Annotated in this window: 110 protein-coding genes, 6 pseudogenes, 1 riboswitch and 2 other annotated features (1 of these 119 running past the window's edge); of the genes and pseudogenes, 25 read left to right on the top strand and 91 right to left on the bottom strand. The window is 34.2% G+C overall.

The genetic code is table 11. From position 1 onward, the window contains the following. The 6 genes from BAQ48_RS00850 to BAQ48_RS00825 form a co-directional block, all read right to left on the bottom strand. On the bottom strand, window positions 1–71 hold the beginning of the coding sequence (locus tag BAQ48_RS00850) for a helix-turn-helix transcriptional regulator (protein ID WP_071709664.1). It extends 190 nt beyond the left edge of the window; only the first 71 of its 261 coding nucleotides appear in the window; it begins with the start codon at window positions 69–71; its stop codon lies beyond the left edge, outside the window. Window positions 72–517: 446 nt separating this feature from the next. Then, window positions 518–1411, bottom strand: coding sequence for an alpha/beta fold hydrolase (locus BAQ48_RS00845; protein ID WP_071709634.1), 894 nt, complete (start codon window positions 1409–1411; stop codon window positions 518–520). A gap of 84 nt (window positions 1412–1495) precedes the next feature. Further along, entirely contained in the window at window positions 1496–1966 is a 471-nt protein-coding gene (locus BAQ48_RS00840; RefSeq protein ID WP_000579000.1) for a DMT family transporter, read from the bottom strand. 19 nt (window positions 1967–1985) lie between these two features. Beyond that, window positions 1986–2678, bottom strand: coding sequence for a Crp/Fnr family transcriptional regulator (locus BAQ48_RS00835; protein WP_000428864.1), 693 nt, complete (start codon window positions 2676–2678; stop codon window positions 1986–1988). Between the two features lie 19 nt (window positions 2679–2697). Beyond that, window positions 2698–3123, bottom strand: coding sequence for a DMT family transporter (locus tag BAQ48_RS00830; protein ID WP_071709633.1), 426 nt, complete (start codon window positions 3121–3123; stop codon window positions 2698–2700). A gap of 179 nt (window positions 3124–3302) precedes the next feature. Continuing rightward, the gene (locus BAQ48_RS00825) at window positions 3303–3788 is read right to left on the bottom strand and encodes a DUF2798 domain-containing protein (protein ID WP_071709632.1); all 486 of its coding nucleotides are present in this window, start codon (window positions 3786–3788) and stop codon (window positions 3303–3305) included. A 211-nt stretch (window positions 3789–3999) separates the two neighbouring features. Here BAQ48_RS00825 and BAQ48_RS00820 point away from each other — a divergent pair, with 211 nt between their 5' ends. Further along, a complete protein-coding gene (locus BAQ48_RS00820; protein ID WP_071709631.1) occupies window positions 4000–4602 on the top strand; it encodes a DUF2441 domain-containing protein in 603 nt (200 codons plus the stop codon). Window positions 4603–4676: 74 nt separating this feature from the next. Here the strand turns inward: BAQ48_RS00820 and BAQ48_RS00815 are convergent, their stop codons facing one another. From BAQ48_RS00815 to BAQ48_RS00805, 3 genes and pseudogenes are all read right to left on the bottom strand, one after another. Further along, the gene (locus BAQ48_RS00815; RefSeq protein WP_071709630.1) at window positions 4677–5543 is read right to left on the bottom strand and encodes an MBL fold metallo-hydrolase; all 867 of its coding nucleotides are present in this window, start codon (window positions 5541–5543) and stop codon (window positions 4677–4679) included. A 102-nt stretch (window positions 5544–5645) separates the two neighbouring features. Then, the gene (locus BAQ48_RS00810) at window positions 5646–6275 is read right to left on the bottom strand and encodes an immunity protein Imm33 domain-containing protein (RefSeq protein ID WP_071709629.1); all 630 of its coding nucleotides are present in this window, start codon (window positions 6273–6275) and stop codon (window positions 5646–5648) included. Between the two features lie 87 nt (window positions 6276–6362). Then, window positions 6363–7079, bottom strand: a pseudogene (locus BAQ48_RS00805) (class I SAM-dependent methyltransferase). Between the two features lie 192 nt (window positions 7080–7271). On the opposite strand from BAQ48_RS00805, the gene BAQ48_RS00800 reads away from it, so the two are divergent. Further along, window positions 7272–8009 (top strand): ZIP family metal transporter, encoded by a 738-nt coding sequence (locus BAQ48_RS00800; RefSeq protein ID WP_071709628.1) that lies wholly within the window; start codon window positions 7272–7274, stop codon window positions 8007–8009. An 83-nt stretch (window positions 8010–8092) separates the two neighbouring features. Further along, the gene (locus BAQ48_RS00795) at window positions 8093–9793 is read left to right on the top strand and encodes a pyruvate oxidase (protein ID WP_071709627.1); all 1701 of its coding nucleotides are present in this window, start codon (window positions 8093–8095) and stop codon (window positions 9791–9793) included. Window positions 9794–9838: 45 nt separating this feature from the next. Here BAQ48_RS00795 and BAQ48_RS26605 read toward each other — a convergent pair. From BAQ48_RS26605 to BAQ48_RS00765, 7 genes and pseudogenes are all read right to left on the bottom strand, one after another. Then, window positions 9839–9976 (bottom strand): annotated as a pseudogene (locus BAQ48_RS26605) (peptide ABC transporter permease); the annotation flags it as partial. A gap of 220 nt (window positions 9977–10196) precedes the next feature. After that, complete coding sequence (locus BAQ48_RS00790) at window positions 10197–10508, bottom strand: heterocycloanthracin/sonorensin family bacteriocin (RefSeq protein ID WP_071709626.1); 312 nt, start codon at window positions 10506–10508, stop codon at window positions 10197–10199. Between the two features lie 326 nt (window positions 10509–10834). After that, window positions 10835–11836 carry an ABC transporter permease gene (locus BAQ48_RS00785; RefSeq protein WP_071709625.1) on the bottom strand — a complete coding sequence of 334 codons (1002 nt, stop codon included), beginning with the start codon at window positions 11834–11836 and terminating at the stop codon, window positions 10835–10837. A 1-nt stretch (window position 11837) separates the two neighbouring features. Next, window positions 11838–12704 carry an ABC transporter permease subunit gene (locus tag BAQ48_RS00780; RefSeq protein WP_071709624.1) on the bottom strand — a complete coding sequence of 289 codons (867 nt, stop codon included), beginning with the start codon at window positions 12702–12704 and terminating at the stop codon, window positions 11838–11840. Between the two features lie 222 nt (window positions 12705–12926). Continuing rightward, on the bottom strand, window positions 12927–14810 hold the full coding sequence (locus BAQ48_RS00775) for an FtsX-like permease family protein (protein WP_071709623.1): 1884 nt from the start codon (window positions 14808–14810) through the stop codon (window positions 12927–12929). 11 nt (window positions 14811–14821) lie between these two features. Continuing rightward, on the bottom strand, window positions 14822–15589 hold the full coding sequence (locus BAQ48_RS00770; protein WP_071709621.1) for an ABC transporter ATP-binding protein: 768 nt from the start codon (window positions 15587–15589) through the stop codon (window positions 14822–14824). Window positions 15590–15855: 266 nt separating this feature from the next. Then, a pseudogene (locus tag BAQ48_RS00765) lies at window positions 15856–15980 on the bottom strand (IS3-like element ISBt2 family transposase); the annotation flags it as partial. 304 nt (window positions 15981–16284) lie between these two features. On the opposite strand from BAQ48_RS00765, the gene BAQ48_RS00760 reads away from it, so the two are divergent. Continuing rightward, window positions 16285–16782 carry a DAPG hydrolase family protein gene (locus tag BAQ48_RS00760; RefSeq protein ID WP_071709619.1) on the top strand — a complete coding sequence of 166 codons (498 nt, stop codon included), beginning with the start codon at window positions 16285–16287 and terminating at the stop codon, window positions 16780–16782. Window positions 16783–17202: 420 nt separating this feature from the next. Here BAQ48_RS00760 and thrS read toward each other — a convergent pair whose 3' ends face one another. The 6 genes from thrS to BAQ48_RS00725 all read right to left on the bottom strand — a co-directional run bounded on the left by thrS (window position 17203) and on the right by BAQ48_RS00725 (window position 22903). Further along, window positions 17203–19122, bottom strand: a complete 1920-nt coding sequence (gene thrS / locus BAQ48_RS00750; protein WP_071709617.1) for a threonine--tRNA ligase — start codon at window positions 19120–19122, stop codon at window positions 17203–17205. Between the two features lie 44 nt (window positions 19123–19166). Further along, window positions 19167–19389, bottom strand: a binding site (T-box leader). A gap of 35 nt (window positions 19390–19424) precedes the next feature. Continuing rightward, window positions 19425–19646 (bottom strand) — a binding site (T-box leader). A gap of 122 nt (window positions 19647–19768) precedes the next feature. Then, the gene (locus BAQ48_RS00745; RefSeq protein ID WP_071709615.1) at window positions 19769–20476 is read right to left on the bottom strand and encodes a pseudouridine synthase; all 708 of its coding nucleotides are present in this window, start codon (window positions 20474–20476) and stop codon (window positions 19769–19771) included. 186 nt (window positions 20477–20662) lie between these two features. Further along, a complete protein-coding gene (locus tag BAQ48_RS00740; RefSeq protein WP_071709613.1) occupies window positions 20663–21283 on the bottom strand; it encodes a YdbC family protein in 621 nt (206 codons plus the stop codon). Window positions 21284–21423: 140 nt separating this feature from the next. Beyond that, the gene (locus tag BAQ48_RS28065) at window positions 21424–21582 is read right to left on the bottom strand and encodes a PhzF family phenazine biosynthesis protein (protein ID WP_071709612.1); all 159 of its coding nucleotides are present in this window, start codon (window positions 21580–21582) and stop codon (window positions 21424–21426) included. 12 nt (window positions 21583–21594) lie between these two features. Beyond that, entirely contained in the window at window positions 21595–22413 is an 819-nt protein-coding gene (locus BAQ48_RS00730; RefSeq protein WP_071709610.1) for a nucleotidyltransferase, read from the bottom strand. 145 nt (window positions 22414–22558) lie between these two features. Next, window positions 22559–22903 (bottom strand): hypothetical protein, encoded by a 345-nt coding sequence (locus BAQ48_RS00725; RefSeq protein WP_071709608.1) that lies wholly within the window; start codon window positions 22901–22903, stop codon window positions 22559–22561. Between the two features lie 119 nt (window positions 22904–23022). On the opposite strand from BAQ48_RS00725, the gene BAQ48_RS00720 reads away from it, so the two are divergent. Both BAQ48_RS00720 and BAQ48_RS00715 read left to right on the top strand, forming a co-directional pair. Next, the gene (locus tag BAQ48_RS00720; RefSeq protein ID WP_071709607.1) at window positions 23023–23598 is read left to right on the top strand and encodes a hypothetical protein; all 576 of its coding nucleotides are present in this window, start codon (window positions 23023–23025) and stop codon (window positions 23596–23598) included. 208 nt (window positions 23599–23806) lie between these two features. Beyond that, window positions 23807–23927: riboswitch (glycine riboswitch) on the top strand. 108 nt (window positions 23928–24035) lie between these two features. Next, window positions 24036–25403 (top strand): alanine/glycine:cation symporter family protein, encoded by a 1368-nt coding sequence (locus tag BAQ48_RS00715; protein WP_071709605.1) that lies wholly within the window; start codon window positions 24036–24038, stop codon window positions 25401–25403. Between the two features lie 47 nt (window positions 25404–25450). On the opposite strand, the gene BAQ48_RS00710 is transcribed toward BAQ48_RS00715, so the two are convergent. Together BAQ48_RS00710 and BAQ48_RS00705 are read right to left on the bottom strand one after the other, a co-directional pair. Next, on the bottom strand, window positions 25451–25981 hold the full coding sequence (locus BAQ48_RS00710; RefSeq protein ID WP_071709600.1) for a DinB family protein: 531 nt from the start codon (window positions 25979–25981) through the stop codon (window positions 25451–25453). A 14-nt stretch (window positions 25982–25995) separates the two neighbouring features. Beyond that, window positions 25996–26763, bottom strand: coding sequence for a DUF3891 family protein (locus BAQ48_RS00705; RefSeq protein WP_071709598.1), 768 nt, complete (start codon window positions 26761–26763; stop codon window positions 25996–25998). 203 nt (window positions 26764–26966) lie between these two features. On the opposite strand from BAQ48_RS00705, the gene BAQ48_RS00700 reads away from it, so the two are divergent. Continuing rightward, window positions 26967–27239, top strand: coding sequence for an HU family DNA-binding protein (locus tag BAQ48_RS00700; RefSeq protein WP_001043908.1), 273 nt, complete (start codon window positions 26967–26969; stop codon window positions 27237–27239). 36 nt (window positions 27240–27275) lie between these two features. On the opposite strand, the gene BAQ48_RS00695 is transcribed toward BAQ48_RS00700, so the two are convergent. The 11 genes from BAQ48_RS00695 to BAQ48_RS27400 all read right to left on the bottom strand — a co-directional run bounded on the left by BAQ48_RS00695 (window position 27276) and on the right by BAQ48_RS27400 (window position 44572). Further along, entirely contained in the window at window positions 27276–27818 is a 543-nt protein-coding gene (locus BAQ48_RS00695) for a cold-shock protein (protein WP_071709596.1), read from the bottom strand. Between the two features lie 35 nt (window positions 27819–27853). Next, complete coding sequence (sfp, locus tag BAQ48_RS00690) at window positions 27854–28603, bottom strand: 4'-phosphopantetheinyl transferase Sfp (RefSeq protein WP_071709594.1); 750 nt, start codon at window positions 28601–28603, stop codon at window positions 27854–27856. A 57-nt stretch (window positions 28604–28660) separates the two neighbouring features. Next, entirely contained in the window at window positions 28661–30103 is a 1443-nt protein-coding gene (locus tag BAQ48_RS00685) for an MDR family MFS transporter (RefSeq protein WP_071709592.1), read from the bottom strand. Beyond that, window positions 30103–30327, bottom strand: a complete 225-nt coding sequence (locus BAQ48_RS00680) for an MbtH family protein (protein WP_071709590.1) — start codon at window positions 30325–30327, stop codon at window positions 30103–30105. Before BAQ48_RS00680 ends, BAQ48_RS00685 begins: the two co-directional genes overlap by 1 nt. After that, entirely contained in the window at window positions 30324–37481 is a 7158-nt protein-coding gene (locus tag BAQ48_RS00675; RefSeq protein WP_071709588.1) for an amino acid adenylation domain-containing protein, read from the bottom strand. The genes BAQ48_RS00680 and BAQ48_RS00675 overlap by 4 nt, the downstream gene beginning before the upstream one ends. A 33-nt stretch (window positions 37482–37514) precedes the next feature. Beyond that, window positions 37515–38399 (bottom strand): isochorismatase family protein, encoded by an 885-nt coding sequence (locus BAQ48_RS00670; RefSeq protein WP_071709586.1) that lies wholly within the window; start codon window positions 38397–38399, stop codon window positions 37515–37517. A gap of 30 nt (window positions 38400–38429) precedes the next feature. Beyond that, window positions 38430–40046, bottom strand: coding sequence for a (2,3-dihydroxybenzoyl)adenylate synthase (locus tag BAQ48_RS00665; RefSeq protein ID WP_071709584.1), 1617 nt, complete (start codon window positions 40044–40046; stop codon window positions 38430–38432). A gap of 12 nt (window positions 40047–40058) precedes the next feature. After that, window positions 40059–41258: an isochorismate synthase DhbC gene (gene dhbC, locus BAQ48_RS00660; protein WP_071709582.1), complete on the bottom strand. Its 1200-nt coding sequence runs from the start codon at window positions 41256–41258 to the stop codon at window positions 40059–40061. Window positions 41259–41284: 26 nt separating this feature from the next. Further along, window positions 41285–42070 (bottom strand): 2,3-dihydro-2,3-dihydroxybenzoate dehydrogenase, encoded by a 786-nt coding sequence (locus BAQ48_RS00655; RefSeq protein ID WP_071709580.1) that lies wholly within the window; start codon window positions 42068–42070, stop codon window positions 41285–41287. Between the two features lie 633 nt (window positions 42071–42703). Then, window positions 42704–43906 (bottom strand): L-lactate MFS transporter, encoded by a 1203-nt coding sequence (locus BAQ48_RS00650; protein ID WP_071709578.1) that lies wholly within the window; start codon window positions 43904–43906, stop codon window positions 42704–42706. 348 nt (window positions 43907–44254) lie between these two features. Further along, window positions 44255–44572, bottom strand: coding sequence for a hypothetical protein (locus tag BAQ48_RS27400; RefSeq protein ID WP_071709576.1), 318 nt, complete (start codon window positions 44570–44572; stop codon window positions 44255–44257). Window positions 44573–45139: 567 nt separating this feature from the next. Here BAQ48_RS27400 and BAQ48_RS00640 point away from each other — a divergent pair. Then, complete coding sequence (locus BAQ48_RS00640; RefSeq protein WP_000646790.1) at window positions 45140–45325, top strand: YkvS family protein; 186 nt, start codon at window positions 45140–45142, stop codon at window positions 45323–45325. A 58-nt stretch (window positions 45326–45383) separates the two neighbouring features. On the opposite strand, the gene BAQ48_RS00635 is transcribed toward BAQ48_RS00640, so the two are convergent. Then, window positions 45384–45683, bottom strand: a complete 300-nt coding sequence (locus BAQ48_RS00635; protein ID WP_000214795.1) for an ArsR/SmtB family transcription factor — start codon at window positions 45681–45683, stop codon at window positions 45384–45386. Window positions 45684–46012: 329 nt separating this feature from the next. Here BAQ48_RS00635 and BAQ48_RS27780 point away from each other — a divergent pair, with 329 nt between their 5' ends. Further along, window positions 46013–46186, top strand: a complete 174-nt coding sequence (locus BAQ48_RS27780; RefSeq protein WP_001141670.1) for a hypothetical protein — start codon at window positions 46013–46015, stop codon at window positions 46184–46186. 105 nt (window positions 46187–46291) lie between these two features. Here BAQ48_RS27780 and BAQ48_RS00625 read toward each other — a convergent pair whose 3' ends face one another. From BAQ48_RS00625 to BAQ48_RS00610, 4 genes are all read right to left on the bottom strand, one after another. Further along, window positions 46292–49381 carry an AAA family ATPase gene (locus BAQ48_RS00625; protein ID WP_071709574.1) on the bottom strand — a complete coding sequence of 1030 codons (3090 nt, stop codon included), beginning with the start codon at window positions 49379–49381 and terminating at the stop codon, window positions 46292–46294. Continuing rightward, window positions 49378–50535: an exonuclease SbcCD subunit D gene (locus tag BAQ48_RS00620; protein WP_071709572.1), complete on the bottom strand. Its 1158-nt coding sequence runs from the start codon at window positions 50533–50535 to the stop codon at window positions 49378–49380. The genes BAQ48_RS00625 and BAQ48_RS00620 overlap by 4 nt, the downstream gene beginning before the upstream one ends. A 14-nt stretch (window positions 50536–50549) precedes the next feature. After that, window positions 50550–50789: a DUF2584 family protein gene (locus BAQ48_RS00615; RefSeq protein ID WP_000667354.1), complete on the bottom strand. Its 240-nt coding sequence runs from the start codon at window positions 50787–50789 to the stop codon at window positions 50550–50552. Between the two features lie 182 nt (window positions 50790–50971). Further along, entirely contained in the window at window positions 50972–51229 is a 258-nt protein-coding gene (locus BAQ48_RS00610; RefSeq protein WP_071709570.1) for a hypothetical protein, read from the bottom strand. Between the two features lie 312 nt (window positions 51230–51541). Between BAQ48_RS00610 and BAQ48_RS00605 the strand changes: the two genes are divergently transcribed. Together BAQ48_RS00605 and BAQ48_RS00600 are read left to right on the top strand one after the other, a co-directional pair. After that, window positions 51542–52594 (top strand): enoyl-CoA hydratase/isomerase family protein, encoded by a 1053-nt coding sequence (locus tag BAQ48_RS00605; RefSeq protein ID WP_071709568.1) that lies wholly within the window; start codon window positions 51542–51544, stop codon window positions 52592–52594. A 225-nt stretch (window positions 52595–52819) separates the two neighbouring features. Further along, a complete protein-coding gene (locus BAQ48_RS00600) occupies window positions 52820–53452 on the top strand; it encodes a LysE family translocator (RefSeq protein ID WP_071709566.1) in 633 nt (210 codons plus the stop codon). 61 nt (window positions 53453–53513) lie between these two features. On the opposite strand, the gene BAQ48_RS00595 is transcribed toward BAQ48_RS00600, so the two are convergent. The 7 genes from BAQ48_RS00595 to BAQ48_RS00560 form a co-directional block, all read right to left on the bottom strand. Further along, window positions 53514–54974: a CoA-acylating methylmalonate-semialdehyde dehydrogenase gene (locus tag BAQ48_RS00595; protein ID WP_000633349.1), complete on the bottom strand. Its 1461-nt coding sequence runs from the start codon at window positions 54972–54974 to the stop codon at window positions 53514–53516. 36 nt (window positions 54975–55010) lie between these two features. After that, window positions 55011–55901: an NAD(P)-dependent oxidoreductase gene (locus BAQ48_RS00590; protein WP_071709565.1), complete on the bottom strand. Its 891-nt coding sequence runs from the start codon at window positions 55899–55901 to the stop codon at window positions 55011–55013. 16 nt (window positions 55902–55917) lie between these two features. Next, window positions 55918–57627, bottom strand: a complete 1710-nt coding sequence (locus BAQ48_RS00585; RefSeq protein WP_071709564.1) for an acyl-CoA dehydrogenase family protein — start codon at window positions 57625–57627, stop codon at window positions 55918–55920. A gap of 154 nt (window positions 57628–57781) precedes the next feature. Then, on the bottom strand, window positions 57782–58690 hold the full coding sequence (prpB, locus tag BAQ48_RS00580; RefSeq protein ID WP_000312630.1) for a methylisocitrate lyase: 909 nt from the start codon (window positions 58688–58690) through the stop codon (window positions 57782–57784). 15 nt (window positions 58691–58705) lie between these two features. Beyond that, window positions 58706–60145, bottom strand: coding sequence for a 2-methylcitrate dehydratase (prpD, locus tag BAQ48_RS00575; RefSeq protein ID WP_071709562.1), 1440 nt, complete (start codon window positions 60143–60145; stop codon window positions 58706–58708). Between the two features lie 98 nt (window positions 60146–60243). Beyond that, complete coding sequence (gene mmgD / locus BAQ48_RS00570; protein WP_071709561.1) at window positions 60244–61365, bottom strand: citrate synthase; 1122 nt, start codon at window positions 61363–61365, stop codon at window positions 60244–60246. Between the two features lie 653 nt (window positions 61366–62018). Beyond that, window positions 62019–63164, bottom strand: a complete 1146-nt coding sequence (locus tag BAQ48_RS00560) for an MFS transporter (protein ID WP_071709558.1) — start codon at window positions 63162–63164, stop codon at window positions 62019–62021. 234 nt (window positions 63165–63398) lie between these two features. Here BAQ48_RS00560 and BAQ48_RS00550 point away from each other — a divergent pair, with 234 nt between their 5' ends. Beyond that, on the top strand, window positions 63399–63680 hold the full coding sequence (locus BAQ48_RS00550; protein WP_071709556.1) for a hypothetical protein: 282 nt from the start codon (window positions 63399–63401) through the stop codon (window positions 63678–63680). Window positions 63681–63762: 82 nt separating this feature from the next. On the opposite strand, the gene BAQ48_RS00545 is transcribed toward BAQ48_RS00550, so the two are convergent. Continuing rightward, the gene (locus BAQ48_RS00545; protein ID WP_071709555.1) at window positions 63763–66255 is read right to left on the bottom strand and encodes a transglycosylase domain-containing protein; all 2493 of its coding nucleotides are present in this window, start codon (window positions 66253–66255) and stop codon (window positions 63763–63765) included. Window positions 66256–66719: 464 nt separating this feature from the next. Here BAQ48_RS00545 and BAQ48_RS00540 point away from each other — a divergent pair, with 464 nt between their 5' ends. After that, window positions 66720–66929, top strand: a complete 210-nt coding sequence (locus BAQ48_RS00540; protein ID WP_000977078.1) for a KTSC domain-containing protein — start codon at window positions 66720–66722, stop codon at window positions 66927–66929. 71 nt (window positions 66930–67000) lie between these two features. Here BAQ48_RS00540 and BAQ48_RS00535 read toward each other — a convergent pair whose 3' ends face one another. From BAQ48_RS00535 to BAQ48_RS00520, 4 genes are all read right to left on the bottom strand, one after another. Further along, window positions 67001–67213: a YqaE/Pmp3 family membrane protein gene (locus tag BAQ48_RS00535; RefSeq protein ID WP_071709553.1), complete on the bottom strand. Its 213-nt coding sequence runs from the start codon at window positions 67211–67213 to the stop codon at window positions 67001–67003. A 195-nt stretch (window positions 67214–67408) separates the two neighbouring features. Continuing rightward, entirely contained in the window at window positions 67409–68083 is a 675-nt protein-coding gene (locus BAQ48_RS00530; RefSeq protein ID WP_071709552.1) for a DUF6944 family repetitive protein, read from the bottom strand. Between the two features lie 218 nt (window positions 68084–68301). Beyond that, the gene (locus BAQ48_RS00525; RefSeq protein ID WP_116758436.1) at window positions 68302–69024 is read right to left on the bottom strand and encodes an SDR family oxidoreductase; all 723 of its coding nucleotides are present in this window, start codon (window positions 69022–69024) and stop codon (window positions 68302–68304) included. A gap of 316 nt (window positions 69025–69340) precedes the next feature. Continuing rightward, window positions 69341–69676, bottom strand: a complete 336-nt coding sequence (locus tag BAQ48_RS00520; protein WP_071709551.1) for a hypothetical protein — start codon at window positions 69674–69676, stop codon at window positions 69341–69343. 211 nt (window positions 69677–69887) lie between these two features. On the opposite strand from BAQ48_RS00520, the gene gerPF reads away from it, so the two are divergent. Beyond that, entirely contained in the window at window positions 69888–70103 is a 216-nt protein-coding gene (gerPF, locus tag BAQ48_RS00515; RefSeq protein ID WP_001141569.1) for a spore germination protein GerPF, read from the top strand. Between the two features lie 197 nt (window positions 70104–70300). On the opposite strand, the gene BAQ48_RS00510 is transcribed toward gerPF, so the two are convergent. The 5 genes and pseudogenes from BAQ48_RS00510 to BAQ48_RS00490 form a co-directional block, all read right to left on the bottom strand. Beyond that, window positions 70301–70648, bottom strand: coding sequence for a YolD-like family protein (locus BAQ48_RS00510; protein WP_071709549.1), 348 nt, complete (start codon window positions 70646–70648; stop codon window positions 70301–70303). A 343-nt stretch (window positions 70649–70991) separates the two neighbouring features. Beyond that, window positions 70992–71399 carry a hypothetical protein gene (locus tag BAQ48_RS00505; RefSeq protein WP_071709547.1) on the bottom strand — a complete coding sequence of 136 codons (408 nt, stop codon included), beginning with the start codon at window positions 71397–71399 and terminating at the stop codon, window positions 70992–70994. Window positions 71400–71638: 239 nt separating this feature from the next. Continuing rightward, a complete protein-coding gene (locus BAQ48_RS00500) occupies window positions 71639–71857 on the bottom strand; it encodes a hypothetical protein (RefSeq protein WP_071709546.1) in 219 nt (72 codons plus the stop codon). Window positions 71858–72200: 343 nt separating this feature from the next. Continuing rightward, complete coding sequence (locus BAQ48_RS00495; RefSeq protein ID WP_071709545.1) at window positions 72201–73052, bottom strand: peptidylprolyl isomerase PrsA; 852 nt, start codon at window positions 73050–73052, stop codon at window positions 72201–72203. Window positions 73053–73442: 390 nt separating this feature from the next. After that, window positions 73443–74009: pseudogene (locus tag BAQ48_RS00490) on the bottom strand (glycoside hydrolase family 25 protein); the annotation flags it as partial. Window positions 74010–74293: 284 nt separating this feature from the next. On the opposite strand from BAQ48_RS00490, the gene BAQ48_RS00485 reads away from it, so the two are divergent. Continuing rightward, complete coding sequence (locus BAQ48_RS00485; RefSeq protein WP_000412565.1) at window positions 74294–74488, top strand: hypothetical protein; 195 nt, start codon at window positions 74294–74296, stop codon at window positions 74486–74488. 543 nt (window positions 74489–75031) lie between these two features. On the opposite strand, the gene BAQ48_RS00480 is transcribed toward BAQ48_RS00485, so the two are convergent. The 3 genes from BAQ48_RS00480 to BAQ48_RS00470 form a co-directional block, all read right to left on the bottom strand. Next, complete coding sequence (locus tag BAQ48_RS00480; RefSeq protein ID WP_071709544.1) at window positions 75032–75643, bottom strand: complement C1q domain-containing protein; 612 nt, start codon at window positions 75641–75643, stop codon at window positions 75032–75034. A 96-nt stretch (window positions 75644–75739) separates the two neighbouring features. Continuing rightward, window positions 75740–76276, bottom strand: coding sequence for a C1q-like domain-containing protein (locus tag BAQ48_RS00475; RefSeq protein ID WP_071709543.1), 537 nt, complete (start codon window positions 76274–76276; stop codon window positions 75740–75742). Window positions 76277–76415: 139 nt separating this feature from the next. After that, window positions 76416–76664 (bottom strand): DUF3947 family protein, encoded by a 249-nt coding sequence (locus BAQ48_RS00470; protein ID WP_071709542.1) that lies wholly within the window; start codon window positions 76662–76664, stop codon window positions 76416–76418. 211 nt (window positions 76665–76875) lie between these two features. Between BAQ48_RS00470 and BAQ48_RS28365 the strand changes: the two genes are divergently transcribed. After that, window positions 76876–77484 (top strand): BclA C-terminal domain-containing protein, encoded by a 609-nt coding sequence (locus tag BAQ48_RS28365; protein ID WP_071709541.1) that lies wholly within the window; start codon window positions 76876–76878, stop codon window positions 77482–77484. A gap of 140 nt (window positions 77485–77624) precedes the next feature. Here BAQ48_RS28365 and BAQ48_RS00460 read toward each other — a convergent pair whose 3' ends face one another. Then, window positions 77625–77978, bottom strand: coding sequence for a hypothetical protein (locus BAQ48_RS00460; RefSeq protein WP_376751167.1), 354 nt, complete (start codon window positions 77976–77978; stop codon window positions 77625–77627). 181 nt (window positions 77979–78159) lie between these two features. Here BAQ48_RS00460 and BAQ48_RS27775 point away from each other — a divergent pair, with 181 nt between their 5' ends. From BAQ48_RS27775 to BAQ48_RS00440, 5 genes and pseudogenes are all read left to right on the top strand, one after another. Further along, a complete protein-coding gene (locus tag BAQ48_RS27775; protein WP_084064323.1) occupies window positions 78160–78333 on the top strand; it encodes a hypothetical protein in 174 nt (57 codons plus the stop codon). 86 nt (window positions 78334–78419) lie between these two features. Then, the gene (locus BAQ48_RS00455) at window positions 78420–79031 is read left to right on the top strand and encodes a hypothetical protein (protein WP_071709540.1); all 612 of its coding nucleotides are present in this window, start codon (window positions 78420–78422) and stop codon (window positions 79029–79031) included. Window positions 79032–79743: 712 nt separating this feature from the next. Next, a pseudogene (locus tag BAQ48_RS28445) lies at window positions 79744–80064 on the top strand (site-specific integrase). 84 nt (window positions 80065–80148) lie between these two features. After that, a complete protein-coding gene (locus tag BAQ48_RS00445) occupies window positions 80149–80463 on the top strand; it encodes a thioredoxin family protein (RefSeq protein WP_071709539.1) in 315 nt (104 codons plus the stop codon). 392 nt (window positions 80464–80855) lie between these two features. Next, on the top strand, window positions 80856–81737 hold the full coding sequence (locus BAQ48_RS00440; RefSeq protein WP_071709538.1) for a cation diffusion facilitator family transporter: 882 nt from the start codon (window positions 80856–80858) through the stop codon (window positions 81735–81737). Here BAQ48_RS00440 and BAQ48_RS00435 read toward each other — a convergent pair. From BAQ48_RS00435 to BAQ48_RS00415, 5 genes are all read right to left on the bottom strand, one after another. Continuing rightward, complete coding sequence (locus BAQ48_RS00435; protein ID WP_071709537.1) at window positions 81724–82362, bottom strand: phosphatase PAP2 family protein; 639 nt, start codon at window positions 82360–82362, stop codon at window positions 81724–81726. The genes BAQ48_RS00440 and BAQ48_RS00435 overlap by 14 nt on opposite strands. 77 nt (window positions 82363–82439) lie before the next feature. Continuing rightward, the gene (locus BAQ48_RS00430) at window positions 82440–83195 is read right to left on the bottom strand and encodes a sporulation protein (RefSeq protein WP_071709536.1); all 756 of its coding nucleotides are present in this window, start codon (window positions 83193–83195) and stop codon (window positions 82440–82442) included. Continuing rightward, window positions 83177–83998, bottom strand: a complete 822-nt coding sequence (locus BAQ48_RS00425) for a serine/threonine protein kinase (RefSeq protein WP_071709535.1) — start codon at window positions 83996–83998, stop codon at window positions 83177–83179. Before BAQ48_RS00425 ends, BAQ48_RS00430 begins: the two co-directional genes overlap by 19 nt. Beyond that, entirely contained in the window at window positions 83998–84180 is a 183-nt protein-coding gene (locus tag BAQ48_RS00420) for a hypothetical protein (protein ID WP_000473370.1), read from the bottom strand. The genes BAQ48_RS00425 and BAQ48_RS00420 overlap by 1 nt, the downstream gene beginning before the upstream one ends. A 110-nt stretch (window positions 84181–84290) precedes the next feature. After that, window positions 84291–84470 carry a YozD family protein gene (locus BAQ48_RS00415; RefSeq protein ID WP_000658451.1) on the bottom strand — a complete coding sequence of 60 codons (180 nt, stop codon included), beginning with the start codon at window positions 84468–84470 and terminating at the stop codon, window positions 84291–84293. Between the two features lie 149 nt (window positions 84471–84619). Here BAQ48_RS00415 and BAQ48_RS00410 point away from each other — a divergent pair, with 149 nt between their 5' ends. After that, window positions 84620–84775 (top strand): DUF3930 family protein, encoded by a 156-nt coding sequence (locus BAQ48_RS00410; RefSeq protein ID WP_002018281.1) that lies wholly within the window; start codon window positions 84620–84622, stop codon window positions 84773–84775. A 4-nt stretch (window positions 84776–84779) separates the two neighbouring features. Here BAQ48_RS00410 and BAQ48_RS00405 read toward each other — a convergent pair whose 3' ends face one another. From BAQ48_RS00405 to BAQ48_RS00360, 10 genes are all read right to left on the bottom strand, one after another. Beyond that, window positions 84780–85442 carry a hypothetical protein gene (locus BAQ48_RS00405; RefSeq protein ID WP_000101497.1) on the bottom strand — a complete coding sequence of 221 codons (663 nt, stop codon included), beginning with the start codon at window positions 85440–85442 and terminating at the stop codon, window positions 84780–84782. 339 nt (window positions 85443–85781) lie between these two features. Further along, window positions 85782–85997 carry a YozE family protein gene (locus tag BAQ48_RS00400; protein ID WP_002171816.1) on the bottom strand — a complete coding sequence of 72 codons (216 nt, stop codon included), beginning with the start codon at window positions 85995–85997 and terminating at the stop codon, window positions 85782–85784. Between the two features lie 72 nt (window positions 85998–86069). Continuing rightward, entirely contained in the window at window positions 86070–86342 is a 273-nt protein-coding gene (locus BAQ48_RS00395; protein WP_000995763.1) for a YokU family protein, read from the bottom strand. Further along, window positions 86339–87760, bottom strand: a complete 1422-nt coding sequence (kamA, locus tag BAQ48_RS00390; protein ID WP_071709534.1) for a lysine 2,3-aminomutase — start codon at window positions 87758–87760, stop codon at window positions 86339–86341. Before kamA ends, BAQ48_RS00395 begins: the two co-directional genes overlap by 4 nt. A 210-nt stretch (window positions 87761–87970) precedes the next feature. Beyond that, window positions 87971–89356 (bottom strand): arginine utilization transcriptional regulator RocR, encoded by a 1386-nt coding sequence (gene rocR / locus BAQ48_RS00385; RefSeq protein ID WP_084064320.1) that lies wholly within the window; start codon window positions 89354–89356, stop codon window positions 87971–87973. A gap of 118 nt (window positions 89357–89474) precedes the next feature. Beyond that, window positions 89475–90326: a putative beta-lysine N-acetyltransferase gene (gene ablB, locus BAQ48_RS00380; RefSeq protein WP_071709532.1), complete on the bottom strand. Its 852-nt coding sequence runs from the start codon at window positions 90324–90326 to the stop codon at window positions 89475–89477. Then, complete coding sequence (locus BAQ48_RS00375; protein WP_000436686.1) at window positions 90323–91591, bottom strand: peptidase; 1269 nt, start codon at window positions 91589–91591, stop codon at window positions 90323–90325. The genes ablB and BAQ48_RS00375 overlap by 4 nt, the downstream gene beginning before the upstream one ends. Before the next feature lie 15 nt (window positions 91592–91606). After that, window positions 91607–92269 carry a CoA transferase subunit B gene (locus BAQ48_RS00370; RefSeq protein ID WP_071709531.1) on the bottom strand — a complete coding sequence of 221 codons (663 nt, stop codon included), beginning with the start codon at window positions 92267–92269 and terminating at the stop codon, window positions 91607–91609. Next, window positions 92254–92952 carry an acetate CoA-transferase subunit alpha gene (gene atoD / locus BAQ48_RS00365; protein WP_071709530.1) on the bottom strand — a complete coding sequence of 233 codons (699 nt, stop codon included), beginning with the start codon at window positions 92950–92952 and terminating at the stop codon, window positions 92254–92256. Before atoD ends, BAQ48_RS00370 begins: the two co-directional genes overlap by 16 nt. Continuing rightward, window positions 92949–94259 carry an aspartate aminotransferase family protein gene (locus tag BAQ48_RS00360; protein WP_001205901.1) on the bottom strand — a complete coding sequence of 437 codons (1311 nt, stop codon included), beginning with the start codon at window positions 94257–94259 and terminating at the stop codon, window positions 92949–92951. Before BAQ48_RS00360 ends, atoD begins: the two co-directional genes overlap by 4 nt. An 815-nt stretch (window positions 94260–95074) precedes the next feature. On the opposite strand from BAQ48_RS00360, the gene BAQ48_RS00355 reads away from it, so the two are divergent. Further along, the gene (locus BAQ48_RS00355; protein ID WP_071709529.1) at window positions 95075–95824 is read left to right on the top strand and encodes a DUF4397 domain-containing protein; all 750 of its coding nucleotides are present in this window, start codon (window positions 95075–95077) and stop codon (window positions 95822–95824) included. Window positions 95825–95857: 33 nt separating this feature from the next. Here BAQ48_RS00355 and BAQ48_RS00350 read toward each other — a convergent pair whose 3' ends face one another. Beyond that, a complete protein-coding gene (locus BAQ48_RS00350) occupies window positions 95858–96991 on the bottom strand; it encodes a BA2291 family sporulation histidine kinase (RefSeq protein ID WP_084064317.1) in 1134 nt (377 codons plus the stop codon). 232 nt (window positions 96992–97223) lie between these two features. Here BAQ48_RS00350 and BAQ48_RS00345 point away from each other — a divergent pair, with 232 nt between their 5' ends. Then, complete coding sequence (locus tag BAQ48_RS00345) at window positions 97224–97616, top strand: YueI family protein (RefSeq protein WP_071709528.1); 393 nt, start codon at window positions 97224–97226, stop codon at window positions 97614–97616. A gap of 121 nt (window positions 97617–97737) precedes the next feature. Here the strand turns inward: BAQ48_RS00345 and BAQ48_RS00340 are convergent, their stop codons facing one another. Together BAQ48_RS00340 and BAQ48_RS00335 are read right to left on the bottom strand one after the other, a co-directional pair. After that, window positions 97738–99162, bottom strand: coding sequence for an aldehyde dehydrogenase family protein (locus BAQ48_RS00340; protein ID WP_000716465.1), 1425 nt, complete (start codon window positions 99160–99162; stop codon window positions 97738–97740). 132 nt (window positions 99163–99294) lie between these two features. Further along, a complete protein-coding gene (locus tag BAQ48_RS00335) occupies window positions 99295–100650 on the bottom strand; it encodes a hemolysin family protein (protein WP_071709527.1) in 1356 nt (451 codons plus the stop codon). A 359-nt stretch (window positions 100651–101009) separates the two neighbouring features. Here BAQ48_RS00335 and racA point away from each other — a divergent pair, with 359 nt between their 5' ends. Next, window positions 101010–101552, top strand: coding sequence for a chromosome-anchoring protein RacA (gene racA / locus BAQ48_RS00330; RefSeq protein WP_071709526.1), 543 nt, complete (start codon window positions 101010–101012; stop codon window positions 101550–101552). A 95-nt stretch (window positions 101553–101647) separates the two neighbouring features. On the opposite strand, the gene BAQ48_RS00325 is transcribed toward racA, so the two are convergent. From BAQ48_RS00325 to BAQ48_RS00270, 12 genes and pseudogenes are all read right to left on the bottom strand, one after another. Then, window positions 101648–102244, bottom strand: coding sequence for a hypothetical protein (locus tag BAQ48_RS00325; protein ID WP_071709525.1), 597 nt, complete (start codon window positions 102242–102244; stop codon window positions 101648–101650). Window positions 102245–102522: 278 nt separating this feature from the next. Then, entirely contained in the window at window positions 102523–104370 is a 1848-nt protein-coding gene (locus BAQ48_RS00320) for a hypothetical protein (RefSeq protein ID WP_071709524.1), read from the bottom strand. After that, on the bottom strand, window positions 104360–106177 hold the full coding sequence (locus BAQ48_RS00315) for an AAA family ATPase (RefSeq protein ID WP_071709523.1): 1818 nt from the start codon (window positions 106175–106177) through the stop codon (window positions 104360–104362). Before BAQ48_RS00315 ends, BAQ48_RS00320 begins: the two co-directional genes overlap by 11 nt. Window positions 106178–106282: 105 nt before the next feature. Further along, on the bottom strand, window positions 106283–106543 hold the full coding sequence (locus BAQ48_RS00310) for a hypothetical protein (protein WP_000391450.1): 261 nt from the start codon (window positions 106541–106543) through the stop codon (window positions 106283–106285). A gap of 76 nt (window positions 106544–106619) precedes the next feature. Further along, window positions 106620–108047, bottom strand: a complete 1428-nt coding sequence (gene arcD, locus BAQ48_RS00305; RefSeq protein WP_071709522.1) for an arginine-ornithine antiporter — start codon at window positions 108045–108047, stop codon at window positions 106620–106622. A gap of 213 nt (window positions 108048–108260) precedes the next feature. Beyond that, on the bottom strand, window positions 108261–109772 hold the full coding sequence (locus tag BAQ48_RS00300) for an ABC transporter permease/substrate-binding protein (RefSeq protein WP_071709521.1): 1512 nt from the start codon (window positions 109770–109772) through the stop codon (window positions 108261–108263). Window positions 109773–109775: 3 nt separating this feature from the next. Further along, the gene (locus BAQ48_RS00295; RefSeq protein ID WP_071709520.1) at window positions 109776–110723 is read right to left on the bottom strand and encodes an ABC transporter ATP-binding protein; all 948 of its coding nucleotides are present in this window, start codon (window positions 110721–110723) and stop codon (window positions 109776–109778) included. 100 nt (window positions 110724–110823) lie between these two features. After that, a complete protein-coding gene (locus BAQ48_RS00290; RefSeq protein WP_071709519.1) occupies window positions 110824–111381 on the bottom strand; it encodes a YdcF family protein in 558 nt (185 codons plus the stop codon). Window positions 111382–111444: 63 nt separating this feature from the next. Further along, window positions 111445–112673, bottom strand: a pseudogene (locus BAQ48_RS00285) (MFS transporter). 1 nt (window position 112674) lies between these two features. Further along, window positions 112675–113211, bottom strand: a complete 537-nt coding sequence (locus BAQ48_RS00280) for an NADPH-dependent FMN reductase (RefSeq protein WP_071709518.1) — start codon at window positions 113209–113211, stop codon at window positions 112675–112677. 384 nt (window positions 113212–113595) lie between these two features. Continuing rightward, a complete protein-coding gene (gene gnd / locus BAQ48_RS00275; protein WP_071709517.1) occupies window positions 113596–114492 on the bottom strand; it encodes a phosphogluconate dehydrogenase (NAD(+)-dependent, decarboxylating) in 897 nt (298 codons plus the stop codon). An 18-nt stretch (window positions 114493–114510) separates the two neighbouring features. Beyond that, the coding region (locus BAQ48_RS00270; RefSeq protein WP_242660424.1) for a GntT/GntP/DsdX family permease at window positions 114511–115343 on the bottom strand (833 nt) is incomplete at its 5' end.

The raw sequence follows: 115343 nt of genomic DNA, 5'->3' as shown, positions 1-115343 counted from the left end.
TGTTTTACTTTATTTATAACCAAATCTACCAGTTCTCCTTTATGTAAATTTGTTACATTTATTTTATCCAATTTTAGGAAGTATGTAAACATATATTTACAAAAAGTATATGTACATTTACAAAAAGTATAGGAAACATTACTTTGAGAAAGTGATTCTTAAATATTCCCCAGCTTCACGAAGTTCAGCCGGAGGCAGAGTTTTGGACGTAGACGAATAGCATTTGTCCTGTCTAAAATGGGCGTTCTAGCGTGGACATTATGAATCTCGTACAAAAATGGACGAATAGGATATTCATGTAAGGTTAACATAACGTCCTATTATCAGTAGCAAGAGAAAGGAGACACCCTACACTCACCAGCGAAGCACCTTTTTGTTCTATGGATCTATGCGTTTTTTATACATTCCTATACTGATGCGGTTTTAATGTTATTTTTTGCTATTGGATTCGTCAAAAAACTGTATAAAATTTCGTATGCTCTTAGCGTGAGGATTTTCCAAAATGCTAGCGATTCCCCTATCGTTCCAAAAACTCAATAATCGTTTCACATACTTTATCCGTCTCCTCTATATCTGGGAAATGCGCACTATTTTCAAATATAACAAGTTTACTATTTTTCAATTGTCTCGATATTCTATTACTCATTCCTACACCCGTGTTATAGTCATGCGCCCCGACTATGACACACGTATCAATTTCTAAATCTTTAATGCGCCCAATAAGCGGTAAAGGTGATTTTGTTTCAAAAATAACTTTACTCATCTTCCCTGTATTACTTAACTTACTTTCCTTCCAAAGACTGCGATTTAACTTTGCAAATTCTTCATTTTTAAACAATAATCGATCTATAGTTACTGTATCAACTATACTCCAAACTTGATTGTATTTTTCTTTTAACGCAATTTCCGACTTACTTATTTTCGATATTTGTTCTTTCATTTCTCCTTTCGTTATTTGTAGAAAACCTTCTATCTGCACCGTATACATATCATTAAAATCATCTAATAATGGTGCTTGTAATACCATTTTTTCAATGTTTTTCGGATATTTCAAAGCATACTCTAAACAAAGTTGTCCACCAAAAGAGTAGCCTAACAAATTTATCTTCTCTACATTTAATTGCTTTCTTAATTCCTCTAAATCTTCCACTAGAGTATTGATTGAGTACTCACCATCATCTTGTGGTGCCTCACTTCGTCCACATCCTCTTTGTTCGTAATAAACAACAGTCCTATTTCCTTCTAACCTCAACCCAAGTGTTCTTTCGAATACATAATGATTACCACCTGGACCACCATGTACAATAATAAGAGGAACTGTATTATGAGCTCTCCCTGCAACTTTACACCAATGCAAAATCCCATTGATTTTCAAATAGTGTGCACCATCTTGCAACATAAACTGGATCATTTATTTCTCGCTCTCCTTATCGCTCACTTATTACTATCTAAATGTATAAGTTCTGACCATTAACACTTTTTCCCTTTATATTCTTTAGACACTATCCTCATTTATATGGATATCTTTTTTATTCGAAAATAGATTTTTAAAAATTCCTACCCCGACAATTAATAGGCCTATGCCAACTAATTTATTTATTTGTAATGGAATGCTCTCCATTCCAAATAATCCGAATGAATCAATGCATAAGGCAACGACCAATTGAGTAATAAGGCTAATTAGCACCGTATACGCTGGACCTAAACTCTTTATTGCACCCATTATACAAATAATTAATCCAATGCCAAACAATCCACTTACATAAAATAAATAATTTGTAGTATAAAATTTTATGCTAATACTGTTCTCTGTTATGATATAAAATAAAACCGAACTTATAAGACCTACTCCAAGAACACATGCAGTTGTTAACCACTGCCCTACATTTTCATTCACTTTTGCATTAAAAACAGATTGTAAGCTAATTAATACTCCAGCAAATATAGCTAAACTAAATCCAATCATAATCTTTCTCTCCCTTTTATTACTCATATATATTATCTTTCGCGACTTCCTTCATTCTAGAAATTTCTTTAATTACAATAACTCCATTGCTCTTTTCAATTAATTTTTCATTATAAAATTTTTGTAACACACGAATTACGTGTCTATAGCTTACTCCTATAAAATCTGCGATACTTGATACCGAAGTTGCATCCAAATCCTCTTTATACATATTCCCATTACTATCAGTAGAAATGGAAAGTAAATAACTAGCTACACGTACTTCTACTGGATAAAGTAAATTAAGAGCTGTAAAACGAGTCGATATCTTTAATGTGTTCGCAATGTTTTCAAGTAGGAAGTTCATAAATATAGGATCCTGTATTAACTTGTTTCTAATTACCGTATTAGAAATGGAGATAGCTATAACATCTGAACAAGCTTCAACGACATTATGTGTCTTACTTTTTTGTATTAATTCAATATCGCCAACAACCGCCAATGGATTAATAAAACGAAGGATTAGTTTCTTTCCTTCTGGTGTAATCGTGTAAACTTTTACTTTACCTTTAACAACAAAATATAAACGATGAATTCCCTCATCTTTATCACAAATAAGTGTACCTTTTTTAAAATGATTTACTTGAAAATAATCTGTGTCTATTTCCGAAAAAACCTCAAGTATTTTATAAGTTTTCAAATAATGCATAATTAATTCTGATTTATTCTCCACTTTCATTTCCTCCTTTCCTTTACATATTAAATATAGCAATACCTATAATCATTACTATTGTTCCCACAATGTGACATCTCTCCATTTGTATCTTTTTTATATGAAACAGTCCTTTCATTTCAATAACAGCTGCTGTTAATAATTGTGCAACCATAAGTGTTCCAGCTGTTAATGTAACTCCCATTGAATATATCGCCATAGTTTCTGCACAAATAATCAAACCACCAAATGCACCGGCTGCTAAATATACTTTTTTCACACCCTTTAAATCTGTTACTTTCTCTTCTTTCTTTACCAAAAATACAGTAGTTGCAATAAGAAACCCAATTAAATGAGTTATAATACTCGTTGACCATATGCCGATATGTGAACTAAGTTTCGCATTAAAGGTTCCTTGAAGTGTTATAAATAAACCAGCAAAAATAGCAAATATAATACCTTTCAAAAAATCATCTCCTCATCTTTTATTCCTGACTTAATTAAAAGCTATAACCCTATAAAGGCAAAAGGACAAATGTCACATCAGTTTGAAAATAGCTAGGAATGAACAAAAAAAGCACACCCCAGAATATTTGAGGTGCGCTTTAATTAGAATATTGATATATAATATTTTATAAATTAAATTTACGCTATAGTAACAGATTTCTTCTTCATAACAAACCTTGTAAATAAGAAACGTACTAACGGTCCCATAATGATTAATTGTAGTGGATACGCCATCATAAAGTTTTTAATAAAAATTGAAAAGTAAATAGAAATAAATGAGTCGCCATGTAGCCCATTATGTAAATACATCATAGCTATACCGAAAAATGACATAAAGAACACCATTCCGATTACCATTGCTGTCGCCATCGCAACAATAATATTTATTTTCTTCGATTTATCAAACGGTAACGCGAATACAATTTTTTTCGCACAAGGTCCAACGATACATATTTCAATTAATAGTGCAATTATAAATCCAATGAGTAGTTCTAATACGATCTCCTTAATATGAATTGGTCCTCCTGCTCCATTCATCAATACATTGTAAAACGTCATTACGATAACCATCCCTAGGCACATCATCATGCCAAATTGGAGATTTTCCTTTCTTGTTGTTGGCAATTTTCATCATCCCTTCTCTTTGAGTCTTTGTCATTATATCGATATCGGAAACCTCTTCGTAAGTGAACATTTTGTGAACAAATTTAAAACGTTTTCATATGTTTTTTTCCTCTCAACTCGAACTCTCACTTTTATTTATAGAGGTTTTATATATTTCAATGTTGAATTATTAAATTTAACATTGAAATATATAACTACTAGGAGGATTACCATGCATGAAGCAGAATTTTACGCTTATCACATCGTTACAAGGAAAAAAATGAGTATTGGGCAAATCATTCATTTTGACAAAAATCAAACGAATACCCTATATCGCTTCTTTTTTGAAAGAGAGCAATTAAATTCTAACGGTGAAGATTCGATACAAATTTTAAAAAATCATTATACAAATGGCGGATTATATTTAAAAAATGAAAATGTGAAAGTAGTTATGAGTTATATGGATCAAACAATTAGAGCAGTCAGAGAAACGATTGTAGAAATGGTTAGGCTACAAGAATATCCTGAATACCCTTCCAGATTATCTTGCTTATATGCTGCCAAAAACTATGAAGATGCTTTGAAATGGAAAGCATTATTTGATTCCTACAATCGAGAAGTTTTGCAGATTGTTAAACTACAAGTAACTGGAAATTCTTTTGAAGGTGACGGTAATCTTTTACCGAAAGAAGATGGTATTCCATTCTCTCAAAAAATTGAACAAGCTAAAGAGTATTGGAAGGGAAACGTTAAAAATGAACTTCCTGAGCTATTGATTAATGGGAAAATTGAAGTAGTGGAAATTATTGATGACTTTTCATCACTTCAAATTTAATTTCAAAAAGAGTATTGCACTTACTCTCAATACTCTTTTTGTGTAATTTAATGTTATTTGATTAGATTTGTATTTTACAGATTGTTCATTTCATAGCCATTTACAAAAAACGTTATTGTTTCTAGTTCATCTTCATTTAATTCTCTATCTATATCTCGTTTAAAAGCTTCCTTTATCTTCTCTTCATCGCCTTTATGTATTTCCGTATAAGTTCCTACTGTTTTCAGCAAATGCATCTCTTGTAAAAACTCATCCCGATTTATAGCTGTCCCATGAGAAAGAATATATGTCCCAGCATCAAATTTCTCTAATTCATCTATTAATTTAAACGTTCGTTTTGTCGTATAATTCCACTTCGAAGAAAAAATATCAGCATATATACAGTCTCCTAAAAACAATATCTTTTCTTCTTTCATATACATAACAACAGAGTCATGTGCATGATCTCCGCCAACATGTTTTAACACGCATGTCACTTCACCAAGGTCTAATTCAAGTTGATTCTGAAACGTTAAGTTCGGTGGGATAATTTTAATATTTCTTGGTTGTCCACTAAACTCTTTTTTGATACAATCCGCACAAAATTCAATTTCTGTACCTTCTTCTACTCGTGCGTCCAACGCATCATCTGTCCATTCATAAGATACTAATGTCTGCATCTCCTTTTTCGTTTCAGTATGTGCAATAGTTAATGCATTTTGTAGTACAGACAATCCAAAAATATGATCCCAGTGCCAATGCGTTAGTGCCACAAAATCAGGACTTGATACATTCTGTTCTTTTAACATTTCTAAAAATAATTGTGCATGTGCTTCTGAATTCCCTGCATCAATCATTAAAGTTTTTTCTTTTCCAACGACCATTCCTAATATAGGTCTATCTGTTTCGGAAACAGGTGTCATATACCAAAATGAGTTTCCTATTTTTTTAATTTGCTGCATAACTAATCCCTCCATTTACTACTACTCTCTTCAATTATTATCTGTACCAGCGCATAGCTTGAAATAATATATATTGCTTTCTTTAAAACGTAGTAACTTCTTCTATCCATTTAAATAAGTATCCCAATCATAGTCTTTAATCTTATAAAATCTACCTCTATCATTTCTTTCATATGCACATAAAGGCGGTTCCCCAATAAATTCTAAAATAGAATCATCCATATTCAATATGACGCCAATTGAAATAATTTGAAAGTTTTTAGGATTATTTACATAGTCATCACTTTCATAGCCACTTAATATTGACCAACCAGAGTCACCCTCTTCTCTTGGATCCTCTTTAAGCATGAAGTTAAATTCTCTTTTGTCAAGTACATCATTACTAACAATTACCTTCGTGTCAAAATAAAAATCCCAATCTTTTGAAGCTGGATCATTATATTCCGTATCACCTATATTTTCAATTCCAAATGAAATTTCATCACCTACTTTTAAATCTAAACGATACGGATTATTGCTCAGTTTCCCTACAAACTTCTTATCATTTCTTTCATTGATTTCAACCCACATTCTTTCACCATGAAACCCATCTTCTTCTTCGTTTTTAGTTACAAAAATTAACTTTACCAAATCTCCAACCTTTAATTTCTCCAAAACTTCTGCACCGGGAACATAAAATGTATATGGAGATTCTTTATTTAACTCATAAACGTTATCTAAATACCAGGACATTTTTTCACCCTCCTAAAAATAATATCATTTATTTAAAATACTAATTATGTAAGACACCAATTTAATCCTTAGAGGTTTTTTATACTATTATTTCTTCCGACAAACAACCACCATTGAATAACAATCCTCTCCTAACTCATTCCCTTCCCAATCATTATATATATGTAGCAACTCGAACCCGTTCAATTCTAACAATCTTTCTAATTCTTGCGGGTACGTATAACGAAGATCAATCGTTGTTTTTAGTTCTTCTACTAGCGTATCACCCTCATAAAACTTTCTTGTTGTTATGTAGTGCTGTATTTGCTGAATTGAATCGTATGTCATTTCAGTATATAAATCACATTTCCTACCCTTTTCATCATTAACAGTTGTCGAATATTCTTCTGTAGATGGTTGTATTAATTCTTCTTTTGAAGGGAAACGTGTATCAAATATGAATATACCATTCTCAGCTACCACATGATGAATAGATGTTAATAATTGATTTTGATGAATATTCGTAAGGAAATGCTGGAATCCATGCCCTACCATAAATGCTAGCGAAATGGTATCTTCAATGTTCAATTGTAAGCAGTCTTGTTGTAACCATTTTACCTTCTTACAATCCGTAGTTTTTCTCTTCGCTTCAGCAAGCATTCCTTCATGTATATCTACACCGATCATTTGATATCCGTTTTCTATAAATGGAATTGTAATTCTTCCTGTTCCACAAGCAATATCTAGAATCCATTCATTTTGTATATTTAGTTTTTGTGCCTATGATAGTAAGAACGGAAAATCTGACAAACTTTTATTTTCAATATCATATCGTTTTGGATTTTCTTATTCAGATAAACTCCATTTTGTTTGCATTTATATTCTCCATTTCAATTCAATATATAAATTATAATGAATTTACAGTTTTTTCTCTATAATTAATCATAATAATTTGGACTAATCTAACTTTCCTTCTCGTAAGCTAAAAACAAGGGTATAGAATCGGAGTGTGATACGATGGAACGATTATGGATTCCAATGATTGTTACGTTTTTTTCGTTCGGTGGATTACTATTAGGGGGGGCAGTTGGAGTGGCAACACGCCAGCTAATTGAAGAAAAAATGCATCGTTTATACGCATTATGTGGCGGTATTTTACTTGGGTTATTATCACTTGAAATTATTCCTGAAACATTTTCAAGCTATGAAAAAATTGGGCCTATACTTGGTATAGCTATCGGTATTTTAGTTATGAGCTTATTAGATAACTATTGTCATCATCCAATGGTACATAAAAAAGATCAACAAGCATGGCAAACTTTCCTTTTTCTTTCTTTCGCTATATTCATTCACAATATACCAAGTGGATTTGCGTTAGGTACAGCTTTTATTAATCATGCTGACTCTGCCATTCCCTTTTTAATGGCAATCGTCATTCACCATATTCCAGAAGGATTAGCTTTAATTATCCCCTTTCTCTTTACAAAGCATAAATATATTTCATTCTTATTAACAACTTTATTACTTTCTCTTATTCTCGGTACAGGTACTGTTTTTGGAATTTTGATGGAAGGAAAAGCTCTTCACCTGCAAGGACTCATTATGGGAAGTGCTATCGGTTCACTTGGCTATGTCACAATTCATGAAATGCTTTGGAAGGCAAAGAAACAGCTCTCTTTCCTTTCATTTCTAACGTGGGCAACTAGTGGATTTTTACTAATAACAGTGTTTACTCTATTCTCTGGTCATCATTAAAGCTAATACATTTTCTTATTTGTATATTTTCCCTTTTTCTCCAAATCATATTGTTATCTACCTATTTATAAGGAGGAACAATTATGTTTGGAAAAACAGCCGGTGAAGCATTAGTTGATCTATTAATTGACTGGGGAGTAGAACACATATACGGAATGCCTGGAGATTCCATCAATTCTATTATTGAAGCTTTAAGAAAAAAACAAGATAAAATTAAATTCATTCAAGTTCGCCATGAAGAAGCTGGCGCATTAGCTGCGGCTGCCTATGCGAAATTAACAGGAAAACTAGGCGTATGTATGGCTATTGCAGGACCAGGTGCAATCCATTTACTCAATGGTTTATATGATGCGAAACTCGATAAAGCCCCTGTGTTAGCAATTTCAGGACAAGTAGAATCTGATTTACTCGGAACCGATTTTTTCCAAGAAGTAAACTTAGAAAGAATGTTTGATGATGTTGCGGTTTATAACCAGCGCATTATGTCTGCAGAACAGTTACCTGCTGTCGTGAATCAAGCAATTCGAATGGCATATACGAAAAAAGGTGTATCGGTTCTTACTATTCCAGATGATGTTCCGAAATTCGAAGTGAAAAATGGTGCTCGTGTTACAAACACTTCTTTTACACTCCCTGAGCTATTTCCGCAAAAAGAAGATTTAGCTGCCGCGAAACTCGCGATAAATGAAGCGATAAAGCCTGTTATTTTAGCTGGAAAAGGTGCAAAACATGCGAGAGAATCTTTACTTGCATTTGCAGAACATATTGGTGCTCCAATCGTACTTACCTTACCAGCTAAAGGAATTATTCCTGATGAACACCCTCTTTGCATCGGTGGGTTAGGGTTAATTGGGACGAAACCTTCATATGAAGCAATGAAGCATGCGGATACTTTAATTATGGTTGGTACTTCTTATCCATTTACTGGTTTCTTACCCGAAAAGGCAAAAACAATTCATATCGATACAGATCCTGCCCAAATCGGAAAGCGTTATGTGACAGATATCGGCTTAGCTGGTGATGCTGATAAAACATTAAAATGGTTAGTTGCAAATGTTGAAAAACATGAAGACCATACTTTCTTAGAACACCATCAAGAAATGATGAAAAAGTGGGAAGAAAAATTACACAATCAAGAAGAAGACTCTTCCACTCCAATTAAACCACAGCGAGTTATGCATGCCTTACAGCAAGTAGCAGAAGATGATGCAATTCTATCAGTCGATGTCGGAAATGTAACAGTATGGACTGCAAGACACTTCCGTATGACAAACCAGCAATTTATCATTTCTAGTTGGCTTGCAACACTTGGCTGCGGTTTACCTGGTGCCCTCGCTGGGAAAATTGCGTTCCCAGATAAACAAGTATTTGCAGTTTGTGGTGACGGCGGATTTGGAATGACAATGAACGACTTTGTAACAGCTGTTAAATATAAGCTACCAATCGTTGTTGTCGTATTGAACAATAATAAAATTGCTATGATTAAATTCGAACAAGAGGTTATGGGGAATATCGAATTTGGTACAGACTTAACAAACCCTGATTTTGCAAAATACGCAGAAGCTTGTGGTGGTATTGGATACCGTGTTGAGAATTTAGATGAACTACTTCCTGCTTTCGAAAGTGCAGTCAAACAAAACAGACCGTGTATTATTGATGTAGTTGTAGATGTAAACGAAGCACCAATGCCAGCAAAAATCACATTTGGTCAAGCGGCTGGTTATACGAAACATATGATAAAAGAATTATTTGAAGAAGGTAAGATTGATTTACCTCCCCTTTAAACGAAAAAAGATAGTTGAAAACAATTTGTCTTCAGCTATCTTTCTTTATTTTTGTACCTCTCTATAAAAAGAAAAATTATTCACATTAGACTGTATTTTCTTCTCTACTTTCACTTCTTTATTTTCCCTCTTCGGCCTTTTCACATTTCCTAGCTTAACTGCATCTTGCATACTATTACTAATATCACGAATGATTTTTCGAGTATTCACATTAATATTATCTACTTAATTAAGTCTGTTTTTTCAAGTGACATATCAGCGATATTTTATATCTATTTCGTATACGTGTTAGCCAGTTCGTTTGCAAACTTGTTAGCGCTTTTTATAAAAATTGTATAATGCTTTAAAAAGCATGAATCCGTTTTAATCAATCTTTTTCAAAATGGATTCATTTTGTCTCTTATCAATATTCATATGTTACAATAGTACCAGTAGTATCAGTAAAACCATTAAAACAATTAGAGCAACCACCACAACCGCCACAGCCGCCACAACTAAAGCAACCGAAGCAACCAAAACAACGGAATCCACCACAACGAAATCCACCACCACCGCAACGACCACAACCGCCACAACGACCACAACCGCCACAGCGACGAGCAGCATCTTCTATATAGTAATATGGATATTGATTTTGCTGGTCCCAATACACAATATTTCCAGAATGGTAATCATTCAGGCTTAACGCTTGTAGTTCTTGTTGAAAATTATTCATTTTCATAACCTCCGTTTGTTAACTACAACCCCATCGATGCTTTCCTATATTTCTGTTTGTTAAATCTAAGTAGAAATAGCGCTATAAACTAAGTTCAATACGTACACCAACAAAATATGACCTATCAATAGATGATGCACCTTGTTCATATACCTATTTTTAGTTTTTTTACTATGGATTCATTTTTATAAATGGAAATTATAATTTTCCTGGTGCACTTGCTGGGAAAATTGCTTTTCCGGATAAACAAGTATTTGCAGTTTTACCTCCCCTTTAAAATATAAAAGAAAGGTAGCTGAAAACTTATTATTTTCAGCTACCTTTCTCTATTTTGATACCTCTCTATGAAATGAAAAATCGTTCACGGTAGGCTGCGATGATTTCTCTACTTTAACTTCTTTATCCTTCTTCTTTGGCATTCTTGCGTTTCCTAGTTTTATCGCATCTTGCATACTATTACTAATCAGATTTCCTGACAATATTGTCATACTATAGAAAGCGATTGGTATTAGTACAATCCATGTGTGTGTAGTTAAGTGACGGAAATTTTGGCCAATTAAGCCTGTCCATTCTTTTGTTACACTATCTGGATCTAATCCAAACATTATCGTTCCTCCGAAAAACAACTTAAGTAAACCAAGATGCATAAGAAGTAATAGCACACTTACAAATTGTTGAGCTACTAATAAAAGAAAAGATGGTAACATATGTGGCCATACATGGCGCTTCAGTCTCTGCCACTTACTTCCTCCAAGCACTGTTGCCGCCAACATAAATTCTTCTTTCTTAATACGCTTCACTTCTTGCGCTACATACAACATAACTGTCGGTACTGCCAGACATGTAAGAACTAAAATTTGAAATGCAACTCGCAAATGAAACGGAGCAGCTGCCTCCCCACTGTCGAACATTAAAACTTCCTTTAATATAAAATAGGAAATCATAATCATCGGTACGATACTAAACGGATCAAAAAAAGATGAGATAACTGGAAATGAACGTTTACTGTACATACCAAGTAATAAGCCAATAGCTCCGCCAATTACTACACGTAAAACTGCGATTACGATACTCGCTCCTACGGTCCATTTTGCCCCTTCTATTATTAATTGAAAAAGATCGCGTCCTTTCACATCAGTTCCGAACCAAAATTTACTAGATGGTGAAAACGGAGCAGCCTCTAATTCTCCCTTTTCGTTATACATCATCGTTATTTCACGAATATTCCCGTCAAAAAACACCGTATTTCCAATACTAACAATCATTAATACACTCAAAAAAGTAACACCTATCCAAAATCTAACATCTCTTTTTACAACTTGCCACATGTTACACACGCTCCTTTATAACATTTTGCAGCAGCGTATGTAATATACGAAATAGTATAAAAAGCGGTACGTATAATATAACTAAACTCACTGTAAATATTTCTAATTTAGAATTTTCTTTTACAAAAACAAACATGCCGTACGTATTAAATAGCCATTCAATAATATATAAATTTGATAACATAAATAAAATATTTGTTTTTGCATAATAGACTGTTGTTAACAAGACATTTCTTGAAATATGATGCGTCAAAATATGTCTTAAACTTAATCCTTTACTCTTGGCAAATATACTATAATCTTTCTCTAATTCTTCCCTAAAACGTAATAATAGTAGCTTAATAAATAATAATGTTGTAGGTATAGCAAGGCATATTATTGGTAACATGCGTACTTTTTCTTCACCCAACCCCGCATGTTTCACCGGCATAAGTCCTGTTTTTTGAAAGATAATTACTACTAGAAGCTGAGATAGTAAAATTAATAAAATATCTGGAATACTTTCAAGCGCTACAAAAACTCCATTCCATATTCGTTGCTTTGATTGCGAGCGTTGTAATACCCACACGACGATAAAATATGCAATAAGTAAAGATAGTATAAATGCGGAAAGGAACACAAACATTGTCTCTACATAATGAATCCATATTTGTGGAAATAACTTTCTTGAATTCCGAAATCCATAAGTAATTTCACCCGGTTGAAGTAACTTCTCTCCAAGAAACACAACTGTGTTCCAAAAACCGATTAAATCAATTTGCAGTCCTTTAAATAAACGTGGTAGCGCCCCTAAAAAAAGAATACAAATAAATGCGGCAAACAATTGTAAACATGTAACCCCACACCACTTACCAATTCGAATAAACATAACTATTACCCCTTTTATTTAAATGAATATTCAGAAATAAACACCGTGTATTGTGCCTATACCTTGTAATGAAATCACTCCTCCCTCGACAAAACGTAGCGATTTCCGTCATTTCTCGGAAGCTTTATTATATTTTCCGACCATTATCCAACATTTTCCTTCTTGATTCATTACATACTATAAAAGAGCCCTTGTTTTCAAAACAAGGACTCTTTTCTTAAACTATTTCGCTACCTCTTCTTTCGGCATTACCATACCTTTATACAATTGAACCGTTATCCAGTAATAAATAAAGTAAATGACTAAGAAAATCCCTATCGGCACCCAGACTTTCACAAATGGGTCAACTAATATAAAGCTGAATAAGTTAAGCCCTACTAACACATGGGAAATGCCAATAATCGCTGGGAAGATAAATAAATATGAAATTTCTTTATATATACTTTTTGTTAACATACTGCGTCTCACACCGATTTTTCGTAACATTTCATAACGACGTACGTCACGAGAAGCACCTGTTAATATTTTGAACATAAGGGAACTTGCCATCATTGCTAAGAAGGCAATTCCGAGGAAGAATCCCATAAACATTGTTCCGCTCATGAAACTGTTCATGAACTGATAAATTGTCATTTTCGTATATAAATCTACTTTTGCACCTGTTGTTTTTTCAATTAATTCTTTTTGTCTCTTATCTATGTCGAGCAACAATGGTTTATATTTTTTCATGTCGTCTACTTTTACTAACGTTACACTATGTTCTGTTCCTTGAACTGCCTTATAATGCTCCTCATCAGCAATTCTTACAGGTTTTCCGTTAAATTGATTATGTGTAATTTGTATTTCTCTTACAACTGCATCTTCCCAATCTTTTGGCATAGGAGGAAACTTTTTCGCTGCTTCGGGAGCTTCCAAAGCAGAATAGACCGGTTCAGTTAAAGTTTCAGCCACACGTTTACGTGCAGGCTCTTTTAAAGTTTTTGTATCAAAATGATCGGAAACAAGTGGCGGTTTTGCAGTTAAGTCGTTACGTAAGTAATAAACCGCTTCTCCATCTACTTTATACTTATACTTGCTTTCCTCAACAATTTCCATTTCTTTTAATGCTGCTTGATCTTGTTCATTTGGATCATGAATTACAACATCATAAACACGTGAGAAGTCTGTCATAATACCTACATTTTTTTGAAATGCCATACCCGCTGTCATTGCACCTGCACCTAATGCAATTAGCATCGCTACAGTGCCTAATACTCTCGATAAACTATTTACTCGAAAGCGTAGCTGTGCATATGTAAAACTATTTAAACCCGTTTCATTTCGTTTTTTATTCCCTTTAATTTTCATCACAAAAAATGGGAGCAATGAACTGAAAATAAAATACGTTCCAAGTGTTGTAACGATTGTCGCTATTATAAAACCGACTTCCGCAAATAATTTTATATTCACCATAAAATAGTACCCTATACTTACTAGTAATATACCAAGTACAGTCATTATAATAATGCGAGTTTTACTTTTCTTCACTTCATCTAATGTTTCATCTTCACGAATTAACTCTAGTTCTGTTTTACGTAATAAACGGATGCTATTCATTAAACCAGTAATAAAAAATAGTATTAAAAAGAATATAGCTGTAACTATAATTGCTGGTGTATATACAGATGAATAACTACCTTTTGCTGAAATTTCCATGCCATTCATTAAAAAGTTTCCTGCTACACTTGCTAGTAACATTCCTACTAAAATACCGATAATAATACTAACAATACCCATACCAAATGTTTCAATAAATAATAACTGTGCTACTTTTTTCTTTTTCGCTCCAAGCATCATGTACATACCGAGTTCTTTTCTTCTTAATGTGAGCAAGAAAGAGTTGGCATATATAATATAAAATACAGTAATGAAAGATAATAGTATTGCACCTACCCAGAATACGAGTCTAATACTACTAATCAGACTATTATCTTTCGTAAATTCACTATTCATCGCCATCGTTTGGAACATGTAAAAAATACTAATACTAATAACGAGACCGATAAGTAAAACCATATAATCTTTCAACATTTTTTTCATACTATGACGTGATAATTTGAATAACATTGTCTCGCCCCCTACTTAGACTCAGCAGCTGAGCCCATATGAGCAAGCACACCTAAAATGTCTTGATAGAAATTTTCTCGCGTTCCTTGACGCTTTAATTCTTTATATAGAAGACCATCTTGAATAAATAAAATACGCTCACAATAACTCGCACTAAATGCATCGTGTGTAACCATCAAAATACTTACATTGTGATTTTCATGTAAATCTTGCATCGCTTCTAATAAGCTTTTTGCATTTTTACTATCAAGCGCTCCTGTCGGTTCATCTGCTAATACGATTGCCGGATTATGTACTAAAGCTCGTGCTGCCGCTGTTCTTTGCTTTTGTCCACCAGAAACAGCAGTCGGATATTTCGTTAAAATTTCGGTAATCCCTAATTTCTTTGCCACTTCATTTACCTTTCCTGTAATCTCACTTGACGGTACACCTTGCAAAGAAAGTGGTAAAGCAATGTTTTCATAAATTGATAAGTTTTCTAGTAAGTTAAAATCTTGAAAAATGAATCCTAATTTTTGAGATCGAAAATCTGATAATGCATTCCCCTTCATAGAAGTAATATTTGTGCCCGCAATTGTCACACTGCCACCTGTCGCTTGATCGAGTGTACTAATCACATTAAGTAATGTCGTTTTTCCAGATCCAGAAGGACCCATAATCCCGACGAATTCTCCCGCTTTAATACTTAATGAAACACCCCTTAACGCTTTCGATTGATTTTCATTCTTTTTCCCATACGTTTTTTCTACACTTTCTACAGTCACTACATTTGTTGACATCTCTTTCACTCCATCCCTTTTGTATAGTATAAATTTCTCATATATTTCTTATCTTTTTCTCATGTAAATCCTTAATATTTTTTTAATTTTTCAAACAAAAATAATTACACGGGGACCATGAACCTTTTGCCTACTTCATATTCTCATTTTTCTACAACTCGTTCCCTCGATTTCGCTTACATTTACCTTACAATTTTGTAAGGTAGAAAAACACCGCTTTAATATGAAGTGAACCCCAAAACATGACACCTATCAAACACCTAAACCATCTGCTCCAATTCACTTAGCTCTTTTGGCCCATTTCCAAGGGGATTGGTTGAAAACGATAAGGTTGATCTGTACGATACCATTTCATCCATGTCTTAATTTGAGAAACATTTTTAATTCGGAGTAAATGTCCCTTGATTAATGTTGGCTTTAGATTTAATATCCTTAAATGTAATAGAATCAATCCCTTTCTCATCTATTAATTCAGTTCGTGCATCACGTATTGCTTCTTTAGGACGAGCTATACGTATATCAGTACATTGATGTGTAAATTTTTCCTTCCTAAATTTTTCTAGACATATTTATATAAGTTGTTCAGAATACAACAGATCCGCTATTTCTGTTTATTGAACCTAGAAGATACACCTACTATAATACTTAATATAAATAACCAACACTGTGTCGGTTAAAAAATAGGAGGAACAAAAATGAAAAACCAAGTATCACTAGTAGTTGAACATGATTTGAAAAACGTAACACCAGAAATGATTGACTGGTGGTGGGATAATATTGATAACTCTGAACGATATAAACTATGGCACCCAGAAGAACATGTCGATTTTAAATGGTTAGTTGACCCTAAAGTACATGGACATATAGGAGCCATATCAGCTTCAATTGAATCTGCGGGGGATGGACTTGAATTCCCACTAAAAATTAGATGGGAAGATCCTAAAGATTGTCCTATAAACACCCATTACAGCCATGTTTTAATGGGTTCCTGTTTAGATGATGATGACCATGTAATTTCACAAGTAATACACCAATACGAAAAATCCGAAGACGGTACAGTAATGACTTCTACATTCATTTTCCCAAAAGGATTACCCCCATTTATTAATCTAAGTGGTTTATATAAACACAATGTAGAAGAAATGAGTCAGTTCAGTATATTTTTACCAGAATTGTTTGCAGAAAATCTGTAAGACAATTTAACCAGCTTTCCATTTAATAAATGACTAACTAGAAAATAAATTGGCCTCCAGTGTTTTAGATACATCTAAAATACTGGAGGCCTGTCAATATAAAGTGAAACTTTAATCAGTGGGGGTTTTGTTCATCCCCCACTGATTATTAGTTGAACCAATCGGGCTTTTACGGGCAGTTGATCCCCCACCTAACTTCTTTGCTTCAGCTGAATTTTGAGGTGGGGGTCTTACTGCCCGTTAATGCGGGATAAAATCAATCACTCGCCACCTTGCTTATTCTGAGCAATTTACGCTCATCTTCAAATGAAAAACACCTCCGTTGAATTTACATACTTAGTATGCCAATTCAGGAGGTGTTTTTTCATTTACCACTATTCGGGTTCACTTTATTAAAATGGTGTAATTTCTAATCAATTATTATTTTCTATTCTTTATTTCCTCTTCCATATTTGCCACAAATATATTTAGCGAAACAACTTCTGACTTTTCTTCCCCATATTTACGTACATTTACAGCTTTACTTTCCATTTCTTTATCTCCAATAACAAGAACATACGGTACTTTTTGCATTTGTGCTTCTCTTATTTTATATCCTAATTTTTCATCTCGCATATCCTGCTCAACACGAATACCAGCTTGCGCTAATTTATTTACAACCTCATTTGCATATTGTTCATGTACTACATTCGAAACTGGAATTACTTTCACTTGAACTGGTGCTACCCATGCTGGGAACGCACCTCCAAAGTGTTCAATTAATATTGCTAAAAATCTATCTAAAGATCCTAAAACTGCTCGATGGATAACAACTGGTCTTTTCTTTTCATTCTTCTCATCTATATAATTCAAATCAAATTTCTCTGGCATTTGGAAATCAAGCTGAATTGTTCCGCACTGATGACTTCTATTTAAAGCATCTTTAATATGGAAATCAATTTTCGGTCCGTAAAATGCACCGTCACCTTCATTTAGTCTATATTTATAATTCAATGAATGTAATACATTTGCTAACGCCGCTTCTGCTTGCTCCCATAATTTATCGTCACCCATTGAATCTTCTGGACGAGTAGACAGCTCTACTTCATATTCGAATCCAAAAGTTTTATATACGTAATCAATTTGTGCCATTACTGATTTAATTTCATCTTCAATTTGTTCTGGTGTTACAAATAAATGAGCATCATCTTGGCAGAAAGTACGTACTCTTAATAATCCGTTTAACGCACCACTAAATTCATGTCGATGCACTTGACCGAACTCACACATACGGATCGGTAATTCACGATAAGAATGCAATTTATTTTTAAACATAAGCATATGTCCTGGACAGTTCATCGGTTTTAATGCAAAACTTTTATTATCCACTTCTGAGAAATACATATTATCTTTATAATGTCCCCAGTGCCCTGACTTCTCCCATAATTCTTGGTTCATCATAAACGGAGTGCGTACTTCTTGATAATTGTACTTTTTTTGAATTTCTCTTAAAAATGCTTCTAATTCGTTACGAATAATTTGTCCTTTCGGTAAATAAAACGGCATTCCCGGTGCCTCTTCAGAAAACATAAATAACTCCAGTTCACTACCTAACTTACGATGATTTCTCTTTGCTGCTTCTTCAACAAAGTGCAAATACTCTTCTAACTCTTTTTGAGAAGCAAAAGCAACACCATATATACGCTGAAGCACTTGATTGTTACTATCTCCTCGCCAATATGCACCAGAAACGTGAGTTAATTGAAATGCTTTCAAATAACCAGTAGATGGTAAATGTGGTCCTCTACATAAATCTACAAATTCACCTTGTTTATAAAGTGTTACACTTTCCTCATTAGGAATTGCTTCTAAAAGTTCTAATTTCAATTGATCGTTCATTTCTTGAAATAATTTTTCTGCTTCTTCTCGAGAAACCTCAACTCGCTCTATATTTATATTTTCACTTATAATCTTTTTCATTTCCTTTTCGATTTTTGGTAAATCTTCAATGTTTACACTACTTGGAAGATCCATATCATAATAAAATCCATTTTCAATAACAGGCCCTACTCCAAGATTTATATCACCATACAATCTTTTTACAGCTTGCGCTAAAATATGTGCAGCAGAGTGTCTTGCAATTTCTACACCGTCATTTGAATCTATAGTAATGATTTCAACTTTTGCATTTTCCTCAACGTTTCTTCGTAAATCAAAAAGCTGATCATTTACTTTCCCTGCGACTGCTTTCTTTTTTAAACTACTGCTAATGGATCCAGCAATTTCTTCTAAAGTAATTCCTTTTACAAACTCTTTAACACTACCATCCGGAAATTTAATTTCAATCATCTGTTCTTTCATTTTTCATCTCTCCATTTCATAATAAAAAGCACACCCATCCCTAAAATAGGGACGAGCGTGCTTATACCCGTGGTTCCACCCAGATTCCCACCGTAAATATACAATGGCTTCTTTTACGGTAACGTCGTTTACACGGCACTAGATACTTCGTTTCCCCAGTGCAGCTCTAAGGTGGTAAGTTATTTTTCTGCGTTAGGAAGTTCTCAGCTTTCCTTCCTTCTCTGTATAACCGGATAAAATAACTCGTGTCCTTTTCTTCGCTTATTATGAAATTGAATGCAAAAAAGCATATTCATCCCTAAAATAGGGACGAATATGCTTATATCCGTGGTTCCACCCAGATTCCCATCACAAAATGTAATGGCTTCTTTTGCGATAACGTCGCTTACACGGCACTAGATACTTAATTTCCCCAGTGCAGCTCTAAGGTGGTAAGTTATTTTTCTGCGTTAGGAAGTTCTCAGCTTTCCTTCCTTCTCTGTATAACCGGGTAAAATAACTCGTGTCCTTTTCTTTGCTTTTATAAGTACATCCATTAATTGTTATTTACTATATCTTATTCATTTTATTTTTGCAAGTGTTAAAAAAAAATTTTATTTAATAAAAAAAGAAACCAAAAATAGATTTTTGGTTTCACTTCACAATTTTACCAATCTTGTGGTTCGTAATTTAAGTCTGAAAATAGACGTCTTTTCTCTTTCTTCGTTAAATCTCTCCACTGTCCAATTGGTAAATTATTCAATTCAATATTCATAATTCTCGTACGTTTTAACGTGTATACTTGATAACCTAAAGCTTCACACATACGGCGAATTTGGCGATTTAGCCCTTGTGTCAAAATAATTTTGAACTCATATTTTGATAACTGTGTGATCTCACATGGAAGCGTTTTTGTATCTAAAATTTTTACACCAGCTGCCATTTTCTCTAAAAACTCTGGTGTAATCGGCTTATCTACTGAAACGATATATTCTTTCTCATGTTTGTTTTCCGCACGTAAAATTTCATTAACGATATCGCCATCATTCGTTAACAAAATTAAGCCATCTGAGTCTTTATCGAGACGTCCAATATGACTAATTCGTAAAGGATGATTCACTAAATCGATAATATTACCTTTTACTGATTTTTCACTTGTACATGTAATACCTACTGGTTTATTTAAAGCAATATATACGTGATCTCGAGCAATTCGAAGTTGCTCTCCATTTACACGTACATCATCACCTGGATTTACTTGGTCACCAATTTTTGCAACCTTACCGTTAATAATTACTCTTCTCTCATTAATTAATTTATCTGCTCCACGTCGAGACGCTTTTCCAGCTTCACTAATAAATTTATTGATACGCAAATTAGGCACATCCTTTTCTAAACAAAATTTCAAGCTCACACTGCTACTACCGTACAATACAAAAGGGTAAGCCTTCTATTATAACTTAAATATATTAACATGAAAGGGTATATGACGTCTTCTATTAATTACTCATTTATAAGAAAATATCTTTATTATACATTCATTTATGCACGTTTTGTACACTTAATATACAAGCCATTCTTCCTTACATACAGCTTGTTTTCCTCTTATATCTTCTAAATCCTCATGAATATTAGCTAGTTTATACAACTCTGGGAAAATCTCTTCTACATAATTTTGATGTGCCATTTCATCTTTCCAATAAGTTAACACGATGTAACGATTTTCAGTTTTTAAAGACTTCCCAACTACTCCACATAACATCCCTTTTGCTTTTTCCATTCCTTTATTCCAAATTGTTTCTTGTTTATGTAAGAAATACTTTTCCTTTCCCATCTTTACATCACATATAGCAACTCTTACGAATGATCCTTCTGTAACAACATCTTTCAAAGGCGTATTAGTTATATCATATAACGTTTGAAACAATTCAATTTCACATGAAAGGAACGTATCCTCTTGTTTACTATTTAAATAAATTGTATCGTGAGCACCATTCATAAATGATTGATATTTACTTCTATCTTCCCATAAAGTAAATACACATGCCTCTTCTTCATTCCATCCACCAAATTGTCCATGAAAACCATCTAAGTGCTGTATATCACGCCATTTTTCTTGTGCTCTTGAAAACAATTCCTTTTTCTCTTCTGCTACCTTACAGTAGATTGTTTTTAGTAACATTTTTAATTCCCCCTTATCTTACATTCCATTTCCCATCTGCAATACTTTCTACTTTTTCCCCTAAACGAATATTATTTTTACTCTCTATTTCTTCAGCTCTTATATGTATTAAAGAAGGCCTTTTCATCTCGTATCCTTGTTCAACACACAGATTTATCTTTTCTGTTCCAAAAATTACGATACTTTAAAAGATACGCTGCTAAACATCCATTTGAACTTCCTGTTGTCACATCTTCCGGGATCCCATAATAGTCTGCAAAATCACGAACATTTAGATCATTTGTTTGTTTACATAACATGATTATATTCTTCTAGTTATCTATAGTATTCAAAAAAGCATCCGCTCTTTCTATCAGCCATTCACCAAACGTATTTAAAAATAATAAAATTTCATTTATATCATTTATCGGTTCAATTACATATTGTAATGCCTTTCTCATATTTTCTTCTTGTTCGGGAAAATGCTTACTGAATAGTGTATACGCTGGGTATAAATCTCTTGAATACAGCCCTTCTCTATCAATAGTTAATGCTAGACCTGCTCTGATTATGATCTTCATTATCCAACGGCAACAATCCGCAATATCATCCACGCCTTTATTATGAATTAATTCTTTGCGTGCTTGTCCAATTTGTTTCCGCAATTGAATAAGGTGTTCATAGGCTAACTCCTGACTAACTTTATATTTAGGTAAAGACAATGTTACATCTTCACCAAATATACATACTCCATGTGTCTGTATCATGAAGCTTATAAAAGAAAAACTCTTGGAATTTATCACTTCTTTTTCACTGTAAAAACTCAATTCCACTCCTGCTATACAATTAAACTTTTGCAAACTTTGAACTTCTAGTTTCTTTCGCCAGCTTAAGTCTATTAATTTAGGATCCTTTCGTACCACTATAATCACATCTAAATCTGCAATTCCTTCAATTCCAATCCCCCTTGGAATTGAGCCTCTTATATAAACACTGTGTAAATCATCCTGTAACAATTCACAACAGGTATTTTTTATTTCTTGTATTACCACCATAAATATAGGTTGAACTTTTTCAATATGTGCATCATTTATAATATACCCTTCATCATCAGTAGGACAAAAACGACCTATCTTTTTTATACTTGGCAAATTATCATCTCATCTCCATACTAAATATTATTTTATTCTATACACATAGTAATTATAATTCAAATAATTCAGAATTAAAATTCAAAAAAGATAGGAAGTAAACAATCCTACAATATTATTCACTTCCTATCTCTTTCATTATCAATTATTTTTCAAATATATAATATGTAATTTCTCCCGGATAATGTAATATCGTTACCTTCCTTTCCCCTTTTTTAAAACTAACAGTATGCCCGTTTTCGCCTAAGTCCTCCCATCCAATTACCTTCTTAATAGGCATTACACTTATATATTTATAATCCTCTTCATTATCATCATTAATATGAATTGCTGACATTGGCACTGGAAAATCTTTAATTTTAGATTCTTTATTCATAAATATGAATGCAATTAAACTAACTAATAACACAGCAATTGAAATATTTGAAACTAGTTTTCTTCTATTCATTTTCAATAAAAACCCTTTCTTCTCGCATAGTACTTTCATCATTTTACTAAATTCGATTATTTAAGTATATATAGTTAATTCTATCCTAAATTACCTACCTTTAATAACATTACTGTTATATATTGTAATTATAGAATTTTTAACTTTGGAGGCGTTACACATTGAAGAAATTGCTTTTAAATAAATGGACAATTGTTATTTCTATTTTTATCATTACCAGTACAGTTTTCTACACGATTAAAGATAAAAATAATAACGAAAAAGTCACTGTAGAAACGGTTGATACAAAAACATTCAAAACTAAATTGCAACCTAAAATTAATGAATTAACTAATAATTATAATGATATCATCGAAAAAGATTGGTTACCTGCTTGGGAAGAAATTAACACGAACGGAGATTCAGTAAACAGAGATAAACTATTAGTTACAATGAGTGCTATTTCCAAACAATATGAAAAAATTATGAACGAAATAGACACTATGAAAATTAAAGAAAATATATCGGAAGTACAAATACAAGAACAACTAGTTTATTTCACAACTGAATTTAAGACTGCTTCTAAATTTATGAAAAACGCGGCGGATTTAATTATAGACGGAACCACTAACTCTACTCCCAACAGTGCAATAATTGAAAATACAAGACATGCTTTAGGGCTTGCAGATCAACATATTGTCATCGCTTTATCTACTTTAACTGAAGTTGAAGAGAAATTAGGACTTGCAAAAAAATAAAACTGTTTACTATTTTAAAATAAAAAAAGATTGCATTTCACATTTTGTCTGTCTATAATGTTTTTATTGATTTACAATCAATATTTTTATAAATTTTATAATTCGGATGAACCATTCAGGAGAAGGTCTATTGATCTACCGACGGGGCAAAAAGTTGCTGAATCAACTTTGAAACTCTCAGGTCTTGGTTACAAGTAGAACTGCATGGGGACGAATCTCTGGAGAGACTCCCTCTCGCTTTTTTGTAGCGCGGAGGAAAACGAGCACCGAAGGAGCAAATCCGCTATTTTAGCGGATAATCTCTCAGGTAAAAGGACAGAGACAAGCGAAAGAAAAAGCCGATTTGTATCGGTTTATTTTTCTATTCCTTGTTTCTCCAGAGACCATTTCATTTACTTGAAGTGGTTTTTATTTTTTCTAAAAAAAGGAGAATAACGATGGAGACAGTAAGTAAAGTATTAGAACAAATGAATCAATACGTGTGGGGATTACCAACTTTGTTGTTACTCGTTGGGACTGGTATCATTCTCACAGTGCGTCTAAAAGGTTTACAGTTTAGTAAATTATTATACGCTCATAAACTTGCATTTAAAAAATCAGAAGATACATCTTCCTCTGGAGATATTAGTCACTTCCAAGCACTCATGACAGCTATGGCAGCAACGATTGGAATGGGAAATATAGCAGGCGTAGCAACCGCAGTTACAATTGGTGGTCCTGGTGCAATTTTTTGGATGTGGATTACTGCTTTGTTCGGTATGGCAACAAAGTATGCCGAAGCAATTCTTGCGGTGAAATACCGTGTTAGTAATGAAAATGGCGAATATTCAGGTGGACCAATGTATTATTTAGAACGTGGTTTAGGTAAGAAATGGCTCGCTGTTTTATTTGCTATATTTGGTACTACTGCTTCTTTCGGTATTGGTAATATGGTGCAATCAAACTCAGTTGCAGAGGCAATGCGGATTAATTTCTCTTTCCCCCCTGCTTTAACTGGTATATTAATGTCATTTTTAATCGCGATTGTTATTTTAGGCGGTGTAAAAAAAATCGGGAAAGTAACTGGATTTATCGTTCCTATTAAAGCTTTCTTTTATATCATCGCTGGCCTTATTATTATTTTCTATCATTACGATCAAATTCCAGAAGCATTTTCACTTATTTTTTCTGGTGCATTTAATGGGACTGCAGCTGCTGGTGGTTTTATCGGTGCAACGGTTGCATCAGCTATTCAAATCGGGATGGCACGCGGTGTATTTGCGAACGAAGCTGGTTTAGGAAGTGCTCCTATCGCGGCAGCGGCAGCAAAAACTGATTCCCCTGCAAAACAAGCACTGGTTTCTATGACTGGTACTTTTCTTGATACATTTATCGTATGTACCATTACAGGGCTTGTATTAATAACTACAGGTGCATGGAAATCAGGTAAAACTGGCGTTGAAGCAACAACTCTAGCATTCCAATCTGTATTCGGCACTGCTGGTAGTATGATTCTTGGTATCGCAATTATTTTATTCGCCTACTCTACTATTTTAGGTTGGTCGTATTACGGTGAGAAATGTGTAGCGTATTTATTTGGAGAAGGTGCAGTACGATATTATAAGGCAATCTTCATTGTTATGATCGCTATTGGTGCCAATTTAAAACTAGGCATCGTATGGACATTTGCTGATATTGCAAATGGACTTATGGCGATTCCAAACTTAATTGGTCTAATCGGATTAAGTGGTATTGTTGTCGCTGAAACAAATCGCTTTTTACAAGCAGAGAAATTGAAAGAAAATCATAAAAAACAGGCAAGTTAGTCACTTAAAAAGGAATGGCTCATTTAAAACAAGCCATTCCTTTTTCTCTATGTCAATTCTTTTCCCTTCTGAACCATATGTAAATAAAGTACAAAATCCATCATTGTCGACGAATGACCAAGTTGACGAATCATCGCTGTTATATTCCCTCTATGATATGTACCATGGTTTACGACGTGTTGTACTAATTCTGAAATTGAAGTTTCTAATTTCCCTGCATATGGATTCTCGATAACAAATACCGTATTTACGTCTTGTATTATACTTAAAAATTCTTTATATTGATTTGCCATGTTTTCAAACATTTCTTCTAATTCATGTAACGATTTAGTTTCGATTTGTTTTCGTAAATGTTCTCGGTCTTGTATTGCCTCATTCATACTTTTACCATGCAATATGTGTAACCACACTTGATCTGTAATATAAATATGCGCAAAAGTATCCTTAATTGATGGGAATACACTCCGTATCTGTTCATTAAAAATTGTCTCATAGTTTGGTAATTCCTTTAGTCGACTGAATAATTTTGTATTAGCCCAAGCATGGTAATCAAACTGTTTTAACATGTAATCCTTCAATCTAAATCGCCTCCCTATCCTATAAAACGAATTGTTTGTTTCTTCATTTCCGATTCTCTATCAGCCTTTATAATCCCTTTTTCTTCTATTGAACGTTTATTTATAGTTTTATATTTTACATACGTATAAAATTCTTTTTTAAATGGAAACGGTGTAATTCGAATTGTTTCTTCATCCAACCATTCAGCTTGAATAGGTTGCTCCTCTTTACTATTAAACATTTCTGATCCCTCAAAACCATATTTAAATAAGTCAATTTCATCTTTCTTTTTGACACCAGGTTTATTCATACACACATATAAAGAAAGCTCATCACAAAACTTTAGTAATCTATAATGTTTATCAATTATCGTAAATTGTTCTTTTGTTAACGTTTTCAATATTCTTTTTTGTCGTTCCAATTCATGTTTATAAAAAGACATCATCTCTTCATCTTCCTCGTTTAATGGAAATGATAAAAAGTGCTTACTACAAAGTAATGCCCCATATGGATTAGACTCTTCAATTTCATTCAAACCAATCGTATAAAAAACGAAGCGCAATGAGCTTGGACAATCCATAAATGTATACGGGATATTTTTGACATCATTTAAAATTGGTACTTTATCAAGCCCTATCCATCCTCTATCATGTTCATATATTGCATCAATAGTTTCCATTAAATATTCTTGATTTTCAAAGAAATTTTCTTTTATATGACTAGCAATCTCACCAGCTAAAAAACCATGATCATGTTGACGAATTAATATACTCTCTTTCTCATTTTTTTCACGAAAAATCATCTGTATATTCCCCCTCATCTTCATCATACAGCTTGTTCTATACATCAATTCTTAATAAATCCCCAATTATTAGCAGGGATTCAGTCTCTAGCAACGAAATTAACATAACTATATAGCATTCTTTCTAATCATAGTAGTAGCTTTATCTTTACTATCCATTATACTAAAACATTTATTCCAAAATTTTTTTATGAGGTGAAAACATGAATAAAACAGAATTAATTAAAAATGTGGCACAAACAGCTGATATTTCTCAAAAGGATGCTTCTGCAGCTGTACAGTCTGTATTTGACACAATTGCTAATGCATTACAATCTGGCGATAAAGTTCAATTAATTGGCTTTGGAACTTTTGAAGTGCGTGAAAGATCTGCCCGTACAGGACGTAATCCACAAACTGGCGAAGAAATTCAAATCGCTGCTGGTAAAGTTCCAGCATTTAAAGCAGGTAAAGAATTAAAAGAAGCTGTTAAATAAACAAAAAACCAGCCATTTTATCGGCTGGTTTTTTGTTTATTTAAGCATTTCCTTTATATTTTCCGCATGATATACTTCGCAAATATAAAATATACATTTGCAATTACTTACAATTTGATATTTTCTAGTTAGATAAACATTCGACGTAACAGAACATCCATCAAACAACTCAATAATATTTCCAGAAGGCTGATACCCTTCATATAATACGTTTCTTCTTACTTCCATCTTTTCAATAAGCTTTTCAACTGGAATATTTCCAGTCTCTAATTCACTCTTAATTGTGTCCGGTAAAAACGAAGTGTCCGCAAAAATTAGATTTTCAGATAACACCTTACCTTTATAACTAACATTAGATACGCGGTAAAGAAATGTTCCATCTTTATCAAAGAAATTCTTTACTTCTTTCGGAATGTACTGTCTATCAAGTATCTCTTGTTCGAAAACATCAAACTGAACTGTATCATTCAAAAGCTTTTCTAAAGCATGAATAGATGACGTATCTCCAGAAAATAAAATACTTTTAATTGCTTGTACATTATAAGTGGATTCATTTGTTCTATTTTCGGCTACTAACATGAGGAACACCTCTTCTATAAAATATTTTATTAAACTTATTTAAGATTTAAAAGCGATACTGCGTCTAATTGTGTAATTTCGGTCACTTCTTTACTGAATATTGCTACGGAAGCCATATGATCTAAACAAGGGCTTACATCTTCTATCACTGTATTTTCAACTAACTCTTGCCTATCATTAAAATCCAACAATTTTGGAGGATCATTTGGAGCTGATACTGTAATATGTACTGGTGGAATCAATAATCCTTCACCTGTCGCTTTCAGTACCGCTTCTTTTCGAGTCCAATATGTTAAAAAACCTTCTATTTTTTGCTCATTAGGTAATTTCATAACTTGCGCTATTTCAATATCTGTTAATACGCCCTCTGCCATTTTCCTAACATCTACATTTGGATTCATTTGTTCAACATCAACGCCCACAGGTGCAGATTTTGTAAATGCAACGACAACCCAATCGCCTGAATGTGATACTGATAGTTGTGGCATCCCTTCTGGCAATTGTGGCCTGCCATGTTGTAACTTACATACTGGGCACATTCGGTCAATCGGTACTTGAACTGGCGACATAGAAAGTATTTTACCAAGAACTAATCTACTAATTACACAACCTATTATAAAACGGGCACGATCTGCCGAATGATGATAAGAATTTGCTTTCTCTCTCTCAACATCATTTAGTAAATTGTAATGCCATGATTGTAAATCTGAAATTCTGGCCCACCATATTTGACAATCATTCTCATTCAGAGTTGGTATAGAATCTACAACTTTACTTTCTATCATGTAAACTCTCCTTTTTACTACTAATATCAAATTTTATTAAAAAGCTTACGTATATTGCTATTCATTGACAAGTTCTTTCTCTGTTTGTGATACAGATAATATTTTTTCTTTCTTCTTTGACATTACCTCTTTATCAGAAATACGTAAAGAAAATAGTAATGCTACTAGTAAAAATAGTGCAGATCCAATTAATGCTGCTTGATATGGTAAGAAATCGGCTGGAGCATTATTTTGTACACTATTATTCCCAAAACCAGCTAGTATACTAGCTAAAACTGCAACTCCTATTGCAGATCCTAATCGATTTTGTACGTTAAAAATAGTAGTCGCTCTCCCCATAGAAGGTGGCGTTATATTGTTAAATGCAGAAAATTGAACTGCTCCAACAGACTGACCTAAGAAAATACCTATGCCAAACAATAATGTCCGTATTTGCCATGGGTTCGTATCATGATTTACAAAACTTAATAAAACAAAGATAATCGCCGTACAAATTAACCCTATAGAAATTACCTTACGAGCTCCTAATTTCTTATATGACCATGGCACAATCTGTGACGATATCATTAATCCAATCGCCTCTGGGAATGTCGTAAGGCCTGATTCCAGTGCGGAAACCCCTATTACATTTTGATACATAAGCGGAAAAACAAATAACATTCCTAGTAAACCAGCTGATGAGAACAATGAAATAAGACTCATTTTTCTAAAGACTGGTTCTTTTAATAAGCGTAAATCTAACATCGGTTGCTCTACTCTAAGTTCTACAATAATAAACAATGTAATGAATACAATCCCAACTATTCCAGTACTTATAATCCCTGGAGAAACCCAACCTTTTGATGGTCCTTGGCTAAGCGCATAGATTAGCATCGCAAATCCTGGTGCTGAAAGAATAAAACCGAGAGAATCAAAGCGACCAGCTGATTTTTCAATATGCTCTTTTAAAAATAGAAGACCGAATAGTAACGCCATAATTCCAAATGGTAAATTAATATAAAATGCCCAGCGCCAAGACATTTGATCTACAAAAAAGCCACCAATAATTGGTCCTACTGCCGGTGCGACAGCAATTGGCAACACAATAAACCGAGAAATTTTCGGCCTTTCCTCTGGTGAAAATGTTCGGAATAACATCGCCATCCCAACTGGTGTTAAAAGCCCCCCACCAGCACCTTGAATGATGCGATATATATTCAATGAAGTAATATCGTTTGCTATTCCACATAATGCAGACGCAGTTGTAAATACGAAAAGAGCAGCTAGAAATACTCTTTTCGTACCAAAGCGATCTCCTAACCAACCGGAAATTGGAAGGAAAACAGCTAAGCTAACTAAATACCCAACATTAACTGTCCCCATCGCAGATGGTGGCACTTGTAGTTCCTTACTTATCGTTTGTAGTGCTACATTTACAATCGTTGCATCCATTGCAGCCATAAACATCGCTGTAATATAAACGATACTTACAACTACTTTTGGGTTTATTTTTGCCTTCATTATCGTTTTCCTACTAATATTTTTCCACCAACTTGATTTCTTTTTGGATTCAAATCTTTCCAGTTAGTTTCAACATATTGTAAGCAAACTTGTCTGCTAGCTTCTTCATGTACGACATTCCATCCAATAGGTACATCAAGAAAGGCAGGCCAGAGAGAATACTGGCCCTCCTCATTTTTTAATACTTTGTATGTGTAATTATCATTTTCAAACGGATTCGTCATATTTTACTTACTCCTTTCTTTTCCTTCAAATATTTCGCCAATACTTGTCCAATTTCTGTAAGCGGAACTGGCTGACATAAATCTTTATGTCTACAATCAATATCATGTTGCACAATTTCCCCATCTAAATAATTTAACCACGTATTTGGAGGAATAGGATCAAACCAGTCTGGTATAACGGTGGATCTAAAGAATAAAATATCTCCGTTATAAACTTTCGGTACATATCTCCCTAACAATCCTACTGAATTTACATATGTTTCCTTCAAGTTCAAAATAGTCTCTTCTTCAAGACTTGCTAATGCACTTCCATCTTTACGAAGTATTTCAACCGCACTTTCCATAGTAAGTGGTTTACCATCCATGTTATCTGGATCATATCCACCTAAAGCAAGTAATGCAATTAGTGCTTCTTCTTCAGTAGGTGCTTCTGTATTCGGTAGGAAGTGACCAGGATAAGAATCTAGCATAACGAGTAATTCTACTTCTTCCCCTTCATTTTGTAGTTGTGCTGCCATTGCATGAACAACATTTCCTCCAAGTGACCAACCGAGCAAACGATATGGTCCGTAAGGCTGTACTGTACGCACGTATTTTAAATAATCCGCCGCCATCTCCTCTAAACTTTTTGGAAGTTCTTCATTTTTAGCGATACCACGTGCTTGGACACCGTAGATTGGATAATCTGTTCCTAAAGATTTCATAAGTCCTGCATAGCACCAACTTAATCCACCTGCTGGATGTACACAAAATAGTGGTAATTGGTCTCCGCTTGTTCGTAATGGAAGCAACACATCAAGTGCACTTTGACCATTCCCCATTTCAAGCCTTTCAGCTAATCCCGCAACGGTAGGTGCTGCAAATAAAGTCCCGATATTTAGTTCCACCCCAAGCGCTTCTTTAATGCGGCTCATAAGCTGCACTGCAAGAAGTGAATGGCCACCTAAATCAAAGAACCCGTCATCAATTCCAATTTGCGGCACACTTAAAACTTCTGTAAACAAATCACACAACATTTCTTCTTGTGGTGTTCTCGGTCCGCGACTAGATGATGATGCGATAAATTCTGGAGCTGGCAATGCCTTTCTATCTAATTTACCGTTTGGAGTTAAAGGCAAATCATTTACTACTACAAAAGCGTATGGAACCATGTAATCTGGTAAACTACCACCAGCATACTTACGCATTTCATTCGTATCAATCATTTCATTATTTGATGCGACGATATAAGAAACTAACCGTTTATCCCCTGGTTGATCTTCCCGTACAATAACGGCTACTTGTTCAACTTTAGGGTGTTTCATTAGTACCGCTTCTATTTCCCCTAACTCAATTCGGAATCCACGAATTTTTATTTGGTGATCTGCACGTCCTATATAATCTAGCGTCCCATCTTTACGCCAGCGAGCTAAGTCTCCTGTACGATACATTCTTGTACCTGGCTTGCCAAATGGATCTGCGATAAAGCGTTCAGCAGTTAAGCCTGCTCTTCCTAAATATCCACGAGCAAGCCCTGCACCTGCAACATACATTTCTCCAACTACTCCAGGTGGCACTGGTTGTAAATAGTTATCTAATACGTATACTTTCAGGTCAGGTATACTGCACCCAATTAAACTATTTGCCCGTAAAGAAACGATTGTTTCGTCTAACTCAATATAACTAACATGTACTGTCGTCTCAGTAATACCGTACATATTAATGAGCTTCGGTGCGTTATGAGGATGTCGACTATACCAATCTTCTAATCGACTTAGCTCAAGTGCCTCTCCACCAAAAACAACATATCGTAACGATAATTTTTGGCCAATCTCTTCATTTTCACGATCAGCTTGCATCAATTGATAGAACGCTGATGGAGTTTGATTTAAAACCGTAACCTTTTCTTTAACGAGAAGTTGTAAAAATTCTTTCGGCGAACGACTTACAGTATGTGGTACTACGACTAAACGCCCCCCGTATAATAAAGGTCCCCAAATTTCCCAAACCGAGAAATCAAAAGCATATGAATGGAACATCGTCCATACATCGTTTGCGTCAAATTGGAACCAATGATCAGTTGCACCTAACAGTCTTACTACGTTTTGATGTGGTATCATAACGCCTTTCGGTCTACCTGTTGAGCCTGACGTATAAATAACGTAAGCAATATGTGAAGGAGTTAACGGCTTTATACGCTCCATTCCATCTATATTATCGTCACTATATTTCTCAATTTCTTCGATTATTTTTACATCATCAACTAAAATTTTCAGTTCCTCATCACATTCAATTTCCACATCTGAATTTGTTAAAACGCATGACGGTTTCGCATCATGGAGCATAAATGAAATACGATCAGACGGGTAATCTGGATCTAATGGAAGATAACCTGCTCCTGCTTTAAGAACCGCAAGTAAACTTACAACCATATTTAAAGATCTTGGCATTGCCAAAGCAACGAGTTGATCAGGACCGATTCCTTTCGCTATTAGCAATCGAGCTATTTTATTTGCTTTTTTATTCAACTCTTCATAAGTTAACTGTTCATCTTCAAAGATGACAGCAATAGAATTTGGATTTATATGAGCCTGTTTTTCAAATAATTGCGATAATGTCATTTCTGGTATAATTTGAAAACCACCATTCCACTTTTCTAACACTGTATTTCTCTCTGCTAAAGTTAATATTTCTAATCTACCAATTGATTGATCAGGATTTTCCGTTGCATCATCTAATAACAGGATGAATCGTTCAACTAATTTTTGAACCGTTTCACGTTTATATAAATCAGTACTAAACTCTATTAACCCATGTAAACCATTTGGAGTACCATCAACTTCGTTACTCTCGCTAATTTCAAATGTAAGATCAAATTTCGCAGAGCCAACGCTTTGAATTTCAAGGCTAGCTTCTATATTTGGAGCATCAAAGGTTGCTTCTGGCGTATTTTGAAAAGCTAACATAACTTGAAACAGCGGATGACTATTTCGAGTACGCACTGGGTTTAACACTTCAACGAGTCGTTCGAATGGAACATCTTGATTTTCATAAGCTGCAAGATTTGACTGCTTGACTCTATTCAATAATTCTTTAAAACTTGGATCTCCTGAAGTATTTGTACGTAACACTAATGTATTTACAAATAAACCGACTATGTCAGAGAGTGCATCATCGTTTCTTCCAGCAATGGGACTACCGATTGGTATATCAGTACCTGCACCTAATCTTGTAAATAGCGCACTAAGTCCTGCTTGCAACACCATAAATAAACTAACTCCGCTTTTTCGCGCAAGCCCTACTAACCTACTATGCATACCTGCATCTATTTGAAAATGAATTGTTTCTCCGTAGTAACTCGTTTCAATTGGACGCTGGTAATCTGTAGGTAACTCCAATTGATCTGGTAAACCTTCTAGTTCTTTCTTCCAAAAATCTAATTGCGTTGAAATAAGACTCTCTTGTGTAGTTTCATCACCGAGTAATTGTTGTTGCCAAAGGGCATAATCTGCGTATTGAACTGGAAGTGTCTCCAGCTGGACTTTGTCACCATGACATCGTGCTTTATACGCCGCTGTAAAATCTCTCGTTAACGGTTGTAATGACCAGCCATCCCCTACAATATGGTGTAATAAAATTAGTATTACATGTTCGTTTTCACTCACTGTAAAAAGTTGCAAACGAACTGCTGGTTCAACATCGAGGTTAAAGCTATATCTTACCGCCTCCGCAAGCACACTTTCTAATTCATCTTTACATGTTTTTGTTTTAATCATTTCTAGATTTAAATTTTCCATATCTAAAATTTTCTGATAGGAACTACCTAGTACGTTAGGAAAAATTGTTCTAAGTGTTTCATGTTTCTCAACTACATCATAAAATGCACCTTGCAATGCTTCCTCGTTCAGCTTTCCAGAAATACGAATGACTAACGGAATATTATAAGTAGGGCTCGGACCTTCTAAGCAATTTAAGAACCATAACCTGCGCTGTGCAAATGAAAGTGGAACTTCATTTGGTCTACTTACTTTCTTAATTGCTGGTCTTGCGCTTCTTGCCAGTTCCAATTGCTTCGCTAGTTCAGCAACAGTTGGCGATTCAAATAGTTTTCCAATTCCTAATTCGACACTTAATGTTTCACGAATCCTTGCCATCAAACGAGATGCAAGAAGCGAATGACCACCTATTTCAAAGAAATTATCATCTATGCTAATGTGAGAAACACCAAGTACTTCTGCAAATAAATCACATAATATTTCTTCTTTCGGATTTCTAGCAACTCTCTCATTATTTGTTCCATTAAAATCTGGAGCAGGTAATTTCTTTCTATCAACCTTTCCATTTGGTGTTAATGGTAATTCTTCTAGCAATACAAATGCTGATGGCACCATATAATTCGCTAAACTTTCTGAAACATAAGAACGAATTTCTGTAAGGTTAATCGTTTCCTTCTCTTCCACAACGATATACGCAATGATTCGTTTATCATTCGGGCGGTCTTCTCGTACTATAACCACTGCTTGCTTAACATTTTCATGTCGTTGTAATACCATTTCAATTTCAGCTAATTCAATTCGGAAACCACGAATTTTAATTTGATGATCTGCTCGGCTCATGTACTCGAGCACACCATCGTGACGCCATTTTACCAGATCACCTGTGCGGTACATACGCTTCCCTGGTTTTCCATAAGGATTTGCAACAAACCGTTCAGCCGTTAACTCCGGTTTTCCTAAATATCCGTTCGCAAGTCCTTCCCCTGCAATATATAATTCACCAATAACTCCAGGTGGAACGGGTTGTAATCCTGTATCCAGCACATACACTTCTGTATTCCAAATTGGCTTTCCGATAGGAGGTATACTACTTTCACTCTCAGTAATGTTCATGACAGTAGACCAAATTGTCGTTTCAGTTGGTCCGTATAAGTTTGTAATAGAGCAACCTAATTCTTTTAATTGATTTGCTAAATGTGCTGGTAGAGCTTCACCACCAACGAGCACGTTTAGTCCTTGTAACCTTTCTGGATATTCCGTTACTAACGCCTGCCATAACGTCGGTGTCGCTTGCATAATTGTTACTCTTTCTTCTTGTAAAAGTGTCGTTAACGCCGACGGTTCTTGGATTACCTCTTTTTGTACAATTGTTAAACTCGCACCACTAATAAGAGGTAAATAAATTTCTAAAGCAGAAATATCAAACGCAAATGTTGTAACTGCTAATAAATGATCGTTTTCATGTAATGAGAACATATCATCCATGGCCAATAAAAAGTTACTTAAAGCTTTCATAGGAACAATTACACCTTTAGGATTTCCGGTTGAGCCTGAAGTGTAAATTGTATAGGCTGGGTTTAAAAGTGATTCATCATTTTTTAATGGTATATTCATATAAGAATATGTGTTTAACGCTATTTTCATTTCTTCACTATCTAATTCGATTTTTTTCATATCATTTTCTATAACTAAAGTAGATGAACTAGATGAATGTGTGATGATACATACTGGTTTTGCATCATTTACTATATAATTTATTCGCTCAGCTGGATATTCTGGATCTATAGGTAAATACGCTGCACCAACCTTTAAAACTGCTAGCATACTAATTACCATTTCTGTTGACCTTGGAAATACTAAAGCGACAAACTGATTTGGGCGTATTCCTTCTTCTACTAAATAGTGTGCTAATTCATTCGCTCGTTCATTTAGCTCTTTATACGTAAGGTCCACACCGTTACAGGTAATCGCTATTTTATTTGAATTTTTTTGTACTTGTCTTTCAAATAATATAGGTAGAGGGCTTAACTTATCAGCTTCCTTAGTCTCATTCCATTCCAATAAAACTTTATGATTTTCTTCAGGAAGAGTAATATTTATTTTTCCAATCGACTCGTCTTTCTGATAATTTTTTATCACTACATCTAATAGATTCATAAACCTGTCTTTATGCAATGCTAGTTCCGCTACATTATACACTTCTGGGTTCGCATCAAAATGAATCATTAACTCATTTTGATCAAAACGTTTATACACATTTATCGATAAATCATCGACAGGTCCTGACGATAAATTATGTGTAACACCACGATTTCCAGCAAAATTAAGTCCGTAATCAAAAGGCATAACATTCACTAACGGACCAAATAACCTTTGATTTTCACCTAATAACTTTAAGTCTCTTCTTAATTCCTCATGACGGTATTTATGATGACGACGTACGTCTCGAATTTCTTTAGACACTTGTAGTAATAATTCCGCAAGAGTTATATTTGGAGTTACAGTAAGACGGAGTGGAACTAAATTCATTACCATACCAGGTGTATAAATAGATGCCGAACCTAGACGTCCCATCATTGGTAAACCTAAAACAATATCATTTGCACCTGTTAATTTATGCATATAAATACTTGTTACAGCGATAAGAAATTCCGGCCAACTTGTTAACGAAACATTGATATCTTCTAGTAAAGTTTTCGTGCTAGAACTAGATAAATAAGCTGTTTCTCGTGAAAATCCATTTGATGTTCTCGGTGCTCGTTCTGCCAAACTTACAACTTCTGGTTTATCCACAAACTTTTCTAACCAAAAAGTACGATCTTCTTGAAATTGATTAGACTGACGATACTCAATATCTTCTTGTACAATTTTTGCAAGAGAACCAAATGGCTTTTCATTTTTGTTTGTTTCTTCTATAAGTGATGTGTACTCATTCGCTACCTTTTGGCTAAGAAGTGAAAATCCATAGCCATCCATCACAATGTGATGGATGCGCTGATACCAAAAGAAACGATTATTTTCAACTCGAATAAGTGCTTCCGTAAATAATTTATCTTTTTTTAAATCAACTGGCATAGACAAATCTTTTTTCATCCATACTTTAGCAGCTTCTTCAGGATTTTCTTCTTTACGAACGTCAATAAAATGCATATGAAACTGTGATTCCTTAATAACTTGCCATAGGCCAATTTCATCATCTTCGAAACAAACATGAAGCGCTTCTGCTTCCATTACAACTTTACGTACAGCTAATTCAAAAATTTCTTGATGAATATTTCCGTTTATTTCTACATATTCTCCAGTATTATAAATCGGATTAAGTGGATCTAATTGTTGCGCAAACCACATACCAGACTGCGCAGACGATAACGAATGACGAATCTTTTGACTGTTAGGCATTCTTTACTACCCCTTTATTATGTAGTCTATTTATTACAGCACCTGTGCTGTTTGTGAAGATAGTAAACTGTACCAACCCGCAACGGTTGGACGTTCTGCTAAATCTGCAAAAGTGATTTCTTTCCCTTCGCGACGCCACTTCTCTACTAAACTCATAATTCTGACCGAATCAAGTCCTCTAGTTAATAAGTCCTCATCAATATCAATGCTCTCCACTGATTCACGAAGTAATTGTGCAACTAGTTCATGTACTTCCAATAAAGTAAGTTCATCATCTTTTAAACTTTGTAACTCCGTTAACAAAATGTTTGTTGATGTCGTTACTGCACATCTATTAGATGCATACTCTAACGCGTGTTTATGATGCTCTAGTGAAAAGTCTGCAACTGCATCAGCTATAAAGAACGGCTCTATACCATCCATAAATGCTTCACAAGCTGTTAATAGGCAGCCAATATGCGCATAAATACCGCAAATAATGAGTTGGTCTCTTCCTTGTTCATTTAAAATTTCTAATAGATTTGTCTTTTTAAATGCACTATATCTCCATTTTGTTAGAAATATATCATCCCCATCAGGAGTAAGTTCATCAACAATTTTCTTTTTATCTGGTCCCGCAGGAATACCGTCACCCCAGAAGTCTTGTAATAACCCTCGTTGTTCTAACGTTTGTCCACCTGGTTGTGCTGTATAAACAACTGGTATACCAAGTTCCTTACATTTTTCTCTTATCACCTTAATATTTGAAATGAGTTCTACTTTTGGTGACTCTTTATCGCTATATGCATCGAGAAAATATTCTTGCATGTCATGAATTAGAAGAACCGCACGTTTCGGATTTGGCGTCCAGTTCACTTTATTTTTTGGTAGTTCTGATTCAACTGGCATTTTGTATACTGAAATAGATGGGATAGCCATCTAATCACTTCCTTCCAATTTTTATATTTTTTATCGTTTTACTGTCATAAGTTTTTCAGCAATGACTTTACGTAATTCTTTTTTGCTGACTTTTCCAACACCTGTTTGCGGGAATGATTCAATAAATTCAATTCGGTCTGGAATCTTATACGCTGCTATACCGCGTTCTCTTAAAAATATTTTTAATTCACTTACCGTTGGAGCTTGTCCGCGGGCTATAACAAATGCACAAGTACGTTCTCCTAAATAATCGTCAGGCATAGATACAATTGCTGCATCATGGACTGCATCATGTGCTAATAGATGATTTTCAACTTCTTCCGCAGCAACCTTCTCACCACCACGGTTAATTTGATCTTTATCTCTTCCTTCTACAATGATGTAACCTCGTTCATTTACTTTCACAAGATCACCTGTACGATAAAATCCATCCTTTGTAAATGATCGTGCATTATGCTCTTCTGCTTTATAATAGCCACGAATTGTATATGGCCCTCGCGTTAATAAACGACCTACTTCTCCTGGTTTTACATTGTTATCATTTTCATCAACAACCCTTACTTCATCAAATGTAGACATTGGTCTACCTTGCGTGTGAATAATAACTTCTTCAGAATCATTTAATCTTGTGTAATTTACTAACCCTTCTGCCATACCGAACACTTGTTGTAACGTACAACCAAATGTAGGGCGTATACGTTTTGCAACTTCAGCACTAAACTTAGCACCACCTACTTGAATAACTTCTAGGCTCGAAAAATCGTTATTACGAGTAGATGCAGCATCAAGCCATATCATTGCTAATGGCGGAACGAGAGCAGTAATCGTAACTTTTTCTTTTTCTATAAGTGCAAATGCCTCATCTGGACTACCGCCAGTTGCTAACACTACTTTTCCACCCGCATAGAAAGTTCCAAATGTCCCAGGAGAACTCATCGGGTAATTATGCGCTACTGGAAGAACGGCCATATAGACGCTATCTGTATTCAAATGACAAATTTCAGCGCTAACACGTAAGCTATAAATATAGTCGTCATGCGTTCTAGGAATTAATTTAGAAAGTCCTGTTGTCCCTCCTGATAATTGGAGAAATGCAACATCACTCGAATGAACTTCTGGTAATGGTACGGAATCTACATACAGATCACTTATGTTTACAAACTCTCCTTCTTCCCCCACTACAATTACATGTTGTAAAGTTGGCACTTTCTCTTTCACTTCTCTTGCTAGTTTTCGATAGTCAAAGCCAAGAGCCTTATCTGAAATAACGTACGCACTCGCCTCACCAAACTCACAAAAATAACTAATTTCACTGCTTCGATGTGAAGGTAGTGCAAAAACAGGAAGTGCTCCAATTCGAAATAGCGCAAAGCATATTTCGAAAAACTCGATAATGTTAGGTAATTGGATTACAACTCGATCTTCTTTCTTTATTCCTAAATTCAGTAAACCTGAAGCTAAGCGATCTACTTTTTTATCAAGCTCACTATACGTTATATGCGTATTACCGCTTACAACTGCAATTTGATCTCCATATTTTTCAGCACGCTCTCTTAACACTCCGCCAAATGTTTCACCAATCCAACACCCTTCCTCTCGGTAACGATCGGCAAATTCTTTTGGCCATTCCGTATATCCTGCTAACATTCTTTCTTCCCCCTATTTTTCATTAAGTGAACTATCTCCTAGTCCTAAAGCCTTCAGCATCGTTTGGAACTTAGCTGATGTTTCAGCTAACTCATCTTCTGGTTTTGACTCAGCAACAACTCCAGCGCCTGCATATAAACGAAGTGTATTTTCTTGTACTTCAGCACAACGAATTGTAACAATCCATTCACCATCTCCATTTAAATCGCTCCACCCTAGCATTCCTGTAAAGAATTCACGGTCAAATGGCTCAATTTCTTGAATAACCTCTCTCGCTTCTTCCATCGGCGTTCCGCAAACTGCTGGCGTAGGATGAAGAGCAATTGCTAATTCTAAAGAAGTAGTATTTAGATCTTTTAGTTCACCTTTCACTTCAGTAGACAAATGCCACATCGTTTCACTATGAATAACGGATGGTTTTTCTGGAACATGTAATGTATGACAGTATGGACGAAGCGCAGCAGCAACCGCTTCCACTACTACCGCATGTTCATGTAAATCTTTTGGAGAAGCAAGTAATTCTTCTGCTCTTCTTTTATCTTCCACTGGATCATCACTACGAGGTCTTGAACCAGCTAACGGATTAGAAATAACTTGCATACCATTACGTGAAACGAGTAATTCAGGGCTTGCTCCAATTAACGTCTTACTATTCTCATTTTCATCTTTCGGTAAATTCACAGCAAATGTATAACCGTGCTTATTATGCCCTGCTAATTCTCGAAGAAGTTTTTGCTTATCAATCTTTTCGGAAGATTCAACATCTAACGATCTGGATAGAACGATTTTATTTAAATCGCCGTCCTGTATTTTTTTAATTCCTTGCTTCACACCATTCATATACACCTCAGGCTCTGGTACAGGCGTCAGTTCAAATGTCAGTTTCTCATTGTGTTTCATCTCATTTGTTGCCTCTAACTGTAATTTCTCAGCAATTCTACTATGTTCTGGTACGATAAGTTGAACTTCTTTTCTGCGATCAAATGGCAAAGCACCAACAACGATAGGATGTGGATTTCCAGCTTGTTTCGCATTACATAATACGGCTTGCACAAGCTCTGGGAAACTTTCAATTTCACGATGCTTTACTGTAGTAAACTCTCCTTCTGTCAATATCGTTCGATTTGGTGAAGCGAAAAAGAATGAAGATTCAGTCTTATAATCTTCTAATAATTTTTCTGACAGTTCCTTTACAGCCGTAAATTCATTCATAGTATAGTAGCCCCCTAAATTTTTTATTAAACTCCTAATGTTGCTCCGCCATCAACACATAAATTGTGCATAGTAATATGACTCGCTTTATCTGAAGCTAAAAACAATACTGCTTCAGCAACTTCTGAAGGCTGTGCAATTTTTTGTAACGGTATACCGAGTCTATATGTACTTTGAGAGCCAGCAATTATATTTTTTGCTCCATTCTCATCAGCCCATAGTAATCTTTGCATTTCAGTTTCAGTAGAACCTGGTGATACTAAATTACAGCGAATATTGTATGCTGCAAGTTCTAATCCTAAACACTTCATAAACATCGTCGTTGCAGCTTTTGATGCAGCATACGCTGCCATTTCCATTCTTGGAGTACTTGCTGCATTTGAACCAACTGTAATAATTGCCCCTGACTTTCTTTGCATCATATGTTTACTTACTGCTCGGGACATATAGAAAACTCCTGTAGAATTTACAGAGAATGTTTTATTCCAATCTTCATCACTTAAAGAATGAATCGCTCCCATACGTAAAACCCCTGCGACATTTACTAAAATATCTATCGGTGCGATGTCATTTTCAATACGGTTTACTATCTCTTCAACAGCTGTGCTATTACTCACATCTAATTGAAACGTTTTAATACGTGGTTCATTTAATTCATTTTGATTTAGGAGTACGTTTAACCCCTCTTCATTTTGATCCACCGCAATAACTGTAGATCCTCTTTCTAAAAACATTTTGGTAACAACACTGCCTATGCCTTGGGCAGCACCTGTTACTAAAACGAGTTTCCCATCAAATTCCCCTAAGTTCATTTTCTCTATCCTTTCATTTGAAAATTAATCTAGTGAGACAACATCAATGATAATGATTTTCATTATCATTGATGTTGTAAAAAATAATACACTTACTAAACTAATTGGTCAAGTGTACTTTTCATCAAAATCAAACTAACTGATAATGTTTTTCATTTATAACTGTTACACCGAAATGATAATGTTTCTCAATATACTTGTCAATCTTTTTTTATTTTTCAGATAAAACTTTTTAATGCTTCTTAATAAAATCATATCTAAACACATTAAAAGTACTTGCTTTATAAACAGAATTCAAAACCCTCTTTGTAATATTGTCGATGATAAACTGTAGATATCTTTATTTACAATGCTTTACCAAAAACACGAGTATATATTTTCTCAATATTTTTCTGAAAATATATATTGTAAATACAATTGAATATCTTCTTTATCATTTAGGATTTAATTAATATTTCAAATATGATGTACCAGTTTATTATATTCCAATATAATCCAAACGAATACTTTACTCTCTTTTCTCTCAAGAAAATGCCAAAGGTTAAATAGTCTCGTTAAAGTAATTCATAAAAAAAGCACCCTATTTAACAGGATGCTTTTTCATAATCATAGTGTTATAGAAGATTTAAATCCTTACGCTACGCTGCGATACTCTTCCTCTTGTTCTTTTTTCTGATTAGGTGCTTGAATTAAAATTGCGATAATAAATGACACGACACATAATACGCCGATCACCATGAAGGTTGGTTTGAATCCACCTAGAAGTGCACCGATAAAGGAACCTGCAAGTGCTCCAAATCCAAATCCTTGATACACAATTCCGTAGTTCTTACTATGATTTTTCATACCGAAGAAATCACCAACAATAGCTGGGAAAATCGTGATATTTCCACCAAAGCAAAACGCTACACTTGCAACACATACGAAGTAGATACCATAATTTAAATCTACGAAACTTAGAACCAAGACTGAAGACGCCATAGCAACAAAAGTACCAGTAACAATTTTTAAACGGCCGATTTTATCTGATAACGGTCCAAGAATAATACGACCTAATGTATTGAAAATTGCAACCATAGCCACTGCATTAGCTGCTGTCGCTGCGTTAAGCCCTACAAGTTGAACACCGATGTCTTTTACCATACCAATTAAATATAAACCACTCATACATGATGTAAATAACATAATAAATAATAAGTATACTTGTTTTGTACCTAGCATTTCTTTTGTTGTATAGTCCTTACTGTTTGTTTCACTCACTGCACCTTTATCTGCAGCCTGATGAATTAAGCAAGCACCAAGTACTATCATACCTGTAACAATTAAGCCCCAGTATATAAACGCTTGCGATACACCAACTGTATCAATTAACTTTGCATTTATGTATTTGAAAATTAAGCTACCTGTACCATATGCAGCTACAGATATACCAGAGATTAAACCTTTACGTTCTGGGAACCACTTAATTAAATTAGATAGTGAAGTAATATAAGCTGTACCATCTGCGTAACCTACAACAACTCCTGCTAATACATAAAGTAATATTAGTGAGGACGCTTGTGAGCTAAGCACTAACCCCATTCCTAATGCTAGTCCAGCTATCATAATAAGTTTACGAAGGCCCCATTTTTCTTGCAATTTACTCGCAAACAAAGTTGAAAACGCTAAAGAAAGACTAGTAATTGAGAAAGTAATAGCAACTGCGTTAAGACTCCAACCGTATTTACTTACTAAAGGCTGATTAAATAAGCTCCATGTATATATCGTTCCAAGCCCCATTTGTACAATGACTGTGCCAAGGACAACAAGCCATGGATTTACATTTGATTTTTTCATATTATCCCGCCTCCTCTTTCTATTTCAATGCCATACGCCAAATTTGCTTTTTTAATGTTCATTTTGACCACCTCATTTGATTTAACACCTTCATTGTATAAAATGTTTCTCTTTATGTAAGCACTTACAAGCCAGAGCGTCAAAAACATGGAATCAGTTACAGAAAACGAATGACGAAATACAACAAAATGCTTTTTAAATACGTAATAGTTATTTAAATTGTTTTGTATAAGTTCGATTTACATGTGTTTTTGAACCCCTTTTTAAATAGTGAAACAATAAAACCGTCTCTTTAATAATTTATTAAAGAGACGGTTTTATTAGGTCAATTCATAAGCCTGACTTTCTTTATACGTTTATAATTGTTTCTTCAAATGTAACAATTGGCTCTACAAATTCCATCATAATGAAAGCATTTTTAATACGTCTTGTTAAAACTTCTTTTAATTCTGTACACATTTCTTCTGTAAGTGATTTTACAAATACAAAATTGTGACAATAAATCACACTCTTCTCTTTACTTAAAGGATTTAAAAACATTCCCTCTTTTGTAACGAAAGCGTTAGAATGCCCTGCTAAAGTTGAAAGCAACGTCTCTAAAATTTTTATTTCTCTTTTTGAAAACGATTCTTCACAAACTACTTTAATATTCATTTCTGTTATCATTTATATATTCCCCCAACCATTTTTTCACAAGGGGATACTATAATACTATTAAATTCTCACCAGACTCCCCTTGTCGTTCAAAAAATTCACCAGAAAACTAAGTTGACGAACTTGTTTTTTCTCTTTATTCATATAAATCTCTCCTTTCGTATATATTACTTCTTCATTTATAATTGATTACCTTTTTATATTAAAGTTTTTCTATGTTTTTAATTGGAATTTCACCGAAATGAGATCTTATTCCTAAACGTATATTTTTTCTTGCGCTCCTACAAAAAACCTTACTTATCTACTTTACGTTTTTGGGGCTACATAGTATCTGTCTTTTGAATAATTTATTTAGCTGCAGTATTTACATAGAAACATTTTTTCGCTAATGCTGAAACAATTTACATTGCATATAATAAACGTAAATAAAATATAACTTTTAATATAGGAGTACTCTATACTATTTTATTAGACAAGAAATATTTTATTGATAAACAAAACTAAATATTCACTAATATATCTATCCGTGGTTTAATATATATAATAAAAAAATATTTCTGTCTTTTATGAGGAGGTACTATGAAAGCAAACGTAGGGGATACTATACTTTTTCAACGAAATAATTTAAAGATTACAGGATCTGTACTAAAACTATATACTGAATCGGTCTTAGTTGAAATTACAAATGTAAGCGGTGGTACTTTTGAATTTGATCGAACAATTGTAAATCATAAAAACTATAAAATTTTAAATGCAAGTACATAAAACAATATAAAATAGCCCCTGCCTAGCAGCAGAGGCTATTTTATATTGTAGTACTTCATTAATTTATATATCCTAAAACACTAACAATCTTGCTCGCTTTTAAGTTATTAATGTGATAATAAATTTCTAAACCCCTTCTCTCTGCACGTAACACTTTACCTTTCATTTTTGATAAATGTTGCGAAACAGTCGATTGTGGAATATTTAGCAATTCTGTTAATTGTGTTACGTTACACGTTTTTCTTGTGCTTAATTCATTTACAATTTGTAATCGGATTGGATGCGCCATAATTTTTAAAATATCTACATCTTCTTCTGAAACTAAAGTTTTCTTCATCTCACTCGTATATGTTGTCATAAGACATTCCCCTTTTATATGAATTCCTTTTTATTAAGAACCATTTCCAAAACTAAAAATTCCTAATCAAGACCTTTATATAAAAATAATAGGATTTTCAATTTTCAAAATAGAACTTACTATTATTCACTTTATTTATTTGGTACATATACATAATACAATTTTAATATGTGCTGTATGTGAAGTTTACATAAATTTATAATGAAGATTTGTTAAACCACTTATATCCTAAATTGATACTCCACCTATTAAACTCTCCAGTGATTTTAACATATTTTAGGCGTTTGTATATACTATTTACAAAACAATTATGTAAAGGAGGATTTCATATGCCTACAGCGTTACAAGAACAAGTAGAAGAAGCACGTGAGACATATGTCAGTCGGATCATTTTAGTTGGCGGATCAACTTTATTTTTAGCTGGTGGTGTTATATCGGCAATTGCAGCTTTTAAGGCTTATAACCGTTTGGCAAATACGCCGCCATCTTCTGATAATTCATAAACATTTAGTAAAACAAAACGTCGCCTCAATTGAAGAGACGACGTTTTGTTAATTATACAAACTACACTAAAAGTACCAAATGGGATCCTACTCTGTTTCCAGAACTTACTTCACCACAAACCTAGTCTCACTACACCCATCCTTCTGCTTCGTTACTTCTAATACAGCCGGCATTGCGTTTTTCAGCTCTTGAACGTGTGAAATGACACCGATAAATCGGCCTGATTTTTGTAAGTCAATTAAGGCGTCAACTGCTTTCGTTAATGACTCCTCATCTAATGAACCGAATCCTTCATCGATAAACATCGTTTCGATGGAAATGCCACCTTCATACGCTTGAATGACATCTGCCATTCCAAGTGCTAAGCAAAGCGATGCATTAAATTTCTCACCGCCAGATAATGTTTTTACATCACGTGTTTGACCAGTGTATGCGTCGTATACATCTAGACCTAATCCACTTTGACGATTTCTCTTTTCAACTCGTTCACTTCGTTTTAAATAAAATTGTCCATTTGATAACTTACGTAGTCGCTCATTGGCGATTTGAACAATTTGTTCTAAATACTCAATTAAGATGTAACGTTCAAAGGATATGCGACTTTCATTATCACCTTTCATTACTTCATATAAATCAACAAGTTCTTGGAATGCTTTTTCTTCTTCATGAATTTGTTCATCAATACGTCTAATATTTTCATGTAAATCAGAAATATATGCGACTGCATTTTGCGCGCGTTGACGTTTTTCTTTAATTATATCAAGATTAATTTCTAATTCTTGTATGTGTTCACCTAACGAAGTAATATCCATATACTGTTTATCTTTCAATTCAGCATGTAATTCTTCGATTTGCTTTGCAAGTACTTCAAGAGATGAATAGTAACTTTGAATTTCTTTTTGTAACATTTCCATCTCAGCATCACTTAATTTAGCTTCTTTATACGTAGTTTGATCTGTAAATCCGCTCTGCTCAAGCTCTTTCATAAAGCGCGTGAAAGTCTCTTCTTTCTTCAATTTTGCACTTTCAAATTGATTAGAAGCACCTTCCTGCTCTGCTTGAATACGTATATGTTCATTTTGCCAATGTTGATATGCTTCTTGTACTTTCTTCCATTCCTCTTCCATTCTCTTACTTTGTTGCATTGCTTGGTCAAACTGTATTTTCCAATCTTGAACTGTTTGTAAGTTATCTGGAATATTTTGCTTATCATGCTCATATGACGTACGAAGCTGTATACATTCCATTTCTGTACGGTGTTGCATAATTTCTACTTCACGCTTTTGTTTCTGAAGTTCATCTACTTTTTCTTCTATGCTTTTTATATTCACAGCAATTTGTTTACGTCTTTCTTCGCTTTCTTTTAACGCATTCACTTCTGCTGCTAATTGTTTTCCTTTTTGAACGAGCGCACTGTATGTTTCAACTAATTGTTCTGAGTGGTACCCTCGTTTCATCACTTCTTCTATCACTTGTTCATATTGTAGTCGATAGAAATTCCATTTCTCCTCTACTTGAACATGTAATTTTTCAGCAACGTTCTTCTTTTCTCTTAAATCGTTTAATTCTTTTTCATCGATCGCATCACTTTGCTCTGTCGCTTTTTTCGGGTGATTCGTACTACCACATACTGGACAAGATTCACCATCATGTAAATGAAGTGCTAATATACCTGCTTGTTCACTTAACCAGCGGCGTTCCATATTTTCATACGCACGAACCGCCTCTTGCATCTTAGTAAATGCAACTTCTTTTTCTTGCTCGAATTTTTGTTTTTCTTGCCAAACATCATATGCTTGCTTTAAAACCTTTGCATCTTCTCGCATATTTGTTAGTTCTTCTACTTTAGTTACATATTGCTCAAGTGCATGTTCTAATTGCTGTAATTCACCGGACATTTTCTGTTTTTGATTTGTATGCTCTTCTAGTAGTTGATCGAACTTTTGCATACTTTCTTTAAATTTCCCTATTTGAATTTCAGCATTTTGTAAATTCAACTTTTTCTCAGCTAATGATGCAATAATTGGTTGTAACTCTTCTAATCTTTGAACAAGTTTTTTAGCATCTTCTCGTTCTGATTCTTTATTCTTTATTGCTTCATATTTCTCCTGAGCAAGCTCAAAATTGTTTAGTATATGTTCTTTTTTTACGATTATCTGTTTTAACAAACTTTCAGCTTTCTGCTCATTTTGCATTGCTTCCTCATACCATTGCTCAAATGGTAATAAACGCTTCGCTTGTTCCGCACGTTTAAAAGAGTTCTCTTTCATTTCAATGACTGTACGGTTTTCTTGTAATGTGTTATATCTCTCATTCTTTTGCTGTAAATCTGTAAATTTCTCATTTACAGATTTTGCTGCATGAAAACGTGTTTCTGCATCCTTTAATTGCTTTGTTTGAACATCTTGTTCTACTTGTAATTGCTCAACCTCTGCTTTATACGCGCCTGTTTCTTGTTCTAATGCTTCTACTACTTGATGCGTATTTACATGCTCTTGTTCCACTAATGTCTCTAATAATGCTCCATCGCGAATTGGTAATTTAAAAACATTACGGAAATATAGTTCTCGTTCTTTTTGTTTTTCTTGCAGAACATCTTTCCATTGTTTACGTTTTTGATCTAGTAACTCACGCATTAATTTATAACGATCTGTTTTAAAAATACGACGTAAGATCTCTTCTTTGTTTTCTGTCTCAGATGTTAATAGTTTTCGGAATTCTCCTTGTGGTAACATAACAATTTGACTAAATTGATGTTTGCTTAAACCAATTAAATCTTCCACTTTGTTATTTACATCCGTTACATGAAAACGATCTACAGATGGTACCTTTTCTCCATCAATAATTTCGTATAACTCTACTGCATGCCCTGTAATCGTCTTATTCCCTTGTTTTTTATGACCAAGTTGTCGTTTTATTTCATAGCGTTTCCCTTTTAACTGGAAGGTTAGTTCGACACTCGTATACACATTATCATCAGCAAATTGACTTCGAAGCATACTCGTATCACTACGTTCTTCTCCACTAGCCTCACCATACAACACATAACAAATCGCATCAAAAATCGTTGTCTTTCCAGCTCCTGTATTCCCAGAAATGGCGAAAATACGATGCTCTCCAAGATCGTTAAAATCGATTACTTCTTTCTGTTTATACGGCCCAAATGCCGTCATAATTAGCTGAATCGGCCTCATCCTCGTTCACCTTCCCGTTCTTGCACTGTTTGTAATACTTCTACAAATAGACGTTCTTTCTCTTCTGATAAATCTAAGCCTTTCATTTCTTTATAGAAAGCCTTTAAAAGAGATAAATCATCCGTTTTATGTCTAGAAACAGTTACTTCATTTGACTCTGTGAACTCTCGTCTTTGAATCGCTCTTTCAACGTGCATTGCATTTGGATATACAGAGCGTATTTTCTCCATCGGCTGTAAGACAGGATTTTCATCTAATAATTTAACAAATACGTAATCTTCACTTATTGAATGCTGTAATAAATCATCTATTTCTGCTTCTACTGTTCGCATTTTACGACGTGGTGAAAGTAGCCTTTTTTCAATTGTTGCTTCACCTTTCTCGTCCAGCTCCACAATGTAATATCCTTTTTTATGTTTTTCTTCAGAAATAGAGTATGCAAGTGGCGAACCTGAATATCGAATTGTCTCATTACGTACGAAATGCGCTTGATGTAAATGCCCAAGCGCTGTGTAGTGAAACTTATCAAAATAATGACTATTTACATATTCAGCACCACCAATTGAAAGTGGTCGTTCCGCATCACTTGTATTCTCCTCTGCTTCTCCAGAAGAAGTTACAAATGCATGTCCAACAAATACATGTCTAGCCTCTTTATCCATCGTTTCAGAAAGCTCATTCATAAAAATACGCATCGCATCATCATGAGAACGTACGTCTTCGTTTTTCAATATATGTCTAACTATACTTGGATCTGCATACGGAACGAGATGGAAATGAACCTCTCCATATTCATCATTTAATACAACAGGTTCATATGGGAATTGAAATTGTCCTACAATATGTAATCCCTGTTTCTTCATTAAATTACTTCCAAAATGGATACGATCTGGACTATCATGGTTTCCAGCTACCGCAATAACTGGTGTTTGTAAATCTATAACTAATTTTTGCAGCACATCATTTAATAAGTCTACTGCTTCTGTCGGTGGAATTGCTCTGTCATATAAATCCCCGGCAATAATTACGGCATCTGGCTTTTCTTCTTCAACAGCTTGTACAAACTGATCTAATACAATTTTTTGATCTTCAGTCATATATACGCCATGAACAAGCTTACCTAAATGCCAATCCGCTGTATGGAATAACTTCATGATTTCCTTCTCCTTTAATTTACTGATTTTAGTGATACGAGTTGGTAGGTTACCGTAGTTCTTCCGTTCTCCCACTCTAACTTTTGTATCATTGCACTACCAATTCTTTCTTCATTTGATTTATATAAAGGTAATATTTCTTGCACTGTAAATAAGTGATAACCATCCAAAATGAATTGAAATATGTTTTCTTCTATATGTAATCTTACTTCTTTTTCATTGGAAACAATTTTTGTGTGCATCTCAAATTTCATGATAGATACAACCCCTTTTTATAATCTCTACATTTTAATAGTATAGTGGCTATGCAAGATTGACAAGTAAATACACGACAAAGTAAGTACTTTTCTATTATGAGATGTTTTATGTATTTATGTAAAATACGGTATGTGAAATTTTATATATTCTTAAAATAAAAATGCCTATTACAGCATCTTTATTTTTGTATAAAGTCTTTCATTACATAATATAAAACTGTAATTAAAACGATTGCTACAAAAAATGAAAATACAGCAACAATGTATCCATCCTTATTTAATAGAATGCAAAAGGAAATAGAAATTATAAAAATCGGAAATACGAGACGTACTTTATCCTTCACTTCTTCTGTTGTATCTGTATGATGAAAATACTGAGTTATCCCTATGATTAACGAAGACAAAATAATAACCGATAATAGTAAAGGTCCTGGCATTCCGATTTCTCCTTCCCCTATTTCTAATTAACATGCAAACCATTCTTTTGAATTTCAACAATTTTATTTTAGAGTAACTATCCACATTTTACACATATATAATAGCGCTTTTATCACCATGACTTCAAATATTTACTCTTACAGTAATGTTGTAATATTCATCTTCAATCTCCGAAATCCTGCAAATATTACTCGTCAAAATATGCGGTGGACATTTTAACACATACCGTCAACTTTAGACAAAATTTATAGAGGACATTTCACTACATATAAAGAATTAAGAATAAGAAGATATGTAAAGGAGGATGAATCATGACTGAACACGTTTTATTTTCTGTTAGTGAAAACGGTGTTGCATCAATTACTTTAAACCGTCCAAAAGCACTTAACTCTTTATCCTATGATATGTTACAACCAATTGGACAAAAACTTAAAGAGTGGGAGCACGATGAGCGTATTGCCGTTATCGTATTAAAAGGAGCTGGCACAAAAGGATTTTGCGCAGGTGGTGACATTAAAACTCTTTACGAAGCACGTTCAAACGAAGTTGCCTTACAGCATGCAGAACGTTTTTTTGAGGAAGAGTATGAGATTGACACTTACATCTATCAATATAAAAAACCGATTATCGCTTGTTTAGATGGTATTGTAATGGGTGGTGGTGTCGGTCTTACAAATGGTGCGAAGTATCGAATTGTGACAGAGCGTACAAAATGGGCAATGCCTGAGATGAACATTGGCTTCTTCCCAGACGTCGGTGCTGCATATTTCTTAAATAAAGCACCTGGATATTCAGGTCGTTACGTTGCTTTAACGGCATCCATTTTAAAGGCTCCTGACGTATTATTTATTCATGCTGCTGATTACTTTATGACTTCTGATTCATTACCTGCTTTTCTAGCCAAACTTGATAATATAAATTGGCATGCTGAAGATGTACATACTCGTTTAAAAGCTGTTATTCAAACATTCACATCTACTTCTAACCTAGAAAGCGAACTTGCTACTTCATTAGAAGAAATTAATACTCACTTTACATTCGATACAATTGAAGAAATTATCCAATCGTTAGAGAACGAACACGATCCTTTCGCTTTAAAAACAAAAGAAATATTATTGTCTAAATCTCCTATCTCCTTAAAAGTAACATTAAAGCAACTTATTGACGGAGAAGGAAAATCAGTTGAAGATTGTTTCGCAACAGATCTTATACTTGCTAAAAATTTTATGAGGCATGAAGATTTCTTCGAAGGGGTACGTTCCATTGTCGTTGATAAGGATCAAAATCCGAATTATAAATATAAGCAGTTAAGTGATGTTTCAGAAGAAGATGTAAATCGATTCTTTAACTTACTTAATGCATAAAGTGAAACTTTAATAAGTGGAGGTTCATCTCCTGCTTATTATTTGTCCTCACCAATCGCCCGTTCAGGCGGGATAAAACTGAGGCTATATAGTCATGTAATTACATGACTATATAGCCTTTTTATCATTTAATATTTTTTAATAAAATTTAATTTTATTAAATCAGAATGTATGCTACACTAATTTTAATCAAATATTCTAAAAATAAAAAAAGGAGGAGCGACTGTGATTGAAAATTATTTTCTTTTCATCATTATGTCTATTTGTCTTATTATTTTACCGGGCCCTGATACTGCAATGGCTACGAAAAATACATTAGTTGCTGGTAAGGTGGGTGGAGTGAAAACAGTGTTCGGTACATGTATTGCACTATTGATTCATACTTTAGCAGCAGTAATCGGACTTTCCGCACTTATTGTAAAGTCAGCTCTTTTATTTTCTATTTTCAAGTACGTTGGAGCTCTATATTTAATTTATATTGGTATTAAAGCCCTTTTAGCAGTAAGAAATAAAGAAGGCGTTGATACGAACGATATTTCTTTGAATAATGAAGACGAACACACTTCTTGCTTTCGCCAAGGGTTTCTTACGAATTTATTAAACCCTAAAGTTGCAGTCTTCTTTTTAACATTTTTACCGCAATTTTTAAATCCAAATCATAATACACTTATCCAACTTCTCGTAATGGGCCTTACTTACCTCGTTTTAACAGTTATTTGGTTTGCTTTTTATATATTTTTAATTGATAAAATTAGTGCTTTTATGAAGAAACCAAAAACACAGCGTTATATTCAAGGGCTAACAGGGATTGTCTTAATTGGATTCGGTATTAAATTAGCATTTGAAAAAAATAATTAATACACAATAAGAAAGCCACTCTTTTGAGTGGCTTTCTTATGTAACAATTTACATGCTTTTTTTAAAACCAGCGCTCAGTTACAACTTTTTTACGTGTATAGAATTGAACGCCATCTGTACCATTTGTACCTAAATCACCAAAGAAGGAAGCTTTATTTCCTGCAAATGCGAAGAATGCCATTGGTGCTGGAACGTTTACGTTTACACCGATCATACCAGCATCGATGTTATCACGGAACGTTTGTGCATGTTTACCATTTGACGTATAAATTACCGCACCATTTGCGAATTTAGATTGATTTGTCAGTTTGATACCTTCTTCTAAATCTTTAACTCGTACAATGCTTAATACAGGAGCAAAAATCTCATCTTGCCAAATTTTCATTTCTTGATTTACATCATCAAAGATTGTTGCACCAACAAAGTAACCTTCTCCAACTTCTTCATTAATTTTGCGGCCATCTACTAATAAAGTTGCCCCATCAGCTACACCGCTATTAATATAGCCTAACACACGTTCTTTATGAGATTCACGGATTAATGGACCAACATAATTATCTTTGTGGAAACCATCGCCTACTTTTAGCTTCTTCGTCTCTGCTACTAGTACGTCGATGAATTCATCAGCAATTTCATCTACTACCGCTACAACAGAGCATGCCATGCAGCGCTCTCCACTACTTGCAAATGCAGATCCAATTACACCTTGCACTGTTTTCTCAAGGTTGCAATCTGGCATTACAATTGCATGGTTTTTCGCACCAGCTAATGCTTGCACACGTTTTCCATGCTTCGTACCTGTTTCATATACGTAACGAGCTACTGGCTCAGAGCCAACGAACGAAACAGCTTGAATATCTTTGCTTTCTAAAATACTATTTACAACATCTTTTCCACCTTGCACTAAGTTTAATACTCCCTTTGGAAAACCAGCTTCATAGAATAACTCTACAAGTCGCTCTGCTAAAAGTGGCGTTCTTTCCGATGTTTTTAATACGAACGTATTACCACAAGCAATTGCAAGTGGGAACATCCATAATGGAATCATCATTGGGAAGTTGAACGGTGTAATACCAGCAACAACCCCAATTGGATAGCGCCAAATCGATCCATCAATTCCGCTCGCAATATTCGGAAGGGCTTGTCCCATCATTAAATTTGGCGTAGATGTTGCCAGTTCTACTGCCTCAATACCACGCTGTACTTCACCAGTTGCATCCGTTAGCGTTTTTCCATTTTCTAACGTAATGATTTTTGCAAGTTCATCTTTGTTTTCTTGTAAAAGCTGCAGATATTTGTATAGTTGTCTTGAACGATTCGGAACTGGTACTTTAGACCATGTTTCGTATGCTGCTTTTGCCGCTTCAACAGCTTTTTCAACATCTTCTTTCGGAGATAGTGGAACGTAAGCGATAATTTTTCCAGTTGCCGGATTTGGAACTGCTTCTACTTCTGTCCCTGTAGATTCTACCCACTCACCATTAATATGATTTTTTACTCGTTTAATTTCAGTTGTAATCATTATATTCTCTCCTTTTTTATGATGTTTATAAGTCTATTATTTTTGATTAGAAATTAGTTGTTCACTAACCTTCTTATATAAAGCAGCCATATCGTTTTCACCATACCCTGCTTCACTTGCTTCTTCATATACGTTTAATAGCATTTCGCTTACTGGTAAGTGGAGTTCACTTTCCTTAGCTAAATCAACTGCAAAACCTAAATCCTTTTTTAATAGATTTACAGTAAAGCCTGGCTCGTAATTTTCTGATGCAATGAAAGTTTTATAATTACGCTCATAAATTCTACTTTGACCGTAACTTACATTTAAAATATCAAACATTTTATCTAAATCCATATTGTTCTTTTTCGCTAATGTTAAAGCTTCACTCACACCAGCTGTATAAAAACCAATTAATAGATTATTAATTAATTTAACTGTTGTACCACTATCAATTTGCTCACTAACGTGGAAAATATTCGCTCCTAGCACTTCCATGATAGATTCAGTTTTATCATATACCTCTTTTGATCCACCAACCATAAACGTTAATGTACGGTTTTCAGCTCCAATTACCCCACCACTAACAGGTGCTGCTAAAAAGTCTACTTTCTTTTCCTTTGCAGCTTCCTCTAACTGTTTGTTTAACTGTGGAGATACAGTACTTGTATCAATTAAAACTACATTCGAATGACTGTTTTCAAATAATCCTTCTTCTCCAAAATATACTGCTTCTACAGCACGAGGTGAAGGTAAACTTGTAAAAATCACATCACATGTTTTTGCTAGTTTTGAGATTGATAACCCAATAATTCCTCCTTCTTTTTCAAAGGAAGCTTCAGCCTCTTTATTTAAATCCACTCCATATACTGTGTAACTTGATTTAACTAAATTTTTAGACATCGGAAGACCCATGTTACCTAAGCCGATAAAACCAATCTTTTTCATATCGCTTTCCTCCTAATTACACAATATATTTTCCGCGATTTATACTAACCTTCGCAATTTCCCTCTTTTTCGTAAATACGTTCGTGTATAAAGGTACTAATAATTGACGAATTTCAGCTAAAATTACGTGTCTATCTCGTTCTTCTGTAACAGCCGCTGAAAGTATAGAAATCGCCGCTTCTTCTACTTTACGATAGCCTTCTTCACAAATAACGTCCGTTATCATTTGTTTCGTACGTTCTTTCTCTTCACCATTTTTACTAATTGCTTTACTCGTACGTAAAAATGCTGATTCCATGACGTACACGTCCGTTAACATATTTGATAATACACGTGAATATTCTTGCTCTTGATCAATTTTTAACCCCGGAGTTTTAGAGAGCGTTTTCAAAGATTGTTTCAACAATTGTTTCGCTAATAAAATGTAACGATGGTTTCTTTCGACGTTTTCTAAATCACTTTCTACTTCATGATCTTCAATTTGCTCCATTTGTTTCATTAACATTTTGGCAACTGTTAATCTATTAATTTCATTCGTACCTTCAAAAATACGACTAATTCGAGCGTCACGATATAAACGTTCTACTTCGTATTCTTGCATATAACCGTAACCACCATGAATTTGTACAGCTTCATCTACGATGTGACCAAGTGTTTCAGAAGCATTTACTTTATTTAGTGCACATTCAATTGCAAATTGAGACATTTTCTTCATAAGATCCTCATCACTCTCATGAATTGCTTCATCAATTACACCTGCTGTACGATACGCTGCACTTTCTGCTCCATAAGTAGCAATGATCATATTTGCAATTTTCTCTTGAATCATCGTAAAGTCTACTAATTCCGTTTGGAACTGTTTGCGTTCTTTTCCGTATTGAACGGACAATCCAATTGCTTGCTTTGCTGTTCCAATATTTCCAAAGGCAAGTTTTAGTCTAGCAAAGTTAAGAATATTAAGAGCTACGTGATGCCCTTTCCCAACTTCTCCTAAAACATTTTCGGCAGGGATGACAACATCTTCTAAAATAAGAGTCGCTGTTGAAGAACCTTTAATGCCCATTTTCTTTTCTTCTAATCCAATGGATACACCTTCACATGTTCTTTCGACAATAAACGCTGTCATTCCTTTATTTGTCTTCGCAAAAACAACGTATACATCTGCCATATGAGCATTTGTAATCCACTGCTTCTCACCATTCAACTTCCAAGCAGTACCATCTTCATTTAATACCGCACTCGTTTTTGCACTTAAAGCATCAGAACCAGCATTTGGCTCAGTTAAAGCATAAGCGCCAATCCATTCTCCAGACGCAATTTTCGGCAAATATTTTTCTTTTTGTTCTTTCGTTCCGTAATATATGTAAGGCAATGTACCTACACCAGCGTGTATATTAAATGAAACGCTAAATGCACCAGCATAACCCATTTTCTCTGCTACTAGTCCTGAAACTGCCTTTCCTAACTCAAACCCGCCGTATTCTTCTGGGACCTCGATACTTAATAACCCAAGTTCCCCAGCCTTTTCAAATAATTGACGAGAAACCTTATAGTTATGTTGTTCAATGTTCTCCATTTGTGGAACAATTTCTTGTTTAACAAATTGTTCAGTTGTTTTTGCGATTAATTCCTCATCACCTGAAAAATCTTCTGGTGTAAAGTACGTATGATTTACATCTTTATTGAGTGAAAAAAAATCAGCCCATGGTAACTTCGTTTTCTCCATATGTATCCCCCTATCATTCGGCTTTCATAGCTTTTTTGCTTATGCTCGTCTACGATGAGTGGAATATCTTTTTTTGAAAATAGAAGGCGATGATTTTTCACATCAAGCATTTTATTTTGCCAAAGATGTATTTTCATCGCCTTCGCTGTTTTATCTATTGATCTTCTGATAATACTGTTTTTGCAATACCAGTATCTAACTCTTCAAAGTCATGATATGAAATTGTTTCATATAACTCACTTCTCGTTTGCATATTAGAAAGTGCATCTTTTTGAGAACCTGTTTCCTTAATTAAAGTAAACACATTCTCATACGCTTTCGCTGCTACGCGAAGTGAAGTTACAGGATAAATAACCATTTGGAAGCCCATATTCGCAAATTCTTCTGCACTATAATATGGTGTTTTTCCGAATTCAGTCATATTCGCTAATAAAGGTGCATTTACCTTGCTATTAAATAGACGGAATTCCTCTTCTGATTGTAGCGCCTCTGGGAAAATCGCGTCTGCTCCTGCTTTTACATATGCATTCGCTCTTTCAATTGCTTCATCTAATCCTTCTACACCACGAGCGTCTGTGCGTGCTACAATATATAAGCTCGGCGCAACTTCTTTAATCGCTTTAATTTTTTGAACTAATTCTTCTGTAGTAACGAGTTTCTTACCATTTAAATGGCCACATTTCTTTGGTAATTGCTGATCTTCAATTTGGACAGCTGCTACTTTCGCTTCCACCATTTCTACAGCAGTTCTCGCTACATTTAATACACCACCAAACCCTGTATCAATGTCAACAAGAACAGGTAAATCTGTAGCTCTTACTAAATCTCTTGCTCTCTCTGCTACTTCAGTAGACGTCACGATTCCTAAATCTGGTAGCCCTTTGCTTGCAGTATAAGCAGCTCCCGATAAATAAAGAGCTGAAAAACCTGTATTTTTCGCAACAAGAGCTGCCATTGCATCATGAGCACCTGGAATTTGTAAAATTTCATTTGCTTCTACTAAAGCTCGGAAGCGATTCGCAAGCTCTTCTTGTGTTGACTGTTTATCCACAACCCAAGCCATTCTAGATTCCCCCTATTATTTGATTAAGAATAAATCTACAAATTCGTTTACATTCATATTTTCTAGTTTTTCTTCATTTAAACAAACTTCATGAATTTGTTCTTGTTGCTTATTAGAATAATGACCTGCCATATTCGCAGTGAATTTTTGAACAACTTTTGGAATCGCTTCGTCTCTACGGAAACGGTGACCAAGTGGATATTCACATTCCACGCTCTCTGTTACAGTGCCATCTTTGAAATGAACTTGAACAGCGTTGGCGATTGAGCGCTTGTTCGGGTCAAGGTAATCTAAACTGTACTGTTTGTTTTCAACAACAACCATCTTATTACGTAATTCATCTACACGTGGATCATTTGCTACTGCATCCTCATAATCATCCGCAACGATATCTCCTTTTAATAAACCAATTGCCGTAATGTATTGTAAGCAATGATCACGATCAGCTGGGTTATTTAATGGACCTTCTTTATCAATAATACGAATTGCTGATTCATGAGTTGTAATTGTGATACGGTCAATTTCATCTAATCTTTCTTTAATTTCTGGATGTAATTTCACAGCACATTCTGCAGCTGTTTGTGCATGGAATTCTGCTGGATATGAAACTTTAAATAATACATTTTCCATTACATAAGACTCTAATGGTCTAGCTAATTTTAATTCTTGTTTATTGAATAATACATCTTGGAATCCCCATCCTGGTGCAGATAATGCTGTAGGGTAACCCATTTCACCTTTTAGAGCAGTCATTGCAAGATGAACACCGCGGCTCGTTGCGTCACCTGCTGCCCATGATTTACGTGATCCAGTATTTGGAGCATGACGATATGTACGAAGACTAGAATTATCAATCCACGCATGCGATAATGCATTAAAGATTTCTTCACGTGTTCCACCAAGCATTTTCGCAACTACAGCAGTTGTTGCTACTTTTACATATAATACGTGGTCAAGACCAACACGGTTTAAGCTGTTTTCTAAAGCAAGTACACCTTGAATTTCATGAGCTTTAATCATCATTTCTAATACTTCACGTACTTTTAACGGTTCTTTTCCTTCTGAAATGCGAACACGGCTAATATAATCTGCAACTGCTAAAATTCCGCCTAAGTTATCAGATGGATGTCCCCATTCTGCTGCAAGCCAAGTATCGTTATAGTCTAACCAACGGATCATACATCCAATATTGAATGCACCTTTCACTGGATCTAGTACGTAAGAGGTTCCTGGTACACGTGTACCGTTTGGCACGATTGTTCCTGGTACAACTGGTCCTAGTAATTTCGTACACTCAGGATATTGAAGCGCTAAAATTCCACATCCAAGTGTATCTAGTAATACATAGCGAGCAGTACTAAATGCTTCTGCACTAGTAACCTCTTTATTTAATACATAATCCGTAATCTCTTCTAATAATGCATCTTTTTGTTTAATTTCATTTGTTTTAATCATGCTAATCTTCCCTTTCTGTCGAAAATTCGTTATTATTAATGATGGGTGTCGGTCAAACACCCATCTGGCGGGCGGCGCTAACAACTCCCCAGTTGTTCTTATTTACTAAGCACATGTCGCTCGCCAATATAATTTACACGTGGACGGAACAATCGATTATTTGCATGTTGCTCAATCACGTGCGCACATAGTCCTACTGTTCTAGAGCTAAAGAAGATTGGTGTGTAAAGTTGAATTGGGATACCAAGCATCCAATATACTGGAGCTGCATAATAATCAAGGTTCGGATAAATTCCTTTTTCCTTCTCCATAATCTTTTCTCCAGCTTCACACATTTCATATAGTGTATAATCACCTTTTACATCACATAACTGCTTTAAAGCTTCCTTCATCATAAGTGCTCTTGGATCCATTTTCTTCATATAAACACGGTGTCCAAAGCCCATAATTTTTTCTTTGTTATATAATTTCTTCTGCAGTAACTCTTCAAACTTCTCAACATTACCAGCTTCTAAAAGCATGTACATAACTGCTTCATTTGCACCGCCATGTAAGCTTCCTTTTAATGATGCAACTGCACCTGTTAGAGCACCATATAAATCTGATTGTGTTGATGCAATTACACGAGCTGTAAATGTAGAGTTTGGCATTTCATGTTCACTATATAAAACAAGGGAACGATCAAAGATCTTCTCCTCAAGTTCAGTCGGTTTTTTTCCAGTTAACATATAGAAGAAATTCGCACTATACGATAATTCCTTAAGAGGTTCAATTGGATCCTCATTATTTAAAATATGATAGCTATTTGCTACAATGTTCGGTACTTTACTTAATAGCTTGTACCCTCGGCTTTTATTCACTTCTAAAGAGCGGTTTTCGATATCATTATCGTAACCAGCTAATGCGGACACACCTGTACGTAATCCATCCATAGGATGCGTTTCTTTAGGTAATGCCTTTAGCACATTGAATACACCTTCTGGTACCGCATATTCTTCTTTTAATTTCTTTTCAAGTGTTGCTTTTTCATCTTCATTCGGTAGATGTTCTTCCAATAAAAGGTGCACAATGTCTAAATACTCTTTTGTTTTTGAGAGTTCAATTAAATCATACCCTTGAATTACAATTTCACCTTTTACTGTGTCGAGAAACGATATCTTCGTCTCCGCTGCTACTATACCATCTAATCCCGGGGAAAATTTTTCTTCAGCTTTCATCATTATTTCCTCCAATCCTAATAGATCTTCGTGCACATAACTGTAAGCCTTTACAATACTGTGAAACTACATTTCTATTTCAATGTATCAGAGTTTTTAGAAGATTTCAATTTATTTTATAATGATAAGTTTCCTATACTTTTACCGATGTAACAATAGCATTTTTCAAAAATAATTTTCATATTTTTGAAAGAAAGGACAGACTTCTTTATATTTATTTTCAAAACAAAATATAAAGATTATTCATGTAATCCCGCCAAATATATCATTCTTCCAAAGTTATTTATGAAATAGAAAAAACGAGCTGTACACATATACAGCCCGTTTTTATATGATATTTATTTCACTATCCCATAAATACAATTCTTATATAAAACTTATTCATTTTTAGTAAAGTTATTATTTTACATAATTAAATTAAATTTCTTACGTTTCTTTATGATAACTGGCAATTAATTCATAGTTTTGGGAGTACCAAAGTTCATCAACATGTAAAAAATAACATACCATCTTTCTCACCCGACACTATTTCACTAGTTTTGTCTTCCGTATCTTACAGTAAATCAAATAGATTCATCATGCTTTATAAGCAATTCTTCCTTAAACCATTGTAGAGTATCACGATCAAATAAAAATTTCATCTCTACTCCTATCGATTAAGCAAAATCCCTTTTGCCTAATCGCTGCTTTACAAAAATCACAAATATAACTAAAGCTATTAATCCTGAAATTGCACTGCCGGTGAATAAAATACGGTAACCAAATATTTGTGAAACAAATCCAAGTAAAATTGCACCTAGTCCAATACCTAAATCAAATGCAGTAAAGAATGAAGCGTTAGCAACCCCTCTTTTACTCGGAGGAACAATTGTAAGCATCGCTGCTTGCAAAGCAGGCTGTGCTGAACCAAATCCAACACCGTATAATGCCGCTGCGATAATTACACCCGTTAAACTATTTGAAATAGTTAATACAACTATAGCTAAAATGGTAATACATAGTGCTGGGAGTATGATAAATACTTCTCCATATTTATCTAATAATTTACCTGAAACTGGTCTTACAATGGTTAGAGCAATTGCATATACAAGAAAGAACGTCCCAGGATTCACCTCAATGGATGATGCAAATAACGGTAAAAACGTTGTAATCCCCCCATATGCAAACGATAAAAAGAAAACAACAATTGTAATTGATAAAACGGATTTTTCAAACAGCTGAATTTTTCCTTTTTCTTTTTGTGGCATGAATGGCATTTTCGTCATTAACGATAATACGACTGCCATAAAGGATAAAATAGTTGCTAATAAGAATAGACCATGAAATGAATAATTTTCTACAGCCCATAATCCAATCATCGGACCAATGGCCATTGCAATTGTCATCGCCATTCCGTACCATCCCATACCTTCTCCGCGTCGTGAATCTGGAATAATATCAGTTATTGCTGTCCCTACAGCTGTTGTAGAAACAGCCCATGTCACTCCGTGAACTACACGTAACAAAGCTAAAAGGATAATAGACGATGCTAAATTATAAGAATACATCGTTATTCCAAAAAAGATGAGTCCGAAAATAATAAATGATCTCCTACCATATAGATCTAACATACCTCCAATAATTGGACGTATTACGACTGCCGCTATTGTAAATATTCCCATCATGAGCCCAACTAGTGATTCATTTCCACCAATTTCTTTAATAAAAAGAGGCAGCGTTGGAACAAGTAAATAAAACCCTGTAAATAAAAATAACATCGCGAAAGTCATTTGAATAAATGATTTCGTCCATAATCGTTCCATAAAAACACCTCCATAAATACGTAAACCATTGCGATTAACATCTTTATTTTATATTTTCTCCATCTTTTTTCCCTCAGCAAATAGACGTATCTTTTCTTAATAAATGGTCTACTACCAATCTAGATTGGTCTTACGACTTTGTACTTATGTTTTAAACGAAAGTCCTGTATATGTACCTTTATACATTCAAAAAGAATATACTATTTTATTATTGAAATTAGGAGTGATCGTTTCATGAAACTACCATTAAGAATAACTACTGCGGTCCCGTCTGTTCCTTCCATACACGTTCCCGCCATCCATACAGCAAGTTCCGATGTTGGCATTGAACTTCCAGCAACTTGGCAACAATACCAATTACCGGGTCAAGTCACCCCCTCATTTTGGCATCATGGTATGCATCCAAGTAGTACTACCTTTTATCACCCCAGTTATGCTCCACTCCCCCCGGCTCAAGTCTTTTATCATTTTCCATCCATTTATTTTCAAAATTTCTACGGTACGTTTAACATTTAAAAAATAATGTTACTCGTTATAATACAAAAAGCACCAAAGAAACCGTTTTTCCCGGTATCTTTGGTGCTTTTAAATGCATTATTTATTGTCCATTATTGACAGGAACCTCTCCTGCATTCCCACTATTACTCGGTGGGGTTGTCGCTGGTGGAGTTGGGGTTGTATTCCCTTGACCTCCACCATCATTTGGCGGCGTTGTATTTCCTTGGCCTCCTCCGCTATTCGGCGGCGTTGTATTTCCTTGATTTCCTCCGCTATTCGGCGGCGTTGTATTTCCTTGATTTCCTCCGTTATTCGGCGGCGTTGTATTTCCTTGATTTCCTCCGTTATTCGGCGGCGTTGTATTTCCTTGATTTTGTTCATTTTGTTTCTTTTGTTCTTCTTGTTTCTTTAATTCTTCCTGTTTCTTTTGTTCTTCTTGCTTACTTTGCTCTTCTTGTTTCTTTTGTTCTTCTTGTTTCTTAAGTTCTTCCTGTTTCTTTAATTCTTCTTGCTTTTTCTCTTCTTCAGTTTTTTGCTGTTGATCTTGCTTTGGTTGTTCCGTTGTATCCGGTACACTCGTATTTGGAGAGGAATCGCGTTTCTCACCTTTTATACGCAATTCACTACCTTCTTGAACAACACTACTTGGCATTTTAAAGCGTGATTTATCTGTAGCCATCTCGCTCATCATTTCTTTAAAGATTAACTGTGCAATTTTCGTATTTTTACTACTAATATACTCTTCTTTACCATCTTTCATATATCCAGTCCATACTGCCATCGTATATTGAGGTGTATAACCTGCAAACCAACTATCACGAGTTGCACTTTCTGGAATGTTATATTTCGCTAATTGTCTTGGATCATAGTTCGTTGTACCTGTTTTACCAGCTACATCTAAAGAACTTATATTTGCTGCTGTACCAGTACCAGATGTAACTACAGAACGAAGCATATCGGTAATCATATACGCTGTATAATCTGACATAACTTGTTTTGGTTTTTGTCCAAAGCTTTGTGACTTACCATCTGGATAAACAACTTTCTTAACGAAATGTGGCTTCGTATACTTACCATCATTACCAAACGCCGCATAAGCACCTGCCATTTCAGTTGGCGATACTTCATTCGTACCAATCGCTGTCGATTCATCCGGTGTTTTCTTTAATGGAATACCTAATTTCTCGGAGAAGTCTTTTGATTTACTGCTTCCGACTTCTTTTGCAGTTTTAATTGCCGGAACATTTCGCGACATTTTTAATGCTTCACGCATTGTAATTGGACCTAAATGACTTCTGTCTGCATTTCGAACTTCTTGTCCAGTTGAGTATTTAAATGGAGAATCATCAATTTGATGATACGTAGCCCATTTTAAATATTCAATAGCAGGACCATAATCATAGATTGGCTTCATTGTCGAACCAGCTGCACGATCTAATTCAATTGCCATATTGTGCCCTTTAAATACTGCTTTATTTTCACCGCGTCCACTACCTATAGCACGAACTTCTCCTGTTTTCGTATCCATAAATGTGAAAGCACCTTGGAATTTATCATTTGGATAATTAATAATATTTGTATTCAAAATATTATCAGCCAATTGCTGTGCTTTCGGGTCTAATGTTGTATAAATTTCTAAACCATCAGATCCAATATTTACATCTGGTATTTCCTTTTCTACTTCTTTTACTACTGCGTCCATAAATGCAGTATGTGGCATTGCTTGTAATTCAGTCGCTGGCTTAAGCCCATCTGTTACTGGAACTTTTGATGCTTTTTCCATTTCTTCTTTTGTAATAAAACCGTGTCGATTCATTAAACCTAGAACAACATTTCTTCTTTCTGTTGCCCTTTGAACATTTTCTGGTTTCGTTGGATCATAATTATTTGGTGCTTTCGGTAAACCTGCAAGCATCGCAACCTCTGGTAATGTTAACTCTTTTAATTCTTTATCATAGTAGTTTTGTGCTGCTGTTGCGATTCCATATGAACGATTTCCCAGGTTGATTTTATTTAAGTACATCTCTAATATTTCATGTTTTGAATACTGCTGTTCTAGCTTATACGCTAAGTATACTTCTTGCGCCTTACGCTTTGGTGTTTTATCCATAGATAAGAAGTAGTTCTTAATAACCTGCTGCGTTATCGTACTTCCACCTTGAGAACCATAATCTCCTTTAAGACTAACTAACACCGCACGTGCAGTACCTTTATAGTCCACGCCACTATGCTCATAAAAACGCGCATCTTCTGTCGCTAAAAAGGCATTTTCTACTAATTTAGGAATTTGATCATACGTAACATTCGTCCTTTTTTCTTTCCCATATTCATATACCAAATCGCCATTTTTATCATAAATTTTTGAGGATAACGGATTAACAAGTTTTGCTTTCTCAAGTTTTGGTGCATCCTTAATCATTACAAAGAAGGTAGCAACCCCCGCCACTAAACCAATTATACCAAGCAATAAACAACTAATTAAAAACTTACGAAAAAATGATGTTTTACCTTTTGGTTTTTGATTTTTAGAAGCTGGCTGTTTTTTCTTTTTAACTTGTCGTCGCTCCTCACGAGAACGATAATTTTCTGACATGTTACTTTCTCCTGCCTTTCAATTCTCCCGTTGATTTACTTAAAAATATTGAGGTCACTTTCTAAAAAATTTTATTAAGAAAGTATATTGACCTGGAGCATTCAATATTTTCCCAATTCACAGATTATAAATTTTAGAATACTTCTTATACAAGCTATTTTCACTTCTATTTTTCCTAATAATGCTGCCCCTTAAAGCATAGAATGTAAAAAGTGAATTTTTAGTACCTCGTATAAATAATAAACCTTTTTTTCAAATGGTCAATATTTTCTTATTTATAAATCAAAGGTGAAATAAAAATAGCACAACGATATGTACTTCGTGTGAACTTCCTTATAATTACGTATAACGAACATTTAATATATTGCATATAAGTATAATACCTCTTTAATTATTAGAATTTCAACAACATAATCCCAATATTTACAAGAAATCAACAAAAATGAACAGTAAGGAGTTGTGTAATGATGAAGTTATCTCCCATTATCTCAAAAAATATAGTTGCTGTTGGCTATAATCCTTTGTCTATGATTTTAAGAATTCAACTTAAGAATGGTATGTATGATTTCTTTAACGTACCAGAAAATATTTACACTGGTTTATTAAACGCACACTCTAAAAGTTATTATCATAATACTTATATTAAAAATTCTTACCGCTACACGAAAATTTAAACTTAAACACCATATAAAAAAGAAAGGGGGGACAATTCCTCCTTTCTTTTTTAAAAATTTTCACGATCTAGTTACCTTCTATTTCTCCTATTAATTTCATCATATGCTTGAATTTGTTTCTTCAAACGTCGATCAGCTTTTTTTTCATGTACAACAAAAATTGCATGTATAACTCCTGGTACCCAAAATATTAATGTTAATATAAAATTTATTACTGCTTGAAATGGCTTTCCGCAAAATAATACCGCTACAGGTGGAAGAAAAATTGCTAATAAATACATCATCGCTTGAAAACTCCTTGTTTTATTTTTTTATTTCTCCTCTTTTCATGCGCTAATCTACCCGTTTATTTGGGTGTCTCATACATTTCAAGTGAACAATAAAAACTCCTTTACTGTTATATATTCTATTCATATGAAAGAAAAACCTACTATATCAATTTTATCCCGTACGTAAAACTGAAATTTTACATACTTTCTTTAAATGGATATTTTAACACCTTGATTGTTTTCTACTCTCTCTTCTCCCTCTATTATAGTTAATCCAATTGCAGAAATAACAGTTCCTATTGCTTGTATCCAAATACCAATGAGTGCTATTATCCTCTCATTCTCCTTATCCATAATACTGTCTTCATTTTCAACTTCATCCTTTGATACATTAATAATGCCTTGATATGCTTGAAGCCCAGCCCCTAAACTTTGCATAGAATTTCCTAGAATAATGATTCTTTGTATAGCTTTTCTCTCCATCAATGCTGCTTCTACTCCTAAAAAAGCACCAATTGACTGTAAACTGTTCCCGACAATTATAAGATAATCATTCTCTTTCAGTTGTTCGTTTATATTAAAATACGTTCCTATTACATTCGATATATTTCCTAATGCTAATAACTCAATCCCCATTTTATCAAGTATTTTACTTCTATTCTCCAAATATATATTTTGATTTTCTTTTTCCCCATCATCTTTACTACAATTACTTTCCATAATTTGCAATATATACCCAAGGGCTTGTAATGAGCTTCCTACAATAACAAGATCCGATTCAACCTTTTCTTCTCCATGAAATCCTCTTGTTGTTCCGATAGCCGCTGTAAGATTTCCACCTACTTGAAACCATGCCCCTGTCACTTTTAAACTGCGCAGATTCATTTTTATCACCCGTACAAAAATTTTCTACTGCTTTCGAAATAAACAAACGTCGCCCTTAATCTCTTATTTTATTTTGCACATGTAATTTTGTGCATTCTATAGTGTGTTAATCATACAAAAAAAGCACCTTTACGGTACTTTTTTATCAACACATTTCTCAATGAAGATATATGCAGTTAAAAACATTTATATCAGTCAATATACACTTACTTTTGATGCTATTCTGGGCACGTCAACGAATCCCCATTATTCTCTACTGTTATATTTAATATATATTGAATTGCTTTATGTGACCACATTTCAGGTGTAGGTGATTCCTTTACATATTGTGGTGCACATGAATACAGCATCGGGGTCTTAATGCTTCCTCCTGGATCTAAAGCGACAACAGCCATTCCACGAGGCAATTCCAGTGCCATAGATTTCGTAATACCTTCAATTGCAAACTTTGAGGCACAGTACGGTGCAAGCTCAGCCTCACCTTCTCTCCCCCAACTAGAACTCATATTAATAATAATTCCTTCTTTCCTAGCTACCATCGCTGGGACAAATGCTCTTATTACATTTACTACACCATTAACGTTTATATTCATTACATTATCAAATTCACTAGCTGTAACTTTCCAAATTGGTGCATTTTGATTAACAATTGATGCATTATTTATTAACAAATCGGGAGTTCTATATTTATGAAGTACATAGCTTGCCCAACTACTAACTTGCTGAGAATCTGAAACATCAATGATTTGAAAATCCTGTGTATTACCGTAATGTTTTTTTAGTTCTTCAATTTTATCTTTTGAACGTCCACATCCACATATATTCCATCCCAATTCATGAAATCTTTCAACCATTACGCGTCCTAACCCTTGCGTCACTCCTGTAATTATTACAAGTTTCCTAATTTCGTTTTGCTTCAATTCCCTCGCCTCCCTTTCCATATTTTACTCTCTTCACTTTTATTCAGCCATTTACTAAAGTATCAACTCACTTCATACTTTAGTAGCATTTTTGATATTGAAAAAAAAGAATAACCATAGCGGTTACTCCTGTTTATTTATCCATAAATTTAATATTACTTTTAATTCCTCAACATTTCTCACACTGAAAAATGTGAGCTAAACCTAATATATCAGTTTAAAAACCTCACTATCTTGCATCTAAATAAAAATATATTTATGTTTACAGTGCGATTCATCCAAAAAATTTTCACCACAAAACAGTCCACTTTCATGCAAGAATCTTCATCTAACCTATTTACATACTTTTATGTAAATACTCAATTTCATTTTGCAACTTTTTGAATTGCTCAAAATGCATAGTAATAGATTGATTACTACTATAATCAACATTTTGCTTCACTAATAAAACACCAGTATCATGAAAAATCACTTCGAGGTCTTTCCTAATAGATACTTTCGTAATATGTGCTGTTTTAATTGCCGATAAAATTGCTATTTCATTAAACTTTAATTTTATTTCATTTGGACAAAATGCTTCTTCAACCAATACAACTTCATTGCTATAAATAAGTGCAACAAGAGGACTTGATTTTGCATCTGTTAAATCCACTTTTTTTATAACATTATTCATAACATTTTGCCTCCTTTTATTTTCGTATATATTAATTATACAAATTTAATCTTTGAATTACTTAAACTTACATTAATTTTAACACACTTTTATAAAAGGATTAAACGATAATTCAAATGTTTTACTATTCCACAATTTTTGTTAAATGAACCATTTGGACTATAGCTCCATATATTAGTGTTAACAATTAAATGTAAAGCAGGTGAAAATTATGCCATCAGTTGTAGGGAATTTAGTTGTACAAAATAGTAACGGTTCATTTAACTTAGGTGATTTCTACAACGTTTCTCCGAAAGAAAATACGAAAGCTTATAATGGATCTGGCGCATCGAATGTTGGTTTTGTCGTTAATACTTTTAGCGGTGTTAGTGCGACTAATACGTTTGATTCTGACCTTGCAGATCAAAACCAAGTAGGTACCGCCTAACGCTATATTTTCATCATTCTGTTTAGGATTTTTAAATTTGTCTATACTATAATCAGGCTGTTATACAGCTATTATTGATTTTTGGAGTACCCTATCTTTTCTCCCTTTCCCTGGGGCTCAGCAGCTAGTATGAAGCTAGCTGCTTCTTCGTATGATTTTTCCCTTTTTCCTTATTCATCAACCAAAAAACCTACATGTTACATTTCAACTTCTTGTACGTTAATAATATCCGTACCATTAAATACATACGTTTTGTAAAAAGCATCTGTACACATTACAATTTGCTTTACCGGATTTATATGTACGACTGTCATATAGCTTGTTAGTATGTAACCATCTTCAAAATATGTAACCAACATCTCTTTCTCAGACAATAATGAAGTTAACAATTCATCAGAAATTTTTTCTTTTGCTTCGTTTGTTAAAATCGGCTTTTGTACTTTTAATTTCTCGCCAACAATCTTTCGCACACTTAACAATTGTTCCGACATGACTGTAAATGGAACCCATTCTTTTTTTTCTTTCTGCACCTTTACTTCATTCATTTCTTTATCTCCTTGATCATTTATCTATTCTATTTCAAACATTCTGTTCCTCAATCATTTTTTCGTAATTACTAAGATTGTATGTATTTCTAAATAATAAAACGTCTCACACAAGGAACGTTTGTTCTAATTATACACGAACATATATTCCTTTGAGAAGAGGCATGCTTATATTTTTTAATTAAACGTAATTTTTATTATGGAATCATACTTATAACCTTTGTTTCCTTTTCCTTTTTCAAACAAAATTTTTTCACTCCCAAAATTAAGTACATGTAATAACGACAAAAGCGACTTCACTCAGTGTGAAATCGCTTTTTCTAATACTTGATGTTATCAACATTTATTTTTCTATCCTAACTAGTGTTCTTTCTGGAATACAAATTCCATCTATATTAAAATGATTTATTTTCAATTTCAAATCTCCTACTCGTTCCTGATCTTCATCACCAACCCAACAACTAAATAATTCAAAATAGTCCCCCTCATTCAAATATCCTTCCATAATCGAACATAAAGTTAAAAGCTTTTCTTTAGCTTCTTTCTTCTCCTTTAAAGTTTGCCACTCAACTAGTTCAATTCCCCAACCAGATGAAACTTCATACGTATAATTTGTTTGGAACTGAAATTCTTGCACAACTTCAAGTGCACTATCATCTGAAAAACATGGTCCAAAAATAATTAGAGTATTAGAATCTGGATCTGTTAGCGGGATTTTAACGTTACAGCCTACATAACTTGCTAAACTCATTTTTTGCCCTCCAATATTCCATTAAAAACTATTTTCTTATATATTTATTTACCTAAATATAAAATCCCTGCCTATACTACAAAGTTTTGATCTTTTGTATTAACCATCCTTACAAAAACACATATATAATAATGAACGAACTCACAAAACTTAAGAAACTTATAATGAAAAAAATCCATTCCTTATAAGTTTCTATGAAAAGAGAGCAATAGCAACACTCTCTTTTCATACATACTCGATTAAATATGTTTAGGTTGTATTATTATATGTAACTCTCTCTCTGTTTCTGCTTTTTTCGGATGACGAAAATACTCCAGTTTATATTTTATCACTCCATACTCAACCATCCCGATTTTAATCCCTTTCGTTTCTTTTAATATCGCCATTAAATCACTTATATTTTCATCATACGATTCAAAAACTTTCCCTCCGCCTTCTCTTTGAAAAATGACTTTCATAATATCTCTCCTAGCTTAATTTATTTAATAACTAATTCAATTACAAATAAGCATTCTTTTTCACAGAATGCTCAGCTTGTCATTTCTTATAACGACAATATTTTTTCAATACAATTATATGTATTATTCTTCAAATAATGTTATCCACTTTAATAAAATTAATTAACTAAAACATTATAATACCAACAATCTATAAAACAATTATTTTCTCCCTTTTAATTATATCCATAATTTTACATTGTAATTCTTAATATTAAAATGTAATATTGTATTGTCTTACTATCTATTTATAACTCACACACTAATTAGAAAAGGGAACTCTATATGAGTTCCCTTTTCTAATTTATTTCTTTTCTAGAAATTCAAATGTATCTTTAAATTCTTTATCATTTACCTTAATATCAGCAGCTTTCAATAAATCAGTGACTACTTGTTGTTTCCATTTACCTGTCGTATCTTGTAGTCTTTGTTCTTCTAAATCTTTACGAATCTTATCCTTTACTTCATCAAACGGCTTCAACTCTTTTTTATCAGTCGCTTTAATAATATGGTAACCGTAAGTAGTTTTAATTGGCTCACTTACTTGTCCTGCATCTAATTTATACGCAGCTTCTTCAAATTCTTTCACTGTTTGTCCAGGAGCGAACCCAGGTATTTCCCCGCCCTGTTCTTTTGAACCAGTATCTTCTGAATATTGCTTCGCTAAAGCAGCAAAATCTTCACCATTATTTACTTTCTCTTTTACTTCTTTAGCAGTCTTTTCATCTTTTACTAGTATGTGACTTACCTTCATTTCTGGTTTATAGTTCTCTTTTACATCTTTTTCTGTAACAGTCTCTTTAATCGCTTTCTCAAATGCAATTTCTGGCTTCATTTTCTCTTTTAATTCATCCTCATTTTTCAATCCTAATTGCTCTAAAGTCGATTTAAAGTTGTCGCCCATTTTATCTTTCGCTTCTTCTACTTTCTTTTGTGCTTCTTCATCTGAAACTTTATATTTATCTAGCAATGCTTTACTTAACATCATTTGATATAAAGTACTTTCACCATATTTTTCATGCAGTTCTTTACTTAACTCTTTCTCTGAAATGTTTCCTACTTTTGATGTTACTACGTTGTCAGAGGAACCACATGCAGATAATGCCAGCACTACGCATGAAATAATCGTTCCCAAAAATAGCTGTTTCTTTTTCAATTCAAATACCTCACTTTTATCAATATGTAAAAGTAACTATACACTGCTATTGTGAAAACAGTGTGTTTTCTACATGTAATTCATTTCATTTGAATCGACTATGCTCTTTTACCTTCTAATGTTAATAGTCTTCCTATTTTAATAGTAAGAAGACTATTTACGTATTCATTAAAATACATTTCATTACTGACTAATACAATGTGTTTCCAGTATCCAATGATTTTGCCCGATATCCACCACATTTTTTACTCTTTCCCATACGGAAAGATTTTGATCCAGCTATATTCCCCTTAACATTCATACATTCAAGCTCGTCCTAGTAATTTTCTCCGTACCTAACAGAATATTACTTGACTACTGCGTGTCCACTATGCTTGTTTGATTTACTTAATTCGAACCTATAAACCAAGAAAGTGACTTATTTCCTATTAATTGATTCACATCACATTTTCCAATGCCAGAAACAGTTCCAGAATCCGTATATTGCCAAATATCACATGGGTATGCTGGCTTATTTCCTCCATAACGAGGAATCCAAACGAAATCAGCCTCAATATTTCGTGCTCCAAATGATACATACGTATGATGCCCTACATATAACCCTACTTTTTCCGCACCTAAACGACGTAATTCATCTATAAATGCTTGAGTTCCCCCTTGCATATCTACCATCGTTTGAACTTCTACATCCGCCACCCAAAACTTAGCAGATTTATCACCACGATTCCAAAAATCTTGTGCTTCTTTCTTTGCGTCAGCAATAGATATAAAACGGCAAAATGCATAATTCCCAAATGGAATACTGCGCTTTTTCATTTCATTCACATAGCTTGGATACATAAAATCCACCGTGTTTGAGCCATCTTGAACTCTAGCAATAACTAAATCTAATTGAGGTGTTGCAATATCCCAATTAATAGTTCCGTTCCATTTTGAAATATCTACAATAATACCCATACAATTCAACTCCTTTTTATTATCATATTCACTACTTTCTTTTATTGTAAGTCTCATATGCCTAATGCTAGCAATCTATTATATAAATAAGGAGAATCATTATTATTTTTTTCAAAAATATATCCTTTTCAAAAAAAACCATTAATTTTATTGATTCCATAATAAAAATGTCTTTTCACATTATTACAATCAACTTCACTAAAATTACATATTATATTAATACACCTATTCACATGAATCAAAAAGTGAATCGTAAGTCACACTCAATATTAGGAGCTGATTTCATGGAAAAAAAACCTATCGTATTCAAAGTTCCACCAAATTCAAAACTAAAAGTTACATTTTTCGGTCCTTGTAATGAAGTAATTACTAATGTTTCTATAATTAATCAACTTCGCATCCCTAAATGCCAAACTATCACTCAATACCCAGACTATAAGAAATATGAAACCGAAGTACAATCCCTATCCCGTTGTTAATCCACATAATTCACAGTTTTACAGCTTAGATACTTCGATAATTTTGAAAAACTACTTCATTAATTGGCTTAAATTACTCATTTCATGATATTTCATTGATAATTTATTGATTCCTTACACGTTTTCATTAAATGCACATATATTATCGTATGGAGATTATCCACTCATAAAACCTATCTTTCCTTAGAGCGTACTTTTTATGTATGCTCTTTTTTGTTTAACCATCTTCCATATCCTTCTGTATATATAAACTTGTTAACCGTTTATTTTTTCATGAGTGTTACAATTAACTATTGCTTATGCGCAACCTAAACGGTATGAACACGAATACAATCCTTTATTCGTGTTCATACCGTTTTATTAATTAGAAGTGCATTTCGCTTTTGTTCAACTTTGTATTTTCATAATCCTAAAGGCACGGAATTACGCTCGAATAACAATATATTCCATTAATTCACTTATATATATTAGAAAAGCAATAAAAATCCCTCACCATTTGATGAGGGTCTTAAAACATTCTTACAAAACATCTAATCTTCTGCTTCATTTAGTTGGAGAAGGAAATCTCGCAGCCTCAAAATGAACTGTATTGAAACCATTAACATTTTGTACGATTACACCAGCAATGCTACTCTCTGCAAAAACTTCAACGAAATCCCCTGCTTCTAATTGAAGAATAGAAGTTACTGAGACATCATTATTAAAAAATACCCCTGTCCCAAAAAAGTCATTGTCTATCGCTATTGCTGGATTTCCATTCACACGAATTTCAACTCTAGCTCTGTAATTCACAGTAATATCATTTGGAGAAAATGTTATATTCCCCAATACACTATAGACCCCTCTAGTTTTCGGAATAAAAGTAGACGCTGCTGGATTATATTCATTTGCTAAATCAAATTGCTCATTTTGAAATAATACTTTAACAGAAGTATTAGCAGGAACAGGCTGATTCATTGTATTAACAGCTCTAAATGCAGACGCCCTTACAAGCTCGTCCTTCTTATCATCGCAACAATTTACTTTTACATACTTCCTATCACATTGACTACTTTTCCTAAAACAGTCATGACTTTGCTTTTTGTATTCTTCACAATACTTACAGTAATAATAAGACGTAGTAACTCCCCCTTTAAACTTATTATCATATAATATGTAAAATAGATTAGAATTGTTTGGACAAACTATTACTATTTTTAATAAAAGGTAAAACCCATGATGAGGCTTTACCTTTTATCTTCTGTATACTCATTATTTAATTTGAGAAGGAAATCTTGCCGCTTCAAAATGTGCACCATCTTCTAAAGGACTTAAAACTCCAGCTATACTACTTTGCGCATAGACCTCTACTTGATCTCCTTCATTCAATTGAATTATCGTCGAAACACTTACTACATTTCCAAAATTTATCGGACCAAAAAAGTCGTTATCTATAGCTATTGCAGCGTTTCCATTCACACGAATTTCTACACGCGCTCTATAATTTAAGTTGAGATTGTTTGGAAAGAAACCAATTGTTCCAATAATAGAATAAACCCCTCTAGTCTTCGGAATAAAAATAGACGTTGCCGGATTATACTCATTTGCTAAATCAAATTGTTCATTTTGGAACAATACCTTTACAAAAGTATTAGCAGGAACAGTTTGATCCACCGTATTTTTAGCTCTAAATGCAGATGCCCTTACAAGCTTGTCTTTGTTGTCATTGCACTTACTTGTGTTCTTACAACAGTCATGCTGTTTCTTTTTGTACTCCTTACAATATTTACAATAGTAATAACAAGACATACTAGTTCCCCTTTCATGTTTATTACTGTATATTATGTAAGAGTGATTAGTAATGTTTGGACGAGCTAATATTTTTTCTAGTAAGGGTGCCCTATACTTGCACCCTTATATTTTTATATACAACTAGATTCCTTCCAGTTTATAAATTGTATACAGTTCCATATGGAATAGTAAGAAAAGAACTTCCGTACGGTGTTATATGATGCACCGGGTAATAATACTCCACGGATGAATAATACGGTTGTACACCTTGCTGCATTTGCATTTGTTGCTGCATTTGTAGTGCTTGTTGAACAGCTTGCAATGTACTTTGTGCCCCGCTATACGTTATTGACGTACCATACGCTGGTCGCATGCCAGCTTGAGAATAAAAATATGAATGAAACATTTTTTCAACCCACTTCCATATTAAATATTACTAAGTATGATATGATTCATTATTTCAGTGCGTGCTACAAGCTAGTCCGCCAGCTTATATTCAATGAATATATTAATAATGAATCAAAACTACGATAAATTTGATTAAATTCCCCTCTGATTACATATTTTAATTACAATTTTCATCTAATAATAATACTTTGATTTTCGGAGGTGATTGTATGGCAAAAGAAAATAAAAATAATTCAAATGAAATCCTTTATGGAGCTGCATTCGATCCTAACTTAATTGGACCGACACTACCACCATCTCTAACATTTACAATACCAACTGGAACCACTGGGGCTACTGGCGATACTGGGACTACTGGATTAACTGGGACCACTGGCTCGACTGGAACTACTGGATTAACTGGGACCGGGACTACAAATGTATCAAGTTTCGCTGCCAATACTACCGGCGCAACAATTGCTGTAATTTTAGGTGGAACCGATGTACCTCTTCCTAGTGATCAAACTTTCTCTGGTGGTATTACAGTTGATGGTACAAATACTACTTTCACCGTTCCAAATGCTGGTCGTTATTTAATTAACTACGGAGTCAATTTAACCGCAGCTCTATTATTAAGTACACGATTAATTATTAATGGTGCAGCTAATACAGCTTCTACAATTGATCCAGTACTTTCAGTTAGCCAGTTTAATAATACAATTATAGTATTGTTAACAGCGGGAAGTACTATAAAGTTACAATTTTTCGGATTACTCGGCGCCGCTGTTTTATTACCCGGAAGTGCTGGCGCTACATTAACAATAGTGCAAGTTTCATAATCAATTTATGTGTAAACAAAAGAGAATACCCAATTGGATTCTTTTTTGTTTTGTTGTTAACAATTTCCGGACACTTTTTGACTACATTTTCTTCAAATGACAAAGTAAAAAAGCAGCTGTTAGGCTACTTGTAATTCTTATTATCCCCAAATGAAATGATATATATATTCTCCCGTTACAAGTTCATTAATTCCAGCTACCCTAACGAATCTCATTAAGTCCGCCCCTTGAAGAAAATACACCGAAATCGTAACCGGTACTTGTGACCACATGGATTGATAAAGCTCATTCACTCTCTGATTGGTTGAAACGATTAAATCATTTACAGGTCCATGATTCCATGCAGAGGTTTGAACTGAAGTGAACGGAAGATCTTTCCCATTAACCACTATTCTTACCACACTTTGAGTTATGTCCACAATAATCCCCTCCACCATTACAAAAATTGGACCTATTTCTTTATTCATATTGTTATAAATATTCTTGACTGCAATTAATGTTTAAGGCAAACCCCTATTTTCCATTTAAAAAACTTGAGTTCTACACCATCCCTTTTTCACATATCTTCTTTCATACAATTTTTCGTTTAAAATTACCTTAAATCTTGCTCAAACAACCTAATTACAAGAAAAACCCCTTTATAATACAATTAAGTAATTTATAGGGGTGTTATTCATGACAGATACATTAAGACTCATTATCTTTATTATTGTTGCAATTGGTGCAATCATTAACTTATACCTAGAGTTTAAAAAACCGAAAAAAAGTATATTATCAATTGTTTTTCTATCGATACTCCTCATTGGGGCTTCAGGATTAATCAAAGATATTTTATCTCGACTTTTATAAAACTCAATATTCCATGAGTGGCGCAGTTAGCTTTTGCTAACTGCTCTTTTAGGAAGGATTGGTAAAATTCAGAAAGGGAGTGTACTATGGCAGAAATTAAAGTGAGCCTTACACAATTTTTAGACTTCACACTGAAAGGTAGTGCTGCTAAAACAACCTTTGTAAAAAATCTAAAATCTCAACCTGAATACCAACCAATTTTTGATTACTGGAAACAATTACGAGAAACTGTTATTAAATTTCATCAAAATGAACTACCTTTTGAATGTTTCGAAACATTAGTGCAAACAGTTGATCAGAAGAAAAAGCAAAACTACATTGACGTCATAAAACAGTACAAAAAATTTATTAAAAACAAAAATATCTCTTGGTTCGATCCAGGTAAATCACATTGGATATCAGATGATTTAATCGTCCGCTCATCGCCTGAACTCGGTTTGCTCATTAATGATGAGCCGCATCTTATCAAATTATTTTTCAAAGGAAAAAGAGAGCGAATTGATAAATACAACATCAACTCAACACTAACATTATTAAATGAATCAACATTTTCAAATGAACATAACGATGTGAATTATACAGTCCTGAACATCCAAAAGAACAGAATGTTTACGAATAACTCTATTAATAATGAACATTTAATAGCACTTGAATCAGAAGCTAACCAGCTTTGTTATATATGGAATAAAATAGACTAGATACGATTCATCTCTTTCAATACCTTGTTCATGTATAATTTGAGAACAAATTCAATCCGTTTCGTTTCATTGAAGCCAACCTTGTATTGTGTCTCAAACAAGGTTGGCTTCAAAATAGTTTCTTCCCCATTTCAACAGCCCAACTCACCTCCTCCAAACAAGAGATATACTGAGCTATTTCACTTCATCAGCGTTTATATCCTGATTTTTTAACCGCTACATACCCCAAGAATATTGTACGATTTCACGTTTCTCACTTTCCACATCGTGCTTTTTTCGAGTTTATTAATCTTTAACTGCAATTCTTTCATTCGTATTAACATTTACTGTGTAATCATCCAATTTATAGTTATTCTTCTAAATTGACCAACAATATATTAAAATCTTCTATATACAAAAGGAGGTTTACCATGCTCAACATTCATACAAAACTACCTATATTCGGATTCTTTTTGTTTTTATATGGTTTGATCGGTATCATCGTTTTGTTACTATTCCTTAACGTGTAGTGACAAAGGCGATTAATATATGTTTAGTGTGTAATTTCTATATATCAAAGAAAAAAGCATCCATGTGGGTGCTTTTATTTAAGTAAATACTTTTGGATTTTATTTATAGTGTTAATAAATCTCTCGCAATTTTCAAATTCCATTTGAATAATTTCATTGCCCAAAGAAATTGAAGTACCAATTTCTAGTTTCTCCATACTTTTTTGCACTTGTCATTAATAACGGTACTAGAATGTTATGACGCTCGGTACAATAATTATGATTTAATTTGCCCCTCCTATAACGGTAATCCCTGTAATTCATATGTTTGACACAGCTCATAAAAAAGCTTATAAAGAAAAGTGAGGTTCCTAATGTTCGTTTCTAAGATTTAAGATATACATCCAAAAATTGCAAATGAACGATTAAGACATACAAGAGTAGGTATCAGACTGGACACCTACTCGCTTGTTGTACCAGGACTTCAAAAGATCGCGGTGGATCAATTCGCTAACGAATTATTCAGAAAGAAAAATTCTCGTTAGAATTTTGTTAAAAGTTTTCGTTTCTAACCGAAAATACCACCTAAATAACTTCAAATATTATAAGTGAAAAAGGAGCAACAAAACATGAAAGAAATCAAATCTGAACAAGAATTCAAAGACATCATCGCAAGCGAGGAGCCAGTAGTTGTTAAGTTCTTTACGACTTGGTGCCCAGATTGCGTTCGTATGGACAACTTTATCGGAGATGTAATGGAAGAGTTCAATAAATTTGAATGGTATTCTATTAATAAAGATGAGTTCCCAAGTATCGCTGAAGAGTATCAAGTAATGGGTATTCCAAGTTTACTTGTATATCAAAATGGCAAGAAGCTAGGCCACTTACATAGCGCTAATGCAAAAACTGAAGAGCAAGTTACTGAGTTTTTAGAAGCATACTAAGATGAAAAACCTCTGAAAAATATTTTTCAGAGGTTTTTCTCTTTTTTCACAATTATCTTTCGTAGTTATTTTGTTTCATTTCATCCACTGTGGCCTTTAAAAGTATATATCAATAATTTAGAAATACTATACTTCTTCATATTTTCATCACTTGATGAATTACACCCAGTCATTATAAGAATAATACATATTAAGAAAAGTATTCGGTTCTTCCCCCATCTACCTCCTATCCCTTACTTTGCACTTTACAACATATTTTTCCTTCGCGAAACTTTGTTATCCGCTTCTTAAAAAGCTATAAAACGTCAACAATGTTTGTATAGACCCACACGAGTTTCGTTTGATACTCTATGTATAGAAAGAAATTCCTTGTAGAAAGGTGAGTGATTAAAATGGATACTCTTTCTCATAAAGAAGCTGATAAAGGTGCTATTGTCAGCATTATGGCCTACATATTTTTATCCTCTATGAAAATCATCATCAGTTATATTACCCTCTCTAGTGCATTACGTGCTGACGGTTTAAATAACTTAACGGATATCGGTGCTTCTTTGGCGATATTAATTGGTCTAAAAATTTCTCGTAAACCTCGTGACCCAGATCATCCATATGGGCATTCACGTGCAGAACAAATCGCATCACTTGTTGCTTCCTTTATTATGGCAACAGTCGGATTAGAAGTTGTTATTAGTGCCATTCAATCGTTTTTAAATCCGAAACAAGCTGCGCCTAATGTACTCGCTGCGTGGGTCGCTTTATTTTCTGCTGTCGTTATGTACTTTGTGTATTTGTATACGAAAAAGATTGCAGCGCGAACAAAAAGTAAATCATTAGAAGCCGCTGCAAAGGATAATTTATCAGATGCACTCGTAAGTATTGGTACTGTAGTAGGTATTGTCGGTTCACAGTTCCAAATGCCTATTTTAGATCCTATTGCCGCTTTAATTGTTGGCCTTATCATTTGTAAAACCGCATGGGATATTTTCGTAGAAGCTTCTCATATGTTAACGGATGGAATCGATCCTGATAAAATGGAAGAATATGCCGATGCAATTGAACATATTGGTGGCGTGGAAAAAATCGTAGATATTCGCGCTCGTATGTACGGGAATCAAACGTACGTTGATATAACAATAGAAGTAGATGCCCGTATGGATGTGGGTGAAAGTCATTGTATTACTGATAACATCGAGGCTATGCTTCGGAAAAAGTTTGGAATTTACCATGCACACATTCATGTTGAACCAATGGAAAAAGAACCTATTTTGACATAGGTTCTTTTTTAATGAACGCTTTATGAAATATAACACATAAAACGAGCCAGCTACCGCCAGCTGCCCATCCCGCTAATATGTCAGATGGATAGTGAACGCCAAGATATATTCGGCTAACTGAAATAGATAATACAACAAAGCTCGCTATAAAAATAATTAACAATTTTTTATGCAATGTAATACGCTCTTCTGTAATTGTGACGTATGCAATAAATCCTAAAAAAGCAGTAGCATTCATCGTATGACCGCTCGGAAAACTATATCCAGTTGCAGTAACAAGCTGCGTTACATCTGGTCTTGCTCGTTCGTACCATAGTTTAAGCATACTGTTCAAATAACGAGATCCGTAGTAATTAATTGTTAGAAGTAATGCACTAAGTAACTTTTTTCTAACGAGAAAATACATTACAAGAATTATGAGTAACGGGAAATATATTCTTTTGGAACCGATAAAAGACACCCAAGTAAAGTAGGCTGTCAAGTAATCGTTTCGAAAACTTTGAATAAAGTGTGCAACTACATCATCAAATTTTTCAATACAAGCGGTATGATACGAAAGTGATAGTGCGACAAAACAAATAAGTAAAGTACAGCTTAACAAGTATAAATGTCGATATCGTTTCACATACATAACCTCACTATGCAAAAAAATGGAGCGGTTGTTTTAGTTTCCCACTCCATTTCTTTTTTATGCATAGATTATTAAAAAAGATAATTGTTAATTTTTTGCTTCATTGTTGGAATATCTTCATTCGTTACTGTGAAGCGAATAATTTTCTCATCAAGATCAAGCGCTTCTGCAAATAACCCAGCTAATCCACGAGATTTTCTATCTACTTCCATAACGATTTCTAGACGGTCATAAGTACTCGGCAAGATTAATAATTCTAACTCATCTAACTTCCCATAATGCTCTCCAGAAACCGGAATAAACTCAAATTCTTGTGCGAATGGAACTTGCTTACGTAATCGATACGGTAATTCTTCGCATTCTATATGACGTGCTTTAAAGCCTAATTGATTTACACTATCTAATACACTACTTAACAGTGCATTTGGCAACACTTGAATGTAATCACGGTCACTTGGGTCAATACTTCGTTTAATATCAAGACCCGTATGTACCCAAACTGTTTTCATTCCGAGTGTAAGTGGAGCTTCCACTGGCATTTTAAATGAAAAAGGAATTTCCATCTTTTCATTCGGCTCTACCGAAAAAGGTTCTGTTAAACGAACTCTCTCTAAATCGTACGTTGCTGTTATTTTTTTATCATCGACTTCTCGTACATACGAGGTCGATAACGTTAAGTAAATGCTTTCAATTTGTTGGCTAACTGAACCACCAGTTATATGCACCTTACCTACTATCTCTTCTCCAACAATATACTCATCTTTTTCAAGAACAGTATCTACTTTTGCATTACCAATACCAACGCTTGCTAAAAACTTTTGAAACATGGGGCCCCCATCCTTTCTAAAGCAAAAGCTACCTCTTTTTTTAACTCTAGTACATTCTCATAGTACGGCGTTTTTATTTGTAACATCCGCATGAGTATTTCTCGATTATAATTTTCCAAAGTTAACTCTTCATACCATGGTTTTTCATGTTTTTCAGTAGATTCATAACTGGCATATAATAAAAATAACGAGAAATGACCAAGAGCATAAAAATCACTTCGAAAATGAACTTCTCGCATCAAAGCTTGTTCACCTTCATAAGTTGTAACTCGCTCATCACCCTCACCTTTATATTTAGCCAATCCAAAATCAATAATACTAATCTGTTTTTCTTTCATTAATATATTCGGAATACGTAAATCCCTGTGAATAATGCCTTTACTATGGAACACCGAAACAATTTCTAATATTTCGTATAAAATTTCAAAAACTTCACGTTCTGTATATATATGTCCATCTAAAAAAATATAATCTTCGAAATTTTTACCAGGCATATATTCCATTACAAAAAAGCTCTTTTTCTCCCATACGAAATGATCATATAAACTAGGAATTGTATGATGATTTAATGTTTGTAAAATCATTTTCTCTTGTTCAAATGATTTTCTACCAGATTCGTATCTTTGTTTACTTCGTCTTAATTGTTTTAAGACTTTATATCTATTTATTTGTAAATCATTAACGACATATGTAACCCCATAACTGCCCATTCCAATTACTGATTCAATTTTATAACGTTCTGCAACGATTGTATTTTTTCGCAGTGGTCTATCAAATAAAGCTAGTACACGACGCCATTTCATCAGCTACTTGAAAAGAAGCTACGGCTTTTACGTTTTCTTTTATAATGATGATGTCCATAACCAGATGAACGTCGTTTATAATCGCTACTTGAATAAGAGCGCCCTCTATGACGATAATCACTACTCGAATACGAACGATATTTTTTCTTTCCTAATAAAGAATCAATAATTTTTTTGAACATCCCTTCACCTCTTGAGTAAAATTTTCTTTTAATTATACCAACAATTGCCGACTATGTTTGTGACAAGTTTGTAAAGAGTAAAAAACGACGAGTTAAGCCCGTCGTTACTTTCACTCATCCTCTTCATCAAAAACTTCATCAATCATACATTTCTCTAATAAATACTCGAATGTAATATCTGCGAGATCTTCAATTTCTTCTCGTTTTGGGACGTATCCTCTTTCAATTAGTTGCTCATAAAAAAACTCCGCAATCTCTTCCGTATCAATTACGACTTCAATTTCCTTCATGAGCATCACTCCTTTATTTCTGTTTTATGAAAAAATCTCAAAATTATGTATATGAGATTAGAAAAATAGTTTTTATTTTTTTATAGGTCATATCATTCGGACAAGGTGCATACGATGGTAGTACAAGCTATCCAAAGGGGGAAATAAGAATGGAATATCAATATGAAGTAGAGCAAACAAAAGAAGAGTTCATGCATGAAGATCAATGGGCAGACTCTCTTATTAAATGGCTTTTTATTTTTTTAATAATTGTAGGCATACCTTATACTGCATATGTTGTTGTTCAATTTATTCTCTCTTTCTAGTTAACTATTTTTTCTCTGTCAATTTAACTAAATAATTATGAACAACATCCATTACAATTTTATATTCTTCATCTTTAAATGTATCAAATAACAATTGATAATCGTTATAAATATCAAGTAATCCATCAATGATTTCTTGACGATTCGTCTTAACACTCACTTTTTTCGAGTTGTTAATTGACTTTAATTTTCCTAAATCTAATTTATTCATACCAGCTTTATCTTGCTTCATTTTCTTCAAAATTGCATTTGCCGTTTGAGCATTGGCAAGTAACGTTAAATCTGATTCATCCGCTTCTAACCATTCACCATCTGTAATTCGTGACAATTCATATATGGTGTCTTCCCATGCGTCATTTTTATATCTCCATACTTCTGTTCGGAAACCGACAATACGGAAAACATCTTTATCATATCCTGTTACTTGCACGAGATCACCAAATGTGAAATTATAATTTAATTCAATCCACTCTGTGTCGCCCTTTTTCATTTCTTGTTCTGAAACATGCTGCAATGTTTGTTCTACGTAAAACCCATCGTGATTATTTACTTCGTATACGTAAACTCCATCTAAAACTTTCATATTTGTGATTTTACCAACGGTTCCATATAGCGTAATCACGACTATGTCCCCTACGTTGTATTTAGGTTGTTTTTTTCTTGCCATCTCTATCTCTCCTTTTTTTGACGTCGTGATTTTGATATCAGTATATGCAACCTACATAAAAACGCTTATCACAGAAGCTTATATTCATAAATTTTTTCGATAAAAAAATATCACTACATAAAATTTTATGTAAAACACAAAAAAGCTAGTAAATAGACTAGCTTCAAATCAAGATATTTCGTATAAAGCGAAACTTTAATCGATAGGGGTTGTATTCAATCCGCACCAATCGGTCGTTTACCTTCTTTGCTCTGCGTTGGAAGTCTTACCACCAACAAATAGCGTGATAAAAAACATACAGAATACTTCACTTTGTAAAAGTAATGTATTCTGTATGTTTTATCTCTCTTGTATGTATAAATCCCATGCTTCATCAAATATAGACATACTTTCTAGCATTCCGCTCAACTCTAAGTATGAACTAATTTCATCATAGTCTTCAGATTGCTTCGGAAAACTTAAATCATCATACATCGCCTCTGCTAAATCTGAAATTTCATTTCTAAATAAAGCTGCACGATGCTTCATCATATAATGGTAAAATGTCTTTTTCAAACGTATTCCCTACCTTTCTAACTTGGGTACATTATACAAGGCAAAAAAGAAAAAAACCAGCATAAAAGCTGGTTAAAAGTCGAAATAATTCCTTTTTAATAAACGTGGTCTTCCCATTAATTCTTCGTATGTTAGTTGTTTTGGCAAATCTTTCGTATAAATTAAAAATAACTGATCTTCAATTTCTTTTACTGTGTGATCTGATTGATAGTCCATTCCACATGAGGAACAAGAAATACATGGTGTCTCTTGGATTTCAATGGCTTTCGTACCATCTGGTAGTTCCCAATATACAGTATTCAAGCTTTCTTTCGCTTCTGTACTGTCACACCACATACAATTCATACTGCATCACCCTCAGTTTTTTTGTCATTTTCTTCTAATTTAGCCATTTGCGCTTGATATTTTTTATCTTTTAATTGGTCGCGCTTATCACGTTTATCTTTTAAAGATGCATGCGTGTCATTATCTTCATAGTCTTTACGACGGGTCATACGCTGTAAGTCGTCTGGAACAAGGTTAAATTTCTTATCACTCATAAGACCTGCGATACCAACATCTGAACGTTTTTCTTCGTAGTTTGGATAAATCTCTTTAAAGTAGCCTTCCGCTCTTCCTGGGATGTAGCTCTCTGGCTCTGGATACGTCGTAATAACACCTTCGAAGTTACGAAGTACCACTTTATCTGCACTTTGTGAGATTAAATAGTTTGGCTGAAGCGCAATTTTACCGCCACCGCCTGGTGCATCGACAACGAATGTCGGAACCGCATAACCAGACGTATGTCCGCGTAAGCCTTCAATAATTTCAAGACCTTTCGATACTGGTGCACGGAAATGACCGATACCTTCTGATAAGTCACATTGATAAATGTAGTATGGACGTACACGGATTTTTACTAAGTCATGCATAAGTTTTTTCATAATTGGAACGCTGTCGTTAATACCAGCTAAAATTACTGCTTGGTTTCCGACTGGAACACCTGCATTCGCTAACATTTCACATGCTTTTTTCGATTCTTCTGTAATTTCAATAGATGTATTAAAGTGCGTATTTAACCATACTGGATGGTATTTTTTAATAATGTTACATAAATTCTCTGTAATACGCTGCGGGAATACTACTGGTGCTCTCGTTCCAATACGAATAATCTCGACATGCGGAATCTCTCGTAAACTTTTTAATACATATTCTAAAATTTTATCGTTAATTAGAAGACCGTCACCACCAGAGATTAATACATCTCGTACTTGTGGTGTATCACGAATGTAACCGATCGCATCGTCTAATTGTTTCTTCGGTACACCCATTCCAATTTGTCCACTAAAACGACGGCGTGTACAGTAACGACAATACATAGAACATTGATTCGTTACTAAAAATAATACGCGGTCTGGATAACGATGCGTTAACCCTGGAACTGGTGAATCTTCATCTTCATGAAGAGGATCTTCTAAATCATATTTCGTTTTATATAACTCTTCCGAAATCGGTACTGATTGCATCCGAATCGGACAGCGTGGATCATCAGGATTCATTAGCCAAGCATAGTACGGTGTAATGTTTAACGGGATCGTTTTTGTTGAAATTTTAACGCCCTCTTCTTCTTCAGGTGTTAAATTAATTACTTTCTTTAAGTCATCTAACGTTTTGATCGTATTCGTTAATTGCCAAACCCAATCATTCCATTGCTCTTCAGTAACATCCTTCCATAATTCGATATCCTTCCAGTGACGATTTGGTTTGTATACATCATGTAACATTGCTATTCCCCCTTTTTATACGCTCATCCTTTATATAAGCAATAGTTATGCCAACTTTACATTGTTGATAAGTAAATGTGCGGAGAACCCTATTACATAAGCGAAAAAATATTTTTAAGCGTTGTATGAAATCAATACTTAACATCATATTCATTACTTTTTATATATGTAAACGCTCTTTTATTGGTGCAAACACACAAAAACCGCCGATTATTCGGCGGTTTTGTCGTACTTGCTCAGTTTATATTGAAGCGTTTGACGAGGGATGCCTAACATTTTTGCAGCTTGTAATATATTCCCTTCCGTTTCAATTAACGCTTGATCTATTAATTCCTTTTCCGTTTGATGAAGTGCTTCTCTAAGTGGTAAAACGCTCTTCTTCTTTGGAAGATTCTCTTTCCGAAATGTACGTGGTAAGCAATTGGCTGTTAATGTATGCCCTTCTGCGATAATGACTGCATGTTCAATCGTATGTTTTAACTCACGAACATTTCCAGGCCATTGATAAGCTTGTAATCTTTCTTTCGCTTCCTTATCCATTTGAAGTACACCTTTTTTATAACTTTTATTATATTCTTTCAAAAAATAAGCAGCTAATAATACGACATCCTCCGTTCTTTCGCGTAACGGCGGGATATATAACGAAAAGACATTTAATCTATAATATAAATCAGTGCGAATTTTATTCTCCCTTAAACATACTTCTGGTGGCTGATTCATTGCGGTAATAACGCGAACATCTACTTTTCTTGTCTTATTATCACCAATACGACGAATAACCCCATCCTCTAATACACGTAGCATTTTTGCTTGTAAATCGAGCGGCATTGAATTCAATTCATCTAAAAATAATGTCCCTCCATCTACAAGTTCAAATAACCCTGCTCTTTCAATTGCGCCTGTATAACTTCCTTTTGTCGTTCCAAACAATAAACTTTCTAATAGCGATTCCGGCAACGCTGCACAGTTTTGTGCAATGAATGGCTTATTTTTCCGTTTAGAAGCTTCATGAATCGCTTGTACAAATAGCTCTTTCCCTGTTCCTGTTTCCCCATATATTAAAACATTTGCATCAGTTGGCGCTACTTTTTGCGCTAATTCTTTCGTCTGTTTAAACCGAGCATCATTAGTCACTATCGTCTCAAACGCAACATGCTTTTTAATCACTTTATTGTTAGATGATCGCTTTATTTTTGACTGTAAATCGACAATTGTATCAGTAAGTTGTTGAATTGTAGAATAGTCTTTTGCAATTTCAACAGCACCAGCAATATTCCCATCAATAAATATAGGTAATGTCGTATTTACTGTACAAACGTCTTCTCCGTTTAAATTTTGATAATGCTGTACTTGATGTACAATTGGTTTTTTCGTATCTAATACTTTCATCAATGTACTTGTTTCCCTAGATAGAGAAGGAAATGCTTCTAACAAATGCTTACCTAATACTTTTTCAATTTTGGATCCATCATGTTTTGCAGCAACTGTATTATAAAAGATCGTAATCCCATTTTCATCCACTGCGTGTATGGCCTCATCTATACTGCCCAAAATCGCCTCAATGACTTCTTGTGTCGAAACTGCTAGCAATGTCATCCCCCCTTTTGCCAAAAATTCAGCAAATTAAGCGCCGAATTTTTGGCATCCCTCTGTGCGATTATAAGCATGACGATTCCGTCCTATTATTTTTATGATGCTTATATATTTCTTTCACCTATTTATGATTAGATAAGTCTTTCACCCATATATTCATATCTTCCAACTTATCGAAAATGTAACAATTGTTCGCGAGTCTTCCTGTATACGTATATCCTAACTGATGAAAGGCCGCATTCATTCCAAAAGAAAGCGAACGAGCAATTGTATAAGAACAGAAAATCGATTTTTCTTGGAGCTCTTCCTCTAACTTAATGAGTAGACTTTTCATAAACCCGTGTTTACGATATTCAGGTAAAGTAGCACAATTCGTTAATTCTGCATTTCCTTCTTTTATGTTCATTTCTGCGGATGCTGTACTAATGATTTTCCCTTCAAATTCATACACGTAGTAAATTGTATCGTCTTCTTTCATCGTCTGTAATACATAACTCGCTTCATTTAAAGGTGTCGGATACACTTCAAATACTTGTCCAAAGACAGCTGCTAACTCTTCCGCATCCGCTTCTGTCGCTTTTCTTAACAGAAATTCCTTCGGGACTATTTTTTCCGTAACCTCTTTAGCTTTTACACCACTTAAAATGGTATCTTCCTCAGCCCAATGAATACTATTTCGTCTTTCATCATTATTATATTTCACAAAGAAGTATGCATCGTGTCCTTGAAAATAATGTGGTATTGTTGCTTCCAATAAGAAACCGAAAGAGAGCCATGTTGAAACATGCTCTCCCTTTCCTTTTATAATACATTTAGTGAAAGAATGTTTCTCTGCTAGTTCATCAATAGTTTGTATAATGCTCTCAACATTTCCTGTATAGTGATCTACTCGAATACGTTTATTAAAAAAATCTAAAACGCCTTCTACTGTATAGTAATTCGACTGTTCTTTAAAAGATTCATAGTATTTCATTTTTTCACCTCACACCAATCTAGTAATGTACATGCAATAATTTTTGCGGCAGCTATCATTTTATCAACTTCTATATATTCATTTGGATAATGCGCTACTTTCGTCTCTCCTGGTCCAAACACTATCGTTGGTACGCCTGCGATTTGTGTAAATAAGCCTCCATCAGTCCCCCACGGAGATGCTTCTATAATTGGTTCGTTCCCTTCGAGTTTAACAAAGTTATGCTGAAGTGTTGTAATCAGTTCATGATTTTCTTCTAGCTCGCCAGGAACCCACCTCGCTCCAAACCATTCTACTTCTACTGGATTTTCTACAAACCAATTGTCCACATCATGTAATTCACCAATCCAACTCTCAAACTCTTCTTTTGCTGCCTCTATAGTCTCATTCGGCGCGATTCCGCATCTTCCTTCTAAAATTAATGAATCGGGAACAGAACTTGGCCAACTACCGCCTTCAATTTTTCCTATGTTAATTGGGATTGGAATCGGAATCCCGTTAAATAACGGATCTGTAATTCTACTATTTCTCTTTTCTTCTAATTTCCTCAAATGATCCACAACGAACATACTTTTTTCAATTGCACTTACACCTTCATAACGCGTTCCACCATGTGCTGCTTTTCCTTTCACATGTAGGCGAAACCACATAGATCCTTGTTGCTTCGGGAAAAACTTCATATTTGTCGGTTCTGGAATAATAACACCATCTGCCTTATATCCTCGCAATATAGTCGCTAATGTTCCTGCCCCTCCACTTTCTTCTTCTATTACACTTTGAAAATAGATGTCTCCTTTTAATTCAATACCCGATTCAATAATTGCTTCCATCGCAAGCATAAGTGCGACATTTCCGCCCTTCATATCCGTCGTTCCACGACCATATATACGATTCCCTATTTTCTCACCACTATAAGGATGATGATCCCACTGATTCACATCTCCTTCTGGAACTACATCTATATGCCCATTTAATATCATAGATTTCCCGTCGCCGCTTCCTTTTAAAGTAGCCACAATGTTTGGGCTGTCTGAAAAGCTTGTACGAGGTGATACAAAATAAGGATGATCTTTCATTTTAGAAAAAGAAGGCTCCCAAATATCAAGATCTAAACCTAACTCACGTAGCTTTTCAATCACAATTGCCTGTGCACCACTTTCATCACCAGATACGCTTTTTTCTTGAATTAATCGCTTTAAAAATTTCACACTTTCCTCTTCATGACTCTCAATATAATCGCAAACCTGCTTTTTTAATTGCTCCATATATTATGTCTCCCCTCATTCAATTACTAGTAAATTCGAGCCAATTTGAAAATCAGCTTCCGTATGTCGTTTTATATCTTCCACTGTGTATGGGCTCATTAATTCTTGTAAAATAAGTCCATCCTGCGTCACTTCCATTACCGCCATATCCGTAATAATTAAATCTACACATTTCTTTGAAGTTAATGGCAATGTACACGCTGAAACAATTTTTGCGTTTCCATACTTATCAACATGATTCATCACAACAACGACACGCTTCGCTTTTTGTGCTAAATCCATCGCTCCCCCAATACCTGGAACACGTTTCCCTGGTACAATCCAGTTTGCTAAATCACCATTCTCACTCACTTGTAAAGAGCCAAGAATTGTTATGTCTAGTAAACCTTTTCGAATCATCCCAAACGCTGTGCAGCTATCAAAATAACTTGCTCCCGCAATAAGAGAAGTTGGTAAACCTGCTGCGTTACATAAATTTTCATCTTCATTTCCTTTACTTGGCGTAGGCCCCATACCAACGATTCCATTTTCCGCATGAAACATGACGTTTATATCTTCTGGTAAATGATTCGGCACTAGCGATGGAATTCCAATACCTAAATTTACAATCATTCCATTTTGTATTTCTTTCGCCGCACGTCTAGCAATCTTATCTCTCACTTCTACGCCCATACCCATTTCCAATTCACTCCTTCCGATGGCACGATATAATTCACGAAGACACCTGGAACCACGATTTCCTCTGGATCCAAACTTCCAAGTGGAACAATTTCTTCTGCTTCTACAATCGTTATATCCCCGGCCATAGCCACGTGAGGATTCATGTTACGAGCGCTCTTATCAAACACAAGATTACCAAACGGATCAGCTTTTTTCGCATATACAATCGCAACCTCAGCAGTTAATGCTGTTTCAACTAAATATGTCTTTCCGTTCATTTCAACTGTCCGTTTTCCCTCTTCTACAATCGTATCCAAACCAACGTCAACCAAAACTCCACCAAGCCCAACACCTCCAGCGCGGATACGCTCTGCTAATGTTCCTTGGGGAGAAAACTCGATTTGTAACCTTCCTTCGTTTAGCTGTCTTCCTGCATTTGGATTTGAGCCAATATGAGAAGTAATTAATGATTTTACTCTTTCATTCGTAACGAGACGACCGATGCCTACATCAGGAAATCCCGTGTCATTTCCTATTAAATTTAAATTTGTAATTCCTTTTTCTAAAATAGCCTGTATTAAAGATGGAGGGGATCCAATCCCCCCAAATCCCCCAAACATTAATGTCATATCATCGTGGAACAAAGAAATTACTTCATCTATCTCTTTTAATTTATCGAACGTATTTGTAATTGTTGTCATGCGATACTATGCCCTCCTTTTTGCATCATTTCTTCTACACTTTTTGCAAAAATTGAAAGTAATTCATCTAACTCGGAATATGTAGTTGTCATTGGCGGTGCTACAAGCAGTGCACTATCTTCTTTTCCTGCTTGCCCTGAAACAGCTTGGTATAAAAGAAGTCCATTTTTAGCTGCAACCGAAATAAGTTCCGAAGCCTTTGTAAACGGTTGCAATTCTACTCCAATCAGCAACCCTTTTCCGCGCACATCAGCAATGATTGTCGATTGTTGCTGAACTTTCTGTAATCCTTTTATTAAATACTCTCCCTTTTCCGCTGTTTTTTCAGGTAGATTATGTTTCTCCATATATTCAATAACAGCTAAAGCTGTTGCTGCCGACAATGGATTCGCACTTAACGTATGCCCACTCATAACAGAACGTGATCCTCGTAAAATCGGCTCCATAACACGGTCACTTACAACCGTCGCTGCCATCGGTGTATATCCAGCTCCTAATCCTTTACCAAGTGTCATAATATCTGGTTCTACACCCCAATGCTCCATTGCAAACCATGCACCAGTACGACCAAGCCCAGTCATTACTTCATCAGCAATAAATAAAATATCGTAATGACTACAAATATCTTTAATAACTTTATAATATTCTTTCGGCGGAACAACTGCGCCTCCAGCTGCTCCAATAATCGGCTCAGCGATAAAAGCTGCAATATGTTCTGCTCCAATTCTTTCAATTGATCTTTCTAGTTCAGTCGCACAAGCAAGCTGACAAGTTGGATATACCTTTTGCACCGGACATCTAAAACAATATGGAGCCGGAATAGTTGGATAATCTTCTAAAATTGACACGAAACGTTGTCTGCGCAGTGGATGCCCAGACATTGATAAGGCTCCCATCGTAATGCCGTGATAACTCATCCATCTTGACATAATTTTATGTTTACCTTGAATACCACGTTCCTGAAAATGCTGAATTGCGATTTTCATAGCTGTTTCATTCGCTTCCGTACCACTATTCACAAAAAAGCTCCAGTTCAAATCTCCTACACTTAAATCACTTAACTTCTTTGCTAATTTTTCAGCTGGCTCACTCGTAAACTGTGATCTATAAACGAAAGCAATCTCCTCTGCTTGCTTTTTAATAACGTCTGCAATCTCCTGTACACCATGCCCAATACCTGCCGTAATTGCTCCTGACGAACCATCAAAATATTTATTACCGTTCTGATCATACAAATAAACACCTTTTCCATGTGAAATCATTGGATACGGCTGACCAACAAGTGGTTTAATTAAGTAATCGCGCATAGCGCTCCCCCATTTCTCCAATTTGTATATATATATGAAGAAAATTGACGTTTCTTTCATAAAAAAGAATCCTCTGCGAAAGCAGTGAATTTATCAAAAAACTATTATAAAATATACAAATGAGTGCTAAGTATCAATTTTAAAAACAGAAAATTCAGAACTCAAATCAAAGACCAACCCTTATTTATACGCTCAAATAACCCTCCCTTATATAAAATTAACACTCTACTAAATATTTTTCTAACATAATGCCAGCTTCCCTCAAATGCCGGCATTGTGTAAACTTCGACGAAACTCCCTTTAAACTCCTTCCTATTCTCCTACTTTATATTGCATATTTTCAAACAAATCTCGACAATTAATCCTACTAAATGCATAGCAATTATTCTTAAAGCAACCGATATTTCACATACATTCCCCTTCGTTTAATACAATAAAAAAAGAACCGATTAACCACATTAATCAGTTCGGCACGACGCTCTTTTTTCAGTTAATACCGTCACTTGCTAAAATAAATAGAAACAGCAATACTTCAAATTTAAAATGCATCCTACAGCCTTTCGCACAAAGTTCTCCATAACTCCGTTCACCATTACTATCGGGATATCCCCACTCCTTTCCTCATAGTCAAACTACCTTTCCTTTATAATTTATGTAGGACAATTATCACTTTGTATGTGTATTCGCCTATAATTAAAAAAATCCCTAGTTTGACATGCTTTCGATTTACCGATTGATACTTAAAAAATAAGTTTTTCGCATAACCTCTTTCTCCCTTCGCATATAGTTTTAATGATGATAAAGGAGGAATGTTCATGTCTCAATCTGAAATCGAAAAATATGGACAAGAAGCTGCACGTTACGAACAGCTCGCTCGTTACTATCAATTTCATAATCCGAAAAAATATGTAGAACTATATATGAAATATTATGATGCACTTACGAAACTTGTACAGGCATTTGAAAAAAGAGATGCACAAGAAGCTGCTTTACCGTCACACATAAGATTTTTTCACTCAGCTTCAAATACACCTGCGGTTGATATTTTAGTAAACGGGCAAAAGGTTATTAAAAACATTTCATTTAAACAATTTAGTCCCTATTTAACATTAGTGCAAGGTAAATACCGTATAGATATCGTTCCTGTCGGAAATGAAACTCCCATCTTTTCAGCTTTAGTACCAATAATGGGAAATCACACTTATACTTTTGCCGCAATAAAAAGTGATAATCATATACAATTACAACCTATGCTTGATAATACACATTTACCAGCAGGCCAAGCAAAAATACGATTTGCGCATTTTTCTCCAGATACACCTGTCGTAAATGTAGATTTAAAAGGTGGAGATCATTTATTTGAAAATGTACTCTTTAAACAAATAACAGATTTTTTAGAAGTTAGTCCTGGTACAGCAGATATTGAAGTTTCACTCGCAGATAATCCAAGCGTCTTGTTAACTATACCGAATTTCAAAGTGGAACCGAATATTATTTATACAATTTCCATAGTGGGTTACTCCTCTAAAGATCCTAAATTAGAAACCGTTATTCTTACAAATTAAAACAGTCTACACCATTTATTTGGTGTAGACTGTTTATTTTTGAAATGCAATTTGAAATTCTGTCCAATCGTTATCTGAACGACACATAATGGACCCATTATGTTTTTCTACAATTTGTTTACATACAAACAATCCAATACCAGTTCCTAACTTTTTAGTAGTTACAAATGGTTCAAAAATCGTTTCAACATTTTCTGCAGGAATCATTGGTCCATTATTTTTTATTACAATTCGTATAGCTTGATCTTCCTCAAATACATCAATGATAATTTTTCGTTCTTCTTTCATTGATTCCAGAGCGTCGATTGAGTTCATTAAAATATTTAAAAATACTTGTCTCACTTCACTCCGATAGCCAACAAGTGGAATTGGATACGGCAAATTCTTTTCAATTGAAACATTTGCATTGACCAAACTTGGGTATAAGAATTGTATAATATCTTGAAACAAGTCATTAAGCCAAAACCGTTCCGATTCATTCCACATTTCTTTTTTCGATACGAGTAAAAATTGCGAGATTCGAAAATTTAATTGATCTAATTCATGTGAAATGATATCTAAATACGATAAACTAGGATGATCTGTTTTTAATAATTTGACAAACCCCATTATTGAAGTAAGCGGATTACGAAATTCATGTACAAAACTAGCCGACATTTGTCCTAAAATCGTCAGCCTTTCTTTATGTGTTTCGTTAATATATTGCTGTTTTTCTTCTAAATTTCTCGTAATAATTTCCGAGTATTTTAAAACAGTATAATAAATTAATTTGTCAAAACAAGTATGTACTTGAGCCATTATTGGTTTTAGTTCCCGAGCGCTTACATCTAATTCACACATTGCTTCAAAAAGTTCATTTCTTCCCACGTTTGCATTATAGACAAAATCTCCAATATTCGCATCTGCTCCCGCACGCTCAATAGCAATTTTCTCGCATAATGGTTGAAGATATTCAATACCTTTATCTTCCATAGTCAGCTCAATAATTAACTCGAATAACTCTTCTCCATTTTGAACTACTTCTTGTTTAAATGGATCTTTTTCGGAAATTATCATTTTGTTTTTCCAGTTCTCTACGAATTGGTGCCTATTGTTTTTCAAGTACGTACAAAATACTTCTTTAATATCCTTATCGATTGGAAAAACCCCCATTCCCTCCATTTCCATACGACGAATACCCTTTATATTTTGAATGTTAACACAAAAAAAGCATTTCGTTAATAGATTATTGTCACATTTTGTTAATATCTGTTGATAAAATTTTTTCGCTTCTTAATAAATTGTTATATTAATAAATCCTGTTTTTCTTCCCCATGTTCAAACTTCATTACATTTCATACAACTTTTTTGCATCCTGCTTCATTCTTGCGTACAATAGAAAATGAAAGGTGTGAAAAATATGGTAAATAAAAATGTGGAAGATTATCTCCAAGAAGGCATTTATGGCCAAAAGCAGAACAAACCAGAAGAACGTAATATGTATTTAACTACATTACGTGAGCGAGTAGAAATCGCTTTAACTATCGGTCAAGTAATGCAAAGTAATGTATATTCTGAAGTAGCTAGTAGCATGCGCTCTTCTCAATCATTACAAATATTCCTAAATGGTGGCATTGCTTACCCACATTTATCAAAATACATTAAATTAGCAAATGAAAAAAATGTTCCTTTCACAATTGTTCAAAATAAAGGTACAGAAACACCAATCGGTTTAGTATTAGCTCACAGCACCGCTGTTGACAAAGAACAAATTTATGTAGAGGATGCTATTTTCAAACAAGAAATGAAGTAAAAGGTACACTTTATTAAATGAAATCGTTCTAAAAAGTGTAAAACAAACAATAAAAAAACGAGTATGGAATCGTAAACATTTCCTACTCGTTTTTTATTGTGATGCTTAAGTTCTATATACTTTATTTTTTAATACATACAAATTTCATTTCTGTCATTTCTTCTATTGCATATTTAATTCCTTCACGCCCTGTGCCACTTTCTTTCACACCACCGTAAGGCATATGATCTACTCTGAACGTTGGAATATCATTTATCATGACACCACCAACTTCTAACTCATCAATTGCACGCATTGCTTTAAACAAATTATTTGTAAATACGCCTGCTTGTAGACCGTAACGTGAATTATTTACTTGCTCTATGGCCTCATCAAATTCTTTAAATGTATTTACTGTCATAAGTGGACCGAATACTTCTTGGCACTGTACAGATACATGCTCTGGAACATTTGTTAAGACAGTTGGTTCAAAAATCCTTTCATCACGTTTGTGACCACCATATAAAACGTTTGCTCCTTCTTTAACTGCTTCTTGCACCCAGTTATCGATACGCTCTACATCTTTTTTCGAAATTAAAGCTGATACATCTGTTTCCTCAATCAGCGGATCACCAACAACAACTGTTTCCATCGCTTTCTGTAACTTCGATAGAAATTCATCCATTCTCTTTTCATGTACAAAAACACGTTGTACTGAAATACAAACTTGTCCATTATTAACAAATGCTCCCCATTTTACACGTTCAATTATTTCATCTGTCAATTCTACATCTTCATCAATAATAACTGCAGCATTTGATCCTAGTTCTAACGTAACTCGCTTTAATCCAGCCTTTTTCTTAATTCCAATTCCAACTTTCGGACTTCCAGTAAAAGTAATGAAAGCAACATCATCATTTGTAACTATTGCCTCACCAACAGTTGAACCGGGACCAGAAATAATATTTAAAGCTCCTTTTGGCAATCCTGCCTCTTCAAATAATTCTACTAATGCGTAAGATGATAATGGCGTTTGATCAGCTGGTTTTAACACAACTGTATTTCCGGCAGCAATTGCAGGACCAACTTTATGCGCCACTAAATTTAATGGGAAATTAAATGGTGTAATAGCTCCTATAACGCCTATTGATTTTCGCATTGTATATGCAATACGCCCATCTGCACCAGGTGCTGCATCTAACGGCAATGTCTCACCGTATATACGCTTCGCTTCTTCAGCTGCAAATTTGTATGTCTGAACCGTACGATCTACTTCTCCCCTTGCAGCACGTATTGGTTTTGCAGCCTCTTTCGCAATAATTTCTGCAAATTCTTCTCTTCGTTCATCCATTTTTTGCGCAACCTTCTCTAATATAGTCGCACGATCGTATGCAGATAATTTATTCATTTTTTTCATTGCATTTTTTGCAGAACTTACAGCCTCTTGAACATCTTCTTCCGTTCCTTGTGCAATTTCCGCTAGCGTTTCTTCAGAATATGGTGCATATAATGGTTTATATGTATTTACTGACTTCCAATCTCCATTTATATATAAATGCTTTTTCATATTTCTTCTCCTTCCGAATATATGTATACATTAATACTTCACCTAGTGAAAGGTTTGACTTGTGTCATTGTATCATAGCCCTTACGTCTCTAAAAACATTATGCTCAAAAAAACTCTGCCATATAGCAGAGTCTACGAACTAATTTGTTCTTGTAACGAAATCTGTTTTTCATCTTCTAAAATAACAATCGATTCTACTTTTTTTGTAACTTCTAATCTTTTAATATAATGTCCATCTAATTCTTTCACACAAAACTTATAATTTTCAATTTCAATGGAATCCTCTTCAGCAATCTCTATATTCTTCGTTAAAATCCAACCACCGATTGTATCAACACCATTATCGTCAATCGTTAAACCTAATAACGTATTCACTTCACTAACAAGTACTTTACCCTCTAGTATCGTTTTCGTTTCACTAACTTGTTGAATTTCTGGCTGTTCATCCGTATCAAATTCATCTTGAATATCTCCAACTATTTCTTCTAAAATATCTTCAACAGTAACAAGTCCAGACGTACCACCATATTCATCTATCAATATAGCAATATGCGTTCTTTCTTTTTGCATTTTTAAAAATAAATCATGGATTGGGATCGAGTCGATAACTAAAATAATTGGTCTAATATATTGTTCTACTTTCTTTTTACTAACAGCTTTATGCTGCACAAAATCTGTAAAAATATCTTTAAAGTTTACAAAGCCTATTACATGGTCTTTGTCGCCATCTACAACTGGATATCTCGTATATTTTTCCTGAGACATTTTTTGCAAAGCTTCTTCAGCAGGCATTTCTTTACTAATAATATGCATCTCAGTTCGAGGTACCATTATTTCTTTTGCAATACGATCATCAAACTCAAAAATTTTATTTACATATTTATATTCAGACTGATTAATCTCGCCATTTTTATAACTTTCTGAAACTAACAACCGTAACTCTTCTTCTGAATGAACCTCATCATGTCCCTTTGGTGGTTTCAGCCCTAGCAACTTCGTAATGACTCGAGCTGATCCATTAAGGATCCAAATAAATGGGAATGCAGTACGATAAAAGAAAATTAACGGCTTGGCAACAAACAAACTTACTTGTTCAGCTTTTTGAATTGCAAATGTTTTTGGGGCCAATTCCCCAATTACAACGTGTAAAAAAGTAATAAACAAAAATACTAAAATTACAGCAAAAATGTCTGCAAGCTGAGTAGAAATATTCCAATTTGCAAAAAGCGTGTCAAACATTTGCTTTAATGCAGGTTTACCAAACCACCCAATCCCTAGAGCTGTAACTGTTATTCCTAGCTGACAAGCAGATAAATATTCGTCTAAGTTTGTAATGACTGTTTTGACAGATGTTGCGCGATTATTGCCCTCTGCAATTAAATAGTCAATTCGTGAACTTCGCACTTTAACAATTGCAAATTCTGCTGCAACGAAAAATGCCGTTAAGGCAATTAAAACAATCACTATACTTATACTATATATGTCCAAATACTTTTCCTTACTTACAGTGTAAGCAAGGAAGCCACCTCCTACTTAATTTTATTCAAGTGAAGTAAGCATTCTAATACTCTAACAAAATTCTACATTAGCAACCACCTTTTTATATATTATATGCATACATAAAAAAGATATTTATCATTATGATAATCTAATTCATTTCCCCACGTCAAATCAAATTCTTTTAACTCTTAAGACAAAACAATTTGATATACACGATATATTTTTCACAATTAAATTTCGTGAAAAAACACTTTCTTTGCCGATTCCCCACTTCTTTTGTCACACTAGAAGGGAACTTACTTCATAGATCGAAATCATTCAACAGGATATATATAGGAGGGATTATTTTGGAATATAAAACACCATTTATCGCAAAAAAATTAGGTGTTAGCCCAAAGGCTGTTGTCCGGATTGCACAACAATTAAATCTTACGATAGAAAAAAATAAATATGGTCACTTTATTTTTACACAAAATGATCTAGAACAAATGTTGGAATACCATCGTTCTCAAATGGAACAGACTGAAACCACTCAGCCTACTCAAAAAACCTCATTAAGTGATGTTGAAGAATTAAAAACTCAAGTAAACACAATTGTTCAAAACTCATCATCGAATGATTTTGAGCAACTAGCTTCTCAATTAAACACCATTTCGAGAAGGCTAGATCGCATGGAAGAGCAAATGCAAGATAAGGCAAATGATGTCGTTACGTACCAACTCTTACAACATCGCCGCGAAATGGAGGAAATGTTAGAACGAATTCAAAAGCTAGAAACCGCCCTCAAGAAAGAAGAACCAATATATATTACTCCTGATTCAAAACCGACATATGAAAGAGAAAAGAAGCCAAAGCGTCGTAAAATGATTTTTAGTATATTTGGATTATAATTTTTAGACCCTTATTTAAACAATAAGGGTCTTTTTTTATAAAGAATTATATCCTATTAATATCATTCTCTATACTTATACATATTCACTTCTCTTTATTTTGTTAACATAATATTTTTACTGTATTCTGCAATTAATGCTTGCGCATGTGCATTCCCTTGAATTACATCGCGAAATTCTTTTAAAGAATACAAATGGGTAACCCCTTTTCGAGCATGAATTCGTACTGGTACACCTTGTAAAGTATCATGAAACTGAAATGGATTATCAATCGGCTCAATTGGAAAACCGAGTGTAAGTAAATACATATACATTCTTTTTGTAACTGCTGCAATATACCATTCCGCTTTCGTTTCTAATGCATGCACAAATAAAATAGCTGTTAACCTTTTGAAATGCCCTCTCCCACGAGACGTTTTCGCAATACTTAACTTACCTATTTCATACACATTCTTCAAATCTTTCACTAGTTCATTTTTAGAAAACGGATAGAAAAACTCAGAATTCGATTGTTCGGGTACCGTATACTTAATACATTCTACTGTACCAATATGATGTTCATCCTCTATTAATAAAAATCGTGATGGATTTAAATTACGTTCTACAAACATTAAGTTTCTTTCTTCACAAAAATCTCCCCATAGTTGCTCGAACCAAAAATGTTCTTCCTTTGTTTGAACACGCTGGAACATATTTAACCGCCTTTCCCATCGCCGCTCTGTTTTGACAACGCTTTCACTATCTATCATATAAGAACAAATCTTCGTATGCAACTAAAAATATTTATGACTTATTATATTCTGCAAAATGAATTAAATTCCAACATAATCGTCTTTTATCCCACATGCACAGTTCTTTTCTCAACATTTGTGTCTCATTTTACAAATTCAAAACACATCGTGCATCTGTCTATACAGCATATAATTCTTCTTAATCTAAAAAAATCCTTTATGAAAAAGGATTTCTTTTACTACTTTATACTTTTTAACCATTTATCAAAAATTTGAACCATTCCATGTTTTCCAGCTAATTTCTCTTCCCCTTGTTTCGTTTTATATGGATATAATTGCAAGAAAACACCACATCCAGATTCAATTTTTTTACTATGCATATGACTTCCTGGATATACACAGATAACTTCATAGATTGCCCTTCGATGAAATACTCGCTTTCCATTCTGTTCTTCTACATACTTTATAGACCAGTACTTATACATTTGCTCAGTTGCTTTCGTATTTCCAACGTGCTGAAAAATATTGTACATTGGGCTATACTTCACTTCAATAATAATAGAGGATTTATATACGTATTTCCCTTCCTCCCTCACATAACCGTCTAAGCGAATATCTGGCTTTTTTGTATCTTCACCATTATAAAAATTACTCCCCTTACTTAATGCAATAAGAGGATGTGTTTCAATTAAGTCATTAAATGCGACATGTACCATTATATCCTCTTGATGTAAGACTACTGTCGTTCCATCTTGTAATCCATCTACATAAAAATGTTCTTGTATTTGTTCACGAATGGAATGCTTAGCTTCAAAACCAATTTGCTGCAGCATTGAAATAACGATAAAAAAAGCGTAATATTCATACACTAAAAACGTTGGTTTATATACAAATAGTAAAGATGGTGATTGTTCTATATGTTGTGGAAGTAAATCTAAATGATGCAGTAATTGCTGATGTGGTATAGGTAAATCATTCGCACTCATATTACCCGTTTCCGAAACTTCTCTCCAAAATGGAGAATACATTAAAGTTTTAAAGTATTGTACACTTCCATGCACAATATGCGCTAATATTTTATACTCTTGTATTTTCACAGAGTTTTTCCGTACATCCGCTTCTTTTAGTAAATGTATATTTTTATATTTTTGCTTCTCTCTATCTGTCACAGATCCATTTCGCTCAATTGTTTGCATAATCGTTTTAACAGCTTGAAATTCTTCTAATTTTTTCTTTTTTGCTCTTTCTAAAATTTCAATTGTTTGACGTAAAAAACTTTCGGCCTCAAGTAGATACTGATAAAATTGCATCGCTTTAAATTTAAGAAATGCATTTTCCTGACTATTTTTTTGTTCTATAAACTTGCGGTTATAATATTTTGCATAAGGTTTTCTTTCCGCCATTATGGTTCCTTTTCGCGTTGCCTTCCGTTCCTTCGTTTCCCATTTATATTCATGTATAAATTTAAAATTCGATTCTATCTTCTTAAAAATTTGCTTTATCTTTTTCATTTTTTGCGGCAACTTTCTTAGTAACACTAAATAAGAAGAATCCTCAATATCGCTTAGTGCAGAGAATGTCTTTTTATAATAGCCTCTATCTAAAATTAACTCATTTAAAATGGATTTTACATAGTTTTGAATCATTTCAAATTGATCATCAAAAAAATTTTTTGGTACGACTTGAAAAGCACCGTAATACGTTTTATCTTCTATACGAACTTCAAAATGATATAAACCACATCGCCATGGATAAAAGAACTCCGTTTTTCCGTGTTCATATATTAATACCCTTTGTTTTTTTTCATTTATTTCGTATTGTGACTCTTTTATATTTTTTTGCCCCTCGTACACTTTATTCCATATAAAAGTTATATTCACTGGATTCTCATAATAGTAATGCAATCTAATCGGTTTTAATTCTTGTATTTTATAAATACATTGAACTAATGCTGTAGTAGATGTACAAAGACGATTTAATAAAATATGATCCCCTTTTCCTTCTGTCCCAATAATTAACTTCAATACAAAAGGGAGTGTTTCTTTCGTATCAACAATTTCTGTTTTATACTGCTCTTCATTTCGCATATCCATACAACTCCAGTTCTCTACGTTTTTCTCTTATATATGCTAAAGAGTGTTCAAATGTAGAGACTCTGTTTGCAAGTGGAGATTGCAAAAGAGGTACTAAAGTCGCTCCTCTTTTTACTTCTTCAGAAAGTAATGAGCCAACCGTCATTTCAGTCCCTCTTAATTTCGTTAGTACACGTTGCTTTATTTGTAAATCAAAACCCTCTTCCCTACTAATCATATAAGAATGATTATTTTGGAACGGTATATTTTGCAAGTAAGTAGCAATTGCATTTGCACATCGAAAAGAAATTCCCTTTGACGCATCATGTGATGACAATACAACATGCAACTTATCTAATAGCTCCAACTCTTCCTCTGAAAACACCTCAATCATCGCTTTATTTCTAATCCAATTTATCCGAAATTCTCCCGCTGTTACTTTCAGAGGTGGTTGTAACACAGCTTTCTCTTGTGCAATACCCATCTCACAAAACGGGATTTTTTGTAGAGTAATTAAATTTGTTCGATCTAATAATCGATCGGAGAGCTCTTTCGTTGTTTCATCAAAGTTTACAGTACCTACAAATATAATATTTTCTCCGATTTCAATTGTTGATGGAATTTGATTTTCTTGCTCCTGCGCACCCACATACAAATTCAACATACGATTTTTCTTTTCTAGTTGAAGAACCGATAAAAATGGAGTAAACCAATGCTCAATATGTGACATATTCATTTCATCAAAAACGATTATATACAATTGATTTTGATTTTCTTTCGCCTTCATTAACGCTCTAACTAACTTTGTTTCACTTTCTATAAAAGTACCATTTGGATGAAGATATCCAAGCAAATCATGCGGTTCTTGGTACGAAGGAGAAATCGGAATCCAAATCAATTCTTCCCCATACTGTAATCCAAGTGCTTCTGCATAAGCTTGCACGAAACGCGATTTTCCAACGCCCGGTATTCCACCAAGAATCGTTAACATATTTGTTTTCGCACTGATATGGAAGTTATAAATATCCGTTTCATCCAAATATAGCCCTTTATTGCGCACCATACTTTGTACATACTGTAAAAAGGATAATTCACGCTCATCCCATTCCCATTCATCTTTTTGTACTTTTATATCCTCTATTTCAACTAACTTACCTTCTTCAGTTATTCGTTTTTTTAATTGCTCATACACTTGATCACTTACAAAATACAATTGGTCTTCTACGGCTATTTCTACATGCTTCATCCAATCATTAAAGTCTATATATTTGCATTCCCGGTTCTGTTCAAAATACGCAATGGAACTAATCGATGACTTTAATGATATATTTCCATATAACCTTCCATCGTGCCACAATAATTCGGGAGGCTCAAAGTCTTTCGGGAATTTTGGCATAAGAAATGATAAATAACCTTTACTAAGTTTTCGTTCTAAAGACTCTCCTTTTTTATAATCGGAAATTTTAGGCGCTGGAATCATTTTATAACCAGTAGCTATTTCTCTCGGTTCTTCTGTACATATTAACTCCGCATACACATTTCCTCTTTCATAGTAGAGACGAAACATGACCAATTGCTTTTCTAACTTTCTCTTCTTTAATTCCAAAAAGATTTTTTCATTTTTTTTATTGCTACATAAACCTTCAAATACATACTGTTCATTTTTAAATTGTTCTTGTAAAGTGAATGGTACCGGTGATAGACATTTTACAAAGAAATTTTCTCCATTCTTCTCTCTCTCCGCTTTTACAAATGTTCCGATAAACCTCATATAGTACATTCGTTTTATAAAGCTTGGCTGAAGAGCTTTATGTAATTTCACCTTAGTCACCTTCTTTTTTCATACTATTCTTAGTGTATGAAAGAAAAGAAAAACTAGAAATAAAAAACCTGACGTTATCCGTCAGGTTCATAATTAAAACATATATTAATGAGAAGGAAATGCTTTTTTCTCCTGTAAAATAGCGTTGTGAGCAATTTTCATTTTAGCAAGTACGTATCGTAATCGATCTTCTGCATTTTCATCTTTATTTTGCTGTAATCCCGCTAAATTCTCTACAGAACTCGCTAAATTTTCAATCACTCCTCGTAGTTCAGGATGATGATTAAAAAAGGATTCTTGTACTAATACTTTCCTTAACTCGCTGGCTAAATCAATTATTCGAGACAACTGTTCTTTTTCTTCCATTTTCATCCCTCCTGAATATCTTATGTATTAAATATTCTCCAAACAAAGAAAAAAGCCCTTTAAATGAAAAGGACTTTTACATTTTTATATTTCCAGTTAACAACATATAAAGAGATGTGACAGCTGCAATTACAATTGCCCACATTACATATCTCTCTATGCCAGTAAAACAACGATTCCCTTTTTCTTTTCTTGCATACATGTAAACAATGATCCCGATTCCATATACGATTGAAACGAGCAATAAATTCTTCAAACCAGCTGCATAAATAAGCCATACAGAGTAAATAGAAGCAATTAAAGCGAGCGAACCATTTTTTACTTTTGCATCTTTTAGTTCATTTGTAATTACCAATTTAAATTGGAATAAAGCTGATAATAAATATGGTACTAAAATTGATGTTGATGCTATGAAATACATAATTTGATATGTTGATTCTGAAAACAGAACGATTATAAATATAGTCTGGGCAACACCATTTGAGATCCATAATGCCATATGCGGCGTTTGCTTTTTATTTGTTTTCGTAAAGACTTTCGGAAACACACCATCTTTTCCTGCTACATGAGAAATTTCAGAAACAAGTAAAAACCAACCAATTAGCGTACCTACTAGTGAAGCAACTAAACCAATGTTAATCGCAACTGCCCCCCATGGTCCAACAACATGTTCTAATACATGTCCCATTGACGGGGTTTCTAAAGCGGAAAGTTCTCCTCTTGTCATCGCTCCCATTGATAAAACTGAAATTAAAATATATATAGACATTACTAAAATTAATCCAAGTACTGTCGCTTTTCCAACATCTCGGCTATTTTTCGCTCTTCCAGATAACACAACTGCTCCTTCAACCCCAATGAACACCCAAAGAGTTACAAGCATTGTATTTTTCACTTGACCAAGTACAGAGGAAACTGAAATTGTTCCTTCTCCCCAAAAGTCATGTGTAAATGTATCCCAACGAAACGCCGTCACCATTACAACAATAAATAATACAATCGGAACAAGTTTTCCTATTGTTGCGATAACATTCATAATGGAAGCTTCACGAATTCCAAATAAAATTAGAAAATGAAGTGTCCATAATAAAAGTGATGCACCTACAATTGACGCAACATTATTTCCCCCTTTAAAAATCGGGAAGAAATAACCTAATGTACTAAACAGCAACATAATGGTTGCGACATTTCCTAATATTCCTGCTAGCCAATATCCCCACGCACTATTAAATCCAATATATTCACCGAAGCCAGCTCGTGCATAACTATAAATTCCACCCTCAAGCTCCGGTTTTTTTCTTGCTAACGTTTGATATACGAGCGCAAGTGGGATCATTCCCATCGCTGTAATACACCAACCGATTATTGTTGCACCACTATTTGCTCCTACTGCTAAATCATGCGGTAAGCTAAAAACACCGCCACCAACCATTGTTCCAACTACTAATGCGATTAATGGAAAAAATCCTAACTTCTTTTCTATTTGTACCACCCCATCTGTCATTCTAGGTGTTATGTTCGTTCAACTATTAAAGTCACCTTTTTCTCTAATAGACGTTTCTCTTATATTTTTTCAGGAAAACATTACTTATTCTAAAAGAAAATGAAGAAAAATGGAATACTTTTTTGAAAAAATGTATAAGTATGCACAAAAAAACCGTTCATTTTGTAATGAACGGTCATTTTAGACAGATAAATTTGTATATTTATTGTAAAATTAACGAAGTAACTTCTCTTTTTGTAAAAATTGTTTTGCGACTTCTTCGCTACTTTTACCATTTACATTTACTTCATAATTCATTTTTCTCATTTCTTCATCTGTAATCTTTCCAGCCAATTTATTTAATACTTGTTCAAGTTCAGGATATTTCTGTAATGTCTCTTTTCTTAATAATGGTGCCCCTTGATAAGGCGGGAATAGCCCTTTATCATCTTTTAACACTTTAAGTCCGTATTGCTCCAGTTCACTATCTGTTGAATATGCATCAATTACGTTAACATCCCCAGATTGAATTGCGCTATAACGTAGCTTCGGTTCCATCGTTTTCACATTTGAAAACTTATAGTTATATAACTTTTGCATACCTTTATAACCATCTTCACGATCAGCAAATTCTAATGTAAATCCTACTTTAGCACTTTGTGCAACATTTCCTAAATCAGAAATTGTATTTATATTATTTTGATCTGCTATTTTTTTCGGCATAGCTAATGCATATGTATTGTTATACTCCATTGGCTTTAACATTTTCATATCATATTTCTTTTCCATTCCAATGCGAGCCTGTTCATATACTTCCTCACGATTTGTGCTCTTCGGTTCTTCTTTCACAAAAGTAGATAGAGCTGTTCCCGAAAATTCAGGATATATATCTACTTCTCCGGATTTTAGCGCTTCAAATACAAATGCTGTTTTTCCAAGACCTGGTTTTAATTCTACATGTAAATCGGTATCTTGTTCGATAAGTTGCTTATACATTTGGATTAAAATTTCAGGTTCTGATCCAAGTTTGCCGGCAATAACAATATCTTTCTTTTGTGTATTCCAAAGAAATGGAGAAGCAATCATTAAACAAACAATACATATCGTCAATATAACACGCTTAGAAGAGCGTTTTGGACTCTCAAGTACTCGAAGCACTACATCAAAGAATAAAGCGAGTAACGCGGCTGGTACGGCCCCTAAAATGATAAGTCCATGATCATTTCGATCGATACCTAATAATATGAGTTTACCGAGCCCACCAGCACCTATAAGAGCTGCTAATGTAGCCGTTCCAACAATTAATACCATCGCCGTACGAATACCGGCCATAATAATTGGTAATGCAAGAGGAAGCTCTACCTTCCACAGTCTTCTCCAGCTATTCATCCCCATAGCTCTTGCTGCTTCTATTAGAGATTCATCTAATTCCCGTATCCCTGTATATGTATTGCGTAAAATAGGTAATAGTGCATACACAACTAATGCAATAATGGCCGGAAGTTTTCCTATACCTACTAACGGAATTAATAGTCCGAGTAATGCAAGTGATGGCACCGTCTGCATAACTGCAGACGTCCCGATTATAAATTCAGCCATTCGTTCTTTTCTCGTTAATAAAATGCCGAGCGGCACCGCAATCATTACTGCAAAAAATAGTGAAATAAGTGATATTTGTAAATGCTCACTTAATGCACTTAATAATTCTATTTTTCGTTCTTGGAACGTTTGAATAAAATCAGCCACTGTTTAACCTCTTTCCTTCATTTGTTCAACAATATATTTAACAATATGCCGACTTGTTAACATGCCAACATATTCCCCATTCTCTTCAACCGGCACTGATTCTTCAGCTTGTAAGCGAACTAGCGCCTCTTGTAAAGAAGAATGTACAGATAAAGCAGTCCCCTCTACTCGTATACTATCGTCTAGTGGCAATACATCTTCTATATTCAGCCCTTCATACCAATGTCGTCCACGATTTCCAATGAACTCCTCTACAAATTCATTTTTCGGATTATGTATAATCCCTTCTGGTGTATCTAATTGAACAACTTTTCCTTCTTTCATAATACAAATACGATCTCCAAGTGATAATGCCTCTTGCATATCATGCGTTACGAACACGATTGTTTTTTGAATCTTTTTTTGTAATTGTACGATATCCTTCTGAAGTTGTTCCCTACTTAATGGATCTAATGCGCTAAACGGTTCATCCATAAGAACAATTTTCGGGTTTGCGGCTAATGCCCGTACAACACCAACACGTTGTTTTTGCCCTCCTGATAATTCATCAGGCATACGATCGCGATAAACATCTGGATCGAGCCCAACCATCTGTAACAAGTCATCGACTCGCGCTTTTATTTCTTTTTTGGTCCATTTTCTCATTTCAGGAACAACTGAAATATTTTCAGCGATTGTCATATGCGGAAATAAAGCAATTTGCTGCAACACATATCCTATATTCCAACGTAATTCGTTTATATTATATTGTTGAATATCTTTTCCATCGATTAAAATTGAACCTTCTGTCGTTTCAATTAAACGATTAATCATCTTCATTGTCGTTGTTTTCCCGCAACCACTCGGACCAATGAGAACAAAGAATTCTCCTTTTTTAATTTCTAAATGCAATGAATCCACTGCTTTTGTGCCATCATCATACGATTTTGACACATGATTAAACTGAATCACAAACACAACTCCTTTATTGTTGTTTCCTTTATTTTGATGGAATATGGAATTCTTTTCAAATGATACGCTTTAAAATTAAAAAAGAGCTCCCATTTGAGCCCTAACGGTCGAACAATATTGTTTTCATTATTGCAGCATATTCACGCACATACATTTTTCTCTTAGAACGTATTGGTGTTTCAGCAGCTAATGCCTCCATCTTCATTCCTAAACGTTTTGCAATTATTTTCGTTCGATATAAGTGATACGTATTGCTTACAACTACTGCATGCTCTAAATCATATAAATCCATACTAAACTTTAAATTTTCATACGTATTTGTAGAGCGATCCTCCATTAAAATACGACTCTCGTCTATACCGTGTACTATTAAGTAGTTTCTCATACTGTGAGCTTCTGGTATATCTTCATCTTCTCCTTGACCACCTGAAACAATTACTTTCACTTCAGGATGAGAATATAAATATTCCAACGCTATATCTAACCGATTTTGAAGAGATAAAGATGGTTTATCTCCAAATAACTTTGCACCTAATATAAGAACGTATGGAGAGTGATGACTCAACTTTTCACGAGCAACTTTCTTCATTCGAAACGTCATATAAAGGATGTATAGTGGAGGTAATAATAAGATTATAAGTAATATCCATTTGTTCATATATACGTTTGCACTCCCTTTCTTTTTATTATATAAAAAAAGAAAGGAAGGCAGAAGGTTTTTTTAAACGATTGATTTATTAGAAACGTTCGTCCCTACTTTACGTTGTGAATATACATAATAAAGAGCAATTCCTAATGATAGAATCAATATACAGCTAAGTACGTAAAACGGGAGCATTACCCCAGCTTTAGATACACCAGCTGTAAACAGCATTAATAATACAATTCGTATTCCTGTACCAATTAATCGAAATAAACTGTCTACACGTCCCATTATTTCATTTGGGATTTCCTCCATCATCAATACATTTCTCGCCACTCTTGTCCCCGCATTTCCAATCGCATGAAAAATCGCTAGTCCATATAAAAATAATACTGAAGGTTCAATAATCATTGCGGTAATTGAAATTACATAAATGAACATCGTCATAACGATTGAAACTTCTGTTTTGACATATTTCATTATGAGTGGAATACAGATCCCTGCAACAACCGCTCCGACACCGTACATCATGCCCTCTATTGCGTATACAGAGGCCTTGGCTTTGAGTATATCCGAAATATAAACCGGTATTAAATAATTTGCCATCATGACACCTATAAATGGCATATAAGTGGCAAGTAAGAACCAAAAGAGCTTAGGACGTTTTTTCATAAAGTGAATTCCTTCGAACAATTGCTTCTTAAATGTTACTTTCCTTTTTACTTCCTTTTTCTTTACGTATGGTATACACAAGAAAAGGGCGAAGGCTCCTGCAAAAGTTAACATATCTACTAACAAGATCCATTTTAAAGAAATGATTTCAATAAGGAAGCTAGCAGCTGCTCAGAAATAACTTGAGTTAACTGTCCTTGTATTTCCATTGTCCCACTTAAATTTTTATAATGCTCTGCTGGAAATATCTCTTGGTTGAACGCAAATATTGTAGGATAAAATAATAAATAGTAGAATGATCCAGCTATATAAATAAGTATATAGTGAATAGAATGATACGGTTGTCCAGTAAATCCCCATATAGCCATCATTCCTATAATGACTATCCCAATACCTTCATTACATAACAATAAAGATTTTCTTGAGAAACGATCAATACTTTGCCCAATAAACGGTGTTAGTAAAAACATAATAAGAGTTGAGAGGATGGATACATAACCAAACGTTGTATCTCCTCCACTCTCTTTAATCAACAACCACGGAATCGTTATCATAACAATCCCGGAACCAATAGCGGATAAACTATTGGCTCCTAGAATGTAATACAAGCGAGAATCTTTATACAGAGTTGACACTTTACTCAACCCCTAGTTGTTTTTTCACCTCTTTATAAACGCTCATATATGCTTTTAATTCTTTAACAAGATCATGAATTAATGGTTTTGCATCTTCCCCAAGTTCACCGTCTTGCACATGAAGTCCATCAAGCACCACTTGTTTCGGGATTGCATTTGCGTATACCCCTCTAGCAACCGTACGCATACTATTTAATGCGTTAATTCCGCCTTTACCACCTCCTGCAACTGCAAGTAATGCAACAGGTTTATGGATGAATTCACTACTACTTAAGTAATCTAACGAATTTTTCAGCGCTCCGCTCATCGCATTATGATATTCTGGTGTACATAGTACTACACCATCTGCTGCTTTCACTAACGCTTTTAATTTTTTTACTGCCTCTAAATCACGTTGCGATTCTTCACCGTTATATAAAGGAAGCTCTTCTACTGCTAAATCGTATAACTCCCCTTCAAATTGATCTGCAATATATTTTGCCACCACTCGCGTTCTACCGAATTTTCTTGGTGTACCGTTAATAACAACTAGTTTCATAATGCTTTCTCCCCTTTGTTTTCAAGTTATACTTATATATTATCAGAAATTTCTATACAAAACACAATATAAAGAGTGAACTATGTTGATAAAATAGTATGATAGACGTAAAAAAGAACTCATACTTTCGTATGAATTCTTCACAATTTATTTTTCTCTCTTTTATTGCTCAGTATACTTATGCTTCTTTTACAACTTTTTTATTTTTAAAAAATAACAATATAGAATACATTGTTTAATGAATGTACGTTGAAACTATTATTTGTATTAAAGAAACGATGGTTGATTGATACTTTTAAAATAGCAATTTCGTAAACTACGCATAATAAACTTGCAAAAAAGAAACTTGTACATACGCACAAGTTTCTTTTTAAACATCATTTTCTATTTCTTCACAACTTCATGTCCGCCGAACTGATTACGTAGTGCTGAAACTACTTTTCCATGGAATGTATCATCTTCCTGAGAACGGTAGCGCATAAATAATGACATTGCGATTACTGGTGCCGCAGCTTGAAGTTCAAGTGCAGTTTCAACAGTCCACTTCCCTTCTCCTGAAGAGTTCATCACACCTTTAATTCCATCTAGTTTAGGATCTTCTGCAAATGCTTTTTCCGTTAAGTCCATTAACCAACCGCGGATAACTGATCCGTTCGCCCATACTTTTGCAACATCTTCATAATTAAAGTCAAAATCACTTTTATCTAACACTTCAAATCCTTCAGCGATTGCTTGCATCATTCCGTATTCAATACCGTTATGTACCATTTTTAAGAAATGTCCACTACCAACGCGTCCTGCATAAGAATACCCATTCTCTACTGCTAAATCTTTAAATAAAGGTTCTAATTGATCGTAAATTTCTTTTTCTCCACCGACCATTAAGCAAGCACCGTATCTAGCTCCTTCTACACCACCCGATGTCCCGATATCTACATAATGTAATCCAAAGCTTTTCGCTTCTTCAGCACGGCGTAACGTATCTTTATAGAATGAATTTCCGCCTTCAATAACGATATCGCCTTCGTCTAATAATGGATATACATCTTTTAGTACCGACTCAACAACTTCCCCAGCAGGCACCATTACCCAAATTGTGCGAGGAGCTTCTAGTTCAGCAATCATTTCTTTTAATGTATGACGGGCAGTAATCCCTAATTCTCCTGCCTTTTCAACAAGCTCATTGTTTACATCGTATACAACTACTTCATGCTTGTCTTCATGTAAGTGTTCAGCTAATGGGAATCCCATTTTTCCTAATCCAATTAAACCTAGTTTCATATTAATCAATCTCCCATTCTATACAAATATATTTAATAACGAAATTAGTCCAAGTGCTACAACAGATAGTATCGTCTCCATTGCAGTCCAAGTTAATAATGTTTCTTTCACAGTCATTCCGAAATACTCTTTAATCATCCAAAATCCTGAATCATTCACGTGTGATAAAATTAATGATCCGGCACCTGTTGCAAGTGCAAGTAACTCTACATTTACTCCTGGTGTACTTGCTGCAATTGGCGCGACTATTCCAGCCGCCGTCATCATAGAAACAGTAGCTGACCCCGTTGCAATTCGAATAAGTGCAGCAATTCCCCACCCTAATAATATCGGTGAAATATGTGATTCTTTCGCCATTTCTGCGATTGTCGTTCCAATTCCAGAATCTAATAACACTTTATTAAACGCGCCGCCTGCACCAATAACTAATAGTATGTTCGCAATCGGTCCTAAGCAATCGTTTGTAAATTGTAATACTTTATCTTTAGAAAATCCTTTTGCATAGCCAAGGCTAAAGAAGGAATATATCGTTGCAATTAATAATGCGACTATTGGATCTCCAATAAAATGCAATACTTGTGCAAGTTGACTTGTTTTGTTTAGCCCTACTTCCGCAATCGATGCACCTAGCATTAGAAATACTGGAAGTAAAATAGTAAACAATGTATTTCCGAAACTAGGAAGTTCCTTCTTCTTATCTCTTTCAATGAATTGCTCTGCTATATCTAAAGGCACTTCTTTATGTATGCGAGCACCGATCCATTTCCCGTAAAGCGGACCTGAAATAATTGCAGTTGGAAGTCCGACAATTAATGCATATAAAATTGTCTTCCCTACATCTGCTTTAAAAA

It is taken from the genome of Bacillus luti, assembly GCF_001884105.1.
GTDB lineage: Bacteria > Bacillota > Bacilli > Bacillales > Bacillaceae_G > Bacillus_A > Bacillus_A luti.
This window is presented reverse-complemented; position numbering and strand designations above follow the sequence as displayed.

Excerpts from the sequence above, each read along its gene's own strand:
- BAQ48_RS00845 (WP_071709634.1), bottom strand. The coding sequence starts at position 1,411 with ATGATCCAGTTTATGTTGCAAGATGGTGCACACTATTTGAAAATCAAT.
- BAQ48_RS00840 (WP_000579000.1), bottom strand. The coding sequence starts at position 1,966 with ATGATTGGATTTAGTTTAGCTATATTTGCTGGAGTATTAATTAGCTTA.
- BAQ48_RS00820 (WP_071709631.1), top strand. The coding sequence starts at position 4,000 with ATGCATGAAGCAGAATTTTACGCTTATCACATCGTTACAAGGAAAAAA.
- BAQ48_RS00815 (WP_071709630.1), bottom strand. The coding sequence starts at position 5,543 with ATGCAGCAAATTAAAAAAATAGGAAACTCATTTTGGTATATGACACCT.
- BAQ48_RS00810 (WP_071709629.1), bottom strand. The coding sequence starts at position 6,275 with ATGTCCTGGTATTTAGATAACGTTTATGAGTTAAATAAAGAATCTCCA.
- BAQ48_RS00800 (WP_071709628.1), top strand. The coding sequence starts at position 7,272 with ATGGAACGATTATGGATTCCAATGATTGTTACGTTTTTTTCGTTCGGT.
- BAQ48_RS00795 (WP_071709627.1), top strand. The coding sequence starts at position 8,093 with ATGTTTGGAAAAACAGCCGGTGAAGCATTAGTTGATCTATTAATTGAC.
- BAQ48_RS00790 (WP_071709626.1), bottom strand. The coding sequence starts at position 10,508 with ATGAATAATTTTCAACAAGAACTACAAGCGTTAAGCCTGAATGATTAC.
- BAQ48_RS00785 (WP_071709625.1), bottom strand. The coding sequence starts at position 11,836 with ATGTGGCAAGTTGTAAAAAGAGATGTTAGATTTTGGATAGGTGTTACT.
- BAQ48_RS00780 (WP_071709624.1), bottom strand. The coding sequence starts at position 12,704 with ATGTTTATTCGAATTGGTAAGTGGTGTGGGGTTACATGTTTACAATTG.
- BAQ48_RS00775 (WP_071709623.1), bottom strand. The coding sequence starts at position 14,810 with ATGTTATTCAAATTATCACGTCATAGTATGAAAAAAATGTTGAAAGAT.
- BAQ48_RS00770 (WP_071709621.1), bottom strand. The coding sequence starts at position 15,589 with ATGTCAACAAATGTAGTGACTGTAGAAAGTGTAGAAAAAACGTATGGG.
- BAQ48_RS00760 (WP_071709619.1), top strand. The coding sequence starts at position 16,285 with ATGAAAAACCAAGTATCACTAGTAGTTGAACATGATTTGAAAAACGTA.
- thrS (WP_071709617.1), bottom strand. The coding sequence starts at position 19,122 with ATGAAAGAACAGATGATTGAAATTAAATTTCCGGATGGTAGTGTTAAA.
- BAQ48_RS00740 (WP_071709613.1), bottom strand. The coding sequence starts at position 21,283 with ATGTTACTAAAAACAATCTACTGTAAGGTAGCAGAAGAGAAAAAGGAA.
- BAQ48_RS28065 (WP_071709612.1), bottom strand. The coding sequence starts at position 21,582 with ATGTTATGTAAACAAACAAATGATCTAAATGTTCGTGATTTTGCAGAC.
- BAQ48_RS00725 (WP_071709608.1), bottom strand. The coding sequence starts at position 22,903 with ATGATGAAAGTACTATGCGAGAAGAAAGGGTTTTTATTGAAAATGAAT.
- BAQ48_RS00715 (WP_071709605.1), top strand. The coding sequence starts at position 24,036 with ATGGAGACAGTAAGTAAAGTATTAGAACAAATGAATCAATACGTGTGG.
- BAQ48_RS00705 (WP_071709598.1), bottom strand. The coding sequence starts at position 26,763 with ATGATTTTTCGTGAAAAAAATGAGAAAGAGAGTATATTAATTCGTCAA.
- BAQ48_RS00700 (WP_001043908.1), top strand. The coding sequence starts at position 26,967 with ATGAATAAAACAGAATTAATTAAAAATGTGGCACAAACAGCTGATATT.
- BAQ48_RS00695 (WP_071709596.1), bottom strand. The coding sequence starts at position 27,818 with ATGTTAGTAGCCGAAAATAGAACAAATGAATCCACTTATAATGTACAA.
- sfp (WP_071709594.1), bottom strand. The coding sequence starts at position 28,603 with ATGATAGAAAGTAAAGTTGTAGATTCTATACCAACTCTGAATGAGAAT.
- BAQ48_RS00685 (WP_071709592.1), bottom strand. The coding sequence starts at position 30,103 with ATGAAGGCAAAAATAAACCCAAAAGTAGTTGTAAGTATCGTTTATATT.
- BAQ48_RS00680 (WP_071709590.1), bottom strand. The coding sequence starts at position 30,327 with ATGACGAATCCGTTTGAAAATGATAATTACACATACAAAGTATTAAAA.
- BAQ48_RS00675 (WP_071709588.1), bottom strand. The coding sequence starts at position 37,481 with ATGCCTAACAGTCAAAAGATTCGTCATTCGTTATCGTCTGCGCAGTCT.
- BAQ48_RS00670 (WP_071709586.1), bottom strand. The coding sequence starts at position 38,399 with ATGGCTATCCCATCTATTTCAGTATACAAAATGCCAGTTGAATCAGAA.
- BAQ48_RS00665 (WP_071709584.1), bottom strand. The coding sequence starts at position 40,046 with ATGTTAGCAGGATATACGGAATGGCCAAAAGAATTTGCCGATCGTTAC.
- dhbC (WP_071709582.1), bottom strand. The coding sequence starts at position 41,258 with ATGAATGAATTTACGGCTGTAAAGGAACTGTCAGAAAAATTATTAGAA.
- BAQ48_RS00655 (WP_071709580.1), bottom strand. The coding sequence starts at position 42,070 with ATGAACTTAGGGGAATTTGATGGGAAACTCGTTTTAGTAACAGGTGCT.
- BAQ48_RS00650 (WP_071709578.1), bottom strand. The coding sequence starts at position 43,906 with ATGAAAAAATCAAATGTAAATCCATGGCTTGTTGTCCTTGGCACAGTC.
- BAQ48_RS27400 (WP_071709576.1), bottom strand. The coding sequence starts at position 44,572 with ATGATAACAGAAATGAATATTAAAGTAGTTTGTGAAGAATCGTTTTCA.
- BAQ48_RS00640 (WP_000646790.1), top strand. The coding sequence starts at position 45,140 with ATGAAAGCAAACGTAGGGGATACTATACTTTTTCAACGAAATAATTTA.
- BAQ48_RS00635 (WP_000214795.1), bottom strand. The coding sequence starts at position 45,683 with ATGACAACATATACGAGTGAGATGAAGAAAACTTTAGTTTCAGAAGAA.
- BAQ48_RS27780 (WP_001141670.1), top strand. The coding sequence starts at position 46,013 with ATGCCTACAGCGTTACAAGAACAAGTAGAAGAAGCACGTGAGACATAT.
- BAQ48_RS00625 (WP_071709574.1), bottom strand. The coding sequence starts at position 49,381 with ATGAGGCCGATTCAGCTAATTATGACGGCATTTGGGCCGTATAAACAG.
- BAQ48_RS00620 (WP_071709572.1), bottom strand. The coding sequence starts at position 50,535 with ATGAAGTTATTCCATACAGCGGATTGGCATTTAGGTAAGCTTGTTCAT.
- BAQ48_RS00615 (WP_000667354.1), bottom strand. The coding sequence starts at position 50,789 with ATGAAATTTGAGATGCACACAAAAATTGTTTCCAATGAAAAAGAAGTA.
- BAQ48_RS00610 (WP_071709570.1), bottom strand. The coding sequence starts at position 51,229 with ATGCCAGGACCTTTACTATTATCGGTTATTATTTTGTCTTCGTTAATC.
- BAQ48_RS00605 (WP_071709568.1), top strand. The coding sequence starts at position 51,542 with ATGACTGAACACGTTTTATTTTCTGTTAGTGAAAACGGTGTTGCATCA.
- BAQ48_RS00595 (WP_000633349.1), bottom strand. The coding sequence starts at position 54,974 with ATGATTACAACTGAAATTAAACGAGTAAAAAATCATATTAATGGTGAG.
- BAQ48_RS00590 (WP_071709565.1), bottom strand. The coding sequence starts at position 55,901 with ATGAAAAAGATTGGTTTTATCGGCTTAGGTAACATGGGTCTTCCGATG.
- BAQ48_RS00585 (WP_071709564.1), bottom strand. The coding sequence starts at position 57,627 with ATGGAGAAAACGAAGTTACCATGGGCTGATTTTTTTTCACTCAATAAA.
- prpB (WP_000312630.1), bottom strand. The coding sequence starts at position 58,690 with ATGGCTTGGGTTGTGGATAAACAGTCAACACAAGAAGAGCTTGCGAAT.
- prpD (WP_071709562.1), bottom strand. The coding sequence starts at position 60,145 with ATGATTAAAACAAATGAAATTAAACAAAAAGATGCATTATTAGAAGAG.
- mmgD (WP_071709561.1), bottom strand. The coding sequence starts at position 61,365 with ATGATGAAAGCTGAAGAAAAATTTTCCCCGGGATTAGATGGTATAGTA.
- BAQ48_RS00560 (WP_071709558.1), bottom strand. The coding sequence starts at position 63,164 with ATGGAACGATTATGGACGAAATCATTTATTCAAATGACTTTCGCGATG.
- BAQ48_RS00550 (WP_071709556.1), top strand. The coding sequence starts at position 63,399 with ATGAAACTACCATTAAGAATAACTACTGCGGTCCCGTCTGTTCCTTCC.
- BAQ48_RS00545 (WP_071709555.1), bottom strand. The coding sequence starts at position 66,255 with ATGTCAGAAAATTATCGTTCTCGTGAGGAGCGACGACAAGTTAAAAAG.
- BAQ48_RS00540 (WP_000977078.1), top strand. The coding sequence starts at position 66,720 with ATGATGAAGTTATCTCCCATTATCTCAAAAAATATAGTTGCTGTTGGC.
- BAQ48_RS00535 (WP_071709553.1), bottom strand. The coding sequence starts at position 67,213 with ATGATGTATTTATTAGCAATTTTTCTTCCACCTGTAGCGGTATTATTT.
- BAQ48_RS00530 (WP_071709552.1), bottom strand. The coding sequence starts at position 68,083 with ATGAATCTGCGCAGTTTAAAAGTGACAGGGGCATGGTTTCAAGTAGGT.
- BAQ48_RS00525 (WP_116758436.1), bottom strand. The coding sequence starts at position 69,024 with ATGGAAAGGGAGGCGAGGGAATTGAAGCAAAACGAAATTAGGAAACTT.
- BAQ48_RS00520 (WP_071709551.1), bottom strand. The coding sequence starts at position 69,676 with ATGAATAATGTTATAAAAAAAGTGGATTTAACAGATGCAAAATCAAGT.
- gerPF (WP_001141569.1), top strand. The coding sequence starts at position 69,888 with ATGCCATCAGTTGTAGGGAATTTAGTTGTACAAAATAGTAACGGTTCA.
- BAQ48_RS00510 (WP_071709549.1), bottom strand. The coding sequence starts at position 70,648 with ATGAATGAAGTAAAGGTGCAGAAAGAAAAAAAAGAATGGGTTCCATTT.
- BAQ48_RS00505 (WP_071709547.1), bottom strand. The coding sequence starts at position 71,399 with ATGAGTTTAGCAAGTTATGTAGGCTGTAACGTTAAAATCCCGCTAACA.
- BAQ48_RS00500 (WP_071709546.1), bottom strand. The coding sequence starts at position 71,857 with ATGAAAGTCATTTTTCAAAGAGAAGGCGGAGGGAAAGTTTTTGAATCG.
- BAQ48_RS00485 (WP_000412565.1), top strand. The coding sequence starts at position 74,294 with ATGGAAAAAAAACCTATCGTATTCAAAGTTCCACCAAATTCAAAACTA.
- BAQ48_RS00475 (WP_071709543.1), bottom strand. The coding sequence starts at position 76,276 with ATGTCTTGTTATTACTATTGTAAATATTGTAAGGAGTACAAAAAGAAA.
- BAQ48_RS00470 (WP_071709542.1), bottom strand. The coding sequence starts at position 76,664 with ATGTTTCATTCATATTTTTATTCTCAAGCTGGCATGCGACCAGCGTAT.
- BAQ48_RS28365 (WP_071709541.1), top strand. The coding sequence starts at position 76,876 with ATGGCAAAAGAAAATAAAAATAATTCAAATGAAATCCTTTATGGAGCT.
- BAQ48_RS27775 (WP_084064323.1), top strand. The coding sequence starts at position 78,160 with ATGACAGATACATTAAGACTCATTATCTTTATTATTGTTGCAATTGGT.
- BAQ48_RS00455 (WP_071709540.1), top strand. The coding sequence starts at position 78,420 with ATGGCAGAAATTAAAGTGAGCCTTACACAATTTTTAGACTTCACACTG.
- BAQ48_RS00445 (WP_071709539.1), top strand. The coding sequence starts at position 80,149 with ATGAAAGAAATCAAATCTGAACAAGAATTCAAAGACATCATCGCAAGC.
- BAQ48_RS00440 (WP_071709538.1), top strand. The coding sequence starts at position 80,856 with ATGGATACTCTTTCTCATAAAGAAGCTGATAAAGGTGCTATTGTCAGC.
- BAQ48_RS00430 (WP_071709536.1), bottom strand. The coding sequence starts at position 83,195 with ATGTTTCAAAAGTTTTTAGCAAGCGTTGGTATTGGTAATGCAAAAGTA.
- BAQ48_RS00425 (WP_071709535.1), bottom strand. The coding sequence starts at position 83,998 with ATGAAATGGCGTCGTGTACTAGCTTTATTTGATAGACCACTGCGAAAA.
- BAQ48_RS00420 (WP_000473370.1), bottom strand. The coding sequence starts at position 84,180 with ATGTTCAAAAAAATTATTGATTCTTTATTAGGAAAGAAAAAATATCGT.
- BAQ48_RS00415 (WP_000658451.1), bottom strand. The coding sequence starts at position 84,470 with ATGAAGGAAATTGAAGTCGTAATTGATACGGAAGAGATTGCGGAGTTT.
- BAQ48_RS00410 (WP_002018281.1), top strand. The coding sequence starts at position 84,620 with ATGGAATATCAATATGAAGTAGAGCAAACAAAAGAAGAGTTCATGCAT.
- BAQ48_RS00405 (WP_000101497.1), bottom strand. The coding sequence starts at position 85,442 with ATGGCAAGAAAAAAACAACCTAAATACAACGTAGGGGACATAGTCGTG.
- BAQ48_RS00395 (WP_000995763.1), bottom strand. The coding sequence starts at position 86,342 with ATGAATTGTATGTGGTGTGACAGTACAGAAGCGAAAGAAAGCTTGAAT.
- kamA (WP_071709534.1), bottom strand. The coding sequence starts at position 87,760 with ATGTTACATGATGTATACAAACCAAATCGTCACTGGAAGGATATCGAA.
- rocR (WP_084064320.1), bottom strand. The coding sequence starts at position 89,356 with ATGACATTGCTAGCAGTTTCGACACAAGAAGTCATTGAGGCGATTTTG.
- ablB (WP_071709532.1), bottom strand. The coding sequence starts at position 90,326 with ATGAAATACTATGAATCTTTTAAAGAACAGTCGAATTACTATACAGTA.
- BAQ48_RS00375 (WP_000436686.1), bottom strand. The coding sequence starts at position 91,591 with ATGGAGCAATTAAAAAAGCAGGTTTGCGATTATATTGAGAGTCATGAA.
- BAQ48_RS00370 (WP_071709531.1), bottom strand. The coding sequence starts at position 92,269 with ATGGGTATGGGCGTAGAAGTGAGAGATAAGATTGCTAGACGTGCGGCG.
- atoD (WP_071709530.1), bottom strand. The coding sequence starts at position 92,952 with ATGACAACAATTACAAATACGTTCGATAAATTAAAAGAGATAGATGAA.
- BAQ48_RS00360 (WP_001205901.1), bottom strand. The coding sequence starts at position 94,259 with ATGCGCGATTACTTAATTAAACCACTTGTTGGTCAGCCGTATCCAATG.
- BAQ48_RS00355 (WP_071709529.1), top strand. The coding sequence starts at position 95,075 with ATGTCTCAATCTGAAATCGAAAAATATGGACAAGAAGCTGCACGTTAC.
- BAQ48_RS00350 (WP_084064317.1), bottom strand. The coding sequence starts at position 96,991 with ATGGAAATGGAGGGAATGGGGGTTTTTCCAATCGATAAGGATATTAAA.
- BAQ48_RS00345 (WP_071709528.1), top strand. The coding sequence starts at position 97,224 with ATGGTAAATAAAAATGTGGAAGATTATCTCCAAGAAGGCATTTATGGC.
- BAQ48_RS00340 (WP_000716465.1), bottom strand. The coding sequence starts at position 99,162 with ATGAAAAAGCATTTATATATAAATGGAGATTGGAAGTCAGTAAATACA.
- BAQ48_RS00325 (WP_071709525.1), bottom strand. The coding sequence starts at position 102,244 with ATGTTCCAGCGTGTTCAAACAAAGGAAGAACATTTTTGGTTCGAGCAA.
- BAQ48_RS00320 (WP_071709524.1), bottom strand. The coding sequence starts at position 104,370 with ATGCGAAATGAAGAGCAGTATAAAACAGAAATTGTTGATACGAAAGAA.
- BAQ48_RS00310 (WP_000391450.1), bottom strand. The coding sequence starts at position 106,543 with ATGGAAGAAAAAGAACAGTTGTCTCGAATAATTGATTTAGCCAGCGAG.
- arcD (WP_071709522.1), bottom strand. The coding sequence starts at position 108,047 with ATGACAGATGGGGTGGTACAAATAGAAAAGAAGTTAGGATTTTTTCCA.
- BAQ48_RS00290 (WP_071709519.1), bottom strand. The coding sequence starts at position 111,381 with ATGAACAAATGGATATTACTTATAATCTTATTATTACCTCCACTATAC.
- BAQ48_RS00280 (WP_071709518.1), bottom strand. The coding sequence starts at position 113,211 with ATGAAACTAGTTGTTATTAACGGTACACCAAGAAAATTCGGTAGAACG.
- gnd (WP_071709517.1), bottom strand. The coding sequence starts at position 114,492 with ATGAAACTAGGTTTAATTGGATTAGGAAAAATGGGATTCCCATTAGCT.